We start from the raw sequence: 110,607 nt of genomic DNA, 5'->3' as shown, positions 1-110,607 counted from the left end.
CTCGTCGATCACGCGGCCAGGGCGCGCCGCCATCACCACGATGCGGTTCGACAGATACACCGACTCGTACACGCTGTGCGTGACGAACACGACCGAGAAGCGGTGCTCGCGCCAGATGGCCAGCAGGTCGTTGTTGAGCTTGATGCGCGTCATCTCGTCGAGCGCGGCAAAGGGCTCGTCCATCAGCAGCAGCCGTGGGTGCGTGACCAGTGCGCGCGCAATCGACACGCGCATCTTCATGCCGCCCGAGAGCTCGCGCGGGTACACGTCGGCAAAGCGCGAGAGCCCGACCATTTCAAGCACCTGCTGCACCACCGGCGCAGCCGCGTCGCGGCTCATGCCCGCGAGCTTGAGCGGCAGCCACACGTTGTCGAACACCTTGGCCCAGGGCATGAGCGTGGGCTCCTGGAACACGAAGCCCAGGTCGCGGTCGCTCTGCGTCTTTCCGGTGTTGGCACCCGACCAGTGCATGTCGCCCGAACTGAGGCGCGTGAGCCCCGCGATGAGGCGCAGCGCGGTGCTCTTGCCGCAGCCCGATGGGCCCAGGAAGCTGATGAAGTCGTGCTCGCCGATGTCGAGCGTCATGCCCTGCAGCGCGAGCGTGCCGTTGGCGAAACGCTTGCTGACGTTGCGCAGGGTGACCAGCGGCGGGGTGGATGGCGTGGTGCTTTCCATGATGGCTGCGAGCCTAGCGCCAGGCGGGTTGGTTGGCGAGGCGCGACAGGGGGAAGCGGTCGACCTCGTGCAGCAGCTCGACGAAGCGGCGGCCCACGTGGTCGAGCACCGCCGCGCCCTTTTCGGCGGTGGCGCGCGTGGCGTCGCCGGCTGCGCCCGCGGGGTTGATGTCGTGCATCTGCCAGCCGAGCTTGCCGCTGGGGGTGATCGACAGGAACTTGTTCTCGGCGGCCAGTTGCTCCGTCATCGAGCTGAAGTTCTGGAACTGGTCTTTGCGGACGTAGTCGGGCGTGAGGTGCAGCATGACCGAGCTTTCGAGGTCGCCGGCGTGGATGCCGTGCCTGCCTTCATGCGCGGTGAACAGGCCCTCGGGCAGGCCCAGCGTGTACCAGTTGGCGGCCACGACCATCATGTCGTGGGCTTCGCGCAGGTCGCGCGCCACGATGTCCATCACGCTCATCTGGCCGCCGTGGCTGTTGTAGAGCACCAGCTTGCGCACGCCGGCCTTGGCAACGCAGGCGCCGATGTCGGTCCACAGCGAGATTAGCGTGTTCGCCGACACGGTGAGCGTGCCGGGGTAGCGCGAGTGTTCGTTGCTCTTGCCATAGGGCACGGTGGGCAGGAACAGCACCGGCAGGTCGTCGGGCAGGTGCGGCAGCGTGGCGCGCACCATGCCGTCGATGGTGGCGGTGTCGGTCGACATCGGCAGGTGGGGGCCGTGCTGTTCGGTCGCGCCCACGGGCAGCACGGCGATCAGCCGTTCACGGTCGAGGCGGGAGAACTCTTCACTGGTCAGGTCAGACCAGAAACGGCTGCGCAGTGGGGGCGGATTCATCGTGGTGTACCTCGTGGCGACGGACGAGATGATGGTCTAAATTATCCATACGGTCAAAAAAGATTGGCTATCCGTGGATACCCGTTGATCTTTCATGACCGATCTCATGCAAGCTGCATGCCATCAAATTTGCTCGAATGGTCAAAAATTGACCCCGAGCGCCCGCCGCCCGGGGTTCACCAGCGCAGGCGCAGCCCCACTTGCCCCTGCACGCCGGTCTGCTCGGTGATGCCGATGGCGCTGGTGTACGCCAGGCCGCCGTAGACCGCCAGCGTCTTGTTCACCTCGCCGACAACGCCGCCGCCGACTTCGAGCGCGCTCGAATTGCGGCGGTTGACGACCTGGTCGGTGGGCCCGAAGTAGAGCGCGTTGCTGCCGCTGAAGGTGTGCCACAGGTTGACCTTCAGGTACGGCTTCCAGACGCCGCCGCCCGCGTCGAAGCGGCCTTCGAGCCGCGCGCCCAGCCGGCCGGTGACGGCGTTGTCGCGCTGGAAGCGCACGGTGGAAAGGCCGTCGTCGAAATCGTCGATCGAGCTGCGCTGCCAGATCAGCTGCGCCTGTGGCTGCAGCGTCACGGTGTCGCTCAGGGCAAACGGATAGCCCGCTTCCAGCGATGCGGTGATCGTCTTGCCGTGCGGCCTGCCGCCGCGGCCGAGCGTGGAAATCGCGTCGGTCTTGAAGCGGGTGGCCATAAGCACGGCGTCGCTGTACCAGCCGCTGCTCGCAATGCGGGTCCAGTACGCGCCGAGGCTGTAGCCCTCCACGCTCAGCCGGCCGGCAGCCTCGTTGGTGGCGCCGTCGGCGACGCCGCTCGCGCTGCCGCTGGCGCGCGTGTAGCCGCCCAGCACGCCAACGCGGTTGCGTCCGCCGGCGGCGTCGGTGCCCACCAGGAAGTCGTGGCCGAGCTGCAGGCCGTGGACGTTGCCGTCGAACTGCGGATTCGCATCGCCGCGCAGGCGCTGCCGCGTGCTCTCGCCGAACACGCGGCCCCACGAGGCCTGCCGGCCTTCGCTGTCCCCGTCGCCGGCCAGCAATTGCTGGTCGCCCTGCCGGTCGTGGAAGCTGCCCAGCTGCGCGAGCCCGAGGCGGCGCACCGCGATCGGCAGGGCGCTGTAGAGCGGGACCTCGGGCCGGTAGAGCTTGACCGGTTCCACCGACATGGCGGCTGGCGGTGCGCCGGGCACCGGCGGCGTTTCGTTGAGGACCGCGAGAGCTTCTGTCAGCGAGCCCACCACGGTGCCGCCGACCAGGTAGCCGTTGTTGCGCAGGTACCAGTTGTCGGGGCTGTTGCCGGCCGCGCCGCCTCGGAACAGCCGGTAGTTGTAGGCGCCGGCCTCGACCGCCTGGGTCAGCGAGAACGCGGTGGGGGCCGTGGTGGCGCCGTTGAGTGCCTGCACCACCAGGATGCCGTCGGCCAGCGTGGGCGCGCCCAGGCCGCCGCGGTTGACCACGCGGATGCCGGTGCTGCCCGAAGCCGCGCCGCCATCGATCACCAGCTTGTCCGATGGCGAGTTGTCGCCCGCCAGCACGGTGTTGACCTGCATCAGCGCGCCGCTGCCGCCGAAGTAGTTGCCGCGCACGGTGAAGGCGCCGAAGTTCACGCCGTCGTTGGGGCCGGGCAGCAGCGTGCCCTGGTTGGTCACGTTGCCCGCGAAGGTGCCGGTGCCGGCCACCGTTGTGCCGGGGAGCACCGTGATGACGGGGCTCGTCAGCGTCGCGGGGAGGTTGAAGCGGCCGGACTCCACCCGTATCGAGTCGGAGAAATTCGCGTCGGTCAGCCACGACCATTCGGTGCCGCGCATCGTCAGGTTCTGGAAATTGCGGAATGCGTTGTCCACCGTGCCGCTGCCTTCGAGGAAGGTGCTGGCGGTTTTTCCGACGCCGCCGTCGGCGCCGCCACGGATGACCGAGCCGGTCTGCAATATCAGCGTGCCGTTGCCGAGCGCGCCCATGTAGATCGCGTCGGTGTTGGCGGTGCCGCCGTGTCCTTCGATGGTGCCGGCGTTGACCAGCACGTCGTTGCCGTTCTGGCCCCGATAGCCGTAGCCGTTGGCGCTCGACAGCGTGCCACCGGCCCGGTTCTCCACGCGCGAGAAGAAGCTGGAGCCGAGCGTGTTCGCATGCACCGCGTCGGCGCCGCCCGCGGGCGAGTTGGCACCGGTGGTGGTGATGGTGCCGGTGTTCACCAGCAGGTTGGCGACGAGGTTGCCGCCCTGCAGGTAGACGCCCTTGGCCGAGGTGCCGCTGGTATTGATGGTGCCGTTGTTGATCACCGTGTTGCCCGGGCCCAGCATGGAGACGCCGTGCGAGCTGCCGCCCGTGGTGCTGATGCTGCCGTTGTTGGTGATGACCGTGCGCGTGCTGCTGTTCGATGTCACCAGGATGCCGGAGGTGCTGCTGCTCGTCGTGCGGATGGCGCCGTTGTTGGTCAGGGTGTTGTCATTGCCCGTGGCGACCATCGCCGCGCGGGCAGAACCCGAGCCGCCCGAGACGGTGATGGTGCCGTTGTTCGTGATGGTGCTGGCATCGCGCACCAGCAGGACCTGCGTGGCGTTGGTGCTGAGCGTGGCGCCGTTGTTCACGGTGATGCTGACGCCGGTGCTGCCCGGCGTGGCGATCACGCTGGCCGAACCGGTCGTTGCGCCGTCGCAGACCACGGCGGTGTTCGAGCCCGGCGTGGCGGTTGGCGCGCAGGCGGCATAGGCGCCATCGGCGGCCAGCGTGGCGAGCGTTGCCGCAAGGCAGTGAACTAGAGGGGAGGGGGAAGGAAGGTGACGCGGAATCCGATGCGATCGCGCGATGCTCATGCTTGCTCCTTTGTTCTTGGTTGTCTCTCGTGCATGACCCTGGGGCTGGGCGGTCGTTTGACCATTTGCCAAGACATTTGGCACGATTAACAATCAAGAAACAATCGAGCGAATGTTTGCATGTTGCTGTAGTGAGACGGCGCGGGCGCCGGTGTCTTTCAGGCCGCCACGGCCTGCGTCTTGCGGCGCGGCCACGGAATGAGCAGGCATGCGCCGAGCAGCGTGACAACGCCCACCAGGCCGCAAAACAGGGTCACGGAAAAGCGCGGGACGACGGTGCCCAGCGCGAACGAGACCGAGAAGATGCCCAGGTTGAGCAGGCTCGCGTGGTACGAGTTGATGGTGCCCCGGCAGCGCTCGGACAGCGCGCTCAGCCTGGCATGGTGCAAGGGCCCAGCGCAGCCATAGCCGAAGGCCCATGGCAAGCCGAGCAGCGCCAGTTGGGCCATCGACCCGACCGGCAGCATGAAGCCGAGCAGGCCCACGGCCGCGACGAGCGCGGCGCCCGGCAATGCGACTTCGCCCGCCATGCGCTGCAGCTTGCCGCTCGCGAGGTTGCCGGCGATCACGGCCAGGCCGTAGAAGCCCGCCAGCAAGCCGGTGTCGGTGGGAGACAGCGACAGCTTCCGCGAGGCGACTTCCGCCACCACCGCCCCGAACCCCGCGACCCAGCCGAGCCAGAGGTAGCTGGCCGACAGCCGGCGGCGGGCACCGGGCGTCTTCAGTGCTTCGCGGTGCGTGGCCATGAAGTCCATGTGCATCGCATGCGAGCCGGCGCCGGGTACGCGATCGGCGAAGGCGCGCGAAACCGCCAGCGCGGCCAGCACGGCGAGGGCGGCCAGCGCGTAGTAGGCCGACCGCCATCCCCACGTATCCGCCAGCCGCCCCGCCAGCACGGGCGTGAGAACGAACGCCAGCATCAGGCCGATGAAGACGTGGCCCAGGCGTCTTCCCACCTGCTCGGGCGGCGATTCGTCGGCCACCAGGGCCAGCGCGTTGGGCTGAACGACGGCCGCGCACACACCGGCCAACGCCGACAGGACGATGGCCGCCAGCAGATAGGGTGCACTGGGAATGAGCGCGCTGAGCAGCGCGAACCCGAGCAGCCCCGCCTGCAGCGGCCGCTTGCGTCCCCAGCGGTCCGACAGCGGTCCTGCCAGCAGGGCCACCGCGCCATAGCTGAGCCCGTAGGCGGCGGGCAGGTAGGCGATGGCGCTGGAGCGAACGCCGAAGTCGGCGCTCATGGCGCCCATCATCGGGCCGGCGAGCACCTCCGCCGAACCGATGAGGAAGAGGCAGCCGAAGAGCGTTGCGATCTGCGAGGTTTTCATGCTCATCGCCGCACCACATAGCGCGTGACCACGGGCGGCGATTCGCCGAGGTGAAAGGCCAGCCGCCGCTCGCGCAATGCCATGTCGCTGGCCGTCGCGCGGTTGAAGCGGCGCAGGTGGTCGGTCCACGACTCGTCGACGATCTGCTCCACGTAGCGCTCCGGCTGCGCGATGTCGTGCAGCAGCTCCCAGCCGATGGCGCCCTGGCTCAGGCGCGCGCGGCGGGTCTGCTGCATCACGAGGTGGAAGGCCGCGGCGCGAGCCGGGTCGATCATGAATTCGACGGTGATGACCACGCGGCCGTCTTCCTGCGGCGCCTCGGTCGGCGGGCCGGCGGCCCAGCCGGCCTGCGCGGGGCTGGTGTCGTCCTCGCCGCTCACGTCGGTGACCCAGCGCAGGGCCATGAGCATCAGCAGCGTGCCGCTGATGGCGGCGACGGAAAGGCTGGCGACCAGCGAGGTGACCGTGGCCACCTGCCCCCAGATCGCCGCGCCGATCGCGCTCGCGCCCATGATCGCCATCTGGTACATCGACATGCCGCGCGCGCGCACCCAGTCGGGCAGTGCGAGCTGGGCCGACACCGACAGCGAATTGGCCACCGTGATCCACGCCATGCCGCCGAAGAACATCGCGGGCACCGCGACCCATGCGTTGGGCGCGAAGGCCATGACGGCTGTGGCGCCCGACTGCAGCAGCGTGCCGCGCAGCACCAGCTGGTCGCGCCCCAGCGCCTGGCGCAGCCGCGGAAGGAACAGCACCGCGATGATCGCGCCCGCGCCCATGGCCGCCAGCAGCAGCGTGAAGGTGCCCGCGCCGCCGCCCTGGAGGTTGCGCGCCAGCAGCGGCAGCAGCGCCAGCAGTGCGGTCGAGTGAAAGAAGAAGATCGAGATGCGCGTGAGCACCGCGCGCATGCGCTGCGACTGCCGCACGAACTGCACGCCCACGCGCATCGCGCTGATGAGCTTCTCGCGGCCCAGCGGGTTGGGCGTGTGCTCGCGCCGCCAGCGCAGCACCACGAAGCCCGAGGCCACCGACAGCACCGCGTTCAGCGCAAAGACCCAGATGCTGCCCGCGCTCGCGATCAGCATGCCGGCCGTGAGCGGGCCGACGATGCGCGAGGCGTTCATCGCGATGCCGTTCAGGCCGAGTGCGGCCGGCAGCTGCGGCCGCGGCACCAGCTCGGGCACGATGGCCGCGAACACCGGCCAGCGCAGCGCCAGGCCGATGCCGTTGGCAAACGTGAGCGCCAGCAGCAGCGGCGCGGTCATGAGGTCGAGCGCCAGCGCGGCGCACAGCACGATGGCGGTGCCGGCCAGCCAGAACTGCGTGGCAACCAGCCAGCGCCGGCGGTCGAGGATGTCGGCCAGCGCGCCGCTGGGCAGGCCCAGCAGGAAAACCGGCAGCGTGGAGGCCGACTGCACCAGCGCCACCCAGATGGGCGAGGTGGTCAGCGAGGTCATCATCCACGCGGCGGCCACGTCGTTCATCCACATGCAGATGTTGGCGACGAGCCATGTGCTCCACAGCATGCGGAACACGGGGAGCTTGAGGGGCTCGAGGGCCGCGAGCTTCGTTGGCTGCGGCCGCGCGGGCGGGATCGGTGTCTCTTCGGGGGATATGGGTGGCATGTGCCGCTATTGTGGCGCGGCCTCTTCTCTCAACCCCTGTCGCTGCGTGCCAGGCGGTGTTCGAGGCGGCGCAGCATCGTCGTGAGCACCAGCGTCATCACCCAGTAGATGACCGAGATCGCGAGGTACGGCTCCCAGTAGCGCGCATAGGCGCCGGCCACGGTGCGCGCGGCGTAGGCCAGCTCGGCCAGGCCGATGGCGGAGACCAGCGAGGTGTCCTTCAGCAGCGCGATGGCGTTGTTCCCCAGCGGCGGCAGCATGCGGCGGAAGGCCTGCGGCAGCACCACGTAGCGCATCACCTGCGCGGGCGAAAAGCCGATCGAGCGGCCGGCATCGAACTGCCCGCGAGAGATCGACTGGATGCCCGCGCGGAACACTTCGGAGATGTAGGCCGCCGAGTTGAGCGTGAGCGCCACCACGCCCGAGATGAGCGCGCCGTGCTCCTGCTTGAGCGTGCGCGCGAGTTCGCCGTCGATCAGGATGCCCGAGGTCGGGTGGATGAAGACCGGCATCACCGCGAAGTGGATCAGCAGGATCTGCACGAACAGCGGCGTGCCGCGAAAGAAGCTCACGTACACCGTGGCCGGCCAGCGCAGGAAGAAACGCGCCACCCAGGTCCACGGCGCATGGCGCGGGTGCGCCAGGCGTGCGAGCGCAAGGCACAGCCCCCAGCTGGAACCCAGCAGCACGCAGACCACCGTCATGCGCAGCGTCATCCAGGCGCCCTGCCAGAACAGGTCTTTGTATTCCACCAGGATGTCCCAGCGGAACCATCCGAAAAGCAGCACTGGTTGTTCCATGCTTGCGTCCTCAACTCTCAGTCAACGAAAAACGAAACGGCCGCGTGAGGGCGGCCGTGTTCAGGGAAATGCCGTGCGGCTCAGCGCACGTTCGGGTCCTTGTTGAACCACTTCTTGTAGATCGTCACGTAGCTGCCGTCGGCGCGAATGGCCGCGAGGCCGGCCGTGAGCTTGTCGAGCAGCGGCTTGTCGCCCTTCTTCACGACGATGCCGAAGCCTTCTTCGGGGAAGGACTTGTCGTCCAGCGTCTTCAGCTCGGGGTTCTGCGCCACGCGATAGGCGATCACGCCGTTGTCGCCCATGGCTGCATCGACGCCGCCGCCGGCCAGCTCGGAAATGATGAGCGGCGTGCTCTCGAAGCGGCGGATGTCGGGGTTGGTCTTGCCGAATTCGCGCGAGGCGATGTCGTCGGCGGTGGAGGCGCTGACCACGGCGATCTTCTTGCCGGCCAGGTCCTTCAGCGAGGCGACCTTGCTGTTCTTCGGCAGCGCGATCAGCTGGCGGGCCGCGAAGTAGGGAGGCGTGAAGTCGTAGCTCTGCTTGCGCTTCTCGTTGATGGTGACGCCCGAGATCACGAGGTCGACGTCGCCGTTGTTCAGCGCGCCGAAGATGCCGGTGAAGGGCGTGTTGACGATCTTGATCTTCAGGCCCTGCTGCTTGGCCATGGCGTTGATGATGTCGATGTCGAAGCCGACGATCTGCTTGTCCTTGTTCTCGAAGGCGAAAGGCGCGTAGGTGGCGCTGGAGGCCACCGTCAGTTCGCGGTTCTGGGCCTGGGCGCCAAGGGCGAGCGTGGCGGCAGCGAGGCCCAGGGCCAGGGCGCGGCGGAGTGGATTCATTCGGGGTCCTTGCTTTTTCGCCGTCCGGCGGGAGGTGGTGGGCGGGGATTTTAGGCTGTCGCTATCGGCCGCCCCCGGGGCGCTCCCTGGAGTGCGGGGCTAACTAAGGTTCTCCGGGAGAGATGAAGGGCATCGGGGAGCGATCGCGGCCTGCTGACTAGTATCCGGGGCTTCCCGGTTCAGGAGCCTTGCATGACGACCTCGCGGCTTGCTTTTCTTCTCTGTGGCATCGGCCTTACATGCAGCGCTGCGAGCGCGCTGGCGGCTGATCCTCCGGCGCCGCGCTTCGATCCGCAGCGCCTGTCGCAGATCGTGAAGACGGTTTCCGGCGACGACTTCGAGGGCCGCGCGCCGGCTACGCCAGCGGAGGCCAAGACGGTCGACTATCTCGTGGCCCAGTTCAAGGCCGCAGGCCTCGCACCGGGAGGCGATCTCGAAAATGGGCGGCGTGGCTGGACGCAATCGGTGCCGCTGGTGAAGACCGAGTTCCACGGCACGCCGCGGCTCATGCTCCAGGTGGGGGCTCATAGCGACGCGCTCGTGCAGGGCGAGCAGATCGCGGTGCGCGCCGCGCTCGACGGCTCGACCGCGGTAGTGATCCAGCAGGCGCCGCTGGTGTTCGTGGGCTACGGCGTCAGCGCGCCCGAGCGGCGCTGGGACGACTACAAGGGCGTCGACCTGAAGGGCAAGATCGCCGTCGTGCTGGTGAACGACCCCGACTTCGAAACCGGCAGCGGCGACTTCGGCGGCAAGGCAATGACCTACTACGGCCGCTGGACCTACAAGTTCGAAGAGGCCGCGCGCCGTGGTGCGCTGGGCGTGCTGATCGTGCACGAGACCGCTCCTGCCGCCTATGGCTGGGCCACGGTCAAGAACTCCAACACCGCGACCATGCTCGACATCGAGCGCGAAAAGCCGGCCGCCGTGCATCCGAAGCTGGAGGGCTGGATCCAGCGCGAGGTGGCGGTCGATCTGCTGCGCCGCTCGGGCCTGGACTTCGAGGCGCAGAAGAAGCTCGCGCAAACGCGCGAGTTCCAGCCGCAGCTGCTGAAGGATGCGAGCCTGTCGGCCGAGTACGCGATCGATCGGCAGGTGATCGTCTCGAAGAACGTGGTGGGCCGCATCGAGGGCCGCAAGCGGCCCGGCGAGACGGTGATCTACAGCGCTCACTGGGACCACCTGGGCGTGGGCGCGCCCGATGCCAGGGGCGACAAGATCTACAACGGCGCGGTCGACAACGGCACGGGGCTGGCCGCGCTGATCGAGATGGGCCGCGCCTTCGCGAGCGCGCCCAGGAAGCCCGAGCGCTCCGTCGTCTTCCTGGCCGTGACGGCCGAGGAGCGCGGCCTGCTCGGCTCCGAGTACTACGGCGCCAAACCGCTGTATCCGCTGGCGCGGACCGTGGCTGTCATCAACATGGATGCGCTCGGCCCGGAAGGCCCGGCGCGCAATTTCAGCACCTCGGGCAGCGCGGCCTCGCAATTGCAGGATCTGCTGGTCGAGCAGGCCAAGGGCTTCGGCCTGGCCTATGCGCCGGACCCGCACCCCGAAGCTGGCTATTTCTTCCGCTCCGACCATTTCTCGTTTGCCAAGCGCGGTGTGCCGGCGTTGTCCTTCGCCTCGGGCAACGACCTGGTGGAAGGCGGCCTCGCGGCCGGCGAAGCGGCCAGCAAGGCCTACACCGCCGAGCGCTACCACCAGCCGGCCGACGAATGGCGCGCCGACTGGTCCTTCACCGGCATGGCGCACGACCTGCCGCTGCTCTACCGAGTGGGCGAGACGCTGGCCAACAGCCGCCGCTGGCCGGAGTGGGGGCAGGGGTCGGAATTCCGCGCGATCCGCGAGGCCAGCCGAGGGGAGCGGCGCTGATCCAAGACGCCTAAGACGCGCGCGTCCGAGCGGAACCGCCGAGATGGCCCAGCGGCAGTGCGCTGCTGGCCTTTACCTCGCCCAGCGAGAAGCTGGTGTGCAGGTCTTTCACGTTTGGCAGGTTCATGAGGTGCTGGCGCGCGAAGGTCGAGAAGCTGTCGAGGTCCTGCGCCACTACCTGCAGCTCGAAGGTGCCGGTGCCGCTGATGTAGTGGCAGGCGATCACGTCGGGCAGCTTGCGGATCGCGTCTTCGAGCCTGCGGGTGGCCTCGTGCGTGACGCGCTCGGTGTCCACGCGCACGAAGGCGAGCACGCCCAGGCCGATCTTGTGGCGGTCGATTTCGGCGTGGTAGCCCTTGATGAAGCCGGCCTCTTCCAGCGCGCGCACCCGGCGCCAGCAGGGCGCGGCCGAGAGGCCCACGCGCTGCGCAAGCTCGGCATTCGTGAGGCGGCCGTCGGCCTGCAGTTCTTGCAGGATTGCGAGGTCGAACTTGTCAATGCTTTCCATGGATGGCAATCTTAAGCAAGATTCTTTCTGGAAGCGGGTTTTTCAAGGCAAAGAACGCAAACACCTGTCGCGGACCCCGGCATACACTTTGCACGATCATGGGCTCGTGCCCTACCCGGGCACAGACCCACAGTAATCAGCCAGGCTCACAAGGCCCTGCCATACGGAGACAAAGAACATGAATGCACCGCTACCTGCGCACATTCGCAAGGCCCTGGAGACCGTCACGCTCGACGACAAATACTCTCTGGACTACGGCCGTGCCTTCATGAGCGGCGTCCAGGCCCTCGTCAAGCTGCCCATGCTGCAGCGCCTGCGCGACCAGCAGGCCGGCAAGAACACCGCCGGCTTCATCAGCGGCTACCGCGGCTCCCCGCTCGGCGGCTACGACCAGGCGCTGTGGAAGGCCAGCAAGTTCCTCAAGGAACAGAACATCGTCTTCCAGCCCGGCGTGAACGAAGAGCTGGCCGCCACCGCGCTGTGGGGCACCCAGCAGCTGGGCTTCTCTCCGCAGGGCACCAACAAGTTCGACGGCGTCTTCGGCATCTGGTACGGCAAGGGCCCGGGCGTGGACCGCTGCTCCGACGTGTTCAAGCACGCCAACATGGCCGGCACCACCGAGTTCGGCGGCGTGATCGCTGTGGCGGGCGACGACCACATCTCCAAGAGCAGCACGGCCGCGCATCAGAGCGACCACATCTTCAAGGCCTGCGGCACGCCGGTGTTCTTCCCGGCGAACGTGCAGGAAATTCTCGACCTGGGCATCCACGCCTTCGCGCTGAGCCGCTTCTCGGGCGTGTGGTCGGGCATGAAGACGATCCAGGAAATCGTCGAGTCCAGCGCCACGGCCATGATCGACCCCGAGCGCGTCGAGATCGTCATTCCCACCGACTTCGAAATGCCGCCCGGCGGCCTGCACATCCGCTGGCCCGACCATGCGCTGGAGCAGGAAGCCCGGCTCATGCACTACAAGTGGTACGCCGCGCTGGCCTACATCCGCGCCAACCGGCTGAACCACAACGTCATTCAGGGCCCGAACGACCGCTTCGGCATCATGGCCAGCGGCAAGGCCTACAACGACACCCGCCAGGCGCTGATCGACCTGGGCCTGGACGACGCGGCCTGCCGCCAGCTCGGCATTCGCCTGCACAAGGTGGGCGTGGTGTGGCCGCTGGAAGCGCAGCTCACGCGCGAATTCGCCACCGGCCTGCAAGAGATTCTGGTGGTCGAGGAGAAACGCCAGGTCATCGAATACCAGCTCAAGGAAGAGCTCTACAACTGGCGCCCCGACGTGCGGCCCAACGTGGTCGGCAAGTTCGACGAGGGCGAGGTGCACGCGGCCGAGGGCTACTCGGGCGGCGAATGGTCGATGCCCAACCCGACCTCCCACACGCTGCTGCGCGCCAACGCCGACCTGAACCCCGCGCTCATCGCCAAGGCCATCGCCACGCGCCTCAGGAAGACCGGCCTGCTGGCCGCCGCCGGTGCCGACATGGCCGCGCGCATCGACGCGCAGCTCGCCATCCTCGAAGCCAAGGAGCGTTCGATGGTGGTGCAGCAAGCTTCCACCAGCGTGGTCGACGCCACGCGCCAGCCCTGGTTCTGCTCGGGCTGCCCGCACAACACCAGCACCGTGGTGCCCGAAGGCTCGCGCGCGATGGGCGGCATCGGCTGCCACTTCATGGCGACCTGGATGGACCGCTCCACCATCGGCTTCACGCAGATGGGCGGCGAGGGCGTGCCATGGGTGGGCCAGCAGCCCTTCACGACCGACCAGCACATCTTCGCGAACCTGGGCGACGGCACGTACTTCCACAGCGGCCTGCTCGCCATTCGCCAGAGCATCGCGGCGGGCGTGAACATCACCTACAAGATCCTCTACAACGACGCGGTCGCCATGACGGGCGGCCAGCAGGTCGGCGAACGGCCCGAAGGCCACTCGGTGCTGCAGATTGCCGAGAGCCTGCATGCCGAGGGCGCCAAGAAGGTCGTCATCGTCACCGACGAGCCCGAGAAGTACGAGGGCGTGAACATCCCCGGCGACCACGTGCAGGTCAAGCACCGCGACCTGCTCGACGACGTGCAGCGCGAGTTCCGCAAGATCCCCGGCACCACGGCCATCATCTACGACCAGACCTGCGCCACCGAGAAGCGCCGCCGCCGCAAGCGGGGAACGGCCGTCGATCCGGCCAAGCGCGTGGTCATCAACGAGCTGGTCTGCGAAGGCTGCGGCGACTGCAGCGTGCAGAGCAACTGCCTGAGCGTGGAGCCGCTGGAGACCGAATTCGGCCGCAAGCGCACCATCAACCAGAGCAGCTGCAACAAGGACATGAGCTGCCTGAAGGGCTTCTGCCCGAGCTTCGTGACGGTCGAAGGCGGCCAGCTCAAGAAGAAGGGCAAGAACAAGGCGGCCACACCGGCCGAGTTCGGCCTGCTGCCCGAGCCCGCGATTCCGTCGCTGGTGGGCGGCAAGGTCTGGGGCGTGGTGGTGGCGGGCGTTGGTGGCACCGGCGTGATCACCATCGGCCAGCTGCTGGGCATGGCCGCGCACATCGAGGCCAAGGGCATCGTCACGCAGGACGCGGCCGGCCTTGCGCAAAAGGGCGGCGCCACCTGGAGCCACGTGCTCATCGGCGACACGCAGGACGACATCCGCACCACGCGCGTGGGCACCGCGGCGGCCGACCTGATCCTGGCCTGCGATCCGCTGGTCACGGTGAATGCCGAAACCATGGCGCGCATGCGCGAAGGGCGCACGCACGTGGCGCTCAACAGCCACAGCGCGCCGACGGCCGCCTTCGTGCGCAACGCCAACTGGCAGAACCCCGAAGACGCCTGCGCAGCCGAGATCGCGCGCGCTGTGGGCATCGACGGCATGGGCACCTTCGATGCCGACGCCGCCGCGACCACGCTGATGGGCGACACCATCTACGTCAACCCGATGATCCTGGGCTACGCCTGGCAGAAGGGCTGGATCCCGCTGGAGCACGAGTCGCTGATGCGCGCCATCGAGCTGAACGCCGTGGCGGTCGAGAACAACAAGACGGCGTTCGAATGGGGCCGCCAGGCAGCGGTGCGGCCCGAAGAGCTGCAAAAGCGCGTGCGCCCGGGCCAGGTCATCGAGTTCAAGAAGCGCGAGTCGGTCGAGGCCATCGTGGCGCGCCGCGTGGAGTTCTTGACCGGTTACCAGAACGCGGCCTATGCCGACGAATACAGGCAGTTCGTGGGCAAGGTGCAGCAGGCCGAGTCGACCACCGGCAAGAGCACGGCGCTGACCGAGGCGGTCGCGCGCTACCTGTTCAAGCTGATGGCATACAAGGACGAGTACGAAGTCGCCCGCCTGCACACCGACCGCACTTTCCTCGACCGCGTCGAGGGCATGTTCGAAGGTGACTACAAGCTCAACTACCACCTGGCTCCGCCGATCATCGCGAAGAAGAACTCCAAGGGGCAGCTGCAGAAGCAGAAGTTCGGCCCCTGGATGCTGACCGGCTTCAGGTTCCTCGCGAAGCTCAAGGGCCTGCGCGGCACGGCGCTCGACATCTTCGGCCGCACCGAAGAGCGCAAGACCGAGCGCGCGCTGATCGGCGAATACCGCGCCAGCATCGAGGAAGTGATCGGCGCCCTGCGCGCCGACAACCACGCGCTGGCGCTGGAGATCGCCAGCCTGCCCGAGCAGATCCGCGGCTACGGCCACGTGAAGGATCGCAACCTGGCAGCGGCCCGCACCCGCTGGAGCGAACTGATGGCCAAGTGGCGCAACCCGCAGGCGCAGCGCGTGGCGGCCTGATCCAGGATTGCTGGAGGTCGGCTCAGTCGGTCTTGTCCGCGAGCCGGCCGTCGAGCCGGGCGCGTGCAGCCATCAGGGCGCCGTGAATCTTCTGTTCGAATACTTCGCGAGGCGGCAGGACGGTGAGGTATTCCGCCACGTGAATGCCTGACTTGTTCAGCTCGAGCAGTTCGATCTGCTCCTGCTTCTTGCCGGTGCAAAGAATGATGCCCAGCGGGGGCGCATCGCCCGGCTCCTGGTCGTGGCGGGCCAGCCAGCGCAGGTACAGCTCCATCTGGCCCTTGTACTCGGCGCGGAATTCGCCCAGCTTCAGCTCGATCGCCACCAGGCGGCGCAGCTTGCGGTTGTAGAAGAGCAGGTCGATGTAGAAATCGTCGTTGTCGAGCTGGATGCGCCGTTGCCGAGCGACAAAGCTGAAGCCCGCCCCGAGCTCGAGCAGAAAGCTCTCCAGCTCGCGCAGGATGGCGTCCTCGAGATCCTTCTCCAGATGGCGGTCCTGCAAGCCCAGGAAGTCGAGCACATAGGGGTCTTTCAACAGCAGCGCCGGCTCGGTGGGGTTCTGGCGCTGCAGTTCGTCGAGTTCCTGGCGGATCAACACGTCGGGCTGGCGCGAGACCGCGGTGCGTTCGTAGAGCAGCGAGCCAATGCGCTCCCGCAGCGTACGAACGCTCCAGCCTTCCAGTTGGCACATCTGTGCATAGAAGTCGCGGGCGAGCGGGTCCTTGACCGGCAGCAACGCGAGAAAGTGCGTCCAGCTCAAATGTCGTATCAGTGGCACGACAATTTGCTCGGACGGGAACACCTCGGCGAACTGCACCATGCGCCGGAGGTTCTTCTCCTCGAAACCGCGTCCGTAGTCGCTCGCCAATTGTCGCGACAGCGTTGCGACAATTTCTTCCCCGTAGCCGGCACGCTGGCCCCCAAGCACTTCGGTGCGGATGCGCTGGCCAATGCGCCAGTACATGAGCGTCAGCCCCGCGTTCACGGCGGCGACGGCCGTTTGCCGGGCTTGCTCGATCAGTTGCCGCAGGTCTGCCAGGAGGGGATCCGGCCCCTCGTGAAGCGCCGGTGTGGCGTTGGCTGTCGTCAAGCTATTGCGCTTGCTCATGGAGGCTCCTTGCTTTGCGCGTCATGCGGGTGGAATTGTCCGGCGGCTGTCACCTCGGCCTCCACGTGCAATACGGTGTAGTCCGGAAAAGAGCTGAAAGCCGGTGATATTTGCAGGAATTGCTATCAAAAATGCAGCAAATGCGGGGCTTGGAAGCTTCCTGAAAGCCCCGCGCGTCGCGCCGGGATAGCGCCCTGAGAGGCGCCGCGCCCCGAATACAATGCCCGGTGCTGTGCGCGGCCAAGCCCCGCCAAGCTTTGATTTGCGGCCCGTTTCCCTTGTGGCCGCGAAGCCGCGAAAGAGGCGGAATGACGGACCCCGGTCCGCGCTCCTCTCGTTTTCTCTTCCCTCTGCTGGAGACTCTCTTGTTCATTTCCTCTGCTTTCGCCCAGACCGCGCCCGCTGCAGCCGGCGGCGGTGACATGTTGTCTTCCCTCGGCAGCATGCTGCCCCTGGTGCTGATGTTCGTGGTGCTGTATTTCGTCATGATCCGGCCCCAGATGAAGCGCCAGAAGGAAGCCCGCGCCATGATCGAAGCCCTGGCCAAGGGCGACGAAGTCGCCACCGCCGGCGGCGTGCTCGGCAAGATCACCTCGCTGGGCGACCAGTACCTCGGCCTCGAGATCGCCAACGGCATCGAGATCAAGATCCAGCGCAGCGCCGTCGTGCAGGTCCTGCCCAAGGGCGCCGTCAAATAAAAGCGTGAGCCGAGCCTTGCGCTTTGCGGCGCAGGGCCCCATTTCACGCCGTGTTCCATTTCTGAAAAGCTTGTAAAAAGCGCCCTCTCATGAACCGTTACCCGGTCTGGAAGTACGCGATCATCGTGATCGTGTTGCTCGTGGGACTCGTCTACGCCCTGCCCAATTTCTTCGGTGAGGCGCCTGCAGTGCAGGTGTCGGCGGCCAAGTCCACCGTCAAGATCGACGCGGCTACCCAGGCCAGGGTCGAAGGGCTGCTCAAGACGGCCGGCCTCACGCCCGATCTGCTGAGCCTCGAACCCACCGCGGTGCGTGCGCGCTTTGCCACCACCGACGACCAGATCAAGGCGCGCGACACGCTGCAGCAGGCGCTGGTGCCCGATGCGGACGACCCCTCCTACGTGGTGGCGCTGAACCTGGTGTCGCGCTCGCCCTCGTGGCTGACCGCGCTGCACGCCTTCCCGATGTACCTGGGCCTCGACCTGCGCGGCGGCGTCGACTTCCTGCTGCAGGTCGACATGCGCGGCGTGCTCGACAAGAAGGCCGAGTCCTTCGCCGGCGACATCCGCATGGGCCTGCGCGAAAAGAAGGTTCGCGGCAGCGCCGTGAACCGCAACGGCCAGACCGTCGAGATCACGCTGCGCGACGCCGACAGCGTGGAAACCGCCCGGCGCCTGATCCAGGACCAGATGCCCGACCTCACCACGGTCGAGAGCCAGCAGGGCTCCGAATGGCGCATCGTGGCCAGCATCAAGCCCGAAGCCGCGCGCCGCATCCAGGACGCGGCACTCAAGCAGAACGTGACGACGCTGCACAACCGGATCAACGAACTCGGCGTGGCCGAGCCGGTGATCCAGCAGCAGGGCATCGACCGCATCGTCGTGCAGCTGCCCGGCATGCAGGACCCGGCCCAAGCCAAGCGGATCATCGGCCGCACCGCCACGCTCGAAATGCGCCTGGTGGACGAAAGCGCCGAAGGCCGCTCGGCTGAACTGAACGGCGGTCCGGTGCCCTTCGGTTCCGAGAAATTCCTCGACCGCTCGGGCCGTCCGGTGATCGTGAAGAAGCAGGTGCTGGTCACCGGCGAGAACCTCACCGACGCGCAGCCCGGCTTCGACCAGCAGAGCAACCAGCCCAAGGTCGACCTGACCATGGACTCCAAGGGCGGCACCATCATGCGTGACGTCAGCCGTGAGAACTACAAGAAGCGCATGGCCATGCTGATCTTCGAGAAGGGCAAGGGCGAAGTGCTCACGGCCCCGTCGATCAACGGCGAGCTGGGCAACCGCTTCCAGGTGTCGGGTTCGATGACCGTGGCCGAAGCCAACGACCTCGCGCTGCTGCTGCGCGCCGGCTCGCTGGCCGCGCCGATGGAAATCATCCAGGAACGCACCATCGGCCCGACGCAGGGCGCCGAAAACATCAAGAAGGGCTTCGACAGCGTGATGTACGGCTTCGCCGCGATCATGGTGTTCATGTGCATCTACTACGCGCTGTTCGGCCTGTTCTCGTCGATCGCGCTGGCCGTCAACCTGATGCTGCTGGTGGCCATTCTCTCGATCCTGCAGGCCACGCTCACGCTGCCGGGCATCGCGGCCATGGCGCTTGCCATTGGCGTGGCCATCGACTCCAACGTGCTGATCAACGAGCGCGTGCGCGAAGAACTTCGCAACGGGGCGTCGCCGCAGGCGGCCATTCATGCGGGCTACGAACGCGCCTGGGGCACCATCCTCGACTCCAACGTGACCACGCTGATCGCGGGCATCGCGCTGCTGGCCTTCGGCTCGGGGCCGGTGCGCGGCTTCGCGGTGGTGCACTGCATCGGCATCGTCACCTCGATGTTCTCGGCGGTGTTCTTCTCGCGCGGCCTCGTGAACTTCTGGTACGGCCAGAAGAAGAAGCTCAAGACGGTGTCCATCGGCACGGTCTGGCGCCCCAAGACCGACGGCGCTGCCGTGGCCGAAACGAAGTAAGAGGCAGAAGAGACAGTCATGGAATTCTTCCGCATCCACAAGACCATCCCGTTCATGCGCCACGCGCTGGTGCTGAACATCGTTTCCTTCGTCACCTTCGCCCTGGCGGTGTTCTTCCTGCTCCACCGCGGGCTGCACCTGTCGGTGGAGTTCACCGGCGGCACGGTGATGGAGGTCGCCTACACGCAGTCGGCCGATGTCGGCAAGGTCCGCGAAATCGTCGGCACGCTGGGCTACACCGAAGTGCAGGTGCAGAGCTTCGGCAAGTCGGTGCAGATCCGCCTGCCTGTGAAGAAGGGCGCAACTTCCGCCCAGCAGAGCGCCGAGGTGATGACCGCGCTGAAGGCGGTCGAGCCGACGGTGGAACTGCGCAGCAACGAATTCGTCGGCCCGCAGGTCGGCGATGAGCTCACCACCAACGGCCTGAAGGCCCTGGCCATGGTGGTCGTCGGCATCATGATCTACCTGGCGTTCCGCTTCGAATGGAAGTTTGCGCTGGCTACCGTGCTGGCCAACCTGCACGACGTGGTGATCATCCTGGGCTTCTTCGCCTTCTTCCAGTGGGAGTTCTCGCTGGCGGTGCTGGCGGCGGTGCTGGCGGTGCTGGGGTATTCGGTGAACGAGTCGGTCGTGATCTTCGACCGGATCCGCGAGAACTTCCGCCGCTACCGGAAGATGTCGACCACCGAGATCATCGACAACGCGATCACCTCGACCATCAGCCGGACCATCATCACCCACGGCTCCACCCAGCTGGTGGTGCTGTCGATGTTCTTCTTCGGCGGCCCGACCCTGCACTACTTTGCGCTGGCGCTGACCATCGGCATCTGCTTCGGCATCTACTCGTCGGCCTTCGTGGCGGCGGCAATCGCCATGTGGCTCGGCGTGAAGCGTGAAGACCTGATCAAGGGCGGCCCGGCCAAGCGCGACGGCGAGTCCGAAGACGACCCGAACGCCGGCGCCGTGGTCTGACGGATACTTCGGGGTTCAACAAAGCGGTGGCGGCAGTGCTGCCACCGCGGTCTGCAGGCAACGCCGGGTACTCTTCGCACTTGTGCGGTAGCGCTTCCCGATGCAAGCTCGCGGTTGTTGCCGATGAATCGATCACCCAGGCCTTTCCGACTTTTCAATGAGCATTGCGCGGTCCGCCTCTTCCCTGCAGCTCGCACGCGAGACGCGTGAGCGTTTCGTATTGGCCACGGAAGGCGCCATTGCGCCGCTGGCGCGCGCGATCCGGGACCGGCTGACGTCGCTGTCCTCCGAGGCCGGCACCGCCCGCTCCATGCAGGAAAACCGCGACGACTTCGTCGCATTCCAGGGACAGGCCACGCAGTGGGTGACGCTCTCGCAGACCGGCTGGCGCAAGGCGCTGGGCGCCGGCTCCGGCAGTCCGTCGACGCTGCCTTCGGCGCTGCGGCTCGAGCTGATCGGCGACGAAGTGGTGGAAAGCAACATCCTCTCCTCGCGCCTCGCGCAGCTGATCCACGACAAGGCCAGCTTCGAACTCAGCGATCTGCGCCTGCGCATCCAGCACCTCGAAGGCACCACCGAACTCGACGCCAAGGACGTGCTCAAGCCCGAGACGCTGGCCAAGCTGCTGGTCGAGCAATGGCTGGCGGTCGGCCTGAGCCGCGGGCTCTGGACCCGCGTGCAGGACACGGTGCAGCAGGGTCTGGTCGAGGTGGTCGTCAAGGCCTACGAGAGCGCCAATGCCTACCTGATCGCCAACGGCGTGATGCAGGAGATCGACCTCAAGAGCTTCGTCCGTCGCACTGGCAGTGCGGGCGGCGGCGGTGGCAGCGGTGGTGGATCGGGCGCCGCGCCGGTGGACAGCGGCATGTCCTCTGGCGGACCCCACAGCGCGCAGCGGCCTGGTTATGGATTCGGAGGACAGCAGGCATCCGTGCCGTCGACCGTGGCCGCGGCGCCCGCGTCGACCACCGGCGGCTCGCCGCTCTCAATTGCGCGGCAGCGAGCGCAGACCGCGCTGCTGAGCCTCAAGCGCTTCGTGACGGCGCGCATCGGCGGCGAGGCGGGCGGCTCCGCCGCACAGTTCCAGACGGCGGGCGCGGAAGGGCGCGCCACGGGTGGCAGCGGCCAACCGGGCCAGGGCGGCGGCATTGCGGCGCCCCGCGTGTTCTCCAGGACCTTCGCCGGCGCCATCGCCGACGCCGAGGTCGCCTACCGGATGGCTGCCACGCAGTACATGGACGGCGCCGCCGAACAGGCCACGCTGATCCAGCAGACGGCAGTCGACCTGCGCCGGCGCAGCACCGAGCTCAAGAAACGCGCGCCCACCACGGCCGACAAGGCCACGGTCGAGATCGTGGCGCTGATGTTCCAGGCCATCCTGGCCGAGGAGCGCATTCCGTTTTCGGCGCGCGTGTGGTTCGCGCGCCTGCAGATGCCCGTGCTGCGCGTGGCCATCGCCGAGCCCGAGTTCTTCGGCACCCTGCAGCACCCCGCACGCATGCTGATCGACCGCATGGGCTCGTGCGTCATGGGCTTCGACGCGGCCGCCATCACCGGCAGCGCGCTCGAAGGCGAGATCCGCCGCGTGGTGCAGGTGATCGAGCAATACCCCGAAACCGGCCAGCGCGTGTTCAAGCTGGTGTTCGACGAATTCGTCGCCTTCCTCAACCGCTACCTGACGCAGAGCGACACCACGCAGCGCGTGATGAGCGTGGCGCAGCAGGTCGAGCAGAAGGAAACGATGGCGATCCAGTACACCATCGAGTTGCGCAAGATGCTCAACGACATGCCGGTGCGCGACGAGATCCGCGAGTTTCTCTTCAAGATCTGGGCCGAGGTGCTGGCCATTGCCGCGCTGCGCTACGGCGCGCAGGGCGAGCAGACCGTCATGCTCAAGCGAGTGGCCTCCGAGCTGGTGTGGGCCGCGAGCGCCAAGCCCAACCGCACCGACCGCGCCCGCGTCATCCAGGACCTGCCGCAGCTGCTGCAGCGCCTGCGCCAGGGCATGGCGCTGCTGGGCATCGTCGACGAGCCGCAGGAAGCCCACATCAAGACCATCGGCGCCACGCTGTCCGACGCCTTCCTGTCGAAGACCGAAGCCATTCCGCAGGCCAAGATCGAGGCGATGGCCGAGCGGCTGGCGCACCTGGAGGACTTCGTGAGCGACGTGGGCGGTACCGCCGACCTGCCGCTCGATGCCCACAGCATCGAACTGCTGCTGGGCGTGGATGCAGCGTCGATCGAAGTCATTCCGGACGCCGCCGGCACCAGGGTGCCCGAGGACATGATTGCCTGGGCGCACGAGCTGCAGGTGGGCAACTGGTTCATGCTCGACCATAACGACCGCGTGAGCCAGGTGCAGTTCGTCTGGCGCAGCGAGCGCAAGCAACTGCATCTGTTCGCGACGTCGGACGGGCGCAGCTTCCTCATTCAAGCCGGCCGGCTCGCAACCTACCTGCAGGCGGGTCTGCTGGTGCCGGCGGAAGAAGAAACGCTCACGGTGCGCGCCACGCGCGAGGCGCTGGCGAAGCTGGATGCCAACCCGGAACGGCTGCTGAACTAGCGGCGAGCCTGGTCAGTGAGCCGTGCGGCCTTCGCGGCTTTCGCACAGTTCGTCGAGCACCAGCGCATCGGGCTCGATGCCAGTGCTCCAGTGCACCATCAACACGATGATCTTCAGTTCGTCGAGCGCCACCGGGTCGCCAGGCGCGGCCATTGCGCGCTCAACGACGATCTCGCGCAGGCCGCAGGGCAGCACGTTCGACGATTCGAGAAAGCGGATGAAGCCGAGGCATTCGGCGCCAAGGTGTTCCTGCTCGGCCTGCGAATAGACGCGCATCGCGTCGTCAGATTGGGGCATTGCCGCTTCGGGTGTGCCCCGAAGAATGACCGTGGCGCTGGCCTCGTCGTTGGCGCTGCGTTCGATCTGCATGCCTTGCGTTGCAAGGCTGAGGCCGTCGAGCCAGTGAAGGGCCTCGCGGATTTCTTCTGCCTCGAAGCCGTGTGCACTGAGCTTGCGGCCCAGTTGCTCCGGCTCTGGGCAGGCATCGCCGCGCCAATAGTTTTCGTACACAAAAACAAGCACTTCGAACATGAGCCCAATATAGCCGACGTTCGTGCAATCCAGACTAGGTGGAAGCTGCTCGCTGGAAGAGTCCGCCCGGCAGGCGTGAGATATGGCCTTCCAGCTCGAGTTCGAGCATCTTCGCCTGCAGCGCGGCCGCACTCCATCCGGTGCGCGCGCTCAGTGCGTCGAGGCTGACGGGGTCGAAACCGAGGGCCTCCAGCAGCGGGTCTTTAGTGGCGGCAGCAGCAGGGTGCCCGTTGCCGGCAGAGGGCGCGGCCGCAGCTGGTGCCCCGAGGGGCGGAAGTTCTTCGAGGATGTCGCTCACCGACTCCACGAGCTTTGCGCCCTGGCGGATCAGCGCGTGGCAGCCGCGCGATTGCGGCGAATGGATCGAGCCCGGAATGGCGAACACTTCCTTGCCCTGCTCCGACGTGAGCCGCGCGGTGATCAGCGAGCCCGACTGCAGCGCCGCCTCGACCACCAGCGTGCCGCGCGCCAGCCCGGCGATGAGCCGGTTGCGCTTCGGAAAATTCTGCGTGAGGGGCGGCGTGCCCAGCGGCAGCTCGCTCACGATCAGCCCTTGCAGCGTGATGCGGTGCGCCAGGTCGCGGTGCCGCGCGGGGTAGACGCGGTCGAGCCCGGTGCCCACCACGGCCACCGTCGCGAGCCGCGGGGCGTCGCCGGCCGCATCGAGCGCGCCCTGGTGCGCCGCGCCGTCGACGCCCAGCGCCAGTCCTGAGACCACGGGCAGCCCCGCCTCGCCCAGCGCCCGCGCGAAACTGCGCGCATTGGTCGCGCCCTGCGGCGTTGGATTGCGGCTGCCCACCACGGCGATGCTGTGGCCGAGCTGCGTGAGGTCGAAGCCGGCGGCGCCGACCACGTAGAGCATCAACGGCGGGTCGGCCGTTTCGAGCAGCGAGGCCGGGTAGCTGGCATCGCCCGGCGTCACGACACGGCGCGAGACACCGTTGTCGGTCGTGTGGAGCCACTGCCAGGTCTGGTCGATCTGCGTCTGCAGGCCTACGGGCGGTTGCAGCAGCGCCTCGGCCTGCGCAGAGGAGACGACCTCGCGCAGCGCGGCATGCGGCTGCGCGAAGACGCCCTCAGGCAGGCCAAAGGCCGCAAGCAAACGGCGCGCGGCACCGTCACCGATGCCGGGCGTCAGCGAAAGTCGCAGCCAGCCTGCGAGTTCTGCGCGTTCCAAACGAGTGTCGAGAAGGAAAGCCGGAGTCGCAGGTCAGGGATTGACGAGGAAGTCGCCGGCGCGCGGAGTGTCGTTGATTTCGAGCACCAGCGCGTACGAAACCTTCTCGAAGGTGCGGAACACCATCAGCAGGCCGATGCGTTCGTTCGGCAGCTTGATGGTTTCCTTGCGGGTGCCGGTGCGGTCGAGGATGGTCTCGCCGTTCTTCAGGATGGCCAGCACGTGGCCGTTGTCGATGCCGTCGCGCGTGCCCTTGTTGATGGCCACCACCTGGTTCTGCGCCGCGAACTGCACCGCGTTGCCGTAGACCGAGATGATGCGGCCGTCGACCTGCGTCGACGGTGCGCGCGGCACGTAGCTCAGCAGCTGGCGCGGCGGCTCGGGCAGCAGGCGGTCGCCGGCGCGCATTTCCTCGCGCGACGCGATGATGTCGATGCTGGCCGGCACCACGGTGATGACGTCCTTGTCTTCCACCGTTTCGACGGTGGTCGACTCGCCGCGCTGCAGCCGGGCCTTGCCCAGGTACTGCGCCTCGTAGCCGAGGATTTCGCCCGTGCCCGGGTCCTTCAGCGGCGTGGCGTTGCGGAAGATGCGGAAGTTCTGCACCGGGCCCGGTGTCTCGACCAGCGGCGATTCGGCGTTGCCGCGGGCATAGGCCCGGTCGCCGCGCGACAGCAGCACGCGGCTGTCGTTGCCCGCAACGATGCGCGGGGCGCTTTCCAGCGTGCCGGCGTCGACCACGATGGGTTCGCTGAGGAAGGGCTCGATGATGCTCGGGTTGAGCGTGGGCAGTGCCATGCCGGCCAGCGAGTCGAAACGGGTGCGAGGTGACAGCTTGATGGTTCCGCCGTCGCCGCTGAAGCCGCCGCGGCGGGTGGTCAGGCGGGCGCGGCCACCGCTCTTGTCCAGGTAGAGCACCTGGCCCGGATAGATCCGGTGCGGGTTGGCGATTTCATTGATGTTCATCCCCCACAGCTCCGGCCAGCGCCAGGGGTGCAGCAGGTAGAGGCGGGAGATGGCCCAGAGCGTGTCGCCGGACTTGACGGTGTATTCGTCGGGCGCCTTGGGCGACAGTTCGTTCAGCGGCACGCCGGCCTGGGCGGTCTGCTGGGCGGTGGCGCGCTGTTGCGGCGTGACGGGGTAGTTTTGAGCCCAGGCTGTCGTGGCGCCGCAACTGCCGATCACCGCCAGGGCTGTCAGCGTGGCAAGGAGGGAGGGGCGCTGGCGGTCGGTGAGTCTGAGCTTTTTCATGTCTGGATGGGTGAGCGCGCGACGTATCGCTGCGCATACGAATCTCACAATTTGCTACGAATTCTGCGCTGAACCCCTTGGGAGGGCAACGTTTTCGGGGCCAGATGGCGCGTCACGTCGCGGAATTGGCGAAAATAGCCACAACTTTCCCCCGATTTCATGGCCAAACGAATCATTCTGAGTTACCCGGACAAACGCCTGCACACCGTGGCCAAGCCGGTGCAAGGCGTCGACGCGCGCATCAAGACCCTGGTCGCCGACATGCTGGAAACCATGTACGACGCCAACGGCATCGGCCTGGCAGCGACCCAGGTCGACGTGCACGAGCGCCTCGTCGTCATCGACGTGTCCGAGGAGCGTAACCAGCCGATCGTGCTGATCAACCCCGAAATCACCTGGGCCAGCGACGAAAAGGTGCTGAACGAAGAAGGCTGCCTCTCGGTGCCCGGCATCTACGACGGCGTGATGCGCTCGACATCGGTCAAGGTGCAGGCGCTCGACGAGAACGGCGAATCGCGCAGCATCGAGGCCGACGGCCTGCTGGCCGTGTGCATCCAGCACGAACTCGACCACCTGCTGGGCAAGGTGTTCGTCGAATACCTCTCGCCCCTGAAGCGCAACCGCATCAAGAGCAAGCTGCTGAAGCAGCAGCGCGAAGACATGCGAGAACGGGCTTGAACGCCATGGCGGCACGGCGCTTCGGCTCCCTTGCGGCACTGGGGGTCTTCGCGGTCGCCGGGCTGGGGCTCATTGCCGGCTGCGCCAACGAACCCACGCGCGTGCAACCCGGTGCCACCGCCGCCGACACCCTGCAGCGCCTGGGCGCCCCCACCGGCCGCTACCCGCTCACTGGTGGTGGCGAGCGGCTGCAGTACTCGCGCATGCCGGCCGGCTTCGAGGTCACCGACATCGACGTCGACGCCTCGGGCAAGGTTGTCTCGGTGACGCAGGTGCTCAGCGAAGCGCGCTTCGGCTACGACATCAAGGTCAACCAGTGGCGCCAGAACGACGTGATGGCCTTCTATGGCCGTCCCTATGAAATCACCCGTGTCAGCTCCTTTGACGGCGCGGTCTGGACCTGGCGCTACAAGGCCGTGAACGAGCGCCGCATGCTGTACATCTACATCGATCCGACCGGCGTGGTCCGGCGCTATCACACGGGGGACGATCTCGATTTCGATCGGATCCGGGATTGAGCCGCCTCAGAGTCGTTTTTGCGGGCACGCCCGAGTTCGCGCGCGTCGCGCTGGAAGCCATTGCCGCCGCCGGCCATGACATCGTGCTGGTGATGAGCCAGCCCGACCGCCCCGCCGGCCGCGGCATGAAGCTGCAGGCCTCCCCCGTCAAGCAGTGTGCCGTTGCCAACAACTGGCCCGTGGCCCAGCCGCGCAGCCTGCGACTGGACGGCAAGTACCCCGACGAGGCTTCGGCTGCACGCGACACCCTGCTGGCCGCCAGGCCCGACGTGATGGTGGTCGCGGCCTATGGCCTGATCCTGCCCCAGTGGGTGCTCGACCTGCCGGCGCACGGCTGCCTCAACATCCACGCGAGCCTGCTGCCGCGCTGGCGCGGCGCTGCGCCCATCCACCGCGCCATCGAGGCGGGCGACGCCCAGACCGGCATCACCATCATGCAGATGGACGCCGGCCTCGACACCGGCGACATGCTGCTGCGCGAGACCGTCGACATCGGCAGCGACGACAACACCGCGCGCCTGCACGACCGCCTGGCCGATCTGGGCGGAAAGATGATCGTCGAGGCGCTGGCGCACATCGGTACGCTCACTCGCACGCCGCAGCCCGCCGAAGGCGTCACCTATGCCAACAAGGTCGAGAAGCACGAAGCGCTGATCGACTGGGCTCAGCCGGCCGACGCCATCGTGCGCCGCATCCGTGCCTTCGACCCGTTCCCGGGGGCCAACAGCCCGCTCGACGGCGAGACCGTCAAGCTCTGGGCCGCGCACGCTGCGGGTTCGCCCGAGGCGTCCGCCGCGCCGGGCACGATCCTGGCCGTCAGCGATGCCGGCGTGGCCGTCGCGGCCGCCGGCTCGGTCGTGAACGTCACCGAACTCCAGCGTCCGGGCGGCAAGCGCCTGCCCGTGGCCGATTTCCTGCGCGGCTTCGACCTGAAGCCCGGGCAGGTGTTCGGCTGATGTTTCTCTCGAAAAGCATCCGCAGCCGCCCTGAATTCCGCGTCGGCATGCGCGACATGTCCCCGGTGGCGATGGGCATCGGCGCGTGGGGGCTCATGACCGGCGTGGCCATGGTCAAGTCGAACATGAGCACGGTCGAGGCGCTGGCGATGACGCTGCTTGTGTACGCGGGCAGCTCGCAGCTGGCGGCGATTCCGCTGCTGTTCGCGGGCGCCCCCGCCTGGGTGATCCTGGCCACGGGCTTCTGCGTCAACCTGCGCTTCGTGGTGTTCAGCCTGCATCTGCGGCCCTACCTCATGCACATGCCGCGCTGGCGCCGCATGACGCACGGCTACCTCACGGCCGACATGAGCTACGCGCTCTTCACGAAGAAGTACCCGAAGCCGCCGCTGACCATCGCCGAGCAGGAGTCGCAAGAGGCCTACCTCACCGGCAATTACTTCGTGACGTGGGGCGCCTGGATGGGCATGAGCCTGCTGGGCGTGGCGCTGGCCAACTTCATTCCGCAGACCTGGGGCCTGAGCTTTGCTGGCGTGCTGAGCCTGGTAGCCATCGTCTGCTCGATGGCAACGACGCGCCTGCGCGTGCTGGCCGCGCTGATTGCCGGCGCCACTGCCGTCGCGGCTTACTCGCTGCCGCTGAAGCTCAACATCGTGGTCGCCATCGGCGTGGCCGTGCTGCTGTGCTTCTGGCTCGAAAAGCAGTTCGGCCTCGACCCCACCGCGGAGGACGACAAGTGAGCGGCGCGAGCGCGACCACCGACTGGTGGACCATGGGCGTGATCGTCGGGCTGGCGCTCGTCACCGTGCTCACGCGCTGCTTCTTCTTCATCCTCGACCGGCCCTGGGGCCTGCCCGAGTGGGCGCACCGCGCGCTGCACTACGCGCCGGCCGCCGCGCTCGCGGGCGTGATCGCGCCCGAGATCGTCATGACGCAGGGCCATCTCATCACCACGCTGCACGACGCCCGCCTCTATGCGGCGGTCGTCGGCGCGGCTTACTTCTACTGGCGTCGCGGCGTGCTGGGCACCATGCTGGCCGGCATGGCGGTGTACCTGCCGCTGCACCTCGGCCTGGGCTGGTAACGGGCGGCCGCCGCCGGGCCGCCCCAAGGCGGGCCGCGCCTCCCCCTTGGGGGATGGAGTTACACGCAGCGAAGCGAAGTGAAAAGCCGGGGGGGCCCGTGGCTCGTCAATCCAGCTTCACGCCGGCGGCCGCAATGATCTTGCCCCAGCGCTCGCTCTCGGCGCGAGACAGCTTGTAGAAATCCTGCGGTGTTCCGGGCAGCGCCTCGAAGCCGAAGTCCGCGAACAGCTTCACCACCTTCGGCGCCTTCATCGCCTTGTGCAGTTCGCCGTTGAGCCGCGCCACCGTTTCGGGCGGCATGCCGGCCGGGCCGATCAGGCCGTGGAAGGCGTAGGCGTTGACGTCGCTGAAACCAGCCTCGACGAAGGTCGGCACCTCGGGCAGGGCGCTCGCGCGCTGCGGCAGCGCTATGGCCAGCACCCGCACCTTGCCCGACCTGATGATCGGCAGGCCCGAGGCCAGGTCCAGCATCATCGTCGGCACCTGGCCGCCCATCACATCGGTCATGGCGGGCGCGGCGCCCTTGTACGGCACGTGCGTGATCGTCAGGCCGGCCTTCTGCTTGAAGAGCTCCATCGCCATGTGGTGCGGCGAGCCGTTGCCGGGCGAGGCGTAGCTCACCCTGTCGGGGTTGGCCTTCACGTAGCGCACGAACTCGGCCACGTTCTTCGCGGGGAAGTCGGGGTGCACCACCAGCGCCACCGGAAAGCGGCCGATGGTGCCGATGTAGGTGAAGTCGCTCGCAGGCTTGTACGGCAGCTTGGCGAACATGTGCTCGTTGAAGAGCAGCGCCGCGTTCTCGGCCTGCATGATCGTGTAGCCGTCAGGCTTGGCCTGCATCATCACGGACACGCCGATGTTGGTGGACGCGCCGGGCCGGTTGTCGATGATGAGCGGCTGCCCGAGCGAAGGCTGCATCGCTTCGGCCAGCGTGCGCGCCAGGTTGTCGGTGCCGCCGCCGGCCACGTAGGGCACGATCCATTTGACGGGCTGGCTGGGGTAGGCGGCCGGCTGCGCCGACGCAAGGCTGCTGGCCAGCGTGAGGGCTGCGCTCAGCAGGGGCAGAAGGAATCGCTTCATCGTCTCTTGTCTCCGTTGCTTGTTTTGAAATCGGTTCAGGTCATTCGCCGCGCAGCGTCTGCCAGAGCTCGCGGTCGCGCTCGGCGGTCCACACCACGGGGTGCTCGATGCCGCGCAGTTCGTCGTACGCGCGCGAGACGTCGAAGGGCAGCACGTGCTGGAACACGGGCCAGTCGCCGAAGCGCGGCGTCATCGCCGCTTCGGCGCGCGCAAAGCAGCCCTTGAGCGTGTCGCCTGCGGCGATGCCGGCCTTCACGCTGTCGAGCAGCGTCGAGAGAAATGCCTTGGTCAGGCCGATGGCCTCGGCGCATGCGGCTTCGTCCTGCAGCACCGCGCCGCGCCCGGGCACCAGCATGCGCGGCTTCAGCGCCGCCACCGCGTCGAGCGTGCCGGCCCAGTCGCCGATGTAGGCGTCGCCCGCGTACACGCCGCAGCGGTTCTCGACCACGTCGCCCGAGAACAGCACGCCGCAGTCGGGCAGCCATGCGACGGTGTCGCCGCCCGAGTGACCGCGGCCCAGCGCCTTCAGATGCAATTCGCGGCCACTGCCGAGCTGCAGCGTCATCTCGCGCTCGAAGACCTTCGTCGGAAGGGTCAGGCCCGGAATCTCCTCGACGCCGGCGAACAGGCGCGGAAAGCGGCCGACCTCCGAATCGAAATCGGCCTGGCCGCGCGTGCGGATCCAGTAGAGCGTGCCGTTGCTCGCGATGATGTCCTTCACTTCGTCGAAGGCGCTTGCGCCCATCACGCGCACTGCGTGGTAGTGCGTGAGCACGATGGTGCGGATGGGCTTGTCGGTCACCGTGCGGATGGCCGCGAGAAAGTCGCGCGCCATGCGCGGCGTGGGGCGCGTGTCGATCAGCACCACCTGCTCGTCGCCGACGACGAAGCCGCAGTTGGGGTCGAAGTCGCTGATGTAGCCGTAGACGTCAGGCGCGAGCTCGCGCAGTTGCGGCTTCTGCTCGCGGGTGTCGGACGCAGAGGCGAAAGAGACGGAAGTGGTCATGGGGCGGTTGTTGTCGTGGTGTCTTCGGCGGCTGCGCGGATGCAGGCGAGCAGCACGTCTTGGTCGGCGCACTGGTTGGCCAGCAGCAGCACGAGGCGGGCGTTGAGGTCGGCGCTCTGCGCGTCGGTGCGGCCTTCGTGCGCGGCGAGCAGGGCCGCGTAGAAGCCATCGGGGTCCGGAATGCGGGGCTCGGTGATCATGGGTTGCTGTCGTGGCCCAGCGCGGTGCGCAAGGCGGAGGCGATGATTTCCGGCGTGGCATTCGCCAGCACGGCGGCGCGATAGGCGTCGGGCCGCACGAGAGCAAAGCTGCCCGCATCGCCGATGCCGAGATGGCTCGCGAGCCTGTCGTCGGCCTGCAGCGTGGGCAGGCCGCTGTCGCCGCCCACGGCCAGCAGGTGCAGCGGCAGCGACGCCGTGGCGTCGAGGGCCGCCTTCGCCTGCTCGCGCGTCGGCGCGAACCAGAGGCCGATGCAGTGCGTGCCTTCGGACAGCAGCTGCATCAGCGTCGTCTCGCGGCCATCGGCCCAGCGCAGCGGCAGGTTCTGCACCGAACGCGCGCCCTCGGGTAGCAGCGGCGCGGCGGGGTAGTCGTTGGCGACCGACATGCGCCCGGTGTTCACCAGCGCCCGCGCAAACGGATGGCGGGCCGCCAGCGCTACCACGGCGCGGCGCAGCGTGTGCTCGGCCGGCGAGCGCGGCGCCAGGAAGCGTGCCGACCGGCTCGTCACCTGCAGGTTCTGCTGCGCGGCGGGCTGGCGCTCGGCGTCGTAGCTATCTAGCAGCGCATCGTCCGCTTTGCCTTGAGCGACGAGCGCGAGCTTCCAGCCGAGGTTTGCCGCATCCTGGATGCCGCTGTTGCCCCCGCGCGCACCGAACGGACTCACCACATGCGCCGCATCGCCGATCAAGAACACGCGGCCATGCCGGAAGCTGTCGAGCAGATGGTCGCGGTAGCCGTACGGCCCGATCCACACGAACTCGAACTCCACGTCCGGCCCGAGTTGCTCGCGCAACCGCGCGCCCGCCACTTCGGGCTGGCTGATATAGGCCGTGTCGCAGTCTTCGGGCATCTGGTAGTCGATGCGCCACACGCCGTCGGCCATCAGGTGCTGCCACACGCCGCGGCCTTCGTTGAAGGGCGCATCGACCCAGGTCCAGCGCTCGGTCGGCAGCGGCTTCCTGAAGCGCACGTCGCTGATGCACCAGCGGTCGGTGCTGCGCGACGCGTGCGCCTCGATGCCGAGCTGCGTGCGGATCGGGCTGTTGGCGCCCGTCGCGTCGATCAGCCGGTCCGCCTCGATGGTGTAGCTGCCGGCGGGCGTTTCGATGTCCAGGCGCACGCCATCGGCCAGTTGCTCGACGCGCGTCACGCGGCTCTTCCAGCGCAGGTCGGTCAGCCCGAGTTCGAGGATGCGCTCGACGAGGAACCACTCGACGTAGAACTGCTGCAGGTTGATGAAGGGCGGCTGCCTCGAGACGCTGTTGGCCTGCAGGTTGAAGTTGTAGACCTCCTGCTCGCCGGAGAAGGTGCGCCCGAACGACCAGGTGATGCCCTTGGCGGCGATGCGTTCGTAGATGCCCAGGCGTTCGAAGATCTCCAGGCTCTTCTGCGCATAGCAGATGCCGCGCGACGAGGCGCCGCGCACGCCGACGGTGTCGTCTTCGTCGAGCAGCACGGCGCGCACGCCGCGTTGCGCGAGGTCGCAGGCCAGCGTGAGGCCCGAGGGGCCGGCACCGACGATCACGATGGGGTGGCGCACGACCTTCGCGCTGCCCAGTTCGGGCGGTGGCGTGAAGGGCCAGACCGGCAGTTCGTAGGCCGGCGCGAAAGCAAAGTTTTCCATGTCTCTTCTACAGCGCGTGCGCGAACTCGGCGATGGCGTCCGCCGCCTTGGGGATCAGCTCCGGCTGCCCCGCGAGATAGTGGTTGCCGCCGACGATGTCGACGTTGCGGATGCGCGACTCGCCCGCGGCCATCCACGCATCGCGCGTGCTCGGAAAGGTCGACTGGTCGCCCGTGTAGGTCAGCAGCAGTTTCGGCACCGTGGTTCGCGCGAGGTTTGTCGGCCCGTCGGCCTGCGAGCGCGACGACCATTGCGAGAGAAACGCCGTCAGCGAGGTGGTACGCCCCATCGCATTGGCCGAGTAGTTCACCTGCCGGGCGTCGCCCCACACGCTGCCCGGAAGGCGGTCGTTGGGGTCGAGCGACAGGTCCACGCAGCGCGGATCGGCATGCGTGCGATAGACGATGAAGGTCTGGTCGCGCGGCGCGCCCGGCGTGTTGCGCAGCAAGGCAAGCCGGTCGATGGCCCATTGCTCGATGCGGTCCAGCCGCGCCTTCTGCGCAGCGCTGAAGCGCGCGAGAAAGTCGCTGTCGTAGGGCACGCGATGGCGCGGGTCGTACATGTCGAGCTCGGGGTTCACCGAGAGCGGGTCGTGCTCGTCGGTGACCGACGGGTCGATCCAGTCGCGCATCAGCCGCGTGCGGCCCAGGTGCGCGGCGCACAGCGCGATGCCGTCCACGGGCGGAAGGTCGCTCGGGTGCAGGTGCGTGGGGTCACCGTCGGGCAGGTGCGTGGCCGTGAGCTTCTCGGCCTGCGCCTGGTAGAAGCTCGCGAGCGCCGCGCCGCCCGAGTTGCCGACGAGGAACACCTTTTCGTAGCCGGCAGCGCGCAGGTACTGCACGCCGGCGCCCAGGTCTTGAATGGCACGCTCCATCAGCAGCACCGTGTCGTTGCCCACGAAGCGCGAGTTGAGCCCCATGCAGCAGATGCCGCGCTCGGCCAGCGGGCCGATCAGGTAGTGGCCCATGAAGTTGCTGGTCGGATGCATCACGATGGCGGCGACCTTTTTCGGGCCTTGCGGCGCGCGGAAGGCGCCGTAGATGCGCGGGCGCAGCATCTGCAGACCCGACTGGCTCTCCATCGCCGCGCCGGGCTTCACGTCGATGACGGCGAGTTGCAGCTCAGACATTCGGCGCACCCTTTGCTGCTGTCGCACGAAGTTCGGCCTTGCGCGCGGTCCACGCATCGAGGTCGGCGCGTGCGCGCAGCGCGTGCGCGTCCATCTCCGTTTGCGGCACGGTCGGCGTGGTCAGCTCCACGCGAATGCCGTTGGGGTCGAAGAAGTAGATCGATTCGATGATGTGGTGGTCGGTCACGCCCAGTACCTCGACGCCCGCGCCTTCGAGCCGCGCCTTGGCCGCCAGCAGGTCGGCCACTGAATCGACGCGCAGCGCGATGTGGTTCACCCACGAGGGCGTGTTGGGCGAGGGCAGCGCGGCGATGTCGTCGCCGAGGTCGAAGAAGGCGATGTACGAGCCGTCGCGCATCTGGAAAAAGATGTGCACGTAGGGGCAGTACTCGCCCGTGCTCGGCACGTGGTCGCTCTTGATGACGTGGGCCAGCGGCAGGCCCAGCAGGTCTTCGTAGAAGCGGCGGGTTTCCTCGCTGTCGCGGCAGCGCCAGGCGAAGTGGTGCAGCCCGCGCACGGGTGGGGGGATCGGCATGGCTCGTGTCTCCAGTGAGCCGTTATTGGGCGATGCCGCGTCTTATGATGCAATCGAAATTAATTCATCGATTAATGAAATAACCGTATATATGAATCTCACCCTGCGCCAGTTGCGCGCCTTTGCCGCCGTGGCCGAAACCGGCAGCTTCACCGCGGCGGCGCAGCAGCTGCACCTCACGCAGTCGGCGCTCAGCGTGCTGGTGCGTGAGTTGGAGCGAGAGATGGGTGTGCAGCTGCTCGACCGCAACACCCGCAGCGTGCAGCTGTCGGAGGCGGGGCGCGAGTTCTTGCCGTCGGTGCATCGCCTGCTCGGCGACCTGACGAGCGCGGTGGCCGGCGTCACGGATTTGCGTGACAAGAAGAAAGGCTTGCTACGGCTTGCGGCGCCGCAGCTCATGGCCTGCACGCTGATGCCGCGCGTGATCGCGCTCTACCGCGAGCAGTACCCCGACGTGGATGTGCGCCTGACCGACACGCTGCCCGAGAACCTGCTCGCAGGGGTGACGGCCGGCGATGTGGAGTTGGCCGTGGGGCAGGACGTGGCCGTCGACAGCGCCATCGAGCGCCGAACGCTGCTGCGCGACCGGCACTGGCTGATCTGCCCGCCCGGCCATGCCTTTGCCAACCGCCGCAAGGTTCGCTGGCACGAGCTCGAGCCGTACACCTTCATCGCCCCCACGCGTGACTTTCGCCAGCGCGTGCTGCCCGAGCTGGCCCCGGCAGAGCGCGACTACATGTTGCGCCCCGCCACGCAGGAGGTGTCGTACATGACCACCGCCCTCGGCATGGTGGCCTCGGGGCTGGGGCTCACGGTGTGCCCGACCTATTCCGCGCCGCTGGTGCGCGCCCACGGCCTGCAGATGGTGCGGCTCGAATCGCCCGACTTTCACCGCGAGGTGTGCGTCTACAGCGCGGCGCGGCGCTCGCTGTCGCCGGCCGCCGCGAGCTTTGTCGGCGTTCTCGAAAGCTTCGCCAAGGCGCAGCAAAAGGGCTGAAAAGCATCGGAGCGCTGCAACAGGCGCGTAGAGCGGCAGTGGGGCCAAACCTACAATGCAGGCCGACCCGTCTTCCACCTCCTCCAGATCCATGAACGTCATTCGATTCACCGACCTCTGCGCACAGGGCAAAGCCGCCGGCCAACGCGTCTTCATCCGTGCCGACCTCAACGTGCCGCAGGACGACGCAGGCAACATCACCGAAGACACGCGCGTGCGCGCCTCGGTGCCTTGCATCCAGCTGGCGCTCGACGCTGGTGCAGCAGTGATGGTCACGTCGCACCTGGGCCGCCCGACCGAAGGCGAGTTCAAACCCGAAGACTCGCTTGCCCCCGTCGCCAAGCGCCTGGGCGAACTGCTCGGCCACCCGTACGAAAATGGAGTGCCGCTGGTCTCCAACTGGGTCGACGGCGTCGACGTCAAGCCCGGCCAGGTCGTGCTGCTCGAGAACTGCCGCGTCAACAAGGGCGAGAAGAAGAACGACGAGGCGCTGGCCAAGAAGCTGGCCGCCCTCACCGACATCTACGTGAACGACGCCTTCGGCACCGCCCACCGCGCCGAGGCCACCACCTACGGCATCGCGCAGTTCGCGAAGATCGCCGCGGCCGGCCCGCTGCTGGCGGCCGAGATCGACGCCATCACCAAGGCGCTGGCGCAACCCAAGCGGCCGCTGGTGGCCATCGTGGCCGGCTCCAAGGTCAGCACCAAGCTCACCATCCTCAAGAGCCTGTCGGCCAACGTCGACCAGCTGATCGTGGGTGGCGGCATCGCCAACACCTTCATGCTGGCGGCCGGCCTGAAGATCGGCAAGTCGCTGGCCGAGCCCGACCTGGTCGACCAGGCCAAGGCGGTGATCGACGCCATGCGCGCGCGCGGCGCCGACGTGCCGATTCCGGTGGACGTGGTCACGGCCAAGACCTTCGCGGCCGACGCGGCTGCCACCGTCAAGGACGCAAGCGATGTGGCCGACGACGACCTGATCCTCGACATCGGCCCGAAGACGGCCGCGATCCTGGCCGCGCAGCTGCGCGAAGCCGGCACCATCGTCTGGAACGGCCCGGTGGGCGTGTTCGAGTTCGACGCCTTCGCCAATGGCACCAAGGCCATCGCGCAAGCTATTGCCGACAGCAGCGCCTTCTCGATCGCCGGCGGCGGCGACACGCTGGCGGCCATCGCCAAGTACGGCATCGAAAAGCAGGTCGGCTACATCTCGACCGGCGGCGGCGCCTTCCTGGAAGTGCTGGAAGGCAAGACCCTGCCGGCCTTCGAGATCCTGTCGAAGCGCGCGGCTGGTTGAGCAAGGCCCTGCGCGGGAAAACCCATGGGTGACTTCCGTCCGACACACAAAGTGTATACAGTAGCGAATACAAAACGGAGACTACCCTCATGAGCACGGACCGCATCCCCCGCCACGCCACCAAGATCGTTGCCACGCTCGGTCCGGCGTCCAGCACCCCCGAATTGCTGGAAAAGATGATCCAGGCCAAGGTCAGCGTGGTGCGGCTGAACTTCAGCCACGGCACTGCGCAAGACCACATCGACCGCGCCGCCATGGTGCGCGAAGCCGCCCGCAAGGCCGGCCGCGAAGTGGCCATCATGGCCGACCTGCAGGGCCCCAAGATCCGCGTCGGCAAGTTCGCGCAGGGCAAGGTCTGGCTGGAGCCGGGCGCCAAGTTCGTGCTCGACGCCTCGCGCACCGAACTCGGCGACGCCGATGCCGTGGGCCTCGACTACAAAGACCTCCCGCGCGACGTGAAGCCCGGCGACAGGCTGCTGCTGAACGACGGCCTCATCGTGCTGACCGTCGACGCCGTCAAGGGCGAGGCCGTGCACACCACCGTCAAGCTGGGCGGCGAGCTGTCGAACAACAAGGGCATCAACAAGCAGGGTGGTGGCCTCACGGCGCCCGCGTTGACTGCCAAGGACATGGAAGACATCAAGACCGCGATGAGCTTCCAGGCCGACTACGTGGCCGTGAGCTTCCCGAAGAACGCCACCGACATGGAAATGGCGCGCCAGCTGTGCAACGTGGCCGCGGCCGAGTACGGCCACAAGCCCGGCATGATCGCCAAGATCGAACGCGCTGAAGCCATCCCGAAGCTGGAAGAAATCCTGCGCGCCAGTGACGGCATCATGGTCGCGCGCGGCGACCTCGCGGTCGAGGTGGGCAACGCGGCAGTGCCGGCGCTGCAGAAAAAAATGATCCGCATGGCGCGCGACATGGACAAGGTGGTGATCACCGCGACCCAAATGATGGAGTCGATGATCACCAACCCCGTGCCCACGCGCGCCGAAGTGAGCGACGTGGCCAACGCCGTGCTCGACGGCACCGACGCCGTGATGCTCTCGGCCGAGACCGCCTCGGGCCGCTACCCGCTCGAGACCGTGCAGGAGATGAGCCGTATCTGCGAAGCCGCCGAAGCTGCCGAAGACAAGACGCTCGACGCCGATTTCAGCGGCAAGACCTACAGCCGCATCGACCAGTCGATCGCCATGGGCGCGCTGTTCACTGCCCACCACCTGGGCGCCAAGGCCATCGTGGCGCTGACCGAGTCGGGCTCCACCATCCTGTGGATGAGCCGCCACCGCGCGCACATTCCCATGTACGCGCTGACCTCGCGGCTGGCCACGCAGCGCAAGCTGGCGCTGTACCGCAACGTGCGCCCGCTGCTGATGGATTCGGAAAGCGACCGCGACACCGCGCTGCAGCAGGCCGAAAACCATCTGAAGAAGCGCGGCATCGTGCAGAGCGGCGACGTCTACGCCATTACCTGCGGCGAGCCGATGGGTGCCCCTGGCGGCACCAACATGCTCAAGATCTGCCGCGCGAGCTGAGTCGGCTCAACCGTTGCGGAACAGGAAGCTGTAGGCGTTCAGCGCGGGCACCCCGCCCAGGTGCGCATACAGCACCTTCGAGCCGGCCGGGAATTCCCCCAGCCGCACCTTCTCGATCATCCCGTGCATCGACTTGCCCTCGTACACGGGGTCGGTCAGCATGCCCTCGAAGCGCGCGCACAGGCGAATGGCTTCCAGCGTGCCGTCGTTCGGCAGCCCGTACTCGGGGCCGCCGAAGCGGCGGTCGAGCACCACGTCTTTCTCGGTGATGTCGCGGCCCAGCTCCACCAGCTCGGCCGTGTTCTTCGCGATGCGCAGGATCTGGTCGAAGGTCTGCTGCGGCTTGGCCGAGGCGTCGATGCCGATCACGCGGTCGGCCCGGCCGTCGGCCGCGAAGCCCACCACCATGCCGGCCTGCGTGCTGCCGGTGACCGCGCAGACCACGATGTAGTCGAACTTGAAGCCCAGCTCGGCCTCCTGCTGGCGCACTTCTTCGGCAAAGGCGACGAAGCCGAGCCCGCCGCGCGGATGCTCCGAGCAGCCCGCCGGAATCGGAAACGGCTTGCCGCCTGCCTTGCGCACGCTCTCCATCGCGTCTTCCCAGCTCTTGCGGATGCCGATGTCGAAGCCTGCCGCGTCCAGCCGCACGTCGGCGCCCATGATGCGTGACATCTCGATGTTGCCGACCCGGTCGTACACCGCGTCGGAGTAGTTGACCCAGTTCTCTTGCACCAGCACGCATTTCAGCCCGAGGTGCGCGGCCACCGCGGCCACCTGCCGCGTCTGGTTCGACTGGATGCCGCCGATGGACACCAGCGTGTCGTAGCCGCCCTCGAGCGCCTCGGGGATCAGGTATTCGAGCTTGCGCGTCTTGTTGCCGCCGAAGGCCAGGCCGCTGTTGCAGTCCTCGCGCTTGGCGTACAGATCGACCTTGCCGCCGAGGTGCGCGCTCAGCCGCTTCAGCGGGTGAATCGGCGTGGGGCCAAAGGTCAGGGCGTAGCGGGGAAACTTCTTCAGATTCATGGGAGCGGCTCCAGGGAGTTGAAGCCTTAGATCGTAGAAAGAAGCGAACGCAACGTGCTTGCGAAGTTTTGTGGATTCTCTAGAGAAAAAAAGGCACTATGGCCAGATCGAAAACTTTCAAGCCGAAAAATAAGGCATGAGCACAACAAAATTGCGTATCGCGCCGGAGCTCGATCGCACCGACCGCGCCATCCTCCGCGCCCTTCAGCGCGACGCCTCGCTGTCGAACGTGGCGCTGGCCGCCAAGGTCAATCTCAGTGCGGCCGCCTGCCTGCGCCGCGTCGAGCGGCTCAAGGCGGAGGGGTTCATCAAGGGCATCGTCGCCCTGCTCGATGCCGACGCGCTCGACGTCGGCATGCTCGTGATGATCGGCGTGGTGCTCGACCGCTCCACGCCCGACTCGTTCGCCGACTTCGAGAAGGCCGCGCAGAAGGTGTCGGGTTGCCTCGAATGCCACGTGGTCACGGGCGAGTTCGACTACTTCATGCTCGTGCGCACGCGCGACAACGACAGCTTCAACCACCTGCATGCCGAGCAGCTGCTGTACCTGCCGGGGGTGCGGCAGGTCCGGACTTTCGTTGTGCTCAAGCAGGTGCTGTCGACCACGCAGTTGCCGATCTGACGAAACCGGCGCCCGCCCCCGTGCGTACTGTTGCGATGAGTCTTCCCACCTTCGCGTCACTCCGCCGGCGTCGCGGCGCTTTCTTCATCGCCCTCTGCGTCATCGCCGCCGCAGTGCTCCCGGCCTGCTCGCCGGTCAAGGTGCTCAACGGCCTGGTGCCAACCGACACCTACCGGTTCCAGGGCGGCATCGCCTACGGCCAGGCGCCCCGCCAGTTGCTCGACGTGTACCAGCCGTTGCCGGCCACGCAGCCGGCCCAGGGTGCGCGGCCGCTGGTCGTGTTCTTCTATGGCGGCACCTGGACGACCGGCGACCGCGCCAGCTACAGGTTCGTCGGCGAGGCGCTGGCCGCGCGCGGCGCGGTGGTGGTGGTGCCCGACTACGGGCTGTCGCCGGCCTTCACCTACCCGGCGTTCGTGCGCGACAGCGCGCTGGCCGTCAAATGGGCGCTCGACAACGCGGCCCGGCTGGGCGCCGATCCGAAGCAGGTGTTCGTGATGGGGCACAGCTCGGGTGGCTACAACACCGCGATGGTGGCACTCGACGAGCGCTGGCTCGGCGAGGTGGGCGCCAGCCCGAAGCAACTCGCGGGCTGGATCGGCCTGGCCGGCCCCTACGACTTCCTGCCCATCGGCGACCCGCAGGCGCAGGCCGCCTTCAACTGGCCGGACACGCCGCCCGACTCGCAGCCGCTGGCGCATGTCACGCCAGCCTCGCCGCGCGCGCTGCTCATGGCGGCATCGAAAGACGACCTGGTCTACCCCGACCGCAACACCGGGCAGATGGCCACGGCGCTGCGCGCGGCGGGCGTGCCGGTGCAGGTCAGGCTGTTCGACAACCTGAGCCACGTGACGCTGATCGGCGCTTTCGCCAGGCCCATCCAGTGGCTGGGTGGGCCGGTGCTGCCGCCGGTGATGGAGTTCCTCGGGTTGGCGTCAGTCCTGTCCCACAAGGGGGCTCGGTAGAATTGCGGCAGTTTTCTCCTGTCTTTCAGCCTTCTTCTTTCCCTAAATTCCGCGAGGTATTTCCATGGCACTCGTCTCGATGCGCGAACTGCTCGACCATGCCGCAGCCAATGGCTACGGCATTCCGGCCTTCAACGTCAACAACCTCGAACAGGTCCAGGCCGTCATGGAGGCCGCCAAGGAAACCGGCGCGCCCGTCATCCTGCAAGCCAGCGCAGGCGCCCGCAAGTACGCCGGCGAAGCCTTCATCAAGCACCTGATCCAGGCCGCCATCGAGCAGTACCCGAACATCCCGCTGGTCATGCATCAGGATCACGGCCAGAACCCCGACGTCTGCAAGGGCGCCATCGACCTGGGCTTCAGCTCGGTCATGATGGACGGCTCGCTCGAGGCCGACGGCAAGACCATCGCCAGCTACGACTACAACGTCGACGTCACCAAGAAGGTGTCCGACATGGCCCACCGCTTGGGCGTCACCGTCGAAGGCGAGCTCGGCTGCCTCGGTTCGCTCGAGACCATGAAGGGCGACAAGGAAGACGGCCACGGCACCGACGACACCATGACGCGCGAACAGCTGCTCACCGACCCCGAGCAGGCCGCCGATTTCGTCAAGCGCACCCAGATCGACGCGCTGGCCATCGCCATCGGCACCAGCCACGGCGCCTACAAGTTCACGCGCGAGCCCACCGGCGACATCCTGGCGATCGACCGCATCAAGGAAATCCACCGCCGTATTCCCAACACCCACCTGGTGATGCACGGCTCGTCGAGCGTTCCGCAGGAACTGCTGGCCATCATTCGCCAGTACGGCGGCAACATGAAGGAAACCTACGGCGTGCCCGTGAAGGAAATCCAGGAAGCCATCAAGCACGGCGTGCGCAAGATCAACATCGACACCGACATCCGCCTGGCCATGACCGGCGCGGTGCGCAAGTTCCTGGCCGAGAACCCCGAGAAGTTCGACGCCCGCGAGTGGCTCAAGCCCGCGCGCGAGGCCGCAAAGCTGATCTGCAAGCAGCGCTACATCGAGTTCGGCTGCGAAGGCCAGGGCGCCAAGATCAAGGGCGACACGCTGCAAGTGGTCGCCGCCAAGTACGCCAAGGGCGAACTGGCTCAGGAAGTCGTCTAAAAACTTCCCTGCGATTCGAAGGCCACCGTTCGCGGTGGCTTTTTTCTGCGCGCACAATCCGCTTTCCCGTCATCAGTTTCCCCACAGCATCTGTTCCCATGACCACCGTCCACACCTCCTCCATCCAGAGCCTGCCCTTGCTTGCGCGCGGCAAGGTGCGCGACAACTACGCCGTCGGCGAAGACCGCATCCTGATGGTCGCGAGCGACCGGCTCAGCGCTTTCGACGTGATCATGGGCGAGCCCATTCCCGGCAAGGGCGAGATCCTCACGCAGATGGCGCTGTGGTGGTTCGAGCGGCTGGGCCAGATCTGCCCCAACCACCTGACAGGCGACGCGCCCGAAAGCGCTGTAACACCCGATGAAGTGCCGCAGGTCACGGGCCGCTCGATGCTGGTCAAGCGCCTGAAGCCGATTCCGGTCGAGGCCGTGGTGCGCGGCTACCTGGCCGGCAGCGGCTGGAAGGAATACCAGGAAAGCCGATCGGTCTGCGGCGTGCCGCTGCCCGAGGGCCTGACCAACGCCAGCAAGCTGCCGCGCCCGATCTTCACGCCCGCCGCCAAGGCCGCGGCCGGCGAGCACGACGAGAACATCAGCTACGACCGCGTGGTCGAGATCGTCGGCCCCAAGCTGGCCCAGCAGATCCGCGAGACCAGCATCGCCATCTACGAAACCGCCGCCCAGATCGCCCTGACCAAGGGAATGATCATTGCCGACACCAAGTTCGAGTTCGGCCTGGACGAAGCCGGCACGCTGGTGCTGATGGACGAAGTGCTCACGCCAGACAGCTCGCGCTACTGGCCGGTCGAGGGCTACCAGGCCGCGCTGGCCACCGGCGCCAACCCGCCGAGCTATGACAAGCAGTTCGTGCGCGACTGGCTCGAAGCCACCAAGATCAACGGCAAGCCGTGGGACAAGACGCCCCCGGCGCCGCGCCTGCCGGCTGAGGTCATCGAGAAGACGGCTGCCAAGTACCGCGAGGCGCTGGAGCGCCTGACGGGCTGATCCTCCTCTTCCTTTTCGTCGCTTCGTAGTTCATCCCGGGCGCCTTGTCGCCACGGGAATCGGGGATGTACGAACGCCCCCGCCCCGCCATCATGCGTACTCAAAACATGAGGGGCGGGGGATATGAAAACCGGGAATGTTCTTCGTTGGCAGCGCTGCGTGGCGGCGGGGCTTGTGGTGGCTGTCACGGGCTGCAGCAGCACCAATCCCTACCAGCGCAGCAAGCGGGTCGACGTGCCGATCGCCCAACTTGGCCGCGAGGAGGTCCGCAACGCCCATGCCGAGCGGTTCGCGGGCAACCTGCATGGCGCGCTCGGCGTATTGAAGGACCAGCGCCGCGAGTGGTACGACTCCCTCTCGACGCAGGCGCGGGTGCGTGCCGTCACGCAGCTCGGACTGCTCGGCGTCACGGCGGCGGCGCTCTACAGCGGCCTGAAGTCGGGCGTGACGAGCGACCACGACAAGAAGCGCCTGGCCCTGGCCGGTGCGGTCGGCTTCGCGGCGTATTCGGGCAGCACGTGGTTCGTCAATCCCAACCAGGAACTGGCGTATGTCGAAGGCATCCGTGAGCTGACGTGCGCGATGATGAACATCGAGCCGCTGCGCATGAGTGCGGTCGACTTCTCGCTGATGCGACAGGAGCGGCAGGCCTTGACGGAAGCCATCAATACGCTCGACAAGGATTTGCTCGAAGCCGAGGCCATCGACCGCTATGGCAGCGACAGCAAGCTTCCCAGGGCACGGGTTCGCGCAGAGGCGAAAGAAGCGCTGTGGCGTGCCCGCAAGACCCTGGCCTCCAGCGAACAGTTGGCCGACCAGCTGAACAACAGCGGCGTCATCCTGATGCGCGAGGGCGATCTGGTCTTTGCCCGCGTGGCGGCCCGCATCAATGCCGCCAACAAGCCCATCACCCCGCCGGACACCATGGCCAGCCAGGCAGCGGGAATCATCGGCAAGTTCAGGGCGGTGAAGATCGATGCGCCGAGCGAAAGCAGCGGTGGCGGCGGCGCGGCCCCGCCAGCGCCTGCAGCGGCTGGTGCCCGGGCGCCGGCTGCGCCGGCGGTCGCAGCAAAGTCACTTGGGACTGCGAGCTTGCAGGAGCTGCTCGCGCAGATCACTGTGCTGCAACAACAACAGATCGCCGCCTTGGCCGCGGCAAAGAAAACGCAGGAAGACAAGCTCGAGGCGGATGCCAAGAAGCAGCCAGCCAATGCATCCGAGGCCAGCATGGCGCGCAAGCTGGCCAAGGAAACGGCTGATCTCTACGCCGCCCGCCGCCCCCTGAGCAACCGCTTGCTCAGCTTTGCCGAGCAGCGCAAGTCCGTGGAGCGAAACGGCAGCTGCGTGGGGAGCGTCAGTGCCATGACTGTCGCGCCGGCCGACGATGCGAAGGTCAGTCCGGGCGAGGTCTACGAGATTGCCGTGAGCGGCATAACGGTCTGGCCGCAGGTGACGGTCAAGGGCCCGGCAACCTCCGAAATCCTGGTTGGTCCCGCGGTGAACCAGTTTGTCGTGCGCATCAAGGTGGCGGCAGACGCCAAGGGCACGGTGGACGTCAGCATCTCCGACCGGGGCCTGGCCACCGAAGACATCCAGCTGACCGTCGGTGCCCCCGCGGCCAAGTGAAGGTAGGCGCGGCGAGTGCGCTCAGCGCCCCCCGCCGCTGTTCAACAGCGCCACCGTCCGCCCGCCGCCGTCCAGCAGCGCCAGTCGGCTCGGCCCCGCCAGCCGGTAGCTCGCGGTGCTCTGCAGCGCGGAAATGAACTGCGCTTCATTGGCCCCACGCGCCGGGTCCGCGCAGGCCATGCGGGTAGAGGCCAGTTGGCCGATCCTCAGCGTGATGCCGCTGCGCGTGAAGGTGCCGGAGATGCGGTTGCAGCCGCCCGATCCGCTGACGCGGCCGCTGCTGCGGTCGAACTGAACTTGCGCTTCGCTCTGCCCTACCGGCTCGTCACCCAACTGAGCAAGGCGCCAGACCGGCCCTTCGATCGGCTCGTCGAGGCTGATGCCGCTGCCGCAACCGGTAAGGACGGTCAGCAGCGCCGTCGTGGCAAGAAGGGGAAACACGATACGGCGGGCGAAGGAGCGCATGGCCAGTCTTCCTTTTCAATCTGCAACAAGTTGAATCGGGCGTGATCGTATTCGAGGCGGCCACGAAAAAGCGACCCCGAGGGTCGCTTTGTGGATCCGCTTTCCGGATCAGCTCAGCACGATGCTGCTGAGGCGGCGGCGATAGGTGGCCACCACCGGATCGTCCGGCGGGATCTGCCCGTCGGCCACCTTCACCTTCGGCGGCTCGATCAGGTCGAGGATGGCGATGTAGGTCTTGCGGGCCAGGTCTTCGCTCCAGGTCTTGTCGCGCATCAGGATGTCGAGCAGCTCGTCCATCGCGTCGGTCCAGCGCTGTGCGGCCATCAGCAGGCGGGCGCGGCCGAAGCGGGCGTCGAAGTCGCGCTTGTTGGCGGCGATCTTTGCCTCGAAGTCGGCGATCGCAGGCGCGGCGCCTGCCACCGGTGCTGCGAAATCGATAGCATCCATCCAGCGCTGCAATGCATCGAAGCGGCGTACCAGCGTGGTCTTGGCGATCACCGGGGCAAAGGCGACCTTGGCGTCGTCGACGCGGCCTTCCTGCAGCAGCAGCTTGATGTAGTCGAAGCGGGCGTCGTCGTTGGCCGGGTCGGTGGCCACTGCGTGCTGCAGCCGTTCGAGTGCGCCCTGGGTGTCGCCCTCGGCCAGCGCTTCCTGCGCGGCGGCTTCTTCAGAGGCGGCCTCGGCTTCGTCGGCGCCCGGCACGTGCTTGTCGAGGAATTCACGGATCTTCTCGGCCGGAATGGCTCCGACAAAGCCGTCCACCGGCTGGCCGTCCTTGAACATCACGCAGAACGGGATGCTGCGCACGCCGAACATTTCGGACAGCTGCGACGAAATCTGCGGCACCTTGTCGGCGTCGAGCTTGGCCAGCGTGAAGCGGCCGGCGTACTCGACTTCGAGCTTTTCGAGCACCGGGCCCAGCTGTTTGCAGGGGCCGCACCATTCGGCCCAGATGTCCAGCAGCACCGGCGTGGCCACTGAGCCTTCGATCAGTTCGGCCTGGAAATTTTCGAGAGTGATGTCGATCATCGGAACCAGCTGAGGGTGAAACGTAAAATTGAAACCATGAACGAAACCATTCAGGTCGGTGTAGTGATGGGCTCGAACTCCGATTGGGAGACGATGCGCAACGCGGTCGAGATTCTCCAGCAATTCGGAATCAGTCACGAAGCAAAGGTGGTCTCGGCCCACCGGATGCCCGATGCGCTCTTCGCGTACGCCGAAAGCGCCGCCGGGCGCGGGCTCACCGCGATCATCGCGGGCGCGGGCGGCGCGGCCCATCTGCCGGGCATGCTGGCCTCCAAGACCACGGTGCCGGTGCTGGGCGTGCCGGTGGCCAGCCGCCACCTGCAGGGCGTCGATTCGCTCTACAGCATCGTGCAGATGCCCAAGGGCGTGCCGGTGGCCACTTTTGCCATCGGCAATGCGGGCGCGGCCAACGCGGCGCTGTTCGCGGTGGCAATGCTGGCGGTGAACGACCCGGCGCTGCGCGCGAAGCTCGATGCCTTCCGCACGGCGCAGACCGCCGCCGCCGAGGCCATGACGCTGCCGCCGGCTCCTGCCGGCGGTGTCGGAGAAGTGCCCCCCGTGTCCCCTTTCTCGCCGCAAGGCGGAGGTGCCCTGTGAGCAACAGCAAGAACGGTGACCTGCCCATCCTCCCGGGCGCCACGCTCGGCGTGCTCGGCGGGGGCCAGCTGGGGCGCATGTTCGCCCATGCGGCCCAGCGCATGGGCTACTTCACGGCGGTGCTCGATCCCGACACCGACAGCCCCGCCGGCCGCGTGAGCCACCACCACATCCACACCGACTACGACGACGTCGACGGCCTCGCCCGCCTCGCCGGCCTGGCCGATGCGGTGACGACCGAGTTCGAGAACGTGCCAGCGCCCTCGCTGGAGCACCTTGCGGTCGCGCGGCCGGTGTCGCCCGGCGCCTCGGCCATCGCCATCGCGCAGGACCGCATCGCCGAAAAGGCCCACTTCACCCGCTGCGGCGTGCCCTGCGCGCCCTATGCGGTCATCGAGACCGCGGCGCAGCTCGCCGCCGTTGAAGACAGCCTGCTGCCCGGCATCCTGAAGACCGCGCGGCTGGGCTACGACGGCAAGGGCCAGCAGCGCGTGAAGACGCGCGCCGAGCTGGTCGATGCCTGGCAGGCCACGGGCTGCGTGCCCTGCGTGCTCGAGAAGATGCTGCCGCTGGAGTTCGAATGCTCGGTCATCCTCGCGCGCAGCCGCGATGGCCAGATCGTGCACTTCCCGCCGCAGCGCAACCTGCACCGCGACGGCATCCTGGCCGTCACCGAGGTGCATCCGCAGAACATGCCGAAGACGGTGGCGCAGGGCGCGGTCAATTCGGCGAAGAGCATCGCCAACGGCCTGGGCTATGTGGGCGTGTTGTGCGTCGAGTTCTTCGCGCTGGCCGACGGCTCGCTGGTCGTCAACGAGATGGCGCCGCGCCCGCACAACAGCGGCCACTACACGATGGAAGCCTGCGACGTGTCGCAGTTCGAGCTGCAGGTGCGCACGCTCGCCGGCCTGCCGCTGGCCGCGCCGCGCCAGCACAGCCCCGCGATCATGCTCAACCTGCTGGGCGACCTGTGGTTCACCGCCGAGGGCGGCGACAAGCCGGTTTCGCCGCGCTGGAGCGAGGTGCTCGCGCTGCCGGGCGTGCATCTGCATCTCTACGGAAAGATCGACCCGCGGCGCGGCCGCAAGATGGGCCACCTCACGCTCACCGGCGTCACGCTCGAAGCCGTGCGTGCCACCGCCTCGCAGGCCGCGCTGCTGCTGGGCCTGCCGGCGGTGACCACCGCCGATCTCGCATGATCCTCGACGGCCGCTCCCCCGAGTCCATTGCCGAAGCCGCGCGCGTGCTTCGCGCGGGCGGGCTGGTGGCCTTTCCGACCGAGACTGTCTACGGCTTGGGGGCTGACGCGAGCAGCGACATGGCCGTGGCAGGCATCTTCAAGGCCAAGGGGCGGCCCGCCGATCACCCGCTGATCGTCCACGTGGCGGCCGGCATCAAGGGCACCGAGTCGCTGTCGCGCTTCGCGCAGCCGCTGCCGCTCTTCGCGCAGAAACTCGTGCAGGCCTTCTGGCCCGGGCCGCTCACGCTGATCGTCACGCGCCAGCCCGGCGTGGGCGCGGCGGCGGCCGGCGGGCAGGACACCATCGGCCTGCGCTGCCCCTCGCATCCCGTGGCGCAGGCGCTGCTCGAAGCCTGCGCCCAGCAGGGTGTGCCCGGCCTTGCGGGGCCCAGCGCCAACCGCTTCGGCCGCGTCAGCCCGACCACCGCGCAGCACGTGCACGACGAGTTCGGCGACGCGCTGCTGGTGGTCGACGGCGGAGCCTGCGAGGTCGGTATCGAGTCGACCATCGTCGACTGCAGCCGCGGCGCCCCCGTGCTGCTGCGGCCCGGCCTGATCACGCGTGCGCAGATCGAGGCCGCCTGCGGCGAGAAGCTCAGCGACCGCGAAGTGCTCGAAACACCCGACCCGCGCGCCTCGGGCACGCTGGAGGCGCACTACGCCCCGGACGCCAAGGTGCGGCTGATGGACGCCAAGGCGATCCAGACCGGCCTCGACGTGCTGGGCGCGAATGCCGCGCACATCGCCGTGTGGTCGCGCACCGTGGTGCGCAGCCGCTCGCAGCGCGTGCTGCAACGGCGCATGCCCGACGATGCGGCGGCCAGTGCGCAGCAGCTCTTCGCGGTGCTGCGCGAGTTCGATGCGCAGGGCGTCAAGCTGATCTGGGTCGAGATGCCACCCGACACGCCCGATTGGGAAGGCGTGCGGGATCGGCTGCAGCGCGCGTCAGCGGCCTGATCCTCGATCAGCCCCCAGCGGCGAGCACGCCCTGGAAGAAGCCACGGGCGGAGGCCAGGCAGAACGGCGGCGCCAGCGTGCCGTGGTACGCCAGCGTGACCGCCTGCGCCTTGTCAGATGCGCTGCCCGACGTGTTCTGCGCCAGCAGGGCCTTGGCCTGCGCGAAGCCGGCACGGGCCGTCGAGTAGGCGTCGATCGCGGCCGAATCTTCCAGATCGACCACCGCCAGCGCGGCAGCCGGCACGCCCTTGGCGCGGAAGTAGCCTGACGTGGCGCGGGTGCTCACGAAGTTCACCGTCGGATCGTTGGCGCCGCCGCACATCAGCATCGGGCGGGTCGGCGTCCAGTTGCGCAGGTCGTTGGCGAGCGCCGCCTTGCGGAAGCCCGTGGACGGCTTGCAGTCCAGCGGCGATGCCGTGCTCAGCGACGCCGACGTGGCCGGCAGCGCGTTGCCGGGGCAGGGCGTGGCCTGGATGTCGCCGGCGGCCTGCGTCAGGAAGCTCTGCTTGATGAGGTTGTTGGCGCCGTAGAAGATCGACAGCGAGGGGCTCACCGGCCCAGGCGTGGCATTGGCCGGGAACAGCGCCAGCTGCGGCAGCTTGCCGCTGGAGAACAGCGTGCCGGGCGAGGTGCTCGGCAGCAGGGTGTCGATGCCGTTGGCGTACTGCGCTTCATACACGTCGCTGGTGGAGCTGTAGACGTTGCCGAACTGCTGCTGCCAGCTGGTCGACAGCAGCGGCACGAACAGCGTGGCGCCCAGCGCCGGCCAGCCCTGGTAGGTGTAGTCCGTCAGCAGGCTGATGGCCGAGGGTGCCGACAGCGGCGCCGACGCCGTCACCGTCTTGCCCGTGGCCTGCATCTCGCGGTGCGCCGCCATTGCCACGTAGCCGCCCTGCGAGTAGCCGGTGATGAACAGCGAGCCGGCGTCGTTCGCGCCGATGCCCGAGAAGATCTTGCGCGCGGCGGTGAGCGCGTCGACCATGTCCTTGCCCTGCTGGTCGCCGTTGAGATACGGGTGGTAGGGCAGGGTCGACTTGTCGTAGCCCGCGTAATTGGGCGCCACCACGATGTAGCCCTGCGCCGCGAACATGGCGGCAACCATCAGGCCCTCGCCGGCAGCCGCCTGCGTGCTGTCGGTCCACTTGGCCAGGTTGTAGGCCTTGGCGGCGGTGGTGCCGTGGGCATAGAGCACCACCGGACGCTGGCCGCCGCAGGCCACGTCGGAGCCGGTGGGCACCATGATCGCGGCGGTGGCGTTGGTGGCCTCGCTCTTCGCGCCGATGGTGCGGTATTCGAGGTAGCGCAGGTCGATGCCGCACTTGGGCGTGCCCGCCACCTGCAGCAGCGCCTTGCCCTGGTCGCTGGCCTGCAGGCTGGCGGTGAACTGGTCGGCGGTCAGCTTCGCCGTCTGCTCGGGCGGGTTGGTGACCACCGAGCCCCGGCCGTCGTCGGTGGCGGGCGGCGGAACGCCCACCCCGATGCCGATACCCCCGCCACCACCACCGCCTCCGCAGGCGGCGAGCAGCAACAAGGTTGCGCCTGCGAGCGCCGTCAGGGCTGCTGTCTTGCGCATCGGGACGGACGAATGGGGGTGGGGCTTTGTCAAGGCATGTCTCCTGCGTTGGTTTTGTACGGAAAAGAACGACCGTCCGATTCTGTGCAGGGGCATGCCCGCGCGCAAGCGGGCGTTTGCCCTCAGAAGATTTCAGTACACGGCCGCTGGCCGTGCGCCTTGCCGAGCCGTCGGCCTCAGTTGTCCTGCGAGGCCCAGTCAACCAGCGCGTCGAACGCCGCGCGCGCCGCGCCCGCGTTCTCGCCGTTGGCAATGGCCACCAGCACGTAGCGGCGCCCGCTTGCGCCGTCTACGTAGCCGGCCACGCCGGATGCGTCGCGCAGGGTGCCCGTCTTCAGATGGGCCGAGCCGCCGGAGCGCAGCGTGCGCTTCTTCAGCGTGCCGTCCACGCCCATGGCCGGCAGCGAGGACATCAGCTCCGGCATCACCGGCGAGCGCCACGCCACCTGCAGCATCTTGCCGAGCGCGGCCGCGCTGATGCGCTCGTCGCGCGACAGGCCAGAGCCGTTCTCGAACACCGGCTGCGCCTCGCCCGTGCCGATGCGCTCGCGCCACCACTGGCCCAGCGCTGAGCGCGAGGCCTCGAAGGTGCCGCGGTTCTTCTGCGTGAGCCCGATCGTGAGGAACAGCTGCTGCGCCATCACGTTGTTGCTGTACTTGTTGATGTCGCGGATCACCTCGGCCAGCGGCGGCGACTCGAACTCGAAGGCCGGCTTCAGCCCCGCCGGCACGCGCCCCTCGCGCATCTGCCCGCCGACGCGCCCGCCCATCTCGGCCCACATGCCGCCGATGGCGCGCATGGCGTAGGTGCGCGGATCGCCATAGGCCACGGCCCAGCTCTTCTCGCCGCAGCCGGCCGGGAAGCCGCCGTTGAAGCGGATGCGGTTCACGTCGCTGAAGTCGGTGCGCAGCGCGGCGCGCCAGTCGCCGCATTCGCCGGGCACGATCGCCACGGTTGGCGGCATGGCCACGCTCGCCAGCGGGGGCTCGTAGCTCACCCGCGCGATCTGGCCGGCGCGGTCGGGCGCGAAAGTCATGTTGACCGACTTGAAGTTCACCAGCAGCGCGTCGGGCGAGGCGTTGTAGGGGCGCAGCGGCTCGCCGTCGAAGGCGCTCGGGTCGCCCTCTACCGTGGTCTCGAAGGCGCTGCGGTCGATGACGATGTCGCCGCTCACCGTGGTGATGCCCAGCCCCTGCACGTGGCGCAGCAGCAGCCACACGCGCTCCAGCACCAGCTTGGGGTCGCCCTGGCCCTTGATGTAGAGATTGCCGTTGAGCACGCCGTTGTTCACCGTGCCTTCGACGTAGACCGGCGTGGTCCAGCTGTAGGCCGCGCCGAGCAGGTCGAGCGCGGCGTAGGTGGTGACCAGCTTCATGATCGACGCGGGGTTCACCGGCGCCTGCGTGCGCCAGGCCAGGCGCGGCTGGCGCGTGCCGTCGGCCTCGGCCACCAGCATGGTCACGGACTCGCGCGGCACCTTGGCGCGGGCGAGGGCGGCATCGACCTGGGTCGGGAGTGCTTGCTGGGCGAAGGCGCCAGCCGGGGCCAGCAAGGAGAGAGTCAGTGCGCAGGCCGCGCGGCGGAAGGCAAGAGGCATGCGGCGATTATCCCGGCGCAAACACATGCAGCTTCGCGTGATACAGCAGCATCACCGTCTTGGCGTCGGCGATGCGGCCGTCGGCCACCATGGCCAGCGCCTCGTCGATGGCCAGCTCCAGCACCTCGATGTCCTCGCCCTCCTCGGCCAGCCCGCCGCCCGCGCCGATGCGCATCGAGGGCTCGTAGGGCGCGACGAAGAAATGCAGCTTCTCGGTAACGGAACCCGGGCTCATGAAGCTCTCGAAGATCTTCTGCACCGTGCCGAGCCGGTAGCCGAGTTCTTCCTCGACCTCGGCGCGGATGCGCTCCTCGGGCTCCGCGTCGTCGAGCAGGCCGGCCGCGGCCTCGATCAGCAGGTCGTCGTGGCCGTTGACGAAGGCCGGGTAGCGGAACTGGCGCGTCAGCAGCACGGTGCGCTGCGCGAGGTTGTAGGGCAGCAGGGTGGCGCCGTTGCCGCGGTCGTAGGTTTCGCGGTGCATGCGCTGCCATTGGCCGTCGTTGCGCCGCCAGTCGAAGGCGGTGGTGCGCAGCGTGTACCAGTTGTCGGAAAGCAGGGTGACTTCGTGCACCCGGACGCGGTCGTGGATGGTCATGGCGGCGAGCATATGTGCGAATTCGTGCAAAAACAAGAAAAAACGTGCAATAAACGGCGCGCACCGATACCATCGGCCGATGCTCACCAGCCAGCGCAAGCAACACATCCTCTCGGTCCTGCGACGTGACGGAAACGTCGTCGCGAAGTCGCTCAGCGAAGAACTCGGCCTGTCGGAAGACACCATCCGCCGCGACCTGCGCGAGCTGGCCGCCGAAGGCCTGTTGCAGCGCGTGCACGGTGGCGCGCTGCCGGTCGCGGCGGCCGAGGCCGACTTCGCGGGGCGCCAGCAACTGGCTCCTGATGAAAAGGTGGCCATCGGCCGCGCCGCTGCGCGCCTCGTGAAGCCGGGACAGGTGGTATTCATCGATGGCGGCACCACGGCCGTGCAGCTTGCGCGCCACCTGCCGGCGAATCTGCAGGCCACCGTGGTCACGCACAGTCCGTCGGTGGCCATCGAGCTGGTGGCGCATGCCGGCATCGAGGTGGTGCTGATCGGCGGGCGCCTCTTCAAGCACTCGGTGGTGGCGGTCGGCTCGGCGGCGATGGCGGCCATTGCGCGCATCCATGCCGACACGTATTTCATGGGCGTTACCGGCGTGCACGCCGAAGCAGGGCTGACCACGGGCGACCTGGAAGAGGCCGAGATCAAGCGCGCGCTGATGGCGTCGGCGGCCGAGACGGTCGTGCTGGCCTCGTCGGAAAAGCTCGGCGCGGCGTCGGCCTGGGTGGTGAACCCGGTGACCTCGGCCACCAGCCTGCTGGTATCGCCGGACGCTCCTGCCAAGGCGCTGGCGCCGCTGCGCAAGGCGGGGCTGGCCATTTTGCGCAGCGATAACGGCGCGTGACCCTGGGGATTGGCCGCCCCTCGATAATCGGCGGATGCCCCTCGCCCTGCCCAAGCTGCTCGCCTTCGACACCAGCACCGAGCACCTGTCCGTGGCCGTGCTTCACGGCGACAGGCTGCTCGCGCACAACGGCGTTGGCGGCGCGCAAGCCTCGACCACCTTGCTCCCGCTGATCCAGCAACTGCTGGGCGACGCCGGGCTGGCACTGTCCGAGCTCGACGCCATCGTCTTCGGCCGCGGCCCCGGTTCGTTCACCGGGCTGCGCACCGCCTGCTCGGTGGCACAGGGACTGGCCTTCGGCGCCAAGGTGCCGCTGCTGCCGGTCGACACGCTGCTCGCCGTGGCCGAGGAAGCGCGCCATGCCTTCGGTGCCCAACAGGTGGTGGCCGTGCTGGACGCCCGCATGGACCAGATCTATGCCGCGCGCTACGACTTCGCGGCCAACGGCCCGCTGGGTGGCGACGACGAGCCCCTGCTGCTGTCGCCCGAAGACCTCGAAGTGCCCGCCGGCTGGGCGCTCGCCGGCAATGCCTTCGCCGCCTACGGCCTTCGCCTGGCCCCGCCCGCCACCCGCCACGAGGCGCTGCCGACCGCCACCGCCATGCTGCGGCTGGCCCCCGCGCTGCTCGCGGCCGGGCGCACAGTGCCGGCCGCGCAGGCCTGGCCGCTCTATGTTCGGGATAAAGTGGCGCAAACCACCGAAGAGCGCGCCGCCATCAAGGCGGCCGCAGCCGCCGCCAACTGACCCGCATGAGCGCCGTCCTCCAGCCCGTCGAAGCCCGCCTCGAACCGCTCACCGTCGAGCGGATCGATGCCGTCTGCGCGGTCGAGCAGACGGCCTACAGCCATCCCTGGACGCGCGCCAACTTCACCGATTCCATGGCCGTGGGCTACCACTGCCAGTGCCTGCTGGCGCCCGGCGTGGCACCGGGTGTGAGCTCGCCGGTCACGGAGCTGGGCGAAACGCTGATCGGCTACTTCGTCGCCATGAAGGGCGTCGACGAGGTGCACCTGCTGAACATCACCGTGGCGCCGGCCTTCCAGCGCCAGGGCTGGGCGCCGCTCATGCTCGAGGCGCTGGGCGGCTGGTCGCGCGGCGAGGGCGCGCAGTGGCTGTGGCTCGAAGTGCGCCAGAGCAACCAGCGCGCGCTCGACATCTACATGCGCCAGGGCTTTCGCAGCGTCGGCGTGCGCAAGGGCTACTACCCGGCGCACGACGGCAAGCGCGAGGACGCCGTCGTCATGAGCCTGCGTTTGAACGAATCAGGCTCCGCCTGGGGAGCCCTGCGATGAGTGCGGTACAGACATTGAAGCTCGACGCCCGCCAGCGCGCGATGCTCGACGAAATGGGCGTGAAGGTCTGGTGGCCTGTGCCCGAGGCTGTCGAAGTGGCGGTGCCTGAGACGGCTGCTGTTGCCGAAGAAGAGGTGGCCGTGGCCGAGGAACGCGTGCAGGTCGAAGCACCCGTTGCCGCGCCAGCACCGGCCGCCCGGCCTGCCGCGGCACCAGCACCGGCTGCCCGCCCGGTGGCTGCGCCGATGTCCCAGGGCGCTGCCGTACTGGTCGAGGCGCCCTGCCGCCTCTACGCCGACGCCGGCGCAGCGGAATCCACGCAGGGCGGCTGGCTGGTCGTGGCCGACATGCCGCCCGAAGCCGACGGCCGCCACGGCGAGCCCTTCGAAGGCGACGCCGGCCGCCTGCTCGACAACATGCTGCGCGCCCTGAAGCTGCACGATGGCCATACGCCAGTGCACCTCATGCGCACCCACCGCGGCGTGGCCGCCGGCCAGCCCGGCAGCCCGCGCGCAATCGATGAGGCCTTCGACGAGCACGCCGCAGCGCTCGCACCCCGCATCGTGCTGGCGATGGGCCCGCTGGCGGCGCAGAGCCTGATGCGCAGCGGCGACCCGCTGGGCAAGCTGCGCGGCCGCGTCGTGCCGCTGGATTCCGTCAGTGGCGCGGCGGTGGTGGCGACCTACCACCCCGCGTATTTGCTGCGCAACCCCGCCGACAAGGCGCGCGCCTGGGCCGACCTCTGCCTGGCCGCCGAACAGCACACGCCCGCGCCCAACTGAGGGCCGGAAACGGGCCGCCTAAAATCAGGCCCCATGACTTTCCTCGACAAGCTGGCCGCCGCACAGCAAAAAAACGGTTCCTTGCTCTGCGTGGGGCTCGATCCGGAGCCAGCCAGATTCCCGGGGCAATTCAAGGGCGACGCCAGCCGCATCTATGACTTCTGCGCGCGCATCGTCGACGCGACGGCCGACCTGGTCATCGCCTTCAAGCCGCAGATCGCCTACTTCGCGGCCCACCGTGCCGAAGCCCAGCTCGAACAGCTGATGGAGCACATGCGCCGCAACGCGCCCCACGTTCCCACGATCCTCGACGCCAAGCGCGGCGACATCGGCTCCACCGCCGAGCAATACGCCCTGGAAGCCTTCGAGCGCTACGGTGCCGACGCGGTGACGCTGTCGCCCTTCATGGGCTTCGACTCGGTCGCGCCATACCTCAAGCACGAGGGCAAGGGCGCCTTCCTGCTGTGCCGCACCAGCAACCCTGGCGGGTCCGACCTGCAGGGGCAGCGGCTGGCGGACGTCGAGGGGCAGCCCTTTTTGTACGAACACGTCGCCAGGCTGGCGCAGGGGCCCTGGAACCTGAATGGCCAGCTCGGCCTGGTGGTGGGTGCGACCTACCCCGCCGAGATCGAGCGCGTGCGCGAGCTTGCGCCGACGGTGCCGCTGCTGATTCCGGGCGTCGGCGCCCAGGGCGGCGATGCTGTAGCCACGGTACGCGCCGGCTGGCGTGCCGATGCGCCGATCGTCGTGAACTCTTCGCGAGCGATCATTTATGCGTCGTCGGGCGACGACTTTGCCGAAGCGGCAAAAATCGCCGCGCGCACCATGCGCGACACCCTGGAAGCCGCCAAGCCCTGATCGGCCCCGAGTTCAGCCCCGGCGCAGGCGGGTGAAGAGCTCGAATTCCCAGTTGCGCATGCCCAGCAGCAGCGTGTAGCCCTCGCGGTCCTTGGCCGACAGCTTCTGGTCTGTCTGGTGCTGCTGCGCGAAGTCCTGCGCCACGCGCTGCAGGCGCTCCAGGAAGGCCGGCGCCAGCGAGCGGCTGATCGAGCCGTGCACCAGCAGCAGGCCCTCGGCCGGGCCGTCGAAGCCGCCGCGGTAGTAGTCGAGCACCACGTTCTCGCGGAAGAACTCCATCACAGGGCCGTGCGGCCGCCAACGGAAGGTCTTGGCGAGCTTCAGGCGATACCGGTTGAGCGGGCGCAGTTCGATGATGCCGATGCGGTCCAGCTGCGCCAGGCAGCCGATGCACTCGGCCTCGCTCACGCGGTAGGCCGCCACGATCTGCTCCAGCGTCCACTGGCTCAGCACGCTGATGGCCACCAGCAGCAGCTTCTTGTCCTTGACCACCGCCTTTTCCTGCTCGTGCGTCAGCTCCTTCAGCAGCGGCTGGGCGTCGGCCACGCGGCGCGCCAGCTCGGCGAAATCGATCTTCAGCGCCCGGCAGATGGCGTCCACCCGCGACAGCGGCATGTCGCTCTTGGCCAGCATCCGCTTGACGCTGGATTCGGCCATGTCGAGCGACCGCGCCAGGTCGGCGTAGGTCATGCGGGCGCTCTTGAGTTCGTTCTTGAGGGCTTGGACGAGATCGACGGTGGTGCTCATGGGGCGGAAGCGTACACGGGCGCCGGCAAGTATCGATTGAAGATACCGTCAGGTGTGAATTAGTGCCACGTATCGATTCTCGATGCCTGTGGAGCGGCCCGCCACTAAATTCCGCGGCTCGTACAGACCACCCACCGAGGACCGCCATGCTCTTGCCCTCTCTCAGCCGCCGCGAACGCGGGTTGCTTTTCACCTTCGTGCTGCTCGCGCTGATCGCCTTCTTCGGGCCCGAGCTGCCGGCCGCCGAAGTCGCCATCGCCTCGGTGTTTGCCGACGACCGCGCCTGGCATGGCCTGCCCAACGCCATGGACGTGCTGAGCAACATCCCCTTCGTGGTGATCGGCCTGTGGGGCCTGTACCGGCTCAACCGCATCGACCGCTCGCACCAGGAGGCGCTGTCGCAATTCCCCCTGGCCCCGCCCGCCAGCGACCCGCCCGACAACACGCTGGACTGCGCCTGGCTCTTCTTCGCCGGCCTGATCGCCACCGCCGCGGGCTCGGCCTTCTTCCACCTCGTGCCCGACGCCCCCCGGCTCGCGGCGGACCGCGCCGGCATGGCGGTGGCCTTCGCAGGCTTGATCGGGGTGGCGGTCTGCGAGCGGGTGAGCCAGCGCGCCGGCTGGCCCGCCGCCTGGTTCGTGCTGACGGCCGGCCTGCTCTCGGCCGAGGTGTTCCAGGAAACCGGCAACGTCATGCCATGGGCGCTGGTGCAGTTCGGCGGAATGGCGCTGGTGGTGACGCTGGCGCTGGCCACGCCGATGCGCAAGTCGGTCGGGCTGAAGCTGGGCTGGGTCATCTTCTTCTACGTGCTGGCCAAGGCTTTCGAGCTGGCCGACCACCAGATCTACGAATTCACGCGGCACACGGTTTCGGGCCATACGCTGAAGCACCTGACGGCCTCGCTCGCCGGGCTGCCCGTGGTGCTTGCGCTCCACAAGCTCGAAATGCGCTGGGAAGCCGCACTACGGCACAATCCGGGCGCCGCCGCCGTGGCCGCCTGAGGAGCACTCTTCGAATGACAAATCCCGCCGCTGCCGCAGCCACACCCGTGGCCCATGAAGCGAACGCCCACGCCAACCAGTTCGCCCTCCTCAAGCAGCGGCGCTTCGCGCCTTTCTTCTGGACCCAGTTCGCCGGCGCGGCGAACGACAACCTCTTCAAGTTCGCCTTCACCGTCATGGTGACCTACCAGCTCCAGCTGAGCTGGATGCCGCCGGCCATGGCGGGGCTGGTGATCGGTGCGCTGTTCATCCTGCCGTTTTTGCTGTTCTCGGCCACGTCCGGCCAGCTCACCGACAAGTTCGACAAGACGAAGATGATCCGCTTCGTCAAGAACCTCGAAATCGTCATCATGCTGATCGCCGCCTGGGGCTTCGTCACGGCCAACGCCGTGGTGCTGCTGGGCTGCGTGTTCCTCATGGGGCTGCATTCCACGCTGTTCGGGCCGGTCAAGTTCGCCTACCTGCCGCAGGTGCTCGACGCGCGCGAGCTCACGGGCGGCAACGGCATGGTCGAGATGGGCACCTTCGTCGCCATCCTGCTCGGGCAGGTGGCGGGCGGGCTGCTGGTGGCGATACCGCAGATCGGCCACATGAGCGTGGCCGTGGGCTGCGTGCTGCTGGCGCTGGTCGGGCGGGGCGTGGCACAGGCCATTCCGAAGGCGCCGGCCACCGATCCGGGGCTGGTCATCAACTGGAACCCCATCAGCGAGACCTGGCGCAACCTCAAGCTCGCGAACGAGAACGTGGTGGTGTTCCGCTCGCTGCTGGGCATTTCGTGGATGTGGTTCTTCGGCGCGGTGTTCCTGAGCCAGTTTCCGAGCTTCGCCAAGGAAGTGCTGCACGGCGACGAGCAGGTGGCCTCGCTGCTGCTGGTGGTGTTCTCGGTGGGCATCGGCGTCGGCTCGCTGCTGTGCGAGACGCTGAGCCGCCGGCAGGTTGAAATCGGCCTGGTGCCGCTGGGCGCCATCGGCATGAGCGTGTTCGCGATCGACCTGTACTTTGCCTCGCGCGGCCTGCCCAAGGTGCCCGAGATGGGCATCGGCGCCTTCGTGCACCAGGGCGCGCACTGGCGCGTGATGGCCGACCTGGCGCTGCTGTCGCTGTTCGCGGGGCTCTACAGCGTGCCGATGTATGCGCTGATCCAGCTGCGCAGCCAACCCACGCACCGCGCGCGCATCATCGCGGCCAACAACATCCTCAATGCGCTGTTCATGATCGGCAGCTCGGTCATCGCCGGCGCCCTGCTGGGCGCGGGCTTCACCATTCCGCAGATCTTTTTGTTCACCGGCATCGCCAACGCGGTGGTGGCGTTCTACATCTTCATGCTGGTGCCCGAGTACCTGCTGCGCTTCGTGGCCTGGGTGCTGTCGCGCTTCGTCTACCGCTTCGATATCAAGGGCGAGTCGCACATTCCCACCGAGGGCGCGGCGGTGCTGGTGTGCAACCACGTGAGCTTCATCGACGCGGTGCTGCTGATGGCGGCGAGCCCGCGGCCGATCCGCTTCATCATGGACCACCGCATCTTCAAGGTGCCGGTGCTGGGCTGGCTGTTCAGGCTGGCCAAGGCGATCCCCATCGCGCCGCAGAAGGAAGACCCGGCAGCGTACGAAGCGGCCTTTGCCAAGGCGCTGGGCGTGCTGCGCGAGGGTGACCTGCTCGCCATCTTCCCGGAGGGCGCGATCACGCGCGACGGCACGCTGCAGCCCTTCAAGGGCGGCGTGATGAAGATCGTCGAGAGCGCACGCGCCGAAGGCCTGGAGCCGCCAGTGATCCCGATGGCGCTGATCAATCTCTGGGGCTCGTACTTCAGCCGCATCGAGCTGCGCGGCGGCGAACAGGTGGCCATGGCCAAGCCTTTCCGCCGCGGCTTCTTCAGCCGCGTGGGCCTGAACGTCGGCGGCCCCGTGCCGCCGGCCGAGGTGCAGCCCGAGTCGCTGCGCCAGCGCGTGAGCGCCCTGCTGGGCGCCTGAAACACCTCAAAAGTATCGGCTGCAGATACCGGTGGCGCTGAAAGCCGCCACTGGTGCAAGCATTCAAGCCTCGCGGTGCGGGGGCGAACCATCATTCGCTCACCTTCACTACGCCGCGAGGCACACATGCAACCCCTCTCATCCACCTCGACCGTTTTCATCCAGCGCGACACGCGGGCCTGGCAGTTCCAGGCCTGGGCTTCGTTCGCGATCGCCGTCTTCCTGTGCGCCACCGGCCTGAGCTGGCTGCCAGGGGAGGCGCTGGACCGGGCGTTCATGGTGATGGGCTACGTGTTCTGCCTGAGCACCGCCTTCATGCTGGCCAAGTTCGTCCGCGACAGCCAGCAGGCCGCCGAGCGCGGCGCCGATGCGGGCCGTGACGTGCCGATGTGGAAGCTGGTCGTCTGGGGCAGCTTCTTCACCGCGATGGGCCTGACCGGCTGGGGCCTCGTGCGCATGGAGATCAACGAGGCCTACAAGGCCTTCCTGGGCGTGAGCTGGCTGTTCCTCATCAGCTCGGCCTTCACGCTGGCCAAGACGCTGCGCGACCGCCATGAGGCCGACATGGCCGAAGCCCGCATGCAGGGCCGTCGCCAGGCCCGCGCCGAAGCCGCTGCTTCCTCTGCCGAATAACCCGTGTCCGATCAACGAAAGCCCATCATGAAAAAGTCGATTGCCGCTGCCCTCGTCGCTGCCTGCACCGCCTTCGCCGGCGTCACGGTTCCCCTGCTTGCCCAGGCGCAGAGCGAAGCCTCGGTTGCTCTCTCTTTGATGCCTGTGGCATCGGTGGTGGTTACCGCCTCGGCCGTTGGAGCTTCTGCCACCACGGCGGTTGCGCTGCCTGCCGCGCTGTCGGTTGCCGGCTCTACGCTCACCGTGGTCGCGGTCGAAGCCTCGGCCGGCGGCACGGTGTATGTACTCGAACGCGCCTCGGACGGCGCGCGTGCCAGCATCAAGGTGGCAGGGCGCGCGGCCAACGGCCTGTCGAATGCGGTGGGCACCAGCGTCGTCGTCAGCGTGATCGGCACGGGCGTCGTGCTGTCGGCCGCCGGCGAGGTGCTGGCCTTCGTGCCCAACGCCATCGGCCGCGCGCTGCTCTACAACGAGAGGCTGTCATGAAGCGCGGCGCGCTGCCCGTGTTCTGCGGGCTCGCCACCATCGTCGTCTTCGCCGCGATGGCCTTGCTGCCGATGCAGGCGCAGGCCGGCCGCTCGTGCGAGCAGGTCAAGCCGACGCCCGACGTGATCGTCAAGGGCATGCAGATGGCCGAGCGCACCTCGCAGGCGCTCGACGCCAGCGGCGCGCGCGTCGTGATCCTCGCGCGTGCCGGGCAGGACCTGAGCAAGTACGGCCTGCGCTATTCGCACCTGGGCTTCGCCTACAAGACCGATGCCGGCCCGTGGCGCGTGGTGCACAAGCTCAACCAGTGCGGCACCGCAGTGGCCGCCGTCTACCGCCAGGGGCTGGGCGAGTTCTTCCTCGACGACCCGTGGCGCTACGAGGCGGCCTGGGTCGTGCCAACGCCCGACGTGCAGACGCATCTGCTGGCCGCGCTGAACGAATCGCCCGCGCGCATCGTGCGGCTGCACACCGCGCCCTACAGCATCGTGAGCTACGTCTGGGGCCAGAAGTACCAGCAGTCGAACCAGTGGGCAGTGGAGACGCTGGCCGCCGCCATGGAGCCCGCCACCATCGGCAACCGAGCGCAGGCGCAGGCCTGGATGCAGTTCAAGGGCTACGAGCCGACCACGCTGAAGCTCGGGCCGCTCACCCGGCTGGGCGGGCGCGTAGGCTCGGCCAACGTGGCCTTCGACGATCATCCGAACGACAAGCGGTTCTCGGACCGCATCGAGACGGTGACGGTCGATTCGGTGTTCGCGTGGCTGCCGCGTGCGGGGCTGGGTGCGGCGCCGGTGACACTCAGGCTTCAATGAAGAAAGACAAGAAGGAGAAAACAACATGAGCAAATCCCTGCGCCTTTCCGAAAAATGGTTCCGCCGCGGCCTCTGGCTGGTGGCGCTGGTGTTCGCGAGCTTCCTCATCGGGCTCGGCAGCACCGTCGTGAGCGACCTGCCGCAAGTAGAGCGTGTGCGCCAGCTCGACGACTTCATCGACAAGCCCAGGGCCGAGCCGCTGCGCGCCACCATCAAGGCCTCGGAAGCCGCGGAGCTGCAGGCCGCGCGCGACCTCGACCAGATCCGCCTGCAACTCAACGCCGCGCAGCAGGCCAGCGCCAATGCACGCGAAACCTTCGGCAACTGGATCGCCACGCGTCGCGCCACCGCGCAGCCCGACCAGGACACCGAGCTCATCGCGCGCACCAAGACGCTCGACGCCTTCAAGCAGAAGGAAGACGAGCTGCAGCGCAAGGTCAACGCGCAGCAGCAGATCACGCTCGATGCGCGCCAGGCCGAGCAGCGCGCCCGCACGGCGCTTTCCGACCTGGAGCGCGACGCGCAGATCAAGCTCGACGCCGAATACCGCCGCATCGAGCTGCGCGTGTTCGCCTACCGGCTGGCGCTCACGCTGCCGTTGCTGCTGGTGGCCGGCTGGCTGTTCGTGAAGAAGCGCAAGAGCACCTACTGGCCGTTCGTGTGGGGCTTCATCTTCTTCGCGCTGTTCGCCTTCTTCGTCGAACTGGTGCCCTACCTGCCGAGCTATGGCGGCTATGTGCGCTACGTGGTGGGCATCTTGCTCACGGTGCTGGTGGGGCGCTATGCCATCGTCGCGCTCAACCGCTACCTGGCGCGGCAGAAGCTGGCCGAGCAGCAGCCCGACCAGGTGCGGCGCGAAGAGCTCAGCTACGACACCGCACTTGCGCGCCTGGGCAAGAGCGTGTGCCCCGGCTGCGAGCGGCCGGTGGACCTGAAGAACAACGAGATCGACTTCTGCCCGCACTGCGGCATCGGCCTGTTCGACCACTGCGGCAATTGCGAGACGCGCAAGAGCGCGTTCTCGAAGTTCTGCCATGCCTGCGGCACTTCGGCCGCGCCGCGCGTTCTGCCGCCCATTGCGTCACCTGCCGCGTAGTCTGCGAATTCGGTCACAGGAGGCGGCCCGATCGACACACCGTGTAGCTGGTATGCCGCACGGCCGTGCTACAACCGCCGACTGCGACACAAACGTTGCCGCAGACTTCCAGCCAACCCCTTCGACGGAGCACCAGCATGAGCATTTTCGGCAGCATCCTTTCCAAGATTTTCCCGTCCGCAAACGCCGCGCCCGCACCTGCTGCGCCGGCCCCCGACGCACCCGCAGGCGCCCCCGCCGCAGCGGCGCCGCCGCCCGCCATCACCGTGGTGGACGTCGAGGCCCTGCTCGACGGCATGCCCGGCGCGAGCAGCCTGAACTGGCGCACCTCCATCGTCGACCTGATGAAGCTCCTGGGCCTGGACAGCAGCCTCGACGCACGCAAGCAACTGGCCGCCGAACTGAGCTACGGCTCGGACACCAGCGACAGCGCCAAGATGAACATCTGGCTGCATCGCCAGGTGATGACCAAGCTGGCCGCGAACGGCGGCAAGGTGCCCGCAGAACTGCGCGACTGACCTGCTCGCAACGCACATCAAAAAAGCCCGGCATGCCGGGCTTTTTGCTTGGGGGAGAAGGCGAAGAAAGGCTTCAGGTCCAGCCTGCATCGACCACATAGTCCTGCGCTGTGCACATGCGCGAATCGTCCGCCGCCAGGAACAGCGCCATCGCCGCAATGTCCTCAGCCATCACGCGGCCCGGCAGGCATTGCGCCGCATCGATCTCCGCGCCCGATTCGGGCTTGACCCACAGCTTGATCTGCCGCTCGGTCATCACCCAGCCCGGCACGATCGAATTCACGCGAATGCTCTGCTTGCCCAGGTCGCGCGCCAGCGAGCGCGTGAGGCCGCGCGCCGCCGCCTTGCAGGCCTGGTACACCGGGTAGCCCTTGCCCTTGATCATCCAGCTGATGGAGCCGAAGTTGACGATCGAGCCGCCGCCCAGCGCGCGCATGTCGTCGGCCACAGCCTGCGCCGCGAAGAACTGGTGCTTGAAGTTGACGGCCACGAGGCGGTCGAAGTCTTCGCTGGTCACGTCGGCCATCTCGTGGCGGCGGTCGTTGGCCGCGTTGTTCAGCAGCACGGCGATCGGGCCGAAGCGCTGGCGCACTGCGTCGATGGCGGCGGCGAGCGCGACTGTATCGGTCACGTCGCACGGTACGAACAGCGCCGGGTGCTCGCCTTGCAGCTGGGCCGCGAGCGCGTTGCCGGCAGCCGCATCGAGGTCGCAGAAACCGACCTTCGCGCCCTGCGCGTGAAAGGCCCGCACCAGCGATTCGCCGATGCCGCTGGCGCCGCCGGAGATGAACACGGTGCGCCCGGCCAGCGAGGGATAGCGGGCGGTGTAGGGCGAAAGTTGTGATGCGTTGGTCATGTGAATGCAGCAACAGCAGTGAGGAGAGGCGGCAAGCGTACCGGATGCATGTGCCCCTGCCGGGCGCGGGGCCGCCGGCCGGCGTATGGCTTACGGCGAATGGGCAGCGCGGGCCTGTGTGACTACGCTTGCCCGCATGACGAAGACCTTTCCCCGCCGCGCCCTCCTTGCGCTCTCGCTTCTCCCTGCCGCCCTGGCGGTGCGCTCAGTTCGCGCCCAGGCGCCGGCAGCGCCCGTGCAGCTCTTCAAGGTGGTGTCACCGCGTGACGAGGTCGTCGTGGGCGTCGATGCGGCGCAACTCGGCGCGGGTTCCAACCCCGCCGTGGAGCGGCTGGCCGCGCAGCTCGCGGCGAAGGGTCAGCTCACGCTCTGGCAGTACGCCTCGCACAAGGACGCGAGTGGTGCGCTGGTGCAGGCGCCGCTCAAGCAGATCGTCGTCTTCAAGAACGAGCTGCTGCGCATCGAGCCCTATGCGACGCCGCTGCCGATCCAGCCCTTGAAGTAGCGGCCGGCGGCCCCGGGCGTCAGACGCCTCTTGCGCGCTCCGACTTGAAGCGCGCGCGAAATTCCGTGAACGTGCCCGCGTCCAGCGCCTCGCGGATCTCGCTCATCAGGTTCAGGTAGTAGTGCAGGTTGTGGATGGTCGTGAGCATCGGCCCCAGCATCTCGCCGCAGCGGTCCAGGTGATGCAGGTAGGCGCGGCTGAAGCCCTCGCGCCCGCCGTCGTTCCAGCTCACGCCCGAGGTGCCCGCGCAGGCGTGGCAGGTGCAGCTCGGGTCGATTGGCTGCGGGTCGCTCTTGTGGCGCGCGTTGCGCATCTTCAGGTCGCCGAAGCGGGTGAAGAGCGTGCCGTTGCGCGCATTGCGCGTGGGCATCACGCAGTCGAACATGTCGACGCCGTCGGCCACGCCCTGCACCAGGTCTTCGGGCGTGCCCACGCCCATCAGGTAGCGCGGCTTGTTCGCGGGCAGCCGGTGCGGCGTGTGGCCCATGATGTGCAGCATCTCTTCCTTGGGCTCGCCCACGCTCACGCCGCCGATGGCATAGCCAGGAAAGTCCATGTCGACCAGCGCTGCCAGCGACTCTTCGCGCAGGTTCTCGAACATGCCGCCCTGCACGATGCCGAACAGCGCGTTCGGGTTCTCGAGCCGCGCGAACTCGCCCTGGCAGCGCCTGGCCCAGCGCAGGCTCAGCTCCATCGAGATGCGCGCCTCGGCCTCGGTCGTGATGTGGCCCTTGGTGTCGTAGGGCGTGCACTCGTCGAACTGCATCACGATGTCGCTGTTGAGGATGGTCTGGATCTGCATCGAGACCTCGGGCGTGAGGAACAGCTTGTCGCCATTGACGGGCGACGCGAACTTCACGCCCTCTTCGCTGATCTTGCGCATTGCGCCCAGCGACCACACCTGGAAGCCGCCCGAGTCGGTGAGGATGGGCTTGTCCCACTTCTCGAACTGGTGCAGCCCGCCGAAGCTCGCCATCACGTCGAGGCCGGGGCGCATCCACAGGTGGAAGGTGTTGCCCAGGATGATCTGCGCGCCCATCTCTTCCAGGCTGCGCGGCATCACGCCCTTGACGGTGCCATACGTGCCCACGGGCATGAAGATCGGCGTCTGCACCTTGCCGTGGTTGAGCGTGAGCGTGGCGCGGCGCGCGTGACTGTCGGGGTCGGTCTTGAGGAGTTCGAAGTTCAGCATGTCATTCAGTCCTTGGTCCGTGCGAGCAGCATGGCGTCGCCGTAGCTGAAGAAGCGGTATTGATGGGCGATGGCGTGGGCATAAAGCGCCATCACGCGCTCGTAGCCCGCGAAGGCCGAGACCAGCATCATCAGCGTGCTCTTGGGCAAATGGAAGTTCGTCACCAGCAGGTCGACGTGCTCGAAGGCGAAGCCCGGCGTGATGAAGATGCGTGTGTCGCCCGTGGCCTCGCCGCTCTTGGCCCACGACTCGAGCGTGCGCACGGTGGTCGTGCCGACCGCGACGATGCGACCGCCCCGCGCCTTGCACTCGGCAATGGCGCGCTGCGTGGCCTCGGGCACCTCGTAGCGCTCGGCGTGCATCGTGTGTTCGGCGATGTTCTCGGTCTTCACCGGCTGGAAGGTGCCGGCGCCCACGTGCAGCGTGACGTTGGCGCGCTGCACGCCGCGCGCTTCGAGCTCGGCCAGCAGGCCTTCGTCGAAATGCAGCGCGGCCGTGGGTGCCGCCACCGCGCCGGGCACGCGCGCGAACACGGTCTGGTAGCGGCTTTCGTCGTCAGCCGAATCTGTATGCGTGATATAGGGCGGCAGCGGCACGTGGCCGCAGCGGGCCATCAGTGCGTACGGGTCTTCGCCCGCGTCGCTCTCGAAGCCGAAGCGGAACAGCGCACCCTGCTCATCGGGCCAGCGGCCGAGCAGCGTCGCGCGAAAGCCGCCGACCATCTGCAGCGTGGTGCCCACGGTCGGCTTCTTGCTGACCTTCATGTGCGCGACCACCTCGTGGCCCTGTAGCACGCGCTCGACCAGCAGTTCGAGCTTGCCGCCGGTCGGCTTCTCGCCGAACAGGCGCGCCTTGACCACGCGCGTGTCGTTGAAGACCAGCAGGTCGCCCGCGCGCAGCAGCGAAGGCAGGTGCTTGAAGATGCGGTCGACCGGCGCGGGCCCTGTGCCGTCGAGCAGACGGGAGGATGTGCGTTCGGTGGCCGGGTGTTGCGCCACCAGATCGGGTGGCAATGCGAAATCGAAATCGGAGAGCGTGAAGGCGCGCATGGTGCTTGAGGGCCGGACGGGCCCGTGCCAAGGAGGCATGGGGAAAAGAAAAAACAGGGCGGGAGCCGGGCAGAATTGTCCCATGCCCGCCGCGTCCAAGCCCGAACCGCCCGAAAAGACCGCAGCCGCGCCTGCGGCACCGGCGGCACCAGGTTCGGGCCTGAGCCTCGTGCAGCGCGCGCTGCGCAAGCTCGGCCTCGTGCGCGACATCGACTTTGCGCTCTACCTGCCGATGCGCTACGAGGACGAGACGCGCATCGTGCGGCTCGCCGACACGCGTGACGGCGACATGGCGCAGATCGAAGGCGTCGTCACTGAATGCGAGGTGGTGTACCGCCCGCGCCGCCAGTTGCTGGCGACCATCGACGACGGCAGCGACACCTGCCAGCTGCGCTTCTTCAACTTCTATCCCTCGCAGCAGAAGCAGCTGGCGATCGGCGCGCGGGTGCGCGTGCGGGGCGAGATGCGTGGCGGTTTCGTGGGGCGGCAGATGATGCATCCGACCGTGAAGGCGGCCGGCACCGCGCTGCCGAATGCGCTCACGCCGGTGTATTCGACCGTGGCCGGGCTCGCGCAGCCGGTGCTGCGGCGCGAGGTGCGTTCGGGCCTTGCCCGCGCGGTGCTCGACGAGACGATTCCCGTGCAGATCGGCCTGCGCGGTGCGTGGGACCTGCGCGCCTCGCTGAGCTTCCTGCACTACCCGACGCCCGACGTGGCGATGGCCACGCTCGAAGACCACAGCCATCCGGCCTGGCAGCGCATCAAGGCCGAAGAACTGCTCGCGCAGCAGCTGTCGCAATTGCAGGCCCGGCTGGAGCGCGCGGCGCAGCGTGCGCCGGTGCTGCCCGCGCCTGCCGAGCCGGTCGCTACCTCGCTGCACGCGCAGCTGCTCGCGGTGCTGCCCTTCGGCCTTACCGGCGCGCAGCAGCGCGTGGGCGAAGAGATCACGCGCGACCTGGGGCGCGAGATCCCGATGCACCGCCTGCTGCAGGGCGACGTGGGCTCGGGCAAGACCGTGGTGGCGGCGCTCGCGGCGGCGCGCTGCATCGACGCGGGTTTTCAGTGTGCGCTGATGGCCCCCACCGAAATCCTCGCGGCGCAGCATTTCGGCAAGCTGGTCGGCTGGCTCGATCCGTTGCTGGCCGAGCGTGGCCTGCGCGTGGCGTGGCTCACGGGCAGCCAGAAGAAGAAGGAGCGCGATGGGATGTCCGCCGCCGTCGAAAGCGGCGAGGCGGCGCTGGTCATCGGCACCCACGCGGTCATCTCGGAGAAGGTGCGTTTCAAGAATCTCGCGCTGGCCATCATCGACGAGCAGCATCGCTTCGGCGTGGCGCAGCGCCTGGCCTTGCGCGGCAAGGCCGGCGGGCACCTGGAGCCGCATCTGTTGATGATGAGCGCCACGCCCATCCCCCGCACGCTCGCGATGAGCTACTACGCCGACCTCGACGTATCGACGCTGGACGAGCTTCCGCCGGGCCGCACGCCCATCGTCACCAAGCTGGTGGCCGACCACCGGCGCGATGAAGTCATCGACCGCATCCACGCGCAGATCGCGCAGGGCCGGCAGGTGTACTGGGTATGTCCGCTGATCGAGGAGAGCGAAGCGGTTGACCTGCGCAACGCGACCGAGACGCGCGACGAACTGGCCGAGACGCTGGGCGAGCCCATCCAGGTCGGCCTGCTGCATTCGCGCATGCCCACGGCCGAGAAGCAGGCGGTGATGGCCGCATTCACCGCCAATGAAATCCAGGTGCTGGTGAGCACGACCGTGATCGAAGTGGGCGTCGACGTGCCTAATGCCTCGCTGATGGTGATCGAACACGCCGAGCGCTTCGGCCTCTCGCAGCTGCACCAGCTGCGCGGCCGCGTGGGGCGCGGCGCGGCGGCCTCGGCCTGCGTGCTGCTCTATGCGCCGGGCGACAGCGGCCGCGTCGGCGAGGCGGCGCGTGCGCGGCTCAAGGCGATGGCCGAGACCAGCGACGGCTTCGAGATCGCCCGGCGCGACCTGGAGATTCGAGGGCCCGGCGAGTTCCTTGGCGCGCGGCAGTCGGGCGCACCGCTGCTGCGTTTTGCCGACCTCACGACCGACACGCTGCTGCTCGACTGGGCCCGTGAACTTGCGCCGGTCATGCTCCGCAAGCATCCCGACCTGGCCCAGCGCCACATCGACCGCTGGCTCGGCACCAAGGCCGAGTACCTGAAGGCCTGAGGAAGATCAGGCTGCAGGACGGCGCGTGAAGGCCAGGATGAGGCCGAAGCCGACCATCATGCTGCCGCTCACCCGGTTGAACCAGCGCATCGCGCGGCTGCCATCGGCCAGCCGGCGCATGCGCGCACCGAGCATCGCGTAGAGCGCGATCGCGACCAGCTCGAACACCAGGAAGGTCACGCCCAGCAGCACATAGCTGGAGGCGTAGGCACCGGGCACCACGAACTGCGGAAAGAAAGCGGTGAACACCAGGATGGCCTTCGGGTTGCCCGCCGCCACGGTGAACTCCTGCCGCGCCAGCGCGCGCATGGAGGGCGGCGCGGATGCGTCGCGCGCCTGCACCTCGGCCGTCGGCGCCGGGGCGCGCAGCAGGCGGATGCCGATCCACACGAGATACGCCGCACCGATGTACTTGATGACATCGAAGGCCAGCTCCGACGCCACCAGCACTGCGCCCATGCCCAGCCCCGCGATGGCGATCATGATCGCGAAGGCCACGAGCCGGCCGCTGGCCGCGATCACCGCCGGCGACACGCCGTGCTTTGCGCCGTTGGTCACGGACAGCAGGTTGTTGGGGCCGAAGGCCATGTTGATGGCGAAGCAGGCCGGCAGGAAGAGCAGGTAGGCAGACAGGGTCATGGCGGGTCCGTCGGCGGGGCGTTGCAGGGGCTGCCATTATTTCAGCTCATCCCGAGAAAGCCGCGGCGAGCGCCATGACAACGAATTCCCCTCTGAAGATACGCAAGGCCGTACAGGCCGATCTCCCCGCCATCACCGCCATGCTGGCCGACGACGTGCTCGGCGCAGCGCGCGAGCGCCTGGGGTTCGAGGCCACGCACGAGGGCATGAAGCTCGAACTGGCGGCTGCCTAGTTGTCGATGCCGCTTTCCGGCATCTGCCGCGCGTAGACCGCGAGCACGATGCGCTCGGAGTGAATGAGGTAGTCGTTGAGGGACGCCGAGCCCTCGGCGAACTTGCCGGCCTCGATGAGTTCGAGCAGCTTCGTGTTCATGTCCACGTAGGGCGCGTGCAGGAACTCCGGGTCCTTGAGCAGGCCGAAGGCCAGCCGCAGCTCGACCAGGATGTGCGCGAACAGCACGTTCAGCCGCTCGCTGTCGGCCAGCTCCACGATGCCCTTGTGGAACTCCATGTTGGCCGTGCCCACGCCCAGCCAGTCGCCTGCGTCGCGGCATTTCAGGGCCATTTCCACCGCCTCGCGCATGTGCTTCTTGGCCGGATGCCGCGGGTAGGCCTGCGCCAGCGCCTGGCATTCGATGAGGCGGCGCACCCGGTAGATGTCGATGATCGACGCGATGCTCGGCACCGCCACGAACACGCCGCGGTTCGGCGCGTGCTTGAGCAGCCCTTCCTTGGTCAGCGTGCGGAACACCTCGCGCAGGGTGTTGCGCGAAATCTCGAAGCTGTCGGCCAGCGCGGCCTCCGACAGCCGCTGCCCCGGCGAGAACTCGCCCTTCACGATCTTCTGGCGGATGAGCTCCGCCACCCTGTCGTTGAGCGTCTGCGCGCCGGCGGCTGGCGAGGCGGGTGAAGTCGGGGAGGCCAGTGGAGTCATGCCGGGAGGGGGTGGAAGGAGCGGGGAGTCCGGGCGTTTGTAGCAGGTTTTCCCCGCCGGACGGCACCCGCGCGGCCGCCGCCCGATGCACCAAGTGTTGACACGCTCAGGGTTTTCATGGGGTCAATCAAGCACTGTTGTTGGGCACACTCGCACAAATTGTTCAACAATTTATGAGAAATGAGTGATTCAGATGATTTGAATTGCTCATTCATTGGCACGCAGTTTGCAAGAAGCGGCTTGCCGGCGCCCCCGCGCAAGGTGTCTCCGAATCCAGAACCGAAAGACCAACATGACTCCTGACATCCCTCATCTGTGGCCGCTGATCGGCGTCGCCGTGATCATTGCGGGCTTCATCCTGCGCTTCAATCCGATGCTGGTGGTGATCGTCACCGCCATCGCCACGGCGATCGCCGCGGGCTTCGGCCCGATGGCGATTCTCACGGCCATCGGCACCGGGTTCATCAAGACCCGCAACCTGCCGCTGATCATTCTTCTGCCGCTGGCGGTGATCGGGCTGCTCGAGCGCCACGGCCTGCGCCAGCACGCGCAGAACTGGATCAGTCGCATCAAGTCGGCCACCGCCGGGCGCCTGCTGATCGTCTACCTCGCGGCGCGCGAACTCACGGCGGCAGTTGGCCTCACCAGCCTGGGCGGCCACCCGCAGATGGTTCGCCCGCTGCTCGCTCCCATGGCCGAAGGCGCCACCGAAACCCGCTACGGCAAGCTGCCCGACCGCATCCGCCACAAGCTGCGCGCCTATGCAGCGGCCACCGACAACGTGGGCCTGTTCTTCGGCGAAGACATCTTCGTGGCCTTCGGCGCCATCGTGCTGATGAGCACCTTCCTGCACGAGGCCGGCATCGACGTCGAGCCGCTGCACATCGCGCTGTGGGGCATCCCGACCGCGATTGCCGCCTTCATCATCCACGCCTGGCGCCTGCGCCGGCTCGACCAGTCGCTGGCGCGTGAACTGGGCGGCGCACCGGCGTCCGATGCGCCCGCCGTTCCGGCCACGCAGGAAGGCCGCTGATCATGATTCTCTCGATCCAGCACCTCTACATCCTGGTCGGCCTGATCCTCGCGATCACGGCAGTCATGACGCTGGCCGACCGCCAGCACCCCAAGCGCTACACCAGCGCGCTGTTCTGGGGGCTCTATTCGCTGGTCTTCCTGGTCGGCGACAAGCTGCCGCCCGCATGGGTCGGCGTGGGCGCCATCGGCATGGCCGTCATTGCCGGCCTGCGCGGCGTCGGCGCGGGCAAGCACAAGGAGCCCACGCCGGCCGAGTACGAAACCAGCGCCAGGCGCCTGGGCAACAAGCTCTTCATGCCGGCGCTGGCGATTCCGCTGGTCACCGTCATCGGCACCGTGCTGATGAGCAAGGTGAAGATCGGCGACGCCTTCCTGCTCGACCCCAAGAACACCACGCTGGTGAGCCTGGGCGTGGGCTGCGTGGTGGCGCTGGCGCTGGCCTGCTGGCTGACGCGCGAGACGCCGGTGCAGGGCATGCGCGAGTCGCGCCGCCTGACCGACGCGCTGGGCTGGGCCGTGGTGCTGCCGCAGATGCTGGGCATGCTGGGCCTGGTGTTCTCCGACGCGGGCGTGGGCAAGGCCGTGGCGTACATCACCACGAGCTACATCAACATGGACATCCGCTTCGTCGCCGTTGCGGTGTATGTGCTGGGCATGGCGCTGTTCACCATCATCATGGGCAATGGCTTCGCGGCCTTCCCGGTGATGACGGGCGGCGTCGGCGTGCCGGTGCTGGTGGGCGTGTACCACGGCGACCCGGCGGTGATGGCGGCCATCGGCATGTTCTCGGGCTACTGCGGGACGCTGATGACGCCGATGGCGGCCAACTTCAACATCGTGCCGGCGGCGCTGCTGGAGCTGCCCGACAAGAACGCGGTGATCAAGGTGCAGATACCGACCGCGGCCGCGCTGCTGGTGGTCAACATCTTCCTGATGTACTTCCTGATGTTCCGCTGAGGCGCCGAGCATGACGAAGACCACCGATGGCGCGGCGCCCCGCGTGCTGCTCGCGGGCTTCGAGCCTTTCGAGAACGATCCCGTCAACCCCGCGTGGGAAATCGCGCGCTCGCTCGACGGCTGGGCCTGCGAAGGCACCGTGGTGCAGGCGGTGCAGCTGCCCTGCGTGTTCGGCCGCGCCATCGACACGCTCGACGAGGCGCTGGTGGGGCCGGCGCCACGGCTGGTGCTGTGCATCGGCGCGGCAGGCGGGCGCACCGAGATCTCGCTGGAGCGCGCCGCGCTAAACGTCGACGACGCGCGCATTCCCGACAACGCCGGTTACCGGCCCATCGACACCGAAGTGGTCGCCGGCGGCCCGGCGGCCTATTTTTCGACGCTGCCGATCAAGGCCATGGTGCGCGACATGCGCGCGGCAGGGCTTCCATCGGCGGTTTCCAACACTGCCGGCACCTTCGTGTGCAACCACATCTTCTATGCACTGATGCACCGCATCGCGACGAGCCCGGCGCTCGCGCACACGCGCGGCGGATTCATCCACGTGCCCTACCTGCCCGAGCAGGCGGCCTCCAAGCCGGGCGTTGCCAGCATGGCGCTGGCCACGCAGGTCGAAGCCTTCCGCGTGGCGATACGCACCGCGCTCACCGTGCGCGACGATGTGCGCGAGACCGCCGGCCGCCTGCATTGATGACCCTGGGACCAACGATGAACATCGACTTGAACAGCGACCTCGGCGAGAGCCTTGGCGTTTGGCGCATGGGCGACGACGCCGCCATGCTTTCCCTCGTGAGCAGCGCCAACGTGGCCTGCGGCTTCCATGCGGGCGACCCGGCCGGCATTCTGCGCACGCTGCGCCAGGCGAAGGAGCGGGGCGTTGCCGTCGGCGCTCACGTGGCCTACCGCGACCTGGTGGGCTTCGGGCGCCGCAACATGGACGTCGACAGCGCCGACCTGCGCGCCGACGTCATCTACCAGATCGGCGCACTCAAAGGCCTTGCCGCCGCCGCCGGCACCACCGTGCGCTACGTGAAGCCGCATGGCGCGCTCTACAACACCATCGCCCACGACGAGCGCCAGGCGCGCGACGTGATCGCCGCCATCCGCGAGATCGACCCCGGCCTGTGCCTGGTGGCGCTGGCGGGCTCGCCGCTGCTGGGCTGGGCGCGCGGCGAAGGCCTGCGCGCCGTGGCCGAAGCCTTTGCTGACCGCGCCTACACGCCGCAGGGCACGCTGGTGTCGCGCCGCGAACCCGGCGCCGTGCTGCACGACGCCGACGAGGTGGCCGCGCGCATGCTGCGGCTGGCCACCGACGGCGTGGTCACGGCCATCGACGGCAGCACGGTGCGCATCGAAGCCGAATCGGTCTGCGTGCATGGAGACAGCCCGGGCGCGGTCGAGATGGCGCGGCAGGTGCGCGCGCGGCTCGAACAGGCAGGCGTGACGATCCGCTCCTTCGTGGATTCAGCCGCATGACGATGCGCTTCCTGCCGGTCAACCTGAATGCGGTGCTGGTCGAGCTCGACGACCTGTCGCAAACCCTCGCGCTGCTGGCCTCGCTGCGCGCCGAACCCGTCGCGGGCATCGAAGAACTGGTGCCTGCGGCGCGCACGCTGCTCATCACTTTCCGCCCTGCCGCGATTGCGGCCGATGAACTAGTGCGGCAGGTAGGCCGGCGCAGCCTCGACGCGCGCGAGACGCGCATCGACAAGCGCATCGAGATTCCCGTGCGCTACGACGGCGAAGACCTGGCCGAGGTGGCCGGTCTGCTGGGCATCGCGCCCGAGGAGGTGGTTCGCCGCCACACCGGCAGCGACTACACCGTCGCCTTCACCGGCTTCGCGCCGGGCTTTGCTTATCTCTCGGGCGGGCACCCGAGCCTGAACGTGCCGCGCCGCACGGTGCCGCGCACGCGCATTCCGGCGGGCGCGGTCGGCCTTGCGGGCAGCTTCAGCGGCGTCTATCCGCAGGCCAGCCCTGGCGGCTGGCAGATCATCGGCATCACCGATGCGCCGATGTGGGACCTGGCGCGCGAGACGCCGGCGCTGCTGCAGCCGGGCGACGCGGTGCGCTTCGTGGATGTCACCGGATTGCCGCAGGCTGTGCCTGTGACCGTGGCGCCTGCGCCTGTGCCTTCGCAACCCGCTGCCGTGGAAGGCGGCTGCGCCTTCGAGATTCGCGCTGCGGGCCTGCAGGCACTGCTGCAGGACGGCGGCCGGCATGGCCAGGCCGGGCAGGGCGTGTCGGCCTCCGGCGCGATGGACCAGCGTTCGCTGCAGGCGGCCAACCGGCTGGTCGGCAACGCATCGGACACGGCCTGCGTGGAGATTGCCTATGGCGGCTTCCAGCTGGTGTGCCGTGGCGACGCGGTGGTCGCCATCACCGGCGCTGACGGCCCCGTCATGCTGACCCGTGCCGATGGCGCGACGTGGACGCTGCCGCGCTACCAGCCCATCGCGCTGGCCGACGGCGACGTGCTTGCGCTCGGCGAGCCGCAGGCCGGCATCCGCAGCTACATCGCCGTGCGCGGCGGCTTCGACATCGCGCCCGTGCTGGGCAGTCTCTCGACCGACACGCTGGCCCGCGTCGGCCCGCCAGCCATTGCCACGGGCGACGTGCTGCCCGTGCGCGCGGTCGCCACCGGCGCCGTGGTCGGTGCGCCCGAAACGCCGCCGGCGGACCTGCCCACCGTGCAGGAAGAAGTCGTGCTCGACATCGTGTTCGGCCCGCGCACCGACTGGTTCACGCCCGATGCGGTCGAGCTTCTGTGCAGCCAGCCGTGGGTGGTCACGCCGCAATCGAACCGCGTCGGCATCCGGCTCGCGGGCGAGGTGCCGCTGGCACGCGCCAATCACGCAGAGCTGCCCAGTGAGGGCACGGCGCGCGGCTCGATCCAGGTGCCGCCCAGCGGCCAGCCCGTGCTGTTCCTGGCCGACCATCCGCTGACCGGCGGCTATCCCGTGATCGCCTCCGTCGCCACCCACCACCTCGACCGCGCGGGGCAGATTCCCGTGAATGCGCGCGTCCGCTTCAAGCCGATGGCCGACGCCGGCTTCGTCGAAACCTTTGCACCGTGAGAGCCTCCAGATGAAAAAACTCCTGATCGCCAACCGCGGCGAAATTGCCGTGCGTATCGCACGCGCCTGTGCCGACCACGGCGTGCAATCGGTCGCGGTGTATGCCGACGCCGACCTGAATGCGCTGCACGTTCGCATGGCCGACGAGGCCTATGGGCTCGATGGCAACAAGCCCGCCGACACCTACCTGAACATCGGCAAGCTGCTGGCGGTGGCCGCGCGCAGCGGCGCCGACGCGGTGCACCCGGGCTACGGCTTTCTCTCGGAGAGTGCGGCGTTCGCGCAGGCCGTCATCGACGCCGGCCTCACCTGGGTCGGCCCGTCGCCGGCCGCGATCGCGATGCTGGGCGACAAGGTGCAGGCCCGCAAGCTCGCGATGAAGGTCGGCGCGCCGCTGGTCGCGGGCACGGCCGATCCGGTGAAGAACGCTGGCGAGGTGCTTGCCTTCGCCGAGAAGCACGGATTGCCGGTCGCGATCAAGGCCGCGTTCGGCGGCGGTGGCCGCGGCATCAAGGTGGCGTGGCGACTCGACGAGGTTGAAGGCCTCTACGAATCGGCGGTGCGCGAAGCGGTAACGGCCTTCGGTCGCGGCGAGTGCTATGTCGAGCAGTTCCTCGACCGCCCGCGCCACGTCGAGGCGCAGGTGCTGGCCGACACGCACGGCAACGTGGTGGTGCTCGGCACGCGCGACTGCTCGCTGCAGCGGCGCAACCAGAAGCTGGTCGAAGAGGCGCCCGCGCCCTTCCTGAGTGACGAGCAGCGCGAACGCATTCACCAGTCGGCACGCGACATCTGCGCGGAAGCCGGCTACACGGGCGCCGGCACGGTCGAGTTCATGCTGAGCGCGAGCGGTGCGATCTCTTTTCTCGAAGTGAACACGCGGCTGCAAGTGGAGCATCCGGTGACCGAGGAAACCACGGGCATCGACCTCGTGATCGAGCAGCTGCGCATTGCCGAAGGCCTGCCGCTGTCGATCAGGCAGACGCCGGTGCCGCGCGGCCATGCCTTCGAGTTCCGCATCAACGCCGAGGACGTGGGGCGCGGCTTCATGCCTTCGCCCGGGCCGGTCAAGGTGTTCGATGCGCCTTCGGGCCCCGGCGTGCGTGTCGATGCCGGTGTGGATGCCGGCTCGCAGGTGCCGGGCACCTTCGATTCGCTGATGGCCAAGCTCATCGTCACCGGCGCCACGCGCGAGCAGGCCATTGCGCGGGCGCGTCGTGCGCTGAAGGAGTTCCGCATCGAGGGCCTGCCCACGGTGCTGCCGTTTCATCGTGCCGTGATGGCGCACCCGGACTTCGTGTCCGGCGATGCATTCAAGGTGCACACGCGCTGGATCGAGACCGACTTTGCGAACGGCGAGGCCGCGGCTATGCGGCCGGACCCGTTGCCCGATGCGGCCCTGCTGCGCACGTCGATCGAGGTGAACGGGCGGCGGATGTCACTGGGCCTGCCTGCCGTGCTGCTGAGCGGGCTGTCGGCGGCCGCTGGCGGCGCGGGCGCTGCACCGGTTGAAGCGGCAGCAGTGGTGGACGCCGCAGCCGTGGCCGCGCCGGTCTCCGGCACGGTGCAGGGCTGGAAGGTCGCGGACGGCGACGAGGTCGCAGCGGGTAGTGTCATTGCCGTGATGGAGGCGATGAAGATGGAAATGCAGGTGCTCGCGCATCGCGCCGGACGCATCGCGTTCTCGGTCGCTGCGGGCGGCTACGTGGCGGCCGGCGCCGCCATCGCGACCATCGGCTGAGGCCATGAGCCAGCCCCTCATCACCCGCCGGACCTTCGCACTGCTGGTGGGCGGTGCGGGCGCCTTGTCTTCCGCCGCATCTGCCGCTCCCGGGGCGACGGTGTGGCGGCTGGCCACCGGTTATCCGGCGGAAAACTTCCACACGGCCAACCTGCTGGCCATGGCGAAGGAGGTCGTGCTCGCGACCGCAGGGCAACTGCGCATCGAGATCCACGCCGGCAATTCGCTGTTCGCGCTGAACGCGATCCGTGCGGCGGTGCAGGACGGCAAGATCGAGGCCGGCGAAGCCATCATGAGCAGCCTTGCTGCCGACGTGCCGCTGGCCGGCGCCGATTCCGTCCCGTTCATCACCAGCAGCTATGCCGACGCGCAACGGCTCTGGCGTATCCAGCGTCCCCTCATCGAACAGGCCTTCGCCGAGCGCGGGCTGCGCGTGCTCTACGCCGTGGCGTGGCCGCCGCAGGGCCTGTATTCGACCAAGCCGCTCGGCGCGATGAGCGACCTGCGCGGCATGCGGATGCGTGCCTACAACGCCACCACCGCGCGCATCGCGACGCTGATGGGGGCGGTGCCCGTCGACGTGCCGGCCACCGAACTCGACAAGGCGCTGGCGGATGGCCGTATCGACTGCATGATGACCTCCGCCGTCACGGGCGTGGAGAGCCGGGTGTGGCAATCCATGCGCTTCTTCTACGAGATCAATGCCTGGTTTCCCAAGAACCTCGTGTTCGTCAACGACAAGGCCTGGAGCGCCCTCGAGGCGCCTTCGCGCGATGCGCTGAAGGCCGCCGCTGCAGCCGCCGAACTGCGCGGCTGGGCGAACAGCGCTGCCGCAGCGGCACGCTCCATGGACGAATTGCGGCGCAACGGCATGAAGATCGAGCAGGTGTCCTTCCTGTTCGGCCGTGACCTGCAGCGCCTTGGCGAGCACTTCTCGCTGGACTGGGTCAAGCAGGTGGGCGTGGCCGCCAACGGCGTTTTCATTCCGTATTTCGACAAGCAGTGAGGCGGCGAACAGAGGGAAGACCCTACTCGCCGCTGAAGAAGTTGCTGCACCGCAACATGCTTTTGTAGCGGTTTTTTTTCGCAATACGACTAAAGATTCCCAATTCCGGAAACCGCGAATTGGGTGATCGCTTTGCGATGAAATCTTTCGCGCTCAAAGCTCCACGTGAAATGTTTTCACCCGGAAAGCTGTCTCTGAAATTGTTGAAACAGCTTGTACATTGATTCGGAGTTTGCGATTGTTTCCTGAGGGATTCGATCGCTGCCGATTCAATTCAAGACGTGGAGAAGTTCATGAGCACGGTCGATCCCCAGGGCGCCGCATCTGCCCTTACCTCGGGTCAGATGGCGATGTGGCTCGGCGCGAAATTCGCCTCGCCCGACACCAACTTCAATCTCGCCGAAGCCATAGAAATCGACGGCTGGATCGATCCCGCCGTCTTCATGGCCGCCATGCGGCAGGTGACCGAAGAAGCCGAGGCCACGCGCCTGAGCTTTGCCGACACCCCGCAGGGGCCGCGCCAGATTGTCGCGCCCGCTTTCATGCGCGAAATGCCTTACCTGGATTTCAGCGGCGCAGAGGATCCGGCCGCCGCCGCGCAGTCGTGGATGCACGCCGACTTCAGCCGCAAGGATGACTTGGCGCGGGACCAGCTCTGGATGTCCGCGCTGATCCGCATCGCGCCCGAGCGCCACATCTGGTACCACCGCAGCCATCACATCGTGCTCGACGGTTTCGGCGGCGGCCTGGTTGCGCGCCGCTTCGCCGATGTCTACACCGCCCGCATCAACGGCACCGAGGTGCCCGAGGCTTCGCGCATCGCGCCCATCTCGCAACTGGCCGAGGAAGAGAAGGCCTACCGCGAGTCCGGCCGCTTCCCGCGCGACCGCCAGTACTGGACGGAGCGCTTCGGCGACGCGCCCGATCCGCTGAGCCTTGCTTCGCACCGCTCGGTCAACGTCGGCGGGCTGCTGCGCCAGACGGCGCACCTGCCGGCCGCCAGCGTGCGGGCCCTGGCGGACATCGCGCAGCAGCTGGGCACCACGCTGCCGCAGATCCTGATTGCCACCACCGCGGCCTACCTGTACCGCGCCACCGGCATCGAGGACATGGTGATCGGCATTCCCGTCACGGCGCGCCACAACGATCGCATGCGGCGCGTGCCCGCGATGGTGGCGAACGCACTGCCGCTGCGGCTCGCGATGCGCCCGGACCTGCCGGTGCTTGAGCTCATCAACGAAGTGGGCCGGCAGATGCGGCAGATATTGCGGCACCAGTCGTACCGATACGAGCACCTGCGCAGCGACCTGAACATGCTGGTCAACAACCGGCAGCTGTTCACCACCGTGGTCAACGTCGAGCCCTTCGACTACGACTTCCGCTTTGCCGGGCATGCCGCCAAGCCGCGCAACCTGTCCAACGGCACGGCCGAGGACTTGGGCATCTTCCTGTACGAGCGCGGCAACGGGCAGGACCTGCAGATCGACTTCGACGCCAATCCGGCGGTCTACACCGCGCAGGAGCTGGCCGATCACCAGCGCCGGCTGCTTGCCTTCATGACGGCAGTGATCCGCCAGCCCGACCAGGCCATCGGCCACATCGACCTGCTGCAAGCCAGCGAGCGCGAGCAACTGCTGGTGACGTGGAACGACACGGCTCATGCGGTGCCCGACACCCATCTCACCGCGTTGATCGAGGCACAGCTTGCGGCCAACCCGCAGGGCATCGCATTGCGCTTCGCCGGCGAGGACATGCGCAACGACGAGCTCAACCGGCGCGCCAACCGCCTCGCGCACCTGCTATGCGCACGCGGCGCGGGCCCGGAGCGCACCGTGGCACTGGCCATTCCGCGTTCGCTGGACCTGATGGTGGCCTTGCTTGCCACGCTGAAGACCGGCGCCGCCTACCTGCCCGTCGACCCGGACTTTCCGCAGGACCGCATCGCCTTCATGCTCGGCGACGCGCAGCCGGTGTGCCTGGTCACCACCGCAGCGCTCGCGGAGTCGCTGCCGGCAGACGCCCCGAAACTTCTGCTCGATGTAGCGCAAACGTTTGCGGATCTGACGAATTGCGCCGAAACCGATCCCGCCGTCGCGATCGATCCCTCGCACCCGGCCTACGTGATCTACACCTCGGGCTCGACCGGGAAGCCGAAGGGCGCGGTCGTGTCGCACCGCGCCATCGTCAACCGCCTGCGCTGGATGCAGGACCGCTACGGCCTGCAGGCCAATGACCGCGTGCTGCAGAAGACGCCGTCGAGCTTCGACGTGTCGGTCTGGGAATTCTTCTGGCCGCTGATCGACGGCGCCACGCTGGTGCTGGCAAAGCCGGGCGGCCACAAGGACGCGGCGTACCTCGCGGGGCTGATCGCGGACGAAGGCATCACCACGATCCACTTCGTGCCGTCGATGCTGGAGGTTTTCCTGCTCGAACCCATGGCCGCCAATTGCACCTCGCTGCGGCGCGTGATCTGCAGCGGCGAGGCCTTGTCGCCCGCGCTGCAATCGCAGTTCCAGCAGATCCTGCCGTGCGAGTTGCACAACCTCTACGGGCCGACCGAGGCCGCTGTCGACGTCACTTCGTGGGAGTGCCCGCGCGCGCCCGAAGACGAGCCGTCGTCGAAGAGCGTGCCTACCGCTCCTACCGTTCCGATCGGCCGCCCGATCTGGAACACGCAGATGCACGTGCTCGACAGCGGCCTGCAGCCGGTGCCGCCCGGCACGACCGGCGAGCTGTACATCGCGGGCATCGGCCTGGCGCGCGGCTATCTGAACCGCCCGCTGCTGAGCGCCGAGCGCTTCATTGCCAACCCGTACGGCGAACCCGGCAGCCGCATGTACCGCACCGGCGACCTCGCGCGTTGGCGCGCCGACGGCAGCCTGGACTTTCTCGGCCGTGCCGACCAGCAGGTGAAGATCCGCGGCCTGCGCATCGAGCCCGGCGAGATCGAATCGGCGCTGCTGCAGCATCCGCAAGTCGCGCAGGCCGCGGTGATCGCGCGTGAAGACGTGCCGGGCGAGAAGCGCCTTGTGGCCTACGTCGTGGCGGCCGATGCGGCCGACCCGCAGGCGGCTGAACTGCGCACCCACCTCGCGCAAACGCTGCCCGAGTACATGGTGCCCTCGGCCTTCGTCGGCATGCCGGCCTTGCCGCTGGGCCCGAGCGGCAAGCTCGACCGCAAGGCGCTGCCGCCGCCCGAACTGCAGGCGGCCACGCCTTATGCCGCGCCTCGCACGCCCACCGAACGCATCCTCGCGGGGCTCTGGGCCGAGACGCTGCACCTGCCGCGCGTCGGCATCAACGACAACTTCTTCGAGCTCGGCGGGCACTCGCTGATGATCGTGCAGCTGATCTCGATGATCCGGCAGCAGTTCATGATCGACCTGCCGCTGGACACGCTGTTCCAGGTCTCCACCATCGCCGGCCTCGCGGAGCTGCTCGACCAGGCCTCGCAGGCGCGGCCCAGCCTCACGCCGATGCCGCGCCCGGCGCGCATTCCGCTGTCGTTCGCGCAGCGCCGCCTGTGGCTGATGAACCAGCTCGAGAACTCGAACCCGGCCTACAACATGCCGCTGGCCCTGCGCCTTTCGGGCGTGCTCGACCGCGATGCGCTGCAGGCCGCGCTGGACGACCTGGTGCAGCGCCACGAAAGCCTGCGCACCATCTACCCGAACGAAGACGGGCTGCCGTACCAGCAGATCCTCGATGGCGCACAAGCGCGCGCGCTGCTGATCGAAGCCGACAGCAGCGAAGACGAGATCGCTGCCCAGTTGCACGCCGCGGCACGCCTCGGTTTCGACCTCGGCAACACGGCCCCCTTGCGCCCCCATCTGTTCAGGCTGGCCGCCGACGAGCACGTGCTGCTGCTGCTGACGCACCACATCGTCGGCGATGGCGCCTCGCTGCTGCCGCTGGCGCGTGACCTGAGCATCGGCTACGCCGCACGCAGCGAAGGCAAGGCGCCCGGCTGGTCGCCGCTGCCGCTGCAATATGCCGACTACGCGCTGTGGCAGCAGGAACTGCTCGGCAGCGAAGACGACGCCGAGAGCATGGCCGGTCGCCAGCGCGAGTTCTGGCGCGAGACCCTGCGCGACCTGCCGGAGCGGCTGAGCCTGCCGGTCGACCGTCCGCACCCGGCCGTTCCCAGCTACCACGGCGACGTGGTGCCGGTGCAGATACCGGCGCACGTTCACGAGCGCATGTTGCAGCTGGCGCGCGACGGCCAGGCCAGCGTCTTCATGGTGCTGCAGGCCGCGCTCGCAGGCTTGCTGAACCGGCTGGGCGCGGGAGACGACATCGTCATCGGCACGCCGGTTGCCGGCCGCAGCGATCACGCGCTGGACGACCTGATCGGCTGCTTCGTCAACCCGCTGGTGCTGCGCACCGACACCTCGGGGCAGCCGGGACTGCGCGACCTCGTCGCGCGGGTGCGGGCCACCAACCTTGCCGCGTACGCGAACCAGGAGTTCCCGTACGACCGGATCGTGGAACTGCTGCGGCCGCAGCGCTCGGGCGCCAACCTGCCGCTGTTCCAGGTCATGCTGGGATTCCAGCAGGGCGGCAACCGGCTGTCGTTCAGCCTGCCCGGCCTGTCGATCACGCCGCAGCCGGTGGCCGTGGACACCGCCAAGTTCGACCTGTCCTTCATCCTCGACGAACTGCGCGGCGCCGATGGTCTGCCGGGCGGCATTGCCGGCGGCATCCAGTACAGCACCGACCTGTTCGACCGCAGCACCGTCGAAGCCATCGCGGCGCGACTGGTGCGCCTGCTGGAGCAGGCCTGCGACGCGCCCGACGCCGCGCTGGGCAGCCTGGACATCCTGAGCGAAGAGGAAGACCAACGCCTGCTTGCCGACTGGAGCGGCAGCGCGCTCGACATCGCGCCGCTCTCGCTGGCCGCCATGGTGGAGTCGCACGCCGCCGCGCGCCCGCATGCACCGGCGGTGGTGCTCGACGGCGCGACCGTCAGCTACGCCGCGCTCGACGTGCGGGCCAACCGGCTCGCGCACCTGCTGCGGGGCCGGGGCATCGGCGCCGGCGCCATCGTTGCGACGGTGTTGCCGCGTTCGCTCGATCTCGTCGTGGCGCACCTTGCCATCGTGAAAGCAGGCGCGGCCTACCTGCCCATCGACCCGAACCACATGGCCGGGCGCAGCGCCTTCGTGTTCGGCGAGGCGGCGCCCGCGGGCGTGTTGACCCATGCATCGCTGCTGCCGGAACTGGCCGGCATTTCGCATTGCCTGGCGCTCGACAGCGACGAAACGGTCGCCGCACTGGCGATCCAGTCTGACGACCCCGTGTCGCAGTCGCGAGCGGTCGATGCGCGCGATGCCGCCTACGTCATCTACACCTCCGGCTCCACCGGCCTGCCCAAGGGCGTGGTGGTGCCGCATGCCGGCCTGAGCAGCCTTGGCGCATCGATGGCGCAGCGCTTTGCCATCGGCCACGACTCGCGCGTGCTGCAGTTCTCTTCCAGCGGCTTCGACGCTTCGGTGATGGACCTGCTGATGGCCTTTCACGCCGGCGCCGCGCTGGTGGTGCCGTCGCCGCAGCAACTGCTGGGCACGGAACTGGCCGAGCTGCTCGAGCGCCAGGCCGTGAGCCATGCGCTGATTCCGCCGGCCGCGCTGGCAACCCTGCCGCACGGCGAATTCCCGCATCTGCAGACGCTGGTGGTGGGCGGCGATGCCTGCCCCGCCGCGCTGGCCGCGCGCTGGTCGCAAGGCCGCCGCATGATCAATGCGTACGGCCCGACGGAGATCACCATCTGCGCGAGCACGAGCGCGCCGATGAATGCCGAAGAGCAGCCCTCCATCGGCCAGCCGGTCTGGAACACGCGGGTGTACGTGCTCGACGACAGCCTGCAGCCGGTGCCGCCCGGTGTCGCGGGCGAGCTCTACATCGCCGGCAGCGGGGTGGCGCGCGGCTACCTGAACCGCCCGCTGCTCAGCGCCGAACGCTTCATCGCCAACCCCTTCGGCGAACCCGGCAGCCGCATGTACCGCAGCGGCGACCTGGTGCGCTGGCGCAGCGACGGCAGCCTCGACTTCCTGGGCCGCGCCGACCAGCAGGTGAAGATCCGCGGCTTCCGCATCGAGCTGGGCGAAATCGAATCGGTGCTGCTGCAGCACCCGCTGGTGACGCAGGCGGCAGTGATCGTCCGCGAGGACGTGCCGGGCGAGAAGCGCCTCGTGGCCTACGTGGTCGCTGCGGCCGATCCGCAGCCGATCGAGTTGCGCGCCCACATGGCGAAGGCGCTGCCCGACTACATGGTGCCTTCGGCCTTCGTCCACCTGCCGTTCCTGCCGCTGACCCAGAGCGGCAAGCTCGACCGCAAGACATTGCCGGCGCCCGAGCAGCAGGCCGCCGCACCGTATGCCGAAGCCCGCACGCCCACAGAAAGGCAGCTGGCCGCGCTCTGGGCCGAGACGCTGCACCTGGAACGCGTCGGCATCCACGACAACTTCTTCGAGCTCGGCGGGCATTCGCTGATGGCCATCCAGCTCGGCATGCGCATCCGCCAGCAGGTGCGTGCGGACTTCCCGCACGCCGAGGTCTACAACCGACCGACCGTCGCCGAACTCGCCGCGTGGCTCGACGACTCTGCCGGCACGGCCGAGGCGCTGGACCTGTCGCGCGAACTGGATCTGCCCGCGCATATCCGCAGCCAGGATGCTTCGCCGCCGCTGGCTGCAAAGCGCGTGTTCCTGACCGGCGCCAGCGGCTTCGTCGGCAGCCACCTGCTGGCTGCGCTGCTGCGCGACACATCGGCCTGCGTGGTCTGCCACGTGCGCGCCGCCGACGAAGAGGCGGGCAAGCGCCGCCTGAAGCTCACGCTGGCCCAGCGCCAGCTCGGCGCGATCTGGGACGACACGCGCATCAAGGTCGTCACAGGCGACCTCGGCAAGCCGCTGCTCGGCCTCGACGACAGCGCCGTGCAACTGGTGCGCGACGGCTGCGACGCCATCTACCACTGCGCCGCGCAGGTCGACTTCCTGCATCCCTATGCCAGCCTGAAGCCCGCCAACGTCGACAGCGTGGTCACGCTGCTCGAGTGGACGTCGCAGGGCCGGCCCAAGAGCATGCATTACGTCTCGACGCTGGCGGTGATCGACCAGAACAACAAGGACAGCACGGTCACCGAGCAGTCGGCTCTTGCTTCCTGGAGTGGGCTGGTCGACGGCTACAGCCAGAGCAAATGGGTCGGCGATGCGCTGGCCCGCGTGGCGCAGGCGCGTGGCATGCCGGTCGCGATCTACCGGCTGGGGGCGGTCACCGGCGACCACACCCACGCGATCTGCAACGCCGACGACCTGATCTGGCGCGTGGCGCATCTCTATGCCGACCTGGAAGCGATTCCCGACATGGACTTGCCGCTCAACCTGACGCCGGTGGACGACGTGGCGCGCGCCATCCTCGGCCTTGCGGGCCAGCAGGCGTCGTGGGGCCAGGTGTTCCACCTGATGAGCCAGGAGGCGCTGCGGGTGCGCGACATTCCGCCGGTGTTCGAGCGGCTTGGCATGCGGCTCGAACCGGTGGGGCTCGAGCCCTGGCTGGAGCGGGCGCATGCACGGCTCGCCGTGGGGCAGGACCGCGACCTTGCCGCGGTGCTGGCGATTCTCGACCGCTACGACACCTCGGCCACGCCGCCGCAGGTCAGCGGCGCGGCCACGCATGCACAGCTCGAAGCCATCGGCGCGGCGATCCGCCCGGTGGACCGCGAGCTGCTGCAGCGCTACTTCGTCGACCTCGGCATCGACACCAAGGCACGCCGTGCCCTGGAAACCAGCGCTTCATAGGAGATCCGACATGGCACGCTATCTCATCGCGGCAACCGCATTGCCGGGGCATGTGTTGCCGATGCTGGCCATCGCCCAGCATCTTGTGAACCTCGGGCACGAGGTGCGGGTGCACACCGCGAGCCGGTTCCGGGCGCAGGCCGAGGCCACCGGCGCAAGCTTCACCGCCTTCGACGCCGCGATCGACTTCGACTACCGCGAGCTCGACCAGCGCTTTCCACAGCGCCAGCGCCTGCCGTCTGCGCATGCGCAGCTGTGCTTCGGCCTGAAGCACTTCTTTGCCGACACCATGGCCGCGCAGCGGGCCGGCCTGGGCGCGATCCTGGAGAACTTCGAGGCCGACGCCATCGTGGTCGACACGATGTTCTGCGGCACCTTTCCGCTGCTGCTGGGGCCGCGCGAGCATCGCCCGGCGATCGTTGCCATCGGCATCTCGGCGCTGCCGCTGTCCAGCTGCGACACGGCCTTCTTTGGCACCGCGCTGCCGCCGTCGTCCACGCAGGAAGGGCGCGTGCGCAACCGGGCGATGAACGCCAACCTCAAGCAGGCGATGTTCGGCGAGGTGCAGCGCTACTTCGATGCATTGCTGACGTGCGCAGGCCTGCCCGCGCTGCCGGATTTCTTCATCGACGCCATGGTCAAGCTGCCGGACCTGTATCTGCAGCTGACGGCGGCGTCCTTCGAATACCCGCGCAGCGACCTGCCCGCCTCGGTGCGTTTTGTCGGCCCGCTGCTCGCGCCCGCCAGCCGCGACTTCACGCCGCCCGACTGGTGGCACGAGCTGGACGACGGCCGCTCGGTCGTGCTGGTCACGCAGGGCACGCTGGCCAACCAGAACCCGGCGCAGTTGATTGGCCCGACATTGCAGGCGCTGGCCGGGGTGAAGGACATCCAGGTCATCGCCACCACCGGCGGCCCGCTGCCGGCCGCGCTGAACATGGCGGTTCCCGCCAACGCCCGCGTGCTGCCGTTCCTGCCCTACGACCGGCTGCTGCCCAAGGTGCATGCGATGGTGACCAACGGCGGCTACGGCTCGGTCAACCATGCGCTGAGCCTCGGCGTGCCGCTGGTCGTGGCCGGCGCCACCGAGGAAAAGCCCGAGATCGCCGCGCGCGTGGCGTGGTCGGGCGCGGGCATCAACCTCGGCAACGGCCAACCGAGTGCACGCCAGATCGGCGACGCCGTGCGCAGGCTGTTGAGCGAACCCAGCTACCGCCAGCGTGCGGGCGTGCTGCGCGAGGACTTCGCGCGCCATCACGCATTGACCGAAATCACCACGGCCCTCGTGGCACTGCGCGAGGCAGCGCCCGAGTCCGTGGAAATGGCTTGAACGCCTGAACCCATTCAAGGAAATCGACCATGAGCAACCCGTTTGACGACAAGAACGCCACCTTCCTGGTGCTGGTGAATGAAGAAGGCCAGCACTCGCTGTGGCCGAGCTTCATCGAGGTGCCCGCCGGCTGGCAGGTCGCGCTGGCCGCGACTGACAGGGCGGCCTGCAGCGCCTTCATCGAGGCGAATTGGACCGACATGCGGCCGCGATCCCTTGCGGCCATGGACCTCGATGCCGCCAGGGCATGAGGGTGTTTGCCCTGCATCGGCGCGGCGCTGCCTGGGCGTATGCGTCCCGGTTCCGGTCGCCTGCTGCCGATGACGTGAACAAGGAACGCACCGAGCCAGTGGGGGGAGGGGCCAGCGTTCTTGCGAAGGCGCCTGGAGCAAGAAGGCAACAACAGGGCAGGCCGCGCCAGCGATGAGCGTCTTGTCCGTCTGGCCGTATTTCGTGCTCGTGCTGGTCGTGCTCGGTGCGCTGGCGCTGCCAGTTTTCCGCGCGGCCGACGAACCACCGCAGCGCGACCAGCGCACCGCCACGCTCGACGGGCTGCGCGGCTTTCTCGCGCTGAGCGTGTTCGTGCACCACCTGACGGTGACCCACGGCTACATCGAGCGCGGCGAATGGACGTTTCCACACTCGGGCTTCCACACCCTGCTCGGGCAGGTCGGCGTAACGGTCTTCTTCATGATCACCGGCTTCCTGTTCTGGGGGAAATTGCTCGACGCCAAGGGCAGGCCGGACTGGACGAGCCTCTACGTCGGCCGGCTCTGGCGCATCGGGCCGATGTACCTGGTGGCGGTGGGCCTGATGTTTCTCATCGTCGCCTGGAGAACCGGGTTCGAGCTCAAGGAGCCGGGCTGGTCCGTGCTGGGCGAGATGCTGCAGTGGCTGGCCCTTGGCATCGTGCCGATGCAGCCCGACATCAACGGCCATGACGGGACAAGGTTCATCCTCGCGGGCGTGACCTGGACGGTTTTCGTGGAATGGCTGTTCTACGGATCGCTCCGGCTGATGGCACCGCTCGCGCGCGGCGGCCGAACGCCGCGCTTCGTCGCCGGTGCCTTGCTGCTGTGCCTGCTGGTGCTGACGTTCTCCGCGCTTTCGCCGGACGGTTCGCTTTGGCACCCGACGCTTTTGCTTGTGGTCGGCGCCCTGGCGTGGGTGCTGGCGTCGTTCCTCATGGGCATGCTGTCGGCTTGGCTGATCCGTCGCGATGGCGCGAGCATGGCGAGGCTGCGACTGCCGGAATGGGCGGCTTCGCTGCTCGCACTGGTCTGCCTCGGTGCCGTGTTCCTCTGGTTCGAGCACATGGTCGGCCCCATTCAGGCCTTGCTGCTCTGGGTCTTCTTCCATCTGGTCTGCCGCGGCAGCACGCTGTTCGGCCTGCTGGCCACGCGTGCGGCCCGGCGCATGAGCACGGTGAGCTACAGCATCTATCTGCTGCAGGGGCTCGTTCTGACCGTGGTCTTCGCGGCACCGCCGGTGCGCGATTTCGCGATGACCGGCGCGCTGCAGTACTGGCTGGTGGGCATCCTCTGCGCGCTGCTGCTCGTGGCGGCCTCGGTCGCCAGCTACCGCCTGGTCGAGAAGCCGGGTATCGCGCAAGGCAAGCGTGCGCGATCGGGCCTGCGTCGGCTGCCCGCCGCACAGGGCGCCCGGCCCTGAGGGGGCGGATCTGCGCTCTCCAAGACCCCAGGCCTGCCGGGTCACACACCCTTGCGCATAATTGACGCAAGCTATGACTCTCACCGAACTCAAATACATCGTCGCAGTAGCCCGCGAACGGCACTTCGGCAAGGCGGCCGAGGCCTGCTACGTTTCACAGCCGACCCTCTCGGTCGCGATCAAGAAGCTCGAGGACGAGCTCGAAGTCAAGCTCTTCGAGCGCAGCGCCGGCGAAGTGACCGTTACGCCGCTGGGCGAGCAGATCGTGCAGCAGGCGCAGAGCGTGCTCGACCAGGCGGCCAGCATCAAGGAAATCGCCAAGCGCGGCAAGGACCCGCTGGCAGGTCCGCTGAACCTGGGCGTGATCTACACCATCGGGCCGTACCTGCTGCCCGACCTCGTGCGCCAGGTGATCGCGCGCACGCCGCAGATGCCGCTGGTGCTGCAGGAGAACTTCACCGCCAAGCTGCTCGAGATGCTGCGCGCCGGCGAGATCGACTGCGCCATCATGGCCGAGCCCTTTCCCGACACTGGCCTCGCGATGGCGCCGCTGTACGACGAGCCCTTCATGGCGGCGCTGCCCAACAAGCACAAGTTTGCCGATCGCGAATCGATCACCTCCGAAGAGCTGCAGAGCGAAACCATGCTGCTGCTGGGCACCGGTCACTGCTTCCGCGACCACGTGCTGGAGGTGTGCCCGGAGTTCGCGCGCTTCTCCAGCAATGCCGAAGGCATCCGCAAGAGCTTCGAAGGCTCGTCGCTCGAAACCATCAAGCACATGGTGGCCTCGGGCATGGGCGTGACGCTCGTGCCGCGCCTGTCGGTGCCGGCCGAGGCGATCAAGCCCAAGGTCAAGGGCCGCAAGGAGCCCGAGCAGATGGTGCGCTATCTGCCGGTGCGCGATGCGCACGACCGCGACCCGCCCACGCGCCGCGTGGTGCTCGCATGGCGGCGCACCTTCACGCGCTATGAGGCGATCGCGGCGCTGCGCAACGCGATCTATGCGTGCGAGCTGCCGGGCGTCAAGCGCCTGTCGTAGATCGCTGGGATAGAGTCACGCTGTTGCGAAGCCGCGTGCCGGCTTTCAGAATTCAGGTGTTCTCCCCTCCAAATTGAAGAAAGACCTCCCGCCATGGCCAAAGACTCGAAAAAATCATCGTCCGCCTCCTCCGCCGGCAAGGTGCCCAAGAAGGGCGGTGCGGTGGTTGCGCAGGAGTCGGGCAGCCGCAATGCGCCGATCATCAACATCGGCATCGAGCGCCAGGACCGCGCCGCCATCGCCGAAGGCCTGAGCCGCGTGCTGGCCGACACCTACACGCTCTACCTCACCACGCACAACTTCCACTGGAACGTGACGGGCCCGCACTTCAATTCGCTGCATGCGATGTTCATGGGCCAGTACACCGAGCTTTGGGGCGCAACCGACGTGCTGGCCGAGCGCATTCGCGCCCTGGGCCACTATGCGCCGGGCTCGTATGCCGAGTTCAGCAAGATCGCCACCGTGCCCGACGTGCCGCAGACCCCGCCCAAGGCGATGGAGATGGTGCGTATCCTGGTGAAGGGCCACGAAACCGTGTCGCGCATTGCGCGCGAATTCATTCCTGTCGCCGAAGAAGCCGGCGACGACCCGACGGCCGACATGCTGACCGCGCGTTGCACGGTGCACGATCAAACGGCCTGGATGCTGCGTTCGCTCCTTGAAGACTGAGTCCGCTCCTCCCGTCACTGCGCCCGCGCCTCCCCGCGGGCGTTTTGCGTTGTACCTCGACCTGATCCGCTGGAACCGTCCCGCGGGTTGGCTGCTGTTGCTGTGGCCCACTCTCGGCGCGCTCTGGTTCGCGGCGGGCGGCTGGCCCGGCTGGCACCTGCTGGTCGTGTTCACGCTCGGCACCTTCCTCATGCGCAGCGCGGGCTGCTGCGTCAACGACGTGGCCGACCGCGACTTCGACCGCCATGTGAAGCGCACGGCGCAGCGGCCCGTTACCAGCGGCGCGATGTCGGTCAAGGAAGCGCTTGGGCTGGGCATGGTGCTGGCGCTGGCGGCCTTCGGCCTGGTGCTCACGACCAACCGCACGACAGTGCTGTGGTCGTTCGCGGCGCTGGCCATCACGCTGATCTATCCGTTTGCGAAGCGCTTTGTCTCGGTGCCGCAGGCGGTGCTGGGCATCGCATTCAGCTTCGGCATTCCGATGGCCTTTGCCGCGGTGCAGTCGACCGTGCCGGTCTTTGCCACATGGCTGCTCGCGGGCAACCTGTTCTGGGTGCTGGCCTACGACACCGAGTACGCGATGGTCGACCGCGACGACGATCTCAAGATCGGCATGAAGACCTCGGCCATCACCTTCGGCCGCTTCGACGTGGCGGCAGTGATGGCGAGCTACGCGATCTTCCTTGCGGTCTGGACCTGGGCCGGCGCGAGCCGTTCGCTGGGCGTGCTGTTCTACGTGGGCATTGCCGTGGCCGTGGCGCAGGCGCTGTGGCACTGGCGGCTGATTCGCGACCGCACGCGCGAAGGCTGCTTCAAGGCCTTTCGCCTGAACCACTGGCTGGGCTTCACGGTGTTCGCCGGCGTCGTGGCCGGCTACGCCGTTCGCTGAGAGCGCGCATGCTGGAGCGACTGAAGCAGAAGATCGGCCAGGAGGGCTTCTCTGAATGGCACCGCATCACGCAGGAAATGGTCGATCGCTATTCGGAGCTGTCGGGCGACGGCGAAGGCGAGTGGATCCACCTCGACCCCGAACGCGCGGCTCGCGAGGCGGGTTACGGCGGCACCATCGTGCAGGGCTTCTTCCAGGTCTCGCACCTCATCCGGCTGACCGGCGAAGCCATGCGCACGCTGCTGCCCTTCGATTCGAACCATGCGCTCAACTAGGGCTTCGACCGTCTGCGCTTCGTGCGGCCGATGCCGGTGGGCGCGCGCTTCAGGGCACGGTTGCGCATCGCGGAAGTGACGCCCAAGCCCGGCGACAGCTTTCTGCTGAAGGAAGAAGTCTGGCTCGAGCTGGAGGACGGCACCGTCACGCTGGCCGCCGAATGGCTGTTCTTCCTCGGGCCGCGCGCGCTGCCCGAGGCCTGAAATCAGTCGCGGCCGAATTCTTCGCCCAGTTCGGCAGCGCGCTTCTGTGCTGCACGGATCGCGGTCTTGAATTGCGCTTTCACGTCGGCCTGCTGAAGCGAGGTGATGGCCGCGTAGGTCGTGCCGCCCTTGGAGGTCACACGCTCGCGCAGCACCGAGGGAGGCTCGGTCGCGCTGTGCGCCAGCGCCGAGGCGCCGGTGAAGGTGCCGATGGCCAGCCGCTGGGCTTGGTCGGGCGTGAGGCCCATCTCGACGCCGGCTTCGGTCATCGCCTCGATGAAATAGAAGACGTACGCCGGGCCCGAGCCGGACATGGCGGTCACGGCGTCGAGCGCCGGTTCGGTGTCGACCCAGATCAGCTCGCCGGTGGGCGCCAGCAACTTCGCGACCGTCGATCGGTCGGTGCTCTCGACGCCTGGCCGGGCGAACAAGCCGGTCATGCCCTTGCCCACCAGCGCGGGCGTGTTGGGCATGGCGCGCACCACGCGCTCCGTGCCCAGCCAGCGGGCGATGCTGCCGGACGGAATGCCCGCAGCCACGCTCAGGTGCAGGGCGTCTTCGGCAAAGTCGCGCACCGCGCGGGCGGCTTCGGCAAAGGTCTGGGGTTTGACCGCCCACACCACCACGCCGCAGCGCGACAGGGCCTCGCCCGCCTCGGCCTTCGCGACGATGCCGAAGGACTGGGCCAGCTTCGTGCGGGCCTCCTCGAAGGGCTCGACCACCTCGAACGCATCCGCCGGGGTGCCTTGCTGGATCAGCCCGCCGATGATGGCGCTGGCCATGTTGCCGCCTCCGATGAAGGCGACGGGGGGCAGCGGCGCGGGGCCGGTGCGGGGCAGGAAGGTCACGGCGATGGTCATGGTCGGTCGGCGTATTCGAAGGCTGCGAACTGGGTGATTTGAAGCGGATTGAAATTGTCGTCGCTCACGACCACCAGCATGCGCTTGCCGTTCGGCAGGGGCGGCCCCCAGCACATGCCTTCGGTGTTGTCGAGGCGGGACAGTCCGAGTGCGGCGAAGTCGGCCACCAGCGTCCTGGCGGCCGGCCGGTGGTTGCCTGGTGCCAGCGTGTCGACCGCGAGCACGTCGCTGGCAGCGCGGGTGTCGATTTCGTAGAGGCGCAGCGAATTGCCGGCGCCGGTGGCGTAGGCGCGCTCCAGCACCAGCATGCGGTCGGCGTCGAGCATCAGGATCTCGCTCACGCCGTTGTCGGCGTAGCTGCCGGGAATCAGCGGGCGCAGCGGTATGGCGTCGGGTATGTAGGCGATCTGGCGGTCGGCCTGGCCGGTTTGCAGGTCGATCCGGGTGAAGCGGCAGGGGCCGCCGGGCGCGCTGGTGGTGGGCTTGGGGCCGTCCTGGATCAGGGCGTTTTCCATTGCCAGCCAAGCGAAGCGGCCGTCGGGCGTGAGGGCGACGCCTTCGAAGGTCAGGTTGTCGCGCGGGCCGCGGCGCAGGGCCGGGTCGGGCCGGAACATCGCCGGCATCGGGAATTCGCGCAGGAAGCGGCCGTCGCGGGCCGATTCGTACAGCGCGGGGCCGAAACCACGGGCGATGTCGCCCTCGCTGGTCCAGAGCAGGGTGTTGGTCGCCGGGCGCAGCCGCAGGGCTTCGGGGTCGGGCACGGGAAGTCCGTCGACCGCGTGGCGACGATCCGGCCAGGGTCCGCCGCCGGGGCGTTGCAGCTGCACAACGCCCGTCGGTTCGGGCTGTTGCGCGGCCTGTGGGTGGGGCCAGCGGGCGATGTAGTAGCGCACGGGTGCTTGGTCTGACCGGTCATCGCTGATGAGCAGGTACTCACCTCGGATCGGGTCGTAGTCGATGCCGGAGAGGCCGCCGGCCACGGTGCCTTCTATATAAAGGCGGTGCGGCCAGCGCGCCTCGCCAATGCGGCGCAGCCGGCCAGGGTCCGGATTCGGAGTCGCGCTCTTGCAGCCGGCCAGGCCCAGCGCTACCAGGCTGGCCCCGCTCGCCAGCAGGTGACGACGCTGGAGCAATGGGGGCGAAAAGGGTGGTTTCAGGGGCTGGCGCACGCCCCGGAGTCTAGTGGCAGCGCGAGATGGTGTAATGGGGTTGTTGACATCGGCATTAGTGCGTGCAACAATCGCGGGCTTCGCTTCTAAAAGGCGAAGCTTTCAGCCCAAAGCGGAAGTGCCTCGAGTGGTTCGAGGCATGGACGACGGGCCCAAGACTGACCGCGGTGCCTCCCTCCTGGATGCACATCGGTACAAGTTGGGAATATCAAGAAATGATCCAAACTGAATCCCGGCTCGAAGTGGCCGACAACACAGGCGCGAAATCCGTCCTGTGTATCAAGGTGCTCGGTGGCTCCAAGCGGCGTTATGCCAGCGTGGGCGACGTCATCAAGGTCAGCATCAAGGAAGCCGCTCCGCGTGGTCGCGTCAAGAAGGGCGAGATCTACAGCGCAGTGGTGGTCCGCACCGCCAAGGGCATCCGTCGCGCTGACGGCTCGCTCGTCAAGTTCGACGGCAACGCAGCAGTGTTGCTCAACGCCAAGCTGGAGCCTATCGGCACCCGCATCTTCGGACCGGTCACGCGCGAACTGCGCACCGAGAAGTTCATGAAGATCGTGTCGCTGGCACCTGAAGTTCTGTAAGGACAACAACGCCATGAACAAGATTCGCAAAGGCGACCAGGTCATCGTGTTGGCCGGTCGTGACAAGGGCAAGCGCGGCACCGTGTCGCTCCGCAAGGACGATTCGCACGTGCTCGTCGAAGGCATCAACGTCGTCAAGAAGCACACCAAGCCGAACCCGCTCAAGGGTACGACCGGTGGCATCGTCGAAAAGTCCATGCCCATTCACCAATCCAACGTGGCGATCTTCAATGCCGCGACCGGCAAGGCCGATCGCGTGGGCATCAAGATCACCCAGGGTGCTGACGGCAAGCGCGTGGCTGTTCGCGTCTTCAAGTCCAGCGGCGACGAAATCAAGATCGCCTAAGAGGTACTCACATGGCACGTCTCCAACAACACTATCGCGAAAAGATCGCGAAAGACCTGACGGAAAAGTTCGGCTACAAGTCGCCGATGCAGGTTCCGCGCCTCACCAAGATCACCCTGAACATGGGTGTGGGTGAAGCAGTCGCCGACAAGAAGGTTCTCGACAACGCTGTCGCCGACCTGACCAAGATCGCTGGCCAGAAGCCCGTGGTTACCAAGTCGAAGAAGGCTATCGCCGGTTTCAAGATCCGCGAAAACCAGCCGATCGGCTGCATGGTCACGCTGCGTGGCGTGCAGATGTATGAGTTCCTGGACCGTTTCGTGACCATCGCGCTGCCGCGTGTTCGCGACTTCCGCGGCATCTCCGGCCGTGCGTTCGACGGCCGTGGCAACTACAACATCGGCGTCAAGGAACAGATCATTTTCCCCGAGATCGAGTACGACAAGGTCGATGCCCTGCGCGGTCTCAATATCAGCATCACGACGACGGCCAAGACCGACGAAGAAGCCAAGGCGCTTCTCGCTGGTTTCCGTTTCCCGTTCAAGAACTGAGGTGATCTGTGGCTAAAGCATCTTTGATCCAGCGCGAACTCAAGCGCGACAAGCTGGTTGCCAAGTTCGCTGCGAAGCACGCGGAACTGAAGGCAATCTCCAACGACGTGAAGAAGAGCGACGAAGAGCGCGCTGCAGCCCGCCTGGGCCTGCAAAAGCTCCCGCGCAACGCGAACCCCACGCGTCAGCGCAACCGTTGCGAAATCACCGGTCGCCCGCGTGGCACCTTCCGTCAATTCGGTCTGGCCCGCGCCAAGATCCGCGAACTGGCTTTCAATGGCGACATCCCCGGTGTCACCAAGGCCAGCTGGTAAGCCAGGCAGGAGCAAACAACATGAGCATGAGTGATCCCATTGCCGACCTGCTGACGCGTATCCGTAACGCGCAGATGGTGGCGAAGCCCACCGTGTCGGTCCCGTCTTCCAAGGTGAAGATCGCGATCGCACAAGTCCTGAAGGACGAGGGCTACATCGACGGCTTCCAGGTCAAGACCGAAGCCGGCAAGAGCGAGCTTGAAATTTCGCTGAAGTACTACGCTGGCCGTCCGGTCATCGAGCGCATCGAGCGCGTGAGCCGCCCTGGCCTGCGCGTCTACAAGGCCAGTGCTTCCATTCCGCAGGTTCAAAACGGCCTCGGCGTTGCGATCGTCACGACCCCCAAGGGCGTGATGACCGACCGCAAGGCTCGCGCCACCGGTGTCGGCGGCGAAGTTCTGTGCTACGTCGCCTAACCGAGACATCGAGGAGTTACTGAAATGTCCCGAGTAGGAAAAATGCCGATCACCATCCCCGCAGGCGTGGATGTGTCGATCAAGGAAGACCAGATCAGCGTCAAGGGCACGGGCGGCACGCTCAGCCTGTCGCGCAATGCACTGGTGAAAATCGTCAGCAATGACGGCAAGCTGAGCTTCGAGCCCGCAAACGAGTCGCGTGAAGCGAACGCGATGAGCGGCACGATTCGCCAGCTGGTGAACAACATGGTCGTCGGCGTCACGAAGGGCTTCGAGAAGAAGCTCAGCCTGATCGGCGTCGGCTACAAGGCTGCAGCGTCCAACAACAAGCTGAACCTGCAAGTCGGTTACTCGCACCCGGTCAACATCGACATGCCGCAGGGCATCACGGTGGCCACCGCGACCCCGACCGAAATCGTGATCAAGGGTGCTGACCGTCAGCGCGTTGGTCAAATCGCCGCTGAGATCCGCGCTGTTCGTCCGCCAGAGCCCTACAAGGGCAAGGGCATCCGCTATGCGGACGAGAAGATCGTGATCAAAGAGACCAAGAAGAAGTAAGGGGCAGCAAAATGATGTTGACCAAAAAAGCACAGCGTCTTCGCCGCTCGCGCCAGACCCGCATTCGCATCGCGACGCAGGGCGTGGCCCGTCTGACGGTGAACCGCACCAACCTGCACATCTACGCGACCGTCATCTCCGACGACGGCACCAAGGTGATTGCAACCGCATCGACGGCAGAAGCCGAAGTGCGTACCTCGCTCGGCGGTTCGGGCAAGGGCGGCAACGCCGCTGCAGCCACCGCCGTCGGCAAGCGCATCGCTGAAAAGGCGAAGGCTGCCGGCGTCGAGAAGGTCGCCTTCGATCGCGCAGGTTTCGCATACCACGGCCGCGTCAAGGCGCTGGCCGAGGCCGCCCGCGAAGCCGGCCTGCAGTTCTAACCGGACACGAGATTCAAAATGGCAAAGATTCAGGCAAGAACGCAGAACGAAGGCCCCGAGGACGGTTTGCGCGAGAAGATGATCGCGATCAACCGTGTCACCAAGGTGGTGAAGGGTGGTCGTATCCTCGGTTTCGCAGCACTCACCGTGGTCGGTGATGGCGATGGTCGCGTCGGCATGGGCAAGGGCAAGTCGAAGGAAGTGCCCGCTGCAGTGCAGAAGGCCATGGAAGAAGCGCGTCGCAACCTGCTGAAGGTTTCGATCAAGAACGGCACGCTGCACCACCAGGTGCAAGGCCACCATGGCGCTGCGACGGTCGTGATGTATCCGGCTCCCAAGGGTACCGGCATCATCGCCGGCGGCCCGATGCGCGCCGTGTTCGAAGTGATGGGCATCACCGACATCGTGGCCAAGAGCCATGGTTCGTCGAACCCCTACAACATGGTTCGCGCCACGCTCGACGGGTTGAAGAACTCGACGACGGCGGGCCAGGTGGCTGCCAAGCGCGGCCTCACCGTCGAAGAAATCTTCGCTTAAGCGCAAGCCGAAAGAAGCATTCAAATGACGACGCAACAACAAACCCTCAAGGTCCAATTGGTCAAGAGCCCGATCGGTACCAAGGAATCGCATCGCGCGACCGTGCGTGGCCTCGGCCTGCGCAAGCTCAACAGCGTGAGCGAGCTGCAAGACACCCCTGCGGTGCGCGGCATGATCAACAAGATCAGTTATCTGGTCAAAGTTCTGTAAGAGAGACTGATATGGAACTCAATGGCATCAAGCCGGCGGATGGCGCCAAGCACGCCAAGCGCCGCGTCGGCCGCGGTATCGGCTCCGGCATCGGCAAGACCGCAGGTCGCGGTCACAAGGGCCAGAAGTCGCGCGCAGGCGGTTTCCACAAGGTCGGCTTCGAAGGCGGTCAAATGCCGCTGCAGCGTCGCCTGCCGAAGCGTGGCTTCAAGTCGCATCTGCTGAAGTTCAACGCCGAAGTCACGCTGACTGCCCTCGAGCAGCTCGGCCTGGCCGAAGTGGACGTCCTGGCGCTGAAGCAAGCCGGCCTCGTTGGCCAGCTCGCCAAGGTCGTCAAGATCGTCAAGACCGGTGAGCTCACCAAGGCCGTCAAGCTGACGGGCGTGGGCGCAACGGCTGGCGCCAAGGCTGCGATCGAAGCGGCCGGCGGCAGCATCGCCTGATCACCATCGGACTGAAAGAAGTTCTTCGTGGCAACTAACGCGGCAACGATCGCAAAAACAGGCAAGTTCGGCGACCTCCGTCGTCGGCTCGTCTTTTTGCTGCTCGCGCTCGTGGTCTACCGGATTGGCGCGCACATTCCTGTGCCGGGTATCAACCCGGACCAGCTGGCGGCGCTGTTCCAGGGCCAGCAGGGCGGCATTCTGAGCCTGTTCAACATGTTCTCGGGCGGGGCGCTGTCGCGCTTCACCGTGTTCGCGTTGGGGATCATGCCGTACATCTCGGCGTCGATCATCATGCAGCTGATGACCTACGTGCTTCCGACCTTCGAGCAATTGAAGAAGGAAGGCGAGGCCGGCCGCCGCAAGATCACGCAGTACACGCGCTACGGTGCGCTGGGCCTGGCGCTGTTCCAGTCGTTCAGCATCGCGGTGGCTCTCGAGTCGTCGGCCGGTCTGGTCATCTCGCCTGGTTTCGGCTTCCGCCTGACCGCCATGGTGAGCCTGACGGCAGGTTCGATGTTCCTGATGTGGCTCGGCGAGCAGATCACCGAGCGCGGCCTGGGCAACGGCATCTCGATCCTGATCTTTGCAGGCATCGCGGCCGGTCTGCCCAACGCCATCGGTGGCCTGCTGGAGCTGGTGCGTACCGGTGCCATGAATGTCATCGTCGCGCTCTTCATCGTCGCGGTGGTGGTGCTGGTCACCTACTTCGTGGTGTTCGTCGAACGCGGTCAGCGCAAGATCCTCGTGAACTATGCGCGGCGCCAGGTCGGTAACAAGGTCTATGGCGGCCAGTCGTCGCACCTGCCCTTGAAGCTGAACATGGCCGGTGTAATCCCGCCGATCTTCGCTTCGTCGATCATCCTGCTGCCCGCAACGGTGGTTGGCTGGTTCAGCACCGGTGAAGGCGGCTTCCGCTGGATCAAGGATGTTGCCGGCGCTCTGCGTCCGGGCGAGCCGATCTACGTGCTGCTGTACGCTGCTGCGATCGTTTTCTTCTGCTTCTTCTACACGGCACTCGTGTTCAACAGCAAGGAAACGGCCGACAACCTGAAGAAGAGTGGTGCATTCATTCCTGGCATTCGCCCGGGTGACCAGACCGCTCGCTACATCGACAAGATTCTGGTTCGCCTGACGTTGGCTGGCGCGGTGTACATCACCTTCGTCTGCCTGCTGCCCGAGTTCCTGATCCTGAAGTACAACGTGCCGTTCTACTTCGGTGGTACCTCCCTGCTGATCATCGTGGTCGTCACGATGGACTTCATGGCCCAGGTGCAAAACTACATGATGTCCCAGCAGTACGAATCGCTGCTGAAGAAGGCGAACTTCAAGACATCGTAGGGCTGTGTTTCAGTATTGAGTCCGGGCGGTAGACCGCCACGTTAAACAGTTTTAGGAGAATGAAATGAGAGTTTCGGCTTCGGTCAAAACCATCTGCCGTAATTGCAAGGTCATCCGCCGTAAAGGTGTGGTGCGTGTGATTTGCACCGACCCGCGCCACAAGCAGCGCCAGGGTTGATTGAAGAGTATTAGAGGACGCACATGGCACGTATTGCTGGCATCAACATTCCGCCGCACAAGCACGCTGAAATCGGCCTGACCGCCATCTTCGGCATCGGTCGCACTCGCGCCCGTCAGATCTGCGAAGCGAGCGGCATCGAATATTCGAAGAAGATCAAGGATCTGACCGACGCCGATCTCGAAAAGATCCGCGACCAGATCGCTCTGTTCACCATCGAAGGCGATCTGCGTCGCGAGACGACGATGAACATCAAGCGTTTGATGGACATCGGCTGCTATCGCGGCTTCCGTCACCGTCGCGGCCTGCCGATGCGCGGCCAGCGCACGCGCACCAACGCTCGCACCCGCAAGGGTCCGCGTAAGGCTGCGCAGTCCCTGAAGAAATAAGGATAGAACAGCATGGCTAAAGCACCTGCAAACAACGCCGCACAGCGCGTTCGCAAGAAGGTTCGCAAGAACGTCGCGGACGGTATCGCTCACGTGCACGCTTCGTTCAACAACACCATCATCACGATCACCGATCGCCAGGGCAACGCCCTGTCGTGGGCTTCGTCGGGTGGCCAGGGCTTCAAGGGCTCGCGCAAGTCGACGCCGTTCGCTGCGCAGGTGGCTTCCGAAGTGGCCGGCCGTGCTGCTGTCGAACAAGGTATCAAGAACCTCGACGTCGAGATCAAGGGCCCTGGCCCCGGTCGCGAATCGTCGGTGCGCGCACTGGCTGCGCTCGGCATCCGGATCAATTCCATTGCCGACGTGACGCCCGTTCCGCACAACGGCTGCCGTCCCCAGAAGCGTCGCCGCATCTGATCGTCAGTCCGCAAGGCGCAGCCAGCTTTGAATAGCGGCTGCGCATTTGTTTTTTAACTAAGCCCACCGCCATCCGCGTTTCGCCGATGGCTCCCGCAGGCAACTGCGGCAGATGACACAAAGGAAAAATCGTGGCACGTTACCTCGGCCCCAAGGCCAAACTTTCCCGCCGTGAAGGCACCGACCTGTTCCTGAAGAGCGCCCGCCGTTCGATCCAGGACAAGGCCAAGTTCGACTCCAAGCCCGGCCAGCACGGTCGTACCTCGGGTCAGCGCACTTCCGACTACGGCCTGCAACTGCGTGAAAAGCAGAAGGTCAAGCGCATGTACGGCGTGCTGGAAAAGCAATTCCGCCGCTACTTCGAAGAAGCTGATCGTCGCCGTGGCAACACCGGCGCCAACCTGCTGTTCATCCTCGAATCGCGCCTGGACAACGTCGTCTACCGCATGGGCTTCGGCTCGACCCGCGCCGAAGCGCGCCAGCTCGTGTCGCACAAGGCGATCACGGTGAACGGTCAGTCGGTCAACATCCCGTCGTACCTGGTCAAGACCGGCGACGTGATCGCCGTGCGCGACAAGTCGAAGAAGCAGAACCGCATTGTCGAAGCGCTGCAACTCGCCCAGCAAGTCGGTATTCCGGCTTGGGTCGACGTGAATGCCGACAAGGCCGAAGGCACGTTCAAGAAGGTGCCCGATCGCGACGAATTCGCCGCCGACATCAACGAATCGCTGATCGTCGAACTGTATTCGCGTTGATTTTTTCTACCCGCTTGCGCGTCTTTGCGCTGGCGGGAGATTGATATTGTTGTTCACGTTCCTGCTCCGCGCTTCGTCGCGGATCAGGTGCTTCACCAGCCTTACCGGTGTAACGAGCCGGGGGTATTGAGAGGAAGTCTGCATGCAAACCACCCTGCTGAAACCCAAGACCATCCAGGTCGAGCAACTTGCCCCCAACAAGGCCAAGGTCACGCTCGAACCTTTCGAGCGCGGCTACGGCCACACGCTCGGCAACGCGCTGCGTCGCGTTCTGCTGTCGTCCATGGTCGGCTACTCGGCCACCGAAGTCACGATCGCTGGCGTTCTGCATGAGTACTCGTCGATCGACGGCGTGCAGGAAGATGTCGTCAACATCCTGCTGAATCTCAAGGGCGTGGTGTTCAAGCTCCACAACCGCGACGAAGTCACGCTGAGCCTGCGCAAGGACGGCGAAGGCCCGGTCCTGGCGTCGGACATCCAGACCCCGCACGACGTCGAAATCATCAACCCTGACCACGTGATCGCGCACCTGTCGCAAGGCGGCAAGCTCGACATGCAGATCAAGGTCGAAAAGGGTCGTGGCTACGTGCCCGGCACGATGCGCCGCTACGCCGACGAGCCGACCAAGTCGATTGGCCGTATCGTTCTCGACGCGTCGTTCTCGCCCGTCAAGCGCGTGAGCTACACGGTCGAAAGCGCCCGTGTCGAACAGCGTACCGACCTCGACAAGCTGCTGGTTGAAATCGAAACCAACGGTGCGATCACCGCCGAAGACGCCGTGCGCGCATCGGCTAAAATCCTGGTCGAACAGCTCGCCGTGTTTGCGCAGCTCGAAGGCGGCGAACTCGCAGCATTCGATGCACCGGCACCGCGCAGCGCACAGCAATTCGATCCGATCCTGCTGCGCCCTGTCGACGAGCTCGAGCTCACCGTGCGTTCGGCCAACTGCCTGAAGGCCGAAAACATCTACTACATCGGTGACCTGATTCAGCGCACCGAAAACGAGTTGCTCAAGACCCCGAATCTGGGTCGCAAGTCGCTCAACGAAATCAAGGAAGTCCTCGCTTCGCGCGGCCTGACCTTGGGTATGAAGCTCGAAAGCTGGCCGCCGGCCGGTCTCGACAAGCGTTGATTTGAATTTTTGAAATAGGCCTCCTGAAAAAGGCCAGTGCACCGGGCAGTACCTGATACGGCTGCCTGTTTTTATAAAGTAAAGGAAAGCACCATGCGTCACGGACACGGACTCCGCAAACTCAACCGCACCAGCTCGCACCGCCTTGCGATGCTGCAGAACATGATGAATTCGCTCATCGAGCACGAAGTCATCAAGACCACGGTCCCCAAGGCCAAGGAACTGCGCCGCGTCATCGAACCGATGATCACGCTCGCCAAGAAGCCCACGCTGGCCAACAAGCGCCTGGCTTTCGACCGCCTGCGCAGCCGCGACAGCGTCGTCAAGCTCTTCGGCGAGCTCGGCCCGCGTTTCGCCGCGCGTCCGGGCGGCTACACCCGCATCCTGAAGATGGGTTTCCGCGTGGGCGACAACGCTCCGATGGCACTCGTCGAACTGGTCGACCGTCCTGAAATTAAAGAAGAAGCAGCCGAGCAAAACGCTGCTGAATAAGCTATAATTCCATCTTGCCGCGCGATGGAGCAGCCTGGTAGCTCGTTGGGCTCATAACCCAAAGGTCGCAAGTTCAAATCTTGCTCGCGCAACCAATTTAAAAGGCCCTTTGAATTTCAAAGGGCCTTTTTTCTTGGCCGGTAAATGAATTGAAAAAGCCCTCGCAAAGAGGGCTTTTTTGTTTCCGGAATTTGCGCGCTCGCCTAGTCTAACCGTGCCAGGCCGAGCAGCGGATTACGCTGCAGAAGTTGCCCCGGTGGAAGTGCGGCTCTTTGTCCGCGATCACGTCCGCCTTGACGTTCCCGAACGTCGTCTCTGGCTTGTGCCGGATGCCGTCGTAGAAGGCCTGGATGATGTCTTCTTTGAAGTGTTCGGTGCGCGGATGCGCATGCACGACCTTCGTGCGCTCGGCCTCGCTGTACTCCTTGTAGGTCAGGCCCAGCACGTCCATCTCGACGCCGGCCGTGACCAGCGCCACCACCGGATGCATGTGCTGCGGGATGCCCGGCGTCGTGTGCAGCGCGATCGAGGTCCACACCAGGTCGATGTCCTGCTGCGAGATCCCGTGCCCGTACAGGAAGTCGCGCGCTACGTTCGCGCCGTCGACTTCGAAGCGCTCGCGCGCGCTGCTGTGCTTCTTCACCAGCCCCATGTCGTGGAACATCGCGCCGGCGTACAGCAGCTCAGGGTCGAAGGTCAGCCCGCGGCGCTTGCCGGCGAGCGCTCCGAAGTAGTAGACCCGGCTCGAATGGTGAAAGAGCAGCGGCGGGGCCGTGTCCCGGACCAGTTCCGTGATCTCGTGTGCGAGCTTGCTGTCGGGGATGCGCACCCCTTCGATATCAGTCGTCGTCAAAGTCACTTGGATTTCTCTTGTGAAGTTGAGACAACTTTAGGAGTAGCCTGTGATGGCTTCAATCGACGTAATACGACGAATCCAGACATTGTCCGTCCGAAAGCGCCACAGATCCATGAAAGCTCCGAAGACCGTCGCCATCCTCGCCATGCCCGGCGTCCAGTTGTTGGACGTGTCCGGCCCGCTCGACGTGTTCGCCGAGGCCAACCTGCAAGCCCGCGCGCAAGCCTACAGGCTGCAGGTGATCGCAACCCGGCGAGGGCCCGTGCGCAGCTCCTCGGGTGTGCGGCTCATGCCCGATGCAGTGATCGGCGATGCAATGGACGAGCCCATTCACACACTGCTCGTCGCGGGCTCACCGCACGCGGCCGACGCGGTGTCCGATGCCAACGTGACCACGTGGCTGAGGAAACTCACACCCAAGATGCGGCGTTTCGGCTCGGTCTGCAGTGGCGCCTTCGTGCTGGCCCAGGCCGGGCTCCTGAATGGCCGGCGCGTCACCACGCACTGGGCCGTTGCCGACCAACTCGCGCAGGAGTTCCCTTCGGTCACCGTCGACGCCGATGCCATCCACGTGCGCGACGGCCGCCTGCGCACCGCCGCAGGTGTCACGGCGGGCCTGGACCTGTCGCTCGCACTGGTGGAAGAAGACCTCGGCCGCGACATCGCAATGAAGGTTGCCGCGCAGCTCGTGATGTTCTTCAAGCGCCCTGGCGGCCAGATGCAGTTCAGCCGCAAGGGCGAGGCCGCGCCCACCGGCCGTTCGGCCCTTCAGGAGGTCCAGCGATGGATCACGGCCAACCCTGCCGAGGATCACGGCGTCGCGAATCTCGCGGCGCGCATGGGCCTCAGTGAACGCCACTTTGCGCGGCTCTTCAGGCAGGAGGCCGGGGTCACACCCGCAGCGTTGGTGGAAGACGTTCGCGTGGCCGCCGCGCGCCGCCTGCTGGAGGCTGGAGACGCGGCACCCAAGCAGGTGGCATATGAATGCGGATTCGCCGATGCCGATACGCTGCGCCGCGCGTTCCAGCGGCAGGTCGGCATCACGCCCGCGGAGTACCGCAAGCGTTTCGGGGCGGCGTCAGTCAGTCTGGAATGACTGCCGTCACCTCGATCTCGACCTTCGCGCGGTGCTCGACCAGTGCCGCCACCTGCACGCAGGTCATGGCCGGGAAGTTGCGGCCCATCGCATCGCGGTAGACGGGGCCGAGCTCGGCGAGCCGGCTGCTGTATTCGTCGCGGTCGGTCACGTACCAGGTCATGCGCACCATGTGCTCAGGGCCCGCACCGCCTGCGCGCAGCACCTCGGCGATATTGCGCAGCGCCAGGCCGCATTGGTCGATGAAGTCGTCCGACTCGAACTGCTGCTGCGCATTCCAGCCGATCTGTCCGCCGACGAACAGCGTCGTGCCGCGCGCGGCAACGCCGTTCGCATAGCCTTTGGGAGGCAGCCAGCCTTCGGGCTGCAGGAGTTTGTGGATCATGATGTTGTGTTGAGTTGTCTCAGTTTGAATCGCTGGAGCTTGCCGGTTTCGGTGCGTGGCAGCACCGGCACGAACTCGATTTCCCGCGGGTATTTGAAAGGCGCGATCGTCGCCTTCACGTGGTCCTGCAGCGCCTTCACGAGGGCTGCGTTGCCCTCGTTGCCGGGCTTCAGGACACAGAACGCCTTCACGATCATGCCGCGGTCGGCATCGGGCTTGCCGATCACGCCGCACTCGGCCACGGCCGGGTGCTTGAGCAGCGCGTCTTCGACCTCCGGACCGCCGACGTTGTAGCCGGCCGTGATGATCATGTCATCGGCGCGTGCCTGGTAGAAGAAATAACCGTCGTCGTCCTGCACGAACGAATCGCCTGGATAGTTCCAGCCGTTCTTCACGTAGTCGGCCTGGCGCGGATCGTCGAGATAGCGGCAGCCCACTGGGCCCTGCAGCGCGAGTTTGCCGACCGTACCGCGCGGCACTTCGTTACCTTCGTTGTCCACCACCTTCGCGGTGAAGCCCGGCACTGCCTTGCCGACCGCGCCGCGGCGCACGTCGTCGCCCGCAGCCGAAATGTAGATGTGGAACACCTCGGTGCCGCCGATGCCGTCGAGCATCTCGATGCCGGTGGCGTCCTTCCACAGTTGGCGCGTGGCGTCGGGCAGGGCCTCGCCGGCACTCACGCTGATGCGCAGGCTGGGCATGCCGTGCTGCTTCACGAACGGTGCCATCTGGCGATAGAACGTGGGCGCCGTGTAGCAGATGGTCGCGCCGACTTCGTTGATGAGCTTCACCAGCCCCTCGGGCGTGAACGGCGCATCGGGAAAGTAGACCGAAGCCCCCGCCCACATCGGGAACACCAGCAGCCCACCGAGGCCGAAGGTGAAGGCCAGCGGCGGAGAGCCCACCACGATGTCGTCGCTGCGCGCGCGCAGCACATGGCGCGGCCAGGTCTCGCACATCGCGAGCACGTCGCGGTGTGTGGTGACGGGCGCTTTCGGCTTGCCCGTGGTGCCTGATGTGAAGGCCAGCAGCGCGATGTCGTCCGATGCCGTAGGGCAGGCCTTGAACACACCGCTCTTCTTCGCCGCGCGTGCAGAGAGCGAGTCATCCGCATCGGGCTTGTTGAATGCAATCACCGCGGCGAGCACCGGATGTGCCTGCTGAGCGATCACGAGTTCGTCGAGCAGGCGCCCATCGCACAGCGCGGCCACGGGTTGCGCCTTCTCGATGATCTCGCCCAGCTCCTTCGCGCGCAGCAGCGGCATCGTTGCCACCGCGATGAGCCCGGCCTTCACCACCGCGAGCCACGACAGCGCCATGGCCACCGAGTTGCCGCCACGCAGCAGCACGCGATTGCCCGGCACGAGCCCGAGGTCTTCCGTCAGCACCTGCGCGATGCGATTGACCTCGATGGCCGCTTGCGCGTACGTCAGCGTGCCCTGCGGCGAACGCAGCATCGGCTTGTCGCCGATGCCCTTGGCCACCGCCTTGTCGAGCAGCTCCTCGACCAGGTTCAGCTGGTCGGGCAACTGCAGCTCGGGCAGTTCGTAGCGAAAGACGGGCAGCTGCGCGGCAGGCGGCAGGCGGTCGTGAACGAAGCGGTCGACTTGGGCAGACACGGTGTTTATCCCCGCAGAACAGATTTGCCGATGATCAGTTGTTGGACTTCCGTCGCGCCCTCGTAGATGCGCAGCGAGCGGATGTCGCGGTAGAGGCTTTCAATCTTCGTGCCAACCTTCACGCCGAGGCCGCCGTGCATCTGCAGCGACATGTCGATCACGCGGCCTGCGTTTTCGGTGGCGCACATCTTGGCCATTGCGGCTGCGGCAGAGACGTCGCCCACTGCCGGTGCACCGCGTTGCTCTGCGTCGTCGCGCATCCACGCAGCGCGGTACGTGAGCAGAGCAGCGCTGTCGATCAGCGCGGCCATCTCGCCGAGCTTGGCCTGCGTGAGCTGGAAGTCGGCCAGCGTCTGGCCGAACATGCGGCGGCTCTTCGAATGCGCAATGGCTTCAGCCAACGCGCGACGACCCATGCCGAGCGCAGCAGCCGCTACCGAAGCGCGGAAGATGTCGAGCGTGCGCATCGCGAGCTTGAAGCCGCCGTTGAGCTCGCCGAGCTGCGCCGAGCGCGGCACGATGCAGTTTTCGAAACGCAGCGTGGCCAGCGGATGTGGCGCCATCACGTCGATGTGCGCAGAGGTGTCGAGGCCGGGCGCCGTTGCATCGACGATGAAGGCCGTGATGCCGCGCGTGCCACCGGTGGGGTCGGTCTTCGCGAAGACGCAGTAGAAGTCGGCGATGCCGCCGTTGCTGATCCAGGTCTTCTCGCCGTTGAGCATCCAGCCGTCGGCGGTTGCTTCGGCGCGCATGGCCATCGCGCCCACGTCGGAGCCCGCTTCGGGTTCGCTGAGCGCGAAGGCCGCGATCTTGCTGCCCTTGGCAACCGCCGTCAGGTAGTTGGCGTGCTGCTCCGGCGTGCCTGCAAGTGTGATCGCCCCGCTTCCGAGGCCTTGCATCGCGAACGCGAAGTCGGCGAGCGGCGAGTGAAAGGCAAGCGTTTCGCGCAGCAGCACGAGGGCACGCGAGTCGAGTCGTTCGAGCGCGCCGCCGGACGTTCCCGGCACGCAGTAGCGCAGCCAGCCGCCGGCGCCGAGCCGCTGAACCCAGTCGCGACAGGCGGCGCGGTCATCACGCTCGTCGACTTCCTGCGCAGCAGCCCAGGGCAGCAGGCCGTCGGCGAGCGCGCGATGCGCATCGTCGAAGAACGGCAGCGCAAGGTGCGCAGTCGATGGCGGGGCGGGTGCTTTGGTCATCATCGCGTCAGTCTCCGCCGAACACCGGCTTGCGCTTGGCTGCGAAGGCTTCGTACGCGCGCTTGAAGTCTTCCGTCTGCATGCAGATGGCTTGTGCCTGCGCTTCGGCCTCGATGGCCTGGTCGATGGTCATCGACCATTCCTGCGACAGCATGGTCTTCGTCATGCCGTGCGCGAAGCTCGGGCCTTCGGCCAGCTCGCGCGCCACCTTGGTGGCGGCTTCGAGCAGCGCATCGCTTTCGTGCAGCGCGTTGAAGAAGCCCCAGGCGTGGCCTTCCTGCGCCGTCATCGCGCGGCCGGTGAACAACAGCTCCGATGCGCGGCCCTGGCCGATCACGCGCGGCAGCAGTGCACAGGCGCCCATGTCCGCACCGGCAAGACCCACCCGCGTGAAGAGGAATGCAGTGCGCGTGGCGGGCGATCCGTAGCGCAGATCGCAGGCCAGAGCGATCATTGCGCCGGCGCCGGCACACACGCCGTCGATGGCGCCGACGATGGGCTGCGGGCACGCACGGATCGCCTTCACCAGATCGCCTGTCATGCGCGTGAACTCCAGCAGCTCGGGCATACGCATGCCGGTCAGCGGGCCGATGATCTCGTGCACGTCGCCGCCAGAGCAGAAGTTGCCGCCCGCGCCGGTCACGACGATCGCCTTCACGTCGGTCGCGTAGTTCAGCGCGCGGAACAGGTCGCGCAACTCGGCATACGAGTCGAACGTGAGCGGGTTCTTGCGCTCCGGCCGGTTCAGCGTGACGGTGCCGACGCCGGCCTCGTAGCTCCATGCGAAGTGCTCGGCCTTGTAGGCTGCCTTCGCTTCGAATTGCGCGCGCATGGGGTTGCCTGCGCCGATGTAGTGCTTCATTCGGTCTCCACTATCAATTGGTTGTGTGAGTGTTCCTTGACCTTGCCGAGCAGCTTGTGGAGCTGGGAGATCTCCTTGCCGCTGAGGCCCGCGAAGGCTTCGACGATCCAGTCTTCGTGCTGCTGCGCCATTTCGTTGAAGAGCTTGCGCCCGCGCGGCGTGAGGCGCACGCGCCAGGCGCGGCGGTCGCCCTCGACGTTGATGCGCTCGACCAGCCCTTCGGTCACGAGCTGGTCGGTGATGCCGGTCACGTTGCCGCCCGTCACCATCATGCGGCGCGAGAGCTCGTTCATCTTGAGACCGTCGGGCGAGCGTTCGAGCTGCGACATCAGGTCGAAGCGCGGCAGCGTGGTGGCGAACTGCGAGCGCAGTTCGTTGCGCACCTGCTTCTCGATCAGCTGGGTGCAGGTGAGCAGCCGCAGCCAGAGCCGCAGTGCTTCGGGGTGTTCGCTGTGCGCGCGCGCTTCGAGGTCCATGTCAGTGCGTCTCCTCGCCGCTCTGGGCGGCCATCGCGGCATTCGCTGCCGCTGCGAGCTGTTGCTGCTTGGCGATCTCGCGGTACATCTGGTCGCGTCCGCTCAGGTATTGCTTGGGCCAGTCGACGTCGCGGCTCTGCAGCTTGGCGGCTTCGTGCAGCGTCCACGCCGGGTCGGCCAGGTGCGGACGCGCGACGGCGCACAGGTCGGCGCGGCCGGCGGCGATGATGCTGTTGGCCTGGTCGGCGTCGGTGATGGCGCCGACCGCGATGGTCGAGATGCCGACCTCGTTGCGGATGCGGTCCGAGAACGGCGTCTGGTACATGCGGCCGTACACCGGCTTCGCGTCGCGCGTGGTCTGGCCGGAAGACACGTCGATGAAGTCGGCGCCGGCTTCCTGGAAGAGGCGCGCGATCACGATTGCATCGGCATCGGTGTTGCCGCCGGGCGCCCAGTCGTGCGCGGAGATGCGCACGCTCATGG

The 110,607-nt window shown here is 67.2% G+C and carries 110 protein-coding genes and 1 tRNA gene (2 of these 111 only partly in view); 72 read left to right on the top strand and 39 right to left on the bottom strand.

Going from position 1 to position 110,607, the window contains the following annotated elements:
• The 7 genes from ACTG4X_RS33750 to ACTG4X_RS33720 form a co-directional block, all read right to left on the bottom strand.
• Positions 1 to 675, bottom strand: the 5' portion of a protein-coding gene (locus tag ACTG4X_RS33750) for an ABC transporter ATP-binding protein (RefSeq protein WP_093055344.1). The gene continues 126 nt to the left of window position 1, outside the view; the window shows 675 of its 801 coding nt (coding positions 1-675); its start codon is at positions 673 to 675; the stop codon falls past the left edge of the window.
• Positions 676 to 688: 13 nt separating this feature from the next.
• Complete coding sequence (locus tag ACTG4X_RS33745; protein WP_093076220.1) at positions 689 to 1,510, bottom strand: creatininase family protein; 822 nt, start codon at positions 1,508 to 1,510, stop codon at positions 689 to 691.
• A 176-nt stretch (positions 1,511 to 1,686) separates the two neighbouring features.
• Positions 1,687 to 4,317, bottom strand: coding sequence for an autotransporter family protein (locus ACTG4X_RS33740; RefSeq protein WP_440532975.1), 2,631 nt, complete (start codon positions 4,315 to 4,317; stop codon positions 1,687 to 1,689).
• Positions 4,318 to 4,475: 158 nt separating this feature from the next.
• Complete coding sequence (locus ACTG4X_RS33735) at positions 4,476 to 5,654, bottom strand: MFS transporter (protein WP_440532974.1); 1,179 nt, start codon at positions 5,652 to 5,654, stop codon at positions 4,476 to 4,478.
• A complete protein-coding gene (locus ACTG4X_RS33730) occupies positions 5,651 to 7,276 on the bottom strand; it encodes an MFS transporter (protein WP_093055350.1) in 1,626 nt (541 codons plus the stop codon). Before ACTG4X_RS33730 ends, ACTG4X_RS33735 begins: the two co-directional genes overlap by 4 nt.
• A 29-nt stretch (positions 7,277 to 7,305) precedes the next feature.
• Positions 7,306 to 8,076 (bottom strand): amino acid ABC transporter permease, encoded by a 771-nt coding sequence (locus ACTG4X_RS33725; RefSeq protein ID WP_093076217.1) that lies wholly within the window; start codon positions 8,074 to 8,076, stop codon positions 7,306 to 7,308.
• 80 nt (positions 8,077 to 8,156) lie between these two features.
• Positions 8,157 to 8,915: a basic amino acid ABC transporter substrate-binding protein gene (locus ACTG4X_RS33720; protein WP_440532973.1), complete on the bottom strand. Its 759-nt coding sequence runs from the start codon at positions 8,913 to 8,915 to the stop codon at positions 8,157 to 8,159.
• 192 nt (positions 8,916 to 9,107) lie between these two features.
• Here ACTG4X_RS33720 and ACTG4X_RS33715 point away from each other — a divergent pair, with 192 nt between their 5' ends.
• Positions 9,108 to 10,784 carry a M28 family metallopeptidase gene (locus ACTG4X_RS33715; RefSeq protein WP_440532972.1) on the top strand — a complete coding sequence of 559 codons (1,677 nt, stop codon included), beginning with the start codon at positions 9,108 to 9,110 and terminating at the stop codon, positions 10,782 to 10,784.
• A gap of 10 nt (positions 10,785 to 10,794) precedes the next feature.
• Here the strand turns inward: ACTG4X_RS33715 and ACTG4X_RS33710 are convergent, their stop codons facing one another.
• Positions 10,795 to 11,292, bottom strand: coding sequence for an Lrp/AsnC family transcriptional regulator (locus tag ACTG4X_RS33710; protein ID WP_093055358.1), 498 nt, complete (start codon positions 11,290 to 11,292; stop codon positions 10,795 to 10,797).
• A gap of 178 nt (positions 11,293 to 11,470) precedes the next feature.
• Between ACTG4X_RS33710 and ACTG4X_RS33705 the strand changes: the two genes are divergently transcribed.
• Positions 11,471 to 15,082, top strand: coding sequence for an indolepyruvate ferredoxin oxidoreductase family protein (locus ACTG4X_RS33705; RefSeq protein WP_440532971.1), 3,612 nt, complete (start codon positions 11,471 to 11,473; stop codon positions 15,080 to 15,082).
• Positions 15,083 to 15,104: 22 nt separating this feature from the next.
• Here ACTG4X_RS33705 and ACTG4X_RS33700 read toward each other — a convergent pair whose 3' ends face one another.
• Positions 15,105 to 16,190, bottom strand: coding sequence for a PDDEXK nuclease domain-containing protein (locus ACTG4X_RS33700; RefSeq protein WP_097197672.1), 1,086 nt, complete (start codon positions 16,188 to 16,190; stop codon positions 15,105 to 15,107).
• 365 nt (positions 16,191 to 16,555) lie between these two features.
• Between ACTG4X_RS33700 and yajC the strand changes: the two genes are divergently transcribed.
• From yajC to ACTG4X_RS33680, 4 genes are all read left to right on the top strand, one after another.
• Positions 16,556 to 16,888 (top strand): preprotein translocase subunit YajC, encoded by a 333-nt coding sequence (gene yajC / locus ACTG4X_RS33695; protein ID WP_013544185.1) that lies wholly within the window; start codon positions 16,556 to 16,558, stop codon positions 16,886 to 16,888.
• A gap of 89 nt (positions 16,889 to 16,977) precedes the next feature.
• Positions 16,978 to 18,861, top strand: a complete 1,884-nt coding sequence (gene secD / locus ACTG4X_RS33690; RefSeq protein WP_093055363.1) for a protein translocase subunit SecD — start codon at positions 16,978 to 16,980, stop codon at positions 18,859 to 18,861.
• Positions 18,862 to 18,879: 18 nt separating this feature from the next.
• Entirely contained in the window at positions 18,880 to 19,833 is a 954-nt protein-coding gene (gene secF / locus ACTG4X_RS33685) for a protein translocase subunit SecF (protein WP_440532970.1), read from the top strand.
• A 157-nt stretch (positions 19,834 to 19,990) separates the two neighbouring features.
• The gene (locus ACTG4X_RS33680; RefSeq protein ID WP_440532969.1) at positions 19,991 to 22,396 is read left to right on the top strand and encodes a DUF1631 family protein; all 2,406 of its coding nucleotides are present in this window, start codon (positions 19,991 to 19,993) and stop codon (positions 22,394 to 22,396) included.
• Between the two features lie 12 nt (positions 22,397 to 22,408).
• On the opposite strand, the gene ACTG4X_RS33675 is transcribed toward ACTG4X_RS33680, so the two are convergent.
• From ACTG4X_RS33675 to ACTG4X_RS33665, 3 genes are read right to left on the bottom strand one after another with little or no spacing between them, the layout of a single operon-like run.
• Positions 22,409 to 22,927, bottom strand: a complete 519-nt coding sequence (locus ACTG4X_RS33675) for a DUF494 family protein (RefSeq protein WP_093055369.1) — start codon at positions 22,925 to 22,927, stop codon at positions 22,409 to 22,411.
• Positions 22,928 to 22,961: 34 nt separating this feature from the next.
• Positions 22,962 to 24,104 (bottom strand): DNA-processing protein DprA, encoded by a 1,143-nt coding sequence (dprA, locus tag ACTG4X_RS33670; RefSeq protein ID WP_440532968.1) that lies wholly within the window; start codon positions 24,102 to 24,104, stop codon positions 22,962 to 22,964.
• A gap of 33 nt (positions 24,105 to 24,137) precedes the next feature.
• Positions 24,138 to 25,355, bottom strand: coding sequence for a LysM peptidoglycan-binding domain-containing protein (locus ACTG4X_RS33665; RefSeq protein WP_440532967.1), 1,218 nt, complete (start codon positions 25,353 to 25,355; stop codon positions 24,138 to 24,140).
• A 159-nt stretch (positions 25,356 to 25,514) separates the two neighbouring features.
• Here ACTG4X_RS33665 and def point away from each other — a divergent pair, with 159 nt between their 5' ends.
• Genes def through ACTG4X_RS33640 form a run of 5 tightly spaced genes read left to right on the top strand, consistent with a single transcriptional unit; the run spans position 25,515 to position 28,591 of the window.
• Positions 25,515 to 26,033 (top strand): peptide deformylase, encoded by a 519-nt coding sequence (def, locus tag ACTG4X_RS33660; protein WP_093055375.1) that lies wholly within the window; start codon positions 25,515 to 25,517, stop codon positions 26,031 to 26,033.
• Between the two features lie 5 nt (positions 26,034 to 26,038).
• Positions 26,039 to 26,551: a hypothetical protein gene (locus tag ACTG4X_RS33655; RefSeq protein ID WP_093055377.1), complete on the top strand. Its 513-nt coding sequence runs from the start codon at positions 26,039 to 26,041 to the stop codon at positions 26,549 to 26,551.
• Positions 26,548 to 27,507 carry a methionyl-tRNA formyltransferase gene (gene fmt, locus ACTG4X_RS33650; RefSeq protein WP_440532966.1) on the top strand — a complete coding sequence of 320 codons (960 nt, stop codon included), beginning with the start codon at positions 26,548 to 26,550 and terminating at the stop codon, positions 27,505 to 27,507. The genes ACTG4X_RS33655 and fmt overlap by 4 nt, the downstream gene beginning before the upstream one ends.
• Complete coding sequence (locus ACTG4X_RS33645) at positions 27,507 to 28,247, top strand: AzlC family ABC transporter permease (protein ID WP_093055381.1); 741 nt, start codon at positions 27,507 to 27,509, stop codon at positions 28,245 to 28,247. The genes fmt and ACTG4X_RS33645 overlap by 1 nt, the downstream gene beginning before the upstream one ends.
• A gap of 32 nt (positions 28,248 to 28,279) precedes the next feature.
• Positions 28,280 to 28,591 carry an AzlD domain-containing protein gene (locus ACTG4X_RS33640; protein ID WP_093055509.1) on the top strand — a complete coding sequence of 104 codons (312 nt, stop codon included), beginning with the start codon at positions 28,280 to 28,282 and terminating at the stop codon, positions 28,589 to 28,591.
• 106 nt (positions 28,592 to 28,697) lie between these two features.
• On the opposite strand, the gene ACTG4X_RS33635 is transcribed toward ACTG4X_RS33640, so the two are convergent.
• Genes ACTG4X_RS33635 through ACTG4X_RS33610 form a run of 6 tightly spaced genes read right to left on the bottom strand, consistent with a single transcriptional unit; the run spans position 28,698 to position 34,188 of the window.
• On the bottom strand, positions 28,698 to 29,672 hold the full coding sequence (locus tag ACTG4X_RS33635) for a Bug family tripartite tricarboxylate transporter substrate binding protein (RefSeq protein WP_440532965.1): 975 nt from the start codon (positions 29,670 to 29,672) through the stop codon (positions 28,698 to 28,700).
• A gap of 40 nt (positions 29,673 to 29,712) precedes the next feature.
• Complete coding sequence (locus ACTG4X_RS33630; protein WP_440532964.1) at positions 29,713 to 30,678, bottom strand: MBL fold metallo-hydrolase; 966 nt, start codon at positions 30,676 to 30,678, stop codon at positions 29,713 to 29,715.
• Positions 30,675 to 30,878, bottom strand: a complete 204-nt coding sequence (locus ACTG4X_RS33625; RefSeq protein WP_093055387.1) for a DUF2783 domain-containing protein — start codon at positions 30,876 to 30,878, stop codon at positions 30,675 to 30,677. Before ACTG4X_RS33625 ends, ACTG4X_RS33630 begins: the two co-directional genes overlap by 4 nt.
• The gene (locus tag ACTG4X_RS33620; RefSeq protein ID WP_440532963.1) at positions 30,875 to 32,524 is read right to left on the bottom strand and encodes an FAD-dependent oxidoreductase; all 1,650 of its coding nucleotides are present in this window, start codon (positions 32,522 to 32,524) and stop codon (positions 30,875 to 30,877) included. The genes ACTG4X_RS33625 and ACTG4X_RS33620 overlap by 4 nt, the downstream gene beginning before the upstream one ends.
• 7 nt (positions 32,525 to 32,531) lie before the next feature.
• On the bottom strand, positions 32,532 to 33,653 hold the full coding sequence (locus ACTG4X_RS33615) for an alpha/beta hydrolase family protein (RefSeq protein ID WP_093174343.1): 1,122 nt from the start codon (positions 33,651 to 33,653) through the stop codon (positions 32,532 to 32,534).
• Complete coding sequence (locus ACTG4X_RS33610; RefSeq protein WP_093174341.1) at positions 33,646 to 34,188, bottom strand: VOC family protein; 543 nt, start codon at positions 34,186 to 34,188, stop codon at positions 33,646 to 33,648. The genes ACTG4X_RS33615 and ACTG4X_RS33610 overlap by 8 nt, the downstream gene beginning before the upstream one ends.
• 91 nt (positions 34,189 to 34,279) lie before the next feature.
• Between ACTG4X_RS33610 and ACTG4X_RS33605 the strand changes: the two genes are divergently transcribed.
• The 3 genes from ACTG4X_RS33605 (at position 34,280) to pyk (ending at position 38,020) form a co-directional block, all read left to right on the top strand.
• Positions 34,280 to 35,185: a LysR family transcriptional regulator gene (locus ACTG4X_RS33605; protein WP_097197679.1), complete on the top strand. Its 906-nt coding sequence runs from the start codon at positions 34,280 to 34,282 to the stop codon at positions 35,183 to 35,185.
• A gap of 91 nt (positions 35,186 to 35,276) precedes the next feature.
• Positions 35,277 to 36,482 (top strand): phosphoglycerate kinase, encoded by a 1,206-nt coding sequence (locus ACTG4X_RS33600; protein ID WP_097197680.1) that lies wholly within the window; start codon positions 35,277 to 35,279, stop codon positions 36,480 to 36,482.
• 89 nt (positions 36,483 to 36,571) lie between these two features.
• Entirely contained in the window at positions 36,572 to 38,020 is a 1,449-nt protein-coding gene (gene pyk, locus ACTG4X_RS33595) for a pyruvate kinase (protein ID WP_093055398.1), read from the top strand.
• 6 nt (positions 38,021 to 38,026) lie between these two features.
• On the opposite strand, the gene ACTG4X_RS33590 is transcribed toward pyk, so the two are convergent.
• Positions 38,027 to 39,043: a 1-aminocyclopropane-1-carboxylate deaminase gene (locus tag ACTG4X_RS33590; RefSeq protein ID WP_093055400.1), complete on the bottom strand. Its 1,017-nt coding sequence runs from the start codon at positions 39,041 to 39,043 to the stop codon at positions 38,027 to 38,029.
• A 136-nt stretch (positions 39,044 to 39,179) separates the two neighbouring features.
• Here ACTG4X_RS33590 and ACTG4X_RS33585 point away from each other — a divergent pair, with 136 nt between their 5' ends.
• From ACTG4X_RS33585 to ACTG4X_RS33565, 5 genes are all read left to right on the top strand, one after another.
• Positions 39,180 to 39,665 (top strand): Lrp/AsnC family transcriptional regulator, encoded by a 486-nt coding sequence (locus tag ACTG4X_RS33585; RefSeq protein WP_093055402.1) that lies wholly within the window; start codon positions 39,180 to 39,182, stop codon positions 39,663 to 39,665.
• A gap of 35 nt (positions 39,666 to 39,700) precedes the next feature.
• The gene (locus tag ACTG4X_RS33580; protein ID WP_440532962.1) at positions 39,701 to 40,630 is read left to right on the top strand and encodes an alpha/beta hydrolase; all 930 of its coding nucleotides are present in this window, start codon (positions 39,701 to 39,703) and stop codon (positions 40,628 to 40,630) included.
• A 64-nt stretch (positions 40,631 to 40,694) separates the two neighbouring features.
• Positions 40,695 to 41,759, top strand: coding sequence for a class II fructose-bisphosphate aldolase (gene fba, locus ACTG4X_RS33575; protein ID WP_013544161.1), 1,065 nt, complete (start codon positions 40,695 to 40,697; stop codon positions 41,757 to 41,759).
• A gap of 98 nt (positions 41,760 to 41,857) precedes the next feature.
• Complete coding sequence (locus ACTG4X_RS33570) at positions 41,858 to 42,763, top strand: phosphoribosylaminoimidazolesuccinocarboxamide synthase (protein ID WP_093055406.1); 906 nt, start codon at positions 41,858 to 41,860, stop codon at positions 42,761 to 42,763.
• Between the two features lie 123 nt (positions 42,764 to 42,886).
• Complete coding sequence (locus ACTG4X_RS33565) at positions 42,887 to 44,389, top strand: hypothetical protein (protein WP_440532961.1); 1,503 nt, start codon at positions 42,887 to 42,889, stop codon at positions 44,387 to 44,389.
• Between the two features lie 21 nt (positions 44,390 to 44,410).
• On the opposite strand, the gene ACTG4X_RS33560 is transcribed toward ACTG4X_RS33565, so the two are convergent.
• Both ACTG4X_RS33560 and ACTG4X_RS33555 read right to left on the bottom strand, forming a co-directional pair.
• Positions 44,411 to 44,854, bottom strand: a complete 444-nt coding sequence (locus tag ACTG4X_RS33560) for an META domain-containing protein (RefSeq protein ID WP_440532960.1) — start codon at positions 44,852 to 44,854, stop codon at positions 44,411 to 44,413.
• A gap of 108 nt (positions 44,855 to 44,962) precedes the next feature.
• Positions 44,963 to 45,883 carry a tetratricopeptide repeat protein gene (locus tag ACTG4X_RS33555; protein WP_093055412.1) on the bottom strand — a complete coding sequence of 307 codons (921 nt, stop codon included), beginning with the start codon at positions 45,881 to 45,883 and terminating at the stop codon, positions 44,963 to 44,965.
• Between the two features lie 36 nt (positions 45,884 to 45,919).
• Between ACTG4X_RS33555 and purE the strand changes: the two genes are divergently transcribed.
• Genes purE through ACTG4X_RS33540 form a run of 3 tightly spaced genes read left to right on the top strand, consistent with a single transcriptional unit; the run spans position 45,920 to position 48,677 of the window.
• A complete protein-coding gene (gene purE, locus ACTG4X_RS33550) occupies positions 45,920 to 46,480 on the top strand; it encodes a 5-(carboxyamino)imidazole ribonucleotide mutase (RefSeq protein WP_093055414.1) in 561 nt (186 codons plus the stop codon).
• Positions 46,477 to 47,679 carry a 5-(carboxyamino)imidazole ribonucleotide synthase gene (locus ACTG4X_RS33545; RefSeq protein WP_440532959.1) on the top strand — a complete coding sequence of 401 codons (1,203 nt, stop codon included), beginning with the start codon at positions 46,477 to 46,479 and terminating at the stop codon, positions 47,677 to 47,679. Before purE ends, ACTG4X_RS33545 begins: the two co-directional genes overlap by 4 nt.
• Complete coding sequence (locus ACTG4X_RS33540) at positions 47,676 to 48,677, top strand: L-threonylcarbamoyladenylate synthase (RefSeq protein WP_093076184.1); 1,002 nt, start codon at positions 47,676 to 47,678, stop codon at positions 48,675 to 48,677. The genes ACTG4X_RS33545 and ACTG4X_RS33540 overlap by 4 nt, the downstream gene beginning before the upstream one ends.
• 7 nt (positions 48,678 to 48,684) lie before the next feature.
• Here ACTG4X_RS33540 and ACTG4X_RS33535 read toward each other — a convergent pair whose 3' ends face one another.
• The 3 genes from ACTG4X_RS33535 to ACTG4X_RS33525 all read right to left on the bottom strand — a co-directional run bounded on the left by ACTG4X_RS33535 (position 48,685) and on the right by ACTG4X_RS33525 (position 52,443).
• Positions 48,685 to 50,250, bottom strand: a complete 1,566-nt coding sequence (locus ACTG4X_RS33535) for an alpha/beta hydrolase family protein (protein WP_440534451.1) — start codon at positions 50,248 to 50,250, stop codon at positions 48,685 to 48,687.
• A gap of 176 nt (positions 50,251 to 50,426) precedes the next feature.
• Complete coding sequence (dacB, locus tag ACTG4X_RS33530) at positions 50,427 to 51,848, bottom strand: D-alanyl-D-alanine carboxypeptidase/D-alanyl-D-alanine endopeptidase (protein ID WP_440532958.1); 1,422 nt, start codon at positions 51,846 to 51,848, stop codon at positions 50,427 to 50,429.
• Positions 51,849 to 51,855: 7 nt separating this feature from the next.
• Positions 51,856 to 52,443: a GDP-mannose pyrophosphatase gene (locus ACTG4X_RS33525; RefSeq protein WP_093076638.1), complete on the bottom strand. Its 588-nt coding sequence runs from the start codon at positions 52,441 to 52,443 to the stop codon at positions 51,856 to 51,858.
• Positions 52,444 to 52,522: 79 nt separating this feature from the next.
• Here ACTG4X_RS33525 and ACTG4X_RS33520 point away from each other — a divergent pair, with 79 nt between their 5' ends.
• The 5 genes from ACTG4X_RS33520 to pyrF are packed head-to-tail and all read left to right on the top strand — an operon-like array spanning position 52,523 to position 56,223.
• Positions 52,523 to 53,290, top strand: coding sequence for a DeoR/GlpR family DNA-binding transcription regulator (locus tag ACTG4X_RS33520; protein ID WP_093076180.1), 768 nt, complete (start codon positions 52,523 to 52,525; stop codon positions 53,288 to 53,290).
• 34 nt (positions 53,291 to 53,324) lie between these two features.
• Positions 53,325 to 54,035 (top strand): tRNA (adenosine(37)-N6)-threonylcarbamoyltransferase complex dimerization subunit type 1 TsaB, encoded by a 711-nt coding sequence (gene tsaB / locus ACTG4X_RS33515; protein WP_093174276.1) that lies wholly within the window; start codon positions 53,325 to 53,327, stop codon positions 54,033 to 54,035.
• Positions 54,036 to 54,040: 5 nt separating this feature from the next.
• Positions 54,041 to 54,583 (top strand): ribosomal protein S18-alanine N-acetyltransferase, encoded by a 543-nt coding sequence (rimI, locus tag ACTG4X_RS33510; RefSeq protein ID WP_093055428.1) that lies wholly within the window; start codon positions 54,041 to 54,043, stop codon positions 54,581 to 54,583.
• A complete protein-coding gene (locus ACTG4X_RS33505) occupies positions 54,580 to 55,365 on the top strand; it encodes a uracil-DNA glycosylase family protein (protein WP_440532957.1) in 786 nt (261 codons plus the stop codon). The genes rimI and ACTG4X_RS33505 overlap by 4 nt, the downstream gene beginning before the upstream one ends.
• 33 nt (positions 55,366 to 55,398) lie before the next feature.
• A complete protein-coding gene (pyrF, locus tag ACTG4X_RS33500; RefSeq protein ID WP_093055432.1) occupies positions 55,399 to 56,223 on the top strand; it encodes an orotidine-5'-phosphate decarboxylase in 825 nt (274 codons plus the stop codon).
• 12 nt (positions 56,224 to 56,235) lie between these two features.
• On the opposite strand, the gene ACTG4X_RS33495 is transcribed toward pyrF, so the two are convergent.
• A complete protein-coding gene (locus ACTG4X_RS33495; RefSeq protein WP_093055434.1) occupies positions 56,236 to 56,970 on the bottom strand; it encodes a helix-turn-helix domain-containing protein in 735 nt (244 codons plus the stop codon).
• 146 nt (positions 56,971 to 57,116) lie between these two features.
• Between ACTG4X_RS33495 and ACTG4X_RS33490 the strand changes: the two genes are divergently transcribed.
• The 7 genes from ACTG4X_RS33490 to ACTG4X_RS33460 all read left to right on the top strand — a co-directional run bounded on the left by ACTG4X_RS33490 (position 57,117) and on the right by ACTG4X_RS33460 (position 63,489).
• Positions 57,117 to 57,971 (top strand): hypothetical protein, encoded by an 855-nt coding sequence (locus ACTG4X_RS33490; RefSeq protein ID WP_093055436.1) that lies wholly within the window; start codon positions 57,117 to 57,119, stop codon positions 57,969 to 57,971.
• Between the two features lie 14 nt (positions 57,972 to 57,985).
• On the top strand, positions 57,986 to 59,941 hold the full coding sequence (locus ACTG4X_RS33485; RefSeq protein ID WP_440532956.1) for an MFS transporter: 1,956 nt from the start codon (positions 57,986 to 57,988) through the stop codon (positions 59,939 to 59,941).
• Positions 59,942 to 60,067: 126 nt separating this feature from the next.
• Positions 60,068 to 60,574 (top strand): YiaA/YiaB family inner membrane protein, encoded by a 507-nt coding sequence (locus ACTG4X_RS33480; RefSeq protein WP_093055440.1) that lies wholly within the window; start codon positions 60,068 to 60,070, stop codon positions 60,572 to 60,574.
• A 27-nt stretch (positions 60,575 to 60,601) separates the two neighbouring features.
• A complete protein-coding gene (locus ACTG4X_RS33475; RefSeq protein WP_440532955.1) occupies positions 60,602 to 61,060 on the top strand; it encodes a hypothetical protein in 459 nt (152 codons plus the stop codon).
• On the top strand, positions 61,057 to 61,875 hold the full coding sequence (locus tag ACTG4X_RS33470) for a DUF2145 domain-containing protein (protein ID WP_440532954.1): 819 nt from the start codon (positions 61,057 to 61,059) through the stop codon (positions 61,873 to 61,875). Before ACTG4X_RS33475 ends, ACTG4X_RS33470 begins: the two co-directional genes overlap by 4 nt.
• Positions 61,876 to 61,900: 25 nt before the next feature.
• The gene (locus ACTG4X_RS33465; protein WP_440532953.1) at positions 61,901 to 62,971 is read left to right on the top strand and encodes a serine endopeptidase; all 1,071 of its coding nucleotides are present in this window, start codon (positions 61,901 to 61,903) and stop codon (positions 62,969 to 62,971) included.
• A gap of 137 nt (positions 62,972 to 63,108) precedes the next feature.
• Positions 63,109 to 63,489 (top strand): DUF3597 domain-containing protein, encoded by a 381-nt coding sequence (locus ACTG4X_RS33460; protein WP_093055446.1) that lies wholly within the window; start codon positions 63,109 to 63,111, stop codon positions 63,487 to 63,489.
• Between the two features lie 73 nt (positions 63,490 to 63,562).
• Here ACTG4X_RS33460 and ACTG4X_RS33455 read toward each other — a convergent pair whose 3' ends face one another.
• Complete coding sequence (locus tag ACTG4X_RS33455) at positions 63,563 to 64,345, bottom strand: SDR family NAD(P)-dependent oxidoreductase (RefSeq protein ID WP_093174264.1); 783 nt, start codon at positions 64,343 to 64,345, stop codon at positions 63,563 to 63,565.
• A gap of 136 nt (positions 64,346 to 64,481) precedes the next feature.
• On the opposite strand from ACTG4X_RS33455, the gene ACTG4X_RS33450 reads away from it, so the two are divergent.
• A complete protein-coding gene (locus tag ACTG4X_RS33450; protein ID WP_256329066.1) occupies positions 64,482 to 64,850 on the top strand; it encodes a hypothetical protein in 369 nt (122 codons plus the stop codon).
• Between the two features lie 19 nt (positions 64,851 to 64,869).
• Here the strand turns inward: ACTG4X_RS33450 and tgt are convergent, their stop codons facing one another.
• A complete protein-coding gene (gene tgt / locus ACTG4X_RS33445; RefSeq protein WP_440532952.1) occupies positions 64,870 to 66,042 on the bottom strand; it encodes a tRNA guanosine(34) transglycosylase Tgt in 1,173 nt (390 codons plus the stop codon).
• 5 nt (positions 66,043 to 66,047) lie between these two features.
• Positions 66,048 to 67,091 (bottom strand): tRNA preQ1(34) S-adenosylmethionine ribosyltransferase-isomerase QueA, encoded by a 1,044-nt coding sequence (gene queA, locus ACTG4X_RS33440; RefSeq protein ID WP_440532951.1) that lies wholly within the window; start codon positions 67,089 to 67,091, stop codon positions 66,048 to 66,050.
• Between the two features lie 82 nt (positions 67,092 to 67,173).
• Between queA and recG the strand changes: the two genes are divergently transcribed.
• Positions 67,174 to 69,300 carry an ATP-dependent DNA helicase RecG gene (gene recG / locus ACTG4X_RS33435; protein WP_354336698.1) on the top strand — a complete coding sequence of 709 codons (2,127 nt, stop codon included), beginning with the start codon at positions 67,174 to 67,176 and terminating at the stop codon, positions 69,298 to 69,300.
• Positions 69,301 to 69,306: 6 nt separating this feature from the next.
• On the opposite strand, the gene ACTG4X_RS33430 is transcribed toward recG, so the two are convergent.
• Complete coding sequence (locus tag ACTG4X_RS33430; protein WP_093076167.1) at positions 69,307 to 69,939, bottom strand: LysE family translocator; 633 nt, start codon at positions 69,937 to 69,939, stop codon at positions 69,307 to 69,309.
• A 74-nt stretch (positions 69,940 to 70,013) separates the two neighbouring features.
• Here ACTG4X_RS33430 and ACTG4X_RS33425 point away from each other — a divergent pair, with 74 nt between their 5' ends.
• Positions 70,014 to 70,172, top strand: a complete 159-nt coding sequence (locus tag ACTG4X_RS33425; protein ID WP_218132226.1) for a hypothetical protein — start codon at positions 70,014 to 70,016, stop codon at positions 70,170 to 70,172.
• Here the strand turns inward: ACTG4X_RS33425 and ACTG4X_RS33420 are convergent.
• Positions 70,169 to 70,873 carry a GntR family transcriptional regulator gene (locus ACTG4X_RS33420; protein ID WP_093055458.1) on the bottom strand — a complete coding sequence of 235 codons (705 nt, stop codon included), beginning with the start codon at positions 70,871 to 70,873 and terminating at the stop codon, positions 70,169 to 70,171. The two genes, ACTG4X_RS33425 and ACTG4X_RS33420, sit on opposite strands and share 4 nt — an antisense overlap.
• Positions 70,874 to 71,165: 292 nt before the next feature.
• Here ACTG4X_RS33420 and ACTG4X_RS33415 point away from each other — a divergent pair, with 292 nt between their 5' ends.
• From ACTG4X_RS33415 to ACTG4X_RS33340, 16 genes are all read left to right on the top strand, one after another.
• Complete coding sequence (locus ACTG4X_RS33415; RefSeq protein WP_093055460.1) at positions 71,166 to 71,906, top strand: DUF969 domain-containing protein; 741 nt, start codon at positions 71,166 to 71,168, stop codon at positions 71,904 to 71,906.
• A 2-nt stretch (positions 71,907 to 71,908) separates the two neighbouring features.
• The gene (locus ACTG4X_RS33410; protein WP_093055462.1) at positions 71,909 to 72,865 is read left to right on the top strand and encodes a DUF979 domain-containing protein; all 957 of its coding nucleotides are present in this window, start codon (positions 71,909 to 71,911) and stop codon (positions 72,863 to 72,865) included.
• A 10-nt stretch (positions 72,866 to 72,875) separates the two neighbouring features.
• The gene (gene pcp / locus ACTG4X_RS33405) at positions 72,876 to 73,553 is read left to right on the top strand and encodes a pyroglutamyl-peptidase I (RefSeq protein WP_440532950.1); all 678 of its coding nucleotides are present in this window, start codon (positions 72,876 to 72,878) and stop codon (positions 73,551 to 73,553) included.
• Between the two features lie 17 nt (positions 73,554 to 73,570).
• Positions 73,571 to 74,338: a LamB/YcsF family protein gene (locus ACTG4X_RS33400; RefSeq protein WP_440532949.1), complete on the top strand. Its 768-nt coding sequence runs from the start codon at positions 73,571 to 73,573 to the stop codon at positions 74,336 to 74,338.
• A gap of 2 nt (positions 74,339 to 74,340) precedes the next feature.
• Complete coding sequence (locus tag ACTG4X_RS33395) at positions 74,341 to 75,939, top strand: 5-oxoprolinase/urea amidolyase family protein (RefSeq protein ID WP_440534450.1); 1,599 nt, start codon at positions 74,341 to 74,343, stop codon at positions 75,937 to 75,939.
• Between the two features lie 10 nt (positions 75,940 to 75,949).
• A complete protein-coding gene (locus ACTG4X_RS33390; RefSeq protein WP_440532948.1) occupies positions 75,950 to 77,680 on the top strand; it encodes an acetyl/propionyl/methylcrotonyl-CoA carboxylase subunit alpha in 1,731 nt (576 codons plus the stop codon).
• Positions 77,681 to 77,684: 4 nt separating this feature from the next.
• Positions 77,685 to 78,686, top strand: coding sequence for a TRAP transporter substrate-binding protein (locus ACTG4X_RS33385; protein WP_440532947.1), 1,002 nt, complete (start codon positions 77,685 to 77,687; stop codon positions 78,684 to 78,686).
• 293 nt (positions 78,687 to 78,979) lie between these two features.
• On the top strand, positions 78,980 to 86,485 hold the full coding sequence (locus tag ACTG4X_RS33380) for an amino acid adenylation domain-containing protein (protein WP_440532946.1): 7,506 nt from the start codon (positions 78,980 to 78,982) through the stop codon (positions 86,483 to 86,485).
• Positions 86,486 to 86,495: 10 nt separating this feature from the next.
• Positions 86,496 to 87,815, top strand: coding sequence for a glycosyltransferase (locus ACTG4X_RS33375; RefSeq protein WP_440532945.1), 1,320 nt, complete (start codon positions 86,496 to 86,498; stop codon positions 87,813 to 87,815).
• A 29-nt stretch (positions 87,816 to 87,844) separates the two neighbouring features.
• Positions 87,845 to 88,066 carry an MbtH family protein gene (locus tag ACTG4X_RS33370; protein ID WP_307614639.1) on the top strand — a complete coding sequence of 74 codons (222 nt, stop codon included), beginning with the start codon at positions 87,845 to 87,847 and terminating at the stop codon, positions 88,064 to 88,066.
• Positions 88,067 to 88,238: 172 nt separating this feature from the next.
• Entirely contained in the window at positions 88,239 to 89,486 is a 1,248-nt protein-coding gene (locus ACTG4X_RS33365) for an acyltransferase family protein (RefSeq protein ID WP_440532944.1), read from the top strand.
• Positions 89,487 to 89,559: 73 nt separating this feature from the next.
• The gene (locus ACTG4X_RS33360) at positions 89,560 to 90,525 is read left to right on the top strand and encodes a LysR substrate-binding domain-containing protein (RefSeq protein ID WP_093059408.1); all 966 of its coding nucleotides are present in this window, start codon (positions 89,560 to 89,562) and stop codon (positions 90,523 to 90,525) included.
• A gap of 93 nt (positions 90,526 to 90,618) precedes the next feature.
• Positions 90,619 to 91,194, top strand: coding sequence for a Dps family protein (locus ACTG4X_RS33355; RefSeq protein WP_093059406.1), 576 nt, complete (start codon positions 90,619 to 90,621; stop codon positions 91,192 to 91,194).
• Positions 91,184 to 92,083: a 4-hydroxybenzoate octaprenyltransferase gene (gene ubiA, locus ACTG4X_RS33350; RefSeq protein ID WP_440532943.1), complete on the top strand. Its 900-nt coding sequence runs from the start codon at positions 91,184 to 91,186 to the stop codon at positions 92,081 to 92,083. The genes ACTG4X_RS33355 and ubiA overlap by 11 nt, the downstream gene beginning before the upstream one ends.
• A gap of 8 nt (positions 92,084 to 92,091) precedes the next feature.
• Positions 92,092 to 92,358 (top strand): MaoC/PaaZ C-terminal domain-containing protein, encoded by a 267-nt coding sequence (locus ACTG4X_RS33345; RefSeq protein ID WP_440532942.1) that lies wholly within the window; start codon positions 92,092 to 92,094, stop codon positions 92,356 to 92,358.
• Positions 92,359 to 92,379: 21 nt separating this feature from the next.
• The gene (locus ACTG4X_RS33340) at positions 92,380 to 92,562 is read left to right on the top strand and encodes a hypothetical protein (RefSeq protein ID WP_440532941.1); all 183 of its coding nucleotides are present in this window, start codon (positions 92,380 to 92,382) and stop codon (positions 92,560 to 92,562) included.
• Positions 92,563 to 92,564: 2 nt separating this feature from the next.
• Here the strand turns inward: ACTG4X_RS33340 and proC are convergent, their stop codons facing one another.
• Both proC and ACTG4X_RS33330 read right to left on the bottom strand, forming a co-directional pair.
• Positions 92,565 to 93,422, bottom strand: a complete 858-nt coding sequence (gene proC, locus ACTG4X_RS33335; RefSeq protein WP_440532940.1) for a pyrroline-5-carboxylate reductase — start codon at positions 93,420 to 93,422, stop codon at positions 92,565 to 92,567.
• Positions 93,419 to 94,555 carry an esterase-like activity of phytase family protein gene (locus tag ACTG4X_RS33330; RefSeq protein ID WP_440532939.1) on the bottom strand — a complete coding sequence of 379 codons (1,137 nt, stop codon included), beginning with the start codon at positions 94,553 to 94,555 and terminating at the stop codon, positions 93,419 to 93,421. The genes proC and ACTG4X_RS33330 overlap by 4 nt, the downstream gene beginning before the upstream one ends.
• A 251-nt stretch (positions 94,556 to 94,806) precedes the next feature.
• Here ACTG4X_RS33330 and rplN point away from each other — a divergent pair, with 251 nt between their 5' ends.
• The 18 genes from rplN (at position 94,807) to ACTG4X_RS33240 (ending at position 103,729) form a co-directional block, all read left to right on the top strand.
• Positions 94,807 to 95,175: a 50S ribosomal protein L14 gene (rplN, locus tag ACTG4X_RS33325; protein WP_009124801.1), complete on the top strand. Its 369-nt coding sequence runs from the start codon at positions 94,807 to 94,809 to the stop codon at positions 95,173 to 95,175.
• 13 nt (positions 95,176 to 95,188) lie between these two features.
• Complete coding sequence (gene rplX / locus ACTG4X_RS33320) at positions 95,189 to 95,521, top strand: 50S ribosomal protein L24 (RefSeq protein ID WP_093059397.1); 333 nt, start codon at positions 95,189 to 95,191, stop codon at positions 95,519 to 95,521.
• A gap of 11 nt (positions 95,522 to 95,532) precedes the next feature.
• Positions 95,533 to 96,072: a 50S ribosomal protein L5 gene (gene rplE / locus ACTG4X_RS33315; RefSeq protein ID WP_013544114.1), complete on the top strand. Its 540-nt coding sequence runs from the start codon at positions 95,533 to 95,535 to the stop codon at positions 96,070 to 96,072.
• Positions 96,073 to 96,080: 8 nt separating this feature from the next.
• Positions 96,081 to 96,386, top strand: a complete 306-nt coding sequence (gene rpsN, locus ACTG4X_RS33310; protein WP_042577476.1) for a 30S ribosomal protein S14 — start codon at positions 96,081 to 96,083, stop codon at positions 96,384 to 96,386.
• Between the two features lie 20 nt (positions 96,387 to 96,406).
• Positions 96,407 to 96,802, top strand: coding sequence for a 30S ribosomal protein S8 (gene rpsH / locus ACTG4X_RS33305; RefSeq protein ID WP_093059395.1), 396 nt, complete (start codon positions 96,407 to 96,409; stop codon positions 96,800 to 96,802).
• Between the two features lie 24 nt (positions 96,803 to 96,826).
• Positions 96,827 to 97,360, top strand: coding sequence for a 50S ribosomal protein L6 (gene rplF, locus ACTG4X_RS33300; protein WP_093059393.1), 534 nt, complete (start codon positions 96,827 to 96,829; stop codon positions 97,358 to 97,360).
• 14 nt (positions 97,361 to 97,374) lie between these two features.
• Entirely contained in the window at positions 97,375 to 97,740 is a 366-nt protein-coding gene (gene rplR / locus ACTG4X_RS33295; protein ID WP_042672913.1) for a 50S ribosomal protein L18, read from the top strand.
• Positions 97,741 to 97,758: 18 nt separating this feature from the next.
• Positions 97,759 to 98,277: a 30S ribosomal protein S5 gene (gene rpsE, locus ACTG4X_RS33290; RefSeq protein WP_093059391.1), complete on the top strand. Its 519-nt coding sequence runs from the start codon at positions 97,759 to 97,761 to the stop codon at positions 98,275 to 98,277.
• Positions 98,278 to 98,301: 24 nt separating this feature from the next.
• Positions 98,302 to 98,487: a 50S ribosomal protein L30 gene (rpmD, locus tag ACTG4X_RS33285; protein WP_009124818.1), complete on the top strand. Its 186-nt coding sequence runs from the start codon at positions 98,302 to 98,304 to the stop codon at positions 98,485 to 98,487.
• Positions 98,488 to 98,498: 11 nt separating this feature from the next.
• On the top strand, positions 98,499 to 98,930 hold the full coding sequence (gene rplO / locus ACTG4X_RS33280; RefSeq protein WP_093059389.1) for a 50S ribosomal protein L15: 432 nt from the start codon (positions 98,499 to 98,501) through the stop codon (positions 98,928 to 98,930).
• A gap of 27 nt (positions 98,931 to 98,957) precedes the next feature.
• Positions 98,958 to 100,271, top strand: coding sequence for a preprotein translocase subunit SecY (secY, locus tag ACTG4X_RS33275; protein WP_093059387.1), 1,314 nt, complete (start codon positions 98,958 to 98,960; stop codon positions 100,269 to 100,271).
• A 64-nt stretch (positions 100,272 to 100,335) separates the two neighbouring features.
• Positions 100,336 to 100,449 (top strand): 50S ribosomal protein L36, encoded by a 114-nt coding sequence (gene rpmJ, locus ACTG4X_RS33270; protein WP_013544106.1) that lies wholly within the window; start codon positions 100,336 to 100,338, stop codon positions 100,447 to 100,449.
• Between the two features lie 23 nt (positions 100,450 to 100,472).
• Entirely contained in the window at positions 100,473 to 100,838 is a 366-nt protein-coding gene (gene rpsM, locus ACTG4X_RS33265; protein WP_013544105.1) for a 30S ribosomal protein S13, read from the top strand.
• 12 nt (positions 100,839 to 100,850) lie between these two features.
• The gene (gene rpsK / locus ACTG4X_RS33260; RefSeq protein ID WP_009124825.1) at positions 100,851 to 101,255 is read left to right on the top strand and encodes a 30S ribosomal protein S11; all 405 of its coding nucleotides are present in this window, start codon (positions 100,851 to 100,853) and stop codon (positions 101,253 to 101,255) included.
• 131 nt (positions 101,256 to 101,386) lie between these two features.
• Positions 101,387 to 102,010, top strand: coding sequence for a 30S ribosomal protein S4 (rpsD, locus tag ACTG4X_RS33255; RefSeq protein WP_009124826.1), 624 nt, complete (start codon positions 101,387 to 101,389; stop codon positions 102,008 to 102,010).
• A gap of 142 nt (positions 102,011 to 102,152) precedes the next feature.
• Complete coding sequence (locus ACTG4X_RS33250) at positions 102,153 to 103,142, top strand: DNA-directed RNA polymerase subunit alpha (protein ID WP_093059385.1); 990 nt, start codon at positions 102,153 to 102,155, stop codon at positions 103,140 to 103,142.
• Positions 103,143 to 103,235: 93 nt separating this feature from the next.
• The gene (gene rplQ / locus ACTG4X_RS33245) at positions 103,236 to 103,634 is read left to right on the top strand and encodes a 50S ribosomal protein L17 (protein WP_093059382.1); all 399 of its coding nucleotides are present in this window, start codon (positions 103,236 to 103,238) and stop codon (positions 103,632 to 103,634) included.
• An 18-nt stretch (positions 103,635 to 103,652) separates the two neighbouring features.
• Positions 103,653 to 103,729, top strand: a tRNA-Met gene (locus ACTG4X_RS33240).
• Between the two features lie 113 nt (positions 103,730 to 103,842).
• On the opposite strand, the gene ACTG4X_RS33235 is transcribed toward ACTG4X_RS33240, so the two are convergent.
• Positions 103,843 to 104,493, bottom strand: a complete 651-nt coding sequence (locus ACTG4X_RS33235; protein ID WP_440532938.1) for an HD domain-containing protein — start codon at positions 104,491 to 104,493, stop codon at positions 103,843 to 103,845.
• 109 nt (positions 104,494 to 104,602) lie between these two features.
• Here ACTG4X_RS33235 and ACTG4X_RS33230 point away from each other — a divergent pair, with 109 nt between their 5' ends.
• Positions 104,603 to 105,586: a GlxA family transcriptional regulator gene (locus tag ACTG4X_RS33230; protein ID WP_440532937.1), complete on the top strand. Its 984-nt coding sequence runs from the start codon at positions 104,603 to 104,605 to the stop codon at positions 105,584 to 105,586.
• Here the strand turns inward: ACTG4X_RS33230 and ACTG4X_RS33225 are convergent.
• The 6 genes in view from ACTG4X_RS33225 to ACTG4X_RS33200 are tightly spaced (at most 5 nt apart) and all read right to left on the bottom strand, a layout consistent with a single transcriptional unit that may run on beyond the window.
• Complete coding sequence (locus ACTG4X_RS33225; RefSeq protein ID WP_093059376.1) at positions 105,573 to 105,971, bottom strand: RidA family protein; 399 nt, start codon at positions 105,969 to 105,971, stop codon at positions 105,573 to 105,575. The genes ACTG4X_RS33230 and ACTG4X_RS33225 overlap by 14 nt on opposite strands.
• Positions 105,968 to 107,590: an AMP-binding protein gene (locus ACTG4X_RS33220; protein WP_440532936.1), complete on the bottom strand. Its 1,623-nt coding sequence runs from the start codon at positions 107,588 to 107,590 to the stop codon at positions 105,968 to 105,970. Before ACTG4X_RS33220 ends, ACTG4X_RS33225 begins: the two co-directional genes overlap by 4 nt.
• 5 nt (positions 107,591 to 107,595) lie before the next feature.
• Positions 107,596 to 108,789, bottom strand: coding sequence for an acyl-CoA dehydrogenase family protein (locus tag ACTG4X_RS33215; RefSeq protein WP_440532935.1), 1,194 nt, complete (start codon positions 108,787 to 108,789; stop codon positions 107,596 to 107,598).
• 4 nt (positions 108,790 to 108,793) lie between these two features.
• Complete coding sequence (locus tag ACTG4X_RS33210; protein ID WP_093076145.1) at positions 108,794 to 109,648, bottom strand: enoyl-CoA hydratase family protein; 855 nt, start codon at positions 109,646 to 109,648, stop codon at positions 108,794 to 108,796.
• Entirely contained in the window at positions 109,645 to 110,124 is a 480-nt protein-coding gene (locus tag ACTG4X_RS33205) for a MarR family winged helix-turn-helix transcriptional regulator (RefSeq protein ID WP_093059368.1), read from the bottom strand. The genes ACTG4X_RS33210 and ACTG4X_RS33205 overlap by 4 nt, the downstream gene beginning before the upstream one ends.
• 1 nt (position 110,125) lies before the next feature.
• Positions 110,126 to 110,607 carry the 3' portion of a bifunctional salicylyl-CoA 5-hydroxylase/oxidoreductase gene (locus tag ACTG4X_RS33200; RefSeq protein ID WP_440532934.1) on the bottom strand. Its footprint extends 1,903 nt past the window's final position, so the window shows 482 of its 2,385 coding nt (coding positions 1,904-2,385); the start codon falls outside the window, past its right edge; the stop codon is at positions 110,126 to 110,128.

Origin of the sequence: Variovorax sp. YR566, assembly GCF_051992195.1 — a bacterium.
In the GTDB taxonomy this organism is placed as follows: Bacteria; Pseudomonadota; Gammaproteobacteria; order Burkholderiales; family Burkholderiaceae_C; genus Variovorax.
Note: the sequence above shows the minus strand (reverse complement) of the source record. Positions and strands in the feature narration are given on the sequence as shown.

Coding starts and splice junctions, on each gene's coding strand:
- ACTG4X_RS33730 (WP_093055350.1), bottom strand. CDS start 7,276: ATGCCACCCATATCCCCCGAAGAGACACCGATCCCGCCCGCGCGGCCG.
- pcp (WP_440532950.1), top strand. CDS start 72,876: ATGACGAAGACCACCGATGGCGCGGCGCCCCGCGTGCTGCTCGCGGGC.
- rimI (WP_093055428.1), top strand. CDS start 54,041: ATGAGCGCCGTCCTCCAGCCCGTCGAAGCCCGCCTCGAACCGCTCACC.
- ACTG4X_RS33485 (WP_440532956.1), top strand. CDS start 57,986: ATGACAAATCCCGCCGCTGCCGCAGCCACACCCGTGGCCCATGAAGCG.
- ACTG4X_RS33425 (WP_218132226.1), top strand. CDS start 70,014: ATGACAACGAATTCCCCTCTGAAGATACGCAAGGCCGTACAGGCCGAT.
- ACTG4X_RS33675 (WP_093055369.1), bottom strand. CDS start 22,927: ATGTTCGAAGTGCTTGTTTTTGTGTACGAAAACTATTGGCGCGGCGAT.
- ACTG4X_RS33375 (WP_440532945.1), top strand. CDS start 86,496: ATGGCACGCTATCTCATCGCGGCAACCGCATTGCCGGGGCATGTGTTG.
- ACTG4X_RS33495 (WP_093055434.1), bottom strand. CDS start 56,970: ATGAGCACCACCGTCGATCTCGTCCAAGCCCTCAAGAACGAACTCAAG.
- pyk (WP_093055398.1), top strand. CDS start 36,572: ATGAGCACGGACCGCATCCCCCGCCACGCCACCAAGATCGTTGCCACG.
- rpsH (WP_093059395.1), top strand. CDS start 96,407: ATGAGCATGAGTGATCCCATTGCCGACCTGCTGACGCGTATCCGTAAC.
- ACTG4X_RS33465 (WP_440532953.1), top strand. CDS start 61,901: ATGAGCAAATCCCTGCGCCTTTCCGAAAAATGGTTCCGCCGCGGCCTC.
- ACTG4X_RS33480 (WP_093055440.1), top strand. CDS start 60,068: ATGCAACCCCTCTCATCCACCTCGACCGTTTTCATCCAGCGCGACACG.
- ACTG4X_RS33645 (WP_093055381.1), top strand. CDS start 27,507: ATGTTTCTCTCGAAAAGCATCCGCAGCCGCCCTGAATTCCGCGTCGGC.
- ACTG4X_RS33355 (WP_093059406.1), top strand. CDS start 90,619: ATGGCCAAAGACTCGAAAAAATCATCGTCCGCCTCCTCCGCCGGCAAG.
- ACTG4X_RS33430 (WP_093076167.1), bottom strand. CDS start 69,939: ATGACCCTGTCTGCCTACCTGCTCTTCCTGCCGGCCTGCTTCGCCATC.
- rpsM (WP_013544105.1), top strand. CDS start 100,473: ATGGCACGTATTGCTGGCATCAACATTCCGCCGCACAAGCACGCTGAA.
- ACTG4X_RS33450 (WP_256329066.1), top strand. CDS start 64,482: ATGACGAAGACCTTTCCCCGCCGCGCCCTCCTTGCGCTCTCGCTTCTC.
- rpmJ (WP_013544106.1), top strand. CDS start 100,336: ATGAGAGTTTCGGCTTCGGTCAAAACCATCTGCCGTAATTGCAAGGTC.
- queA (WP_440532951.1), bottom strand. CDS start 67,091: ATGCGCGCCTTCACGCTCTCCGATTTCGATTTCGCATTGCCACCCGAT.
- ACTG4X_RS33565 (WP_440532961.1), top strand. CDS start 42,887: ATGAAAACCGGGAATGTTCTTCGTTGGCAGCGCTGCGTGGCGGCGGGG.
- ACTG4X_RS33745 (WP_093076220.1), bottom strand. CDS start 1,510: ATGAATCCGCCCCCACTGCGCAGCCGTTTCTGGTCTGACCTGACCAGT.
- ACTG4X_RS33525 (WP_093076638.1), bottom strand. CDS start 52,443: ATGACCATCCACGACCGCGTCCGGGTGCACGAAGTCACCCTGCTTTCC.
- ACTG4X_RS33555 (WP_093055412.1), bottom strand. CDS start 45,883: ATGATCGACATCACTCTCGAAAATTTCCAGGCCGAACTGATCGAAGGC.
- ACTG4X_RS33210 (WP_093076145.1), bottom strand. CDS start 109,648: ATGAAGCACTACATCGGCGCAGGCAACCCCATGCGCGCGCAATTCGAA.
- ACTG4X_RS33225 (WP_093059376.1), bottom strand. CDS start 105,971: ATGATCCACAAACTCCTGCAGCCCGAAGGCTGGCTGCCTCCCAAAGGC.
- ACTG4X_RS33230 (WP_440532937.1), top strand. CDS start 104,603: ATGAAAGCTCCGAAGACCGTCGCCATCCTCGCCATGCCCGGCGTCCAG.
- dacB (WP_440532958.1), bottom strand. CDS start 51,848: ATGCCTCTTGCCTTCCGCCGCGCGGCCTGCGCACTGACTCTCTCCTTG.
- ACTG4X_RS33505 (WP_440532957.1), top strand. CDS start 54,580: ATGAGTGCGGTACAGACATTGAAGCTCGACGCCCGCCAGCGCGCGATG.
- ACTG4X_RS33420 (WP_093055458.1), bottom strand. CDS start 70,873: ATGACTCCACTGGCCTCCCCGACTTCACCCGCCTCGCCAGCCGCCGGC.
- ACTG4X_RS33520 (WP_093076180.1), top strand. CDS start 52,523: ATGCTCACCAGCCAGCGCAAGCAACACATCCTCTCGGTCCTGCGACGT.
- ACTG4X_RS33365 (WP_440532944.1), top strand. CDS start 88,239: ATGAGCGTCTTGTCCGTCTGGCCGTATTTCGTGCTCGTGCTGGTCGTG.
- ACTG4X_RS33640 (WP_093055509.1), top strand. CDS start 28,280: ATGGGCGTGATCGTCGGGCTGGCGCTCGTCACCGTGCTCACGCGCTGC.
- ACTG4X_RS33610 (WP_093174341.1), bottom strand. CDS start 34,188: ATGCCGATCCCCCCACCCGTGCGCGGGCTGCACCACTTCGCCTGGCGC.
- ACTG4X_RS33570 (WP_093055406.1), top strand. CDS start 41,858: ATGACCACCGTCCACACCTCCTCCATCCAGAGCCTGCCCTTGCTTGCG.
- ACTG4X_RS33370 (WP_307614639.1), top strand. CDS start 87,845: ATGAGCAACCCGTTTGACGACAAGAACGCCACCTTCCTGGTGCTGGTG.
- ACTG4X_RS33735 (WP_440532974.1), bottom strand. CDS start 5,654: ATGAGCATGAAAACCTCGCAGATCGCAACGCTCTTCGGCTGCCTCTTC.
- ACTG4X_RS33655 (WP_093055377.1), top strand. CDS start 26,039: ATGGCGGCACGGCGCTTCGGCTCCCTTGCGGCACTGGGGGTCTTCGCG.
- ACTG4X_RS33475 (WP_440532955.1), top strand. CDS start 60,602: ATGAAAAAGTCGATTGCCGCTGCCCTCGTCGCTGCCTGCACCGCCTTC.
- tgt (WP_440532952.1), bottom strand. CDS start 66,042: ATGCTGAACTTCGAACTCCTCAAGACCGACCCCGACAGTCACGCGCGC.
- ACTG4X_RS33635 (WP_440532965.1), bottom strand. CDS start 29,672: ATGAAGCGATTCCTTCTGCCCCTGCTGAGCGCAGCCCTCACGCTGGCC.
- purE (WP_093055414.1), top strand. CDS start 45,920: ATGAACGAAACCATTCAGGTCGGTGTAGTGATGGGCTCGAACTCCGAT.
- ACTG4X_RS33605 (WP_097197679.1), top strand. CDS start 34,280: ATGAATCTCACCCTGCGCCAGTTGCGCGCCTTTGCCGCCGTGGCCGAA.
- ACTG4X_RS33360 (WP_093059408.1), top strand. CDS start 89,560: ATGACTCTCACCGAACTCAAATACATCGTCGCAGTAGCCCGCGAACGG.
- ACTG4X_RS33390 (WP_440532948.1), top strand. CDS start 75,950: ATGAAAAAACTCCTGATCGCCAACCGCGGCGAAATTGCCGTGCGTATC.
- ACTG4X_RS33380 (WP_440532946.1), top strand. CDS start 78,980: ATGAGCACGGTCGATCCCCAGGGCGCCGCATCTGCCCTTACCTCGGGT.
- ACTG4X_RS33725 (WP_093076217.1), bottom strand. CDS start 8,076: ATGGAACAACCAGTGCTGCTTTTCGGATGGTTCCGCTGGGACATCCTG.
- ACTG4X_RS33205 (WP_093059368.1), bottom strand. CDS start 110,124: ATGGACCTCGAAGCGCGCGCGCACAGCGAACACCCCGAAGCACTGCGG.
- ACTG4X_RS33540 (WP_093076184.1), top strand. CDS start 47,676: ATGATCCTCGACGGCCGCTCCCCCGAGTCCATTGCCGAAGCCGCGCGC.
- proC (WP_440532940.1), bottom strand. CDS start 93,422: ATGACCATCGCCGTGACCTTCCTGCCCCGCACCGGCCCCGCGCCGCTG.
- rpsE (WP_093059391.1), top strand. CDS start 97,759: ATGGCAAAGATTCAGGCAAGAACGCAGAACGAAGGCCCCGAGGACGGT.
- ACTG4X_RS33460 (WP_093055446.1), top strand. CDS start 63,109: ATGAGCATTTTCGGCAGCATCCTTTCCAAGATTTTCCCGTCCGCAAAC.
- rplX (WP_093059397.1), top strand. CDS start 95,189: ATGAACAAGATTCGCAAAGGCGACCAGGTCATCGTGTTGGCCGGTCGT.
- ACTG4X_RS33215 (WP_440532935.1), bottom strand. CDS start 108,789: ATGATGACCAAAGCACCCGCCCCGCCATCGACTGCGCACCTTGCGCTG.
- ACTG4X_RS33710 (WP_093055358.1), bottom strand. CDS start 11,292: ATGGAAAGCATTGACAAGTTCGACCTCGCAATCCTGCAAGAACTGCAG.
- ACTG4X_RS33600 (WP_097197680.1), top strand. CDS start 35,277: ATGAACGTCATTCGATTCACCGACCTCTGCGCACAGGGCAAAGCCGCC.
- pyrF (WP_093055432.1), top strand. CDS start 55,399: ATGACTTTCCTCGACAAGCTGGCCGCCGCACAGCAAAAAAACGGTTCC.
- ACTG4X_RS33395 (WP_440534450.1), top strand. CDS start 74,341: ATGCGCTTCCTGCCGGTCAACCTGAATGCGGTGCTGGTCGAGCTCGAC.
- rplQ (WP_093059382.1), top strand. CDS start 103,236: ATGCGTCACGGACACGGACTCCGCAAACTCAACCGCACCAGCTCGCAC.
- ACTG4X_RS33680 (WP_440532969.1), top strand. CDS start 19,991: ATGAGCATTGCGCGGTCCGCCTCTTCCCTGCAGCTCGCACGCGAGACG.
- ACTG4X_RS33665 (WP_440532967.1), bottom strand. CDS start 25,355: ATGAAAAAGCTCAGACTCACCGACCGCCAGCGCCCCTCCCTCCTTGCC.
- secF (WP_440532970.1), top strand. CDS start 18,880: ATGGAATTCTTCCGCATCCACAAGACCATCCCGTTCATGCGCCACGCG.
- ACTG4X_RS33490 (WP_093055436.1), top strand. CDS start 57,117: ATGCTCTTGCCCTCTCTCAGCCGCCGCGAACGCGGGTTGCTTTTCACC.
- tsaB (WP_093174276.1), top strand. CDS start 53,325: ATGCCCCTCGCCCTGCCCAAGCTGCTCGCCTTCGACACCAGCACCGAG.
- ACTG4X_RS33720 (WP_440532973.1), bottom strand. CDS start 8,915: ATGAATCCACTCCGCCGCGCCCTGGCCCTGGGCCTCGCTGCCGCCACG.
- ACTG4X_RS33455 (WP_093174264.1), bottom strand. CDS start 64,345: ATGACCAACGCATCACAACTTTCGCCCTACACCGCCCGCTATCCCTCG.
- secD (WP_093055363.1), top strand. CDS start 16,978: ATGAACCGTTACCCGGTCTGGAAGTACGCGATCATCGTGATCGTGTTG.
- ACTG4X_RS33400 (WP_440532949.1), top strand. CDS start 73,571: ATGAACATCGACTTGAACAGCGACCTCGGCGAGAGCCTTGGCGTTTGG.
- ACTG4X_RS33590 (WP_093055400.1), bottom strand. CDS start 39,043: ATGAATCTGAAGAAGTTTCCCCGCTACGCCCTGACCTTTGGCCCCACG.
- ACTG4X_RS33560 (WP_440532960.1), bottom strand. CDS start 44,854: ATGCGCTCCTTCGCCCGCCGTATCGTGTTTCCCCTTCTTGCCACGACG.
- ACTG4X_RS33535 (WP_440534451.1), bottom strand. CDS start 50,250: ATGCGCAAGACAGCAGCCCTGACGGCGCTCGCAGGCGCAACCTTGTTG.
- rplO (WP_093059389.1), top strand. CDS start 98,499: ATGGAACTCAATGGCATCAAGCCGGCGGATGGCGCCAAGCACGCCAAG.
- rplF (WP_093059393.1), top strand. CDS start 96,827: ATGTCCCGAGTAGGAAAAATGCCGATCACCATCCCCGCAGGCGTGGAT.
- recG (WP_354336698.1), top strand. CDS start 67,174: ATGCCCGCCGCGTCCAAGCCCGAACCGCCCGAAAAGACCGCAGCCGCG.
- ACTG4X_RS33700 (WP_097197672.1), bottom strand. CDS start 16,190: ATGAGCAAGCGCAATAGCTTGACGACAGCCAACGCCACACCGGCGCTT.
- rpsK (WP_009124825.1), top strand. CDS start 100,851: ATGGCTAAAGCACCTGCAAACAACGCCGCACAGCGCGTTCGCAAGAAG.
- ACTG4X_RS33615 (WP_093174343.1), bottom strand. CDS start 33,653: ATGTCTGAGCTGCAACTCGCCGTCATCGACGTGAAGCCCGGCGCGGCG.
- ACTG4X_RS33625 (WP_093055387.1), bottom strand. CDS start 30,878: ATGATCACCGAGCCCCGCATTCCGGACCCCGATGGCTTCTACGCGGCC.
- rplN (WP_009124801.1), top strand. CDS start 94,807: ATGATCCAAACTGAATCCCGGCTCGAAGTGGCCGACAACACAGGCGCG.
- ACTG4X_RS33580 (WP_440532962.1), top strand. CDS start 39,701: ATGAGTCTTCCCACCTTCGCGTCACTCCGCCGGCGTCGCGGCGCTTTC.
- def (WP_093055375.1), top strand. CDS start 25,515: ATGGCCAAACGAATCATTCTGAGTTACCCGGACAAACGCCTGCACACC.
- ACTG4X_RS33250 (WP_093059385.1), top strand. CDS start 102,153: ATGCAAACCACCCTGCTGAAACCCAAGACCATCCAGGTCGAGCAACTT.
- ACTG4X_RS33705 (WP_440532971.1), top strand. CDS start 11,471: ATGAATGCACCGCTACCTGCGCACATTCGCAAGGCCCTGGAGACCGTC.
- rpmD (WP_009124818.1), top strand. CDS start 98,302: ATGACGACGCAACAACAAACCCTCAAGGTCCAATTGGTCAAGAGCCCG.
- ACTG4X_RS33585 (WP_093055402.1), top strand. CDS start 39,180: ATGAGCACAACAAAATTGCGTATCGCGCCGGAGCTCGATCGCACCGAC.
- ACTG4X_RS33715 (WP_440532972.1), top strand. CDS start 9,108: ATGACGACCTCGCGGCTTGCTTTTCTTCTCTGTGGCATCGGCCTTACA.
- fba (WP_013544161.1), top strand. CDS start 40,695: ATGGCACTCGTCTCGATGCGCGAACTGCTCGACCATGCCGCAGCCAAT.
- ACTG4X_RS33385 (WP_440532947.1), top strand. CDS start 77,685: ATGAGCCAGCCCCTCATCACCCGCCGGACCTTCGCACTGCTGGTGGGC.
- ACTG4X_RS33620 (WP_440532963.1), bottom strand. CDS start 32,524: ATGGAAAACTTTGCTTTCGCGCCGGCCTACGAACTGCCGGTCTGGCCC.
- rplR (WP_042672913.1), top strand. CDS start 97,375: ATGTTGACCAAAAAAGCACAGCGTCTTCGCCGCTCGCGCCAGACCCGC.
- ACTG4X_RS33630 (WP_440532964.1), bottom strand. CDS start 30,678: ATGACCACTTCCGTCTCTTTCGCCTCTGCGTCCGACACCCGCGAGCAG.
- ACTG4X_RS33740 (WP_440532975.1), bottom strand. CDS start 4,317: ATGAGCATCGCGCGATCGCATCGGATTCCGCGTCACCTTCCTTCCCCC.
- ACTG4X_RS33410 (WP_093055462.1), top strand. CDS start 71,909: ATGATTCTCTCGATCCAGCACCTCTACATCCTGGTCGGCCTGATCCTC.
- ACTG4X_RS33470 (WP_440532954.1), top strand. CDS start 61,057: ATGAAGCGCGGCGCGCTGCCCGTGTTCTGCGGGCTCGCCACCATCGTC.
- rplE (WP_013544114.1), top strand. CDS start 95,533: ATGGCACGTCTCCAACAACACTATCGCGAAAAGATCGCGAAAGACCTG.
- ACTG4X_RS33415 (WP_093055460.1), top strand. CDS start 71,166: ATGACTCCTGACATCCCTCATCTGTGGCCGCTGATCGGCGTCGCCGTG.
- ACTG4X_RS33345 (WP_440532942.1), top strand. CDS start 92,092: ATGCTGGAGCGACTGAAGCAGAAGATCGGCCAGGAGGGCTTCTCTGAA.